This is a genomic window from Pauljensenia sp. UMB3104, assembly GCF_030217285.1.
Taxonomy (GTDB): Bacteria; Actinomycetota; Actinomycetes; order Actinomycetales; family Actinomycetaceae; genus Pauljensenia.
The window spans coordinates 57,672-159,364 of record NZ_JASONN010000005.1; the positions used below are offsets into that span (position 1 = coordinate 57,672).

85 protein-coding genes and 2 tRNA genes (1 of these 87 only partly in view) are annotated in these 101,693 nt (G+C 64.3%); 37 read left to right on the forward strand and 50 right to left on the reverse strand.

Annotated features, from left to right (window positions below):
* Positions 1–260, forward strand: the final stretch of a protein-coding gene (locus QP415_RS04105; RefSeq protein WP_285098903.1) for an SDR family oxidoreductase. It extends 649 nt beyond the left edge of the window; the window shows 260 of its 909 coding nt (coding positions 650–909); its start codon lies beyond the left edge, outside the window; it ends in the stop codon at positions 258–260.
* Between the two features lie 139 nt (positions 261–399).
* On the forward strand, positions 400–549 hold the full coding sequence (locus QP415_RS04110) for a hypothetical protein (RefSeq protein ID WP_285098905.1): 150 nt from the start codon (positions 400–402) through the stop codon (positions 547–549).
* 107 nt (positions 550–656) lie between these two features.
* Here QP415_RS04110 and QP415_RS04115 read toward each other — a convergent pair whose 3' ends face one another.
* Positions 657–800 (reverse strand): hypothetical protein, encoded by a 144-nt coding sequence (locus tag QP415_RS04115; RefSeq protein ID WP_285098907.1) that lies wholly within the window; start codon positions 798–800, stop codon positions 657–659.
* 116 nt (positions 801–916) lie between these two features.
* On the opposite strand from QP415_RS04115, the gene QP415_RS04120 reads away from it, so the two are divergent.
* Positions 917–2,017: a class II aldolase/adducin family protein gene (locus QP415_RS04120; protein ID WP_285098909.1), complete on the forward strand. Its 1,101-nt coding sequence runs from the start codon at positions 917–919 to the stop codon at positions 2,015–2,017.
* Positions 2,018–2,190: 173 nt separating this feature from the next.
* Here QP415_RS04120 and QP415_RS04125 read toward each other — a convergent pair whose 3' ends face one another.
* From QP415_RS04125 to QP415_RS04155, 7 genes are all read right to left on the reverse strand, one after another.
* Positions 2,191–3,873, reverse strand: coding sequence for a rhamnulokinase (locus tag QP415_RS04125; protein WP_285098911.1), 1,683 nt, complete (start codon positions 3,871–3,873; stop codon positions 2,191–2,193).
* Positions 3,870–5,051 carry an L-rhamnose isomerase gene (gene rhaI / locus QP415_RS04130; protein WP_285098913.1) on the reverse strand — a complete coding sequence of 394 codons (1,182 nt, stop codon included), beginning with the start codon at positions 5,049–5,051 and terminating at the stop codon, positions 3,870–3,872. Before rhaI ends, QP415_RS04125 begins: the two co-directional genes overlap by 4 nt.
* Before the next feature lie 95 nt (positions 5,052–5,146).
* A complete protein-coding gene (locus QP415_RS04135; RefSeq protein ID WP_285098914.1) occupies positions 5,147–5,512 on the reverse strand; it encodes an L-rhamnose mutarotase in 366 nt (121 codons plus the stop codon).
* Between the two features lie 160 nt (positions 5,513–5,672).
* Positions 5,673–6,731 (reverse strand): rhamnose ABC transporter substrate-binding protein, encoded by a 1,059-nt coding sequence (gene rhaS, locus QP415_RS04140; protein ID WP_285098916.1) that lies wholly within the window; start codon positions 6,729–6,731, stop codon positions 5,673–5,675.
* A 76-nt stretch (positions 6,732–6,807) separates the two neighbouring features.
* Positions 6,808–7,860: an ABC transporter permease gene (locus QP415_RS04145; protein WP_285098917.1), complete on the reverse strand. Its 1,053-nt coding sequence runs from the start codon at positions 7,858–7,860 to the stop codon at positions 6,808–6,810.
* Positions 7,860–8,942, reverse strand: coding sequence for an ABC transporter permease (locus tag QP415_RS04150; RefSeq protein ID WP_285098918.1), 1,083 nt, complete (start codon positions 8,940–8,942; stop codon positions 7,860–7,862). The genes QP415_RS04145 and QP415_RS04150 overlap by 1 nt, the downstream gene beginning before the upstream one ends.
* The gene (locus tag QP415_RS04155) at positions 8,939–10,453 is read right to left on the reverse strand and encodes a sugar ABC transporter ATP-binding protein (RefSeq protein ID WP_285098920.1); all 1,515 of its coding nucleotides are present in this window, start codon (positions 10,451–10,453) and stop codon (positions 8,939–8,941) included. Before QP415_RS04155 ends, QP415_RS04150 begins: the two co-directional genes overlap by 4 nt.
* Before the next feature lie 179 nt (positions 10,454–10,632).
* Between QP415_RS04155 and QP415_RS04160 the strand changes: the two genes are divergently transcribed.
* A complete protein-coding gene (locus tag QP415_RS04160) occupies positions 10,633–11,742 on the forward strand; it encodes a LacI family DNA-binding transcriptional regulator (RefSeq protein ID WP_285098922.1) in 1,110 nt (369 codons plus the stop codon).
* Positions 11,743–12,192: 450 nt separating this feature from the next.
* Positions 12,193–13,191 (forward strand): hypothetical protein, encoded by a 999-nt coding sequence (locus tag QP415_RS04165; protein WP_285098924.1) that lies wholly within the window; start codon positions 12,193–12,195, stop codon positions 13,189–13,191.
* A gap of 123 nt (positions 13,192–13,314) precedes the next feature.
* Here QP415_RS04165 and QP415_RS04170 read toward each other — a convergent pair whose 3' ends face one another.
* The 6 genes from QP415_RS04170 to QP415_RS04195 form a co-directional block, all read right to left on the reverse strand.
* Positions 13,315–13,878, reverse strand: coding sequence for an RpiB/LacA/LacB family sugar-phosphate isomerase (locus QP415_RS04170; RefSeq protein WP_285098926.1), 564 nt, complete (start codon positions 13,876–13,878; stop codon positions 13,315–13,317).
* Positions 13,865–14,911, reverse strand: coding sequence for an ABC transporter permease (locus QP415_RS04175; RefSeq protein ID WP_285098928.1), 1,047 nt, complete (start codon positions 14,909–14,911; stop codon positions 13,865–13,867). Before QP415_RS04175 ends, QP415_RS04170 begins: the two co-directional genes overlap by 14 nt.
* 9 nt (positions 14,912–14,920) lie before the next feature.
* Entirely contained in the window at positions 14,921–15,922 is a 1,002-nt protein-coding gene (locus QP415_RS04180) for an ABC transporter permease (protein ID WP_007588302.1), read from the reverse strand.
* On the reverse strand, positions 15,922–17,448 hold the full coding sequence (locus QP415_RS04185; RefSeq protein ID WP_016460642.1) for a sugar ABC transporter ATP-binding protein: 1,527 nt from the start codon (positions 17,446–17,448) through the stop codon (positions 15,922–15,924). The genes QP415_RS04180 and QP415_RS04185 overlap by 1 nt, the downstream gene beginning before the upstream one ends.
* Positions 17,449–17,624: 176 nt before the next feature.
* On the reverse strand, positions 17,625–18,674 hold the full coding sequence (locus QP415_RS04190) for an autoinducer 2 ABC transporter substrate-binding protein (protein WP_285098930.1): 1,050 nt from the start codon (positions 18,672–18,674) through the stop codon (positions 17,625–17,627).
* Between the two features lie 483 nt (positions 18,675–19,157).
* Positions 19,158–19,649 carry a hypothetical protein gene (locus QP415_RS04195; RefSeq protein WP_016460644.1) on the reverse strand — a complete coding sequence of 164 codons (492 nt, stop codon included), beginning with the start codon at positions 19,647–19,649 and terminating at the stop codon, positions 19,158–19,160.
* A gap of 376 nt (positions 19,650–20,025) precedes the next feature.
* On the opposite strand from QP415_RS04195, the gene QP415_RS04200 reads away from it, so the two are divergent.
* Positions 20,026–20,349, forward strand: a complete 324-nt coding sequence (locus QP415_RS04200; protein WP_285098933.1) for a hypothetical protein — start codon at positions 20,026–20,028, stop codon at positions 20,347–20,349.
* Between the two features lie 66 nt (positions 20,350–20,415).
* Positions 20,416–21,084 carry a TIGR02391 family protein gene (locus tag QP415_RS04205; protein WP_285098935.1) on the forward strand — a complete coding sequence of 223 codons (669 nt, stop codon included), beginning with the start codon at positions 20,416–20,418 and terminating at the stop codon, positions 21,082–21,084.
* Here QP415_RS04205 and QP415_RS13760 read toward each other — a convergent pair.
* From QP415_RS13760 to QP415_RS04235, 6 genes are all read right to left on the reverse strand, one after another.
* A complete protein-coding gene (locus QP415_RS13760) occupies positions 21,051–21,377 on the reverse strand; it encodes a hypothetical protein (RefSeq protein ID WP_285098937.1) in 327 nt (108 codons plus the stop codon). The genes QP415_RS04205 and QP415_RS13760 overlap by 34 nt on opposite strands.
* Entirely contained in the window at positions 21,374–21,823 is a 450-nt protein-coding gene (locus QP415_RS04215; RefSeq protein WP_285098938.1) for a DUF7768 domain-containing protein, read from the reverse strand. Before QP415_RS04215 ends, QP415_RS13760 begins: the two co-directional genes overlap by 4 nt.
* A complete protein-coding gene (locus QP415_RS04220) occupies positions 21,813–22,451 on the reverse strand; it encodes a phage antirepressor KilAC domain-containing protein (protein ID WP_285098939.1) in 639 nt (212 codons plus the stop codon). The genes QP415_RS04215 and QP415_RS04220 overlap by 11 nt, the downstream gene beginning before the upstream one ends.
* The gene (locus QP415_RS04225) at positions 22,448–22,705 is read right to left on the reverse strand and encodes a hypothetical protein (protein ID WP_285098940.1); all 258 of its coding nucleotides are present in this window, start codon (positions 22,703–22,705) and stop codon (positions 22,448–22,450) included. The genes QP415_RS04220 and QP415_RS04225 overlap by 4 nt, the downstream gene beginning before the upstream one ends.
* A 101-nt stretch (positions 22,706–22,806) precedes the next feature.
* The gene (locus tag QP415_RS04230) at positions 22,807–23,313 is read right to left on the reverse strand and encodes an RNA polymerase sigma factor (RefSeq protein ID WP_285098941.1); all 507 of its coding nucleotides are present in this window, start codon (positions 23,311–23,313) and stop codon (positions 22,807–22,809) included.
* Positions 23,314–23,593: 280 nt separating this feature from the next.
* Positions 23,594–23,737 (reverse strand): hypothetical protein, encoded by a 144-nt coding sequence (locus QP415_RS04235; RefSeq protein WP_285098943.1) that lies wholly within the window; start codon positions 23,735–23,737, stop codon positions 23,594–23,596.
* Positions 23,738–23,940: 203 nt separating this feature from the next.
* On the opposite strand from QP415_RS04235, the gene QP415_RS04240 reads away from it, so the two are divergent.
* The 8 genes from QP415_RS04240 (at position 23,941) to QP415_RS04275 (ending at position 33,829) form a co-directional block, all read left to right on the forward strand.
* Entirely contained in the window at positions 23,941–24,906 is a 966-nt protein-coding gene (locus tag QP415_RS04240) for an ABC-three component system protein (protein ID WP_285098944.1), read from the forward strand.
* Complete coding sequence (locus tag QP415_RS04245; RefSeq protein WP_285098945.1) at positions 24,906–25,352, forward strand: ABC-three component system middle component 2; 447 nt, start codon at positions 24,906–24,908, stop codon at positions 25,350–25,352. The genes QP415_RS04240 and QP415_RS04245 overlap by 1 nt, the downstream gene beginning before the upstream one ends.
* Entirely contained in the window at positions 25,349–27,223 is a 1,875-nt protein-coding gene (locus QP415_RS04250; RefSeq protein WP_285098947.1) for a hypothetical protein, read from the forward strand. The genes QP415_RS04245 and QP415_RS04250 overlap by 4 nt, the downstream gene beginning before the upstream one ends.
* On the forward strand, positions 27,213–27,449 hold the full coding sequence (locus QP415_RS04255; RefSeq protein WP_285098948.1) for a helix-turn-helix domain-containing protein: 237 nt from the start codon (positions 27,213–27,215) through the stop codon (positions 27,447–27,449). Before QP415_RS04250 ends, QP415_RS04255 begins: the two co-directional genes overlap by 11 nt.
* Positions 27,450–29,450: a site-specific DNA-methyltransferase gene (locus QP415_RS04260; protein WP_285098950.1), complete on the forward strand. Its 2,001-nt coding sequence runs from the start codon at positions 27,450–27,452 to the stop codon at positions 29,448–29,450.
* Positions 29,447–32,026: a DEAD/DEAH box helicase gene (locus QP415_RS04265; protein WP_285098952.1), complete on the forward strand. Its 2,580-nt coding sequence runs from the start codon at positions 29,447–29,449 to the stop codon at positions 32,024–32,026. Before QP415_RS04260 ends, QP415_RS04265 begins: the two co-directional genes overlap by 4 nt.
* 183 nt (positions 32,027–32,209) lie before the next feature.
* Positions 32,210–32,686, forward strand: a complete 477-nt coding sequence (locus QP415_RS04270) for a type ISP restriction/modification enzyme (protein WP_285099014.1) — start codon at positions 32,210–32,212, stop codon at positions 32,684–32,686.
* A 189-nt stretch (positions 32,687–32,875) separates the two neighbouring features.
* Positions 32,876–33,829, forward strand: coding sequence for an Abi family protein (locus tag QP415_RS04275; protein ID WP_016460646.1), 954 nt, complete (start codon positions 32,876–32,878; stop codon positions 33,827–33,829).
* Between the two features lie 176 nt (positions 33,830–34,005).
* On the opposite strand, the gene QP415_RS04280 is transcribed toward QP415_RS04275, so the two are convergent.
* The 3 genes from QP415_RS04280 to QP415_RS04290 form a co-directional block, all read right to left on the reverse strand.
* Positions 34,006–34,260: a hypothetical protein gene (locus QP415_RS04280; RefSeq protein WP_034475075.1), complete on the reverse strand. Its 255-nt coding sequence runs from the start codon at positions 34,258–34,260 to the stop codon at positions 34,006–34,008.
* Positions 34,261–34,885: 625 nt separating this feature from the next.
* Positions 34,886–35,530 (reverse strand): hypothetical protein, encoded by a 645-nt coding sequence (locus QP415_RS04285; protein WP_034474870.1) that lies wholly within the window; start codon positions 35,528–35,530, stop codon positions 34,886–34,888.
* Positions 35,433–35,912, reverse strand: a complete 480-nt coding sequence (locus QP415_RS04290; protein ID WP_016460649.1) for a hypothetical protein — start codon at positions 35,910–35,912, stop codon at positions 35,433–35,435. The genes QP415_RS04285 and QP415_RS04290 overlap by 98 nt, the downstream gene beginning before the upstream one ends.
* Here QP415_RS04290 and QP415_RS13770 point away from each other — a divergent pair.
* Complete coding sequence (locus QP415_RS13770) at positions 35,904–36,221, forward strand: hypothetical protein (protein ID WP_285098956.1); 318 nt, start codon at positions 35,904–35,906, stop codon at positions 36,219–36,221. The two genes, QP415_RS04290 and QP415_RS13770, sit on opposite strands and share 9 nt — an antisense overlap.
* A gap of 34 nt (positions 36,222–36,255) precedes the next feature.
* Here the strand turns inward: QP415_RS13770 and QP415_RS04300 are convergent, their stop codons facing one another.
* The gene (locus QP415_RS04300; protein WP_016460651.1) at positions 36,256–36,957 is read right to left on the reverse strand and encodes a hypothetical protein; all 702 of its coding nucleotides are present in this window, start codon (positions 36,955–36,957) and stop codon (positions 36,256–36,258) included.
* Between the two features lie 457 nt (positions 36,958–37,414).
* Here QP415_RS04300 and QP415_RS04305 point away from each other — a divergent pair, with 457 nt between their 5' ends.
* Both QP415_RS04305 and QP415_RS04310 read left to right on the forward strand, forming a co-directional pair.
* Entirely contained in the window at positions 37,415–38,284 is an 870-nt protein-coding gene (locus QP415_RS04305) for a DUF6318 family protein (protein ID WP_285098957.1), read from the forward strand.
* Between the two features lie 433 nt (positions 38,285–38,717).
* Complete coding sequence (locus QP415_RS04310; RefSeq protein WP_285099015.1) at positions 38,718–39,254, forward strand: hypothetical protein; 537 nt, start codon at positions 38,718–38,720, stop codon at positions 39,252–39,254.
* A 112-nt stretch (positions 39,255–39,366) separates the two neighbouring features.
* On the opposite strand, the gene QP415_RS04315 is transcribed toward QP415_RS04310, so the two are convergent.
* From QP415_RS04315 to QP415_RS04335, 5 genes are all read right to left on the reverse strand, one after another.
* Positions 39,367–40,281, reverse strand: a complete 915-nt coding sequence (locus QP415_RS04315) for an anchored repeat-type ABC transporter permease subunit (protein WP_285098958.1) — start codon at positions 40,279–40,281, stop codon at positions 39,367–39,369.
* Positions 40,278–40,997 (reverse strand): anchored repeat-type ABC transporter ATP-binding subunit, encoded by a 720-nt coding sequence (locus tag QP415_RS04320; protein ID WP_003791338.1) that lies wholly within the window; start codon positions 40,995–40,997, stop codon positions 40,278–40,280. The genes QP415_RS04315 and QP415_RS04320 overlap by 4 nt, the downstream gene beginning before the upstream one ends.
* Positions 40,994–42,109, reverse strand: coding sequence for a choice-of-anchor M domain-containing protein (locus tag QP415_RS04325; RefSeq protein ID WP_285098959.1), 1,116 nt, complete (start codon positions 42,107–42,109; stop codon positions 40,994–40,996). The genes QP415_RS04320 and QP415_RS04325 overlap by 4 nt, the downstream gene beginning before the upstream one ends.
* A 365-nt stretch (positions 42,110–42,474) precedes the next feature.
* Positions 42,475–44,088 carry an anchored repeat ABC transporter, substrate-binding protein gene (locus tag QP415_RS04330; protein WP_285098960.1) on the reverse strand — a complete coding sequence of 538 codons (1,614 nt, stop codon included), beginning with the start codon at positions 44,086–44,088 and terminating at the stop codon, positions 42,475–42,477.
* A gap of 71 nt (positions 44,089–44,159) precedes the next feature.
* On the reverse strand, positions 44,160–46,148 hold the full coding sequence (locus QP415_RS04335; protein WP_285098962.1) for a TIGR03773 family transporter-associated surface protein: 1,989 nt from the start codon (positions 46,146–46,148) through the stop codon (positions 44,160–44,162).
* Positions 46,149–47,653: 1,505 nt separating this feature from the next.
* Here QP415_RS04335 and QP415_RS04340 point away from each other — a divergent pair.
* Entirely contained in the window at positions 47,654–48,982 is a 1,329-nt protein-coding gene (locus QP415_RS04340) for an aminotransferase-like domain-containing protein (RefSeq protein ID WP_285098963.1), read from the forward strand.
* 23 nt (positions 48,983–49,005) lie between these two features.
* Positions 49,006–50,043 (forward strand): D-alanine--D-alanine ligase family protein, encoded by a 1,038-nt coding sequence (locus QP415_RS04345; RefSeq protein WP_285098964.1) that lies wholly within the window; start codon positions 49,006–49,008, stop codon positions 50,041–50,043.
* Positions 50,044–50,575: 532 nt separating this feature from the next.
* Here QP415_RS04345 and QP415_RS04350 read toward each other — a convergent pair.
* The 9 genes from QP415_RS04350 to rpmH all read right to left on the reverse strand — a co-directional run bounded on the left by QP415_RS04350 (position 50,576) and on the right by rpmH (position 57,497).
* The gene (locus QP415_RS04350) at positions 50,576–51,205 is read right to left on the reverse strand and encodes an HAD family hydrolase (protein WP_285098966.1); all 630 of its coding nucleotides are present in this window, start codon (positions 51,203–51,205) and stop codon (positions 50,576–50,578) included.
* A 145-nt stretch (positions 51,206–51,350) separates the two neighbouring features.
* Positions 51,351–52,637, reverse strand: coding sequence for a ParB/RepB/Spo0J family partition protein (locus QP415_RS04355; protein ID WP_285098968.1), 1,287 nt, complete (start codon positions 52,635–52,637; stop codon positions 51,351–51,353).
* A gap of 173 nt (positions 52,638–52,810) precedes the next feature.
* A complete protein-coding gene (locus tag QP415_RS04360; protein WP_285098970.1) occupies positions 52,811–53,689 on the reverse strand; it encodes a ParA family protein in 879 nt (292 codons plus the stop codon).
* Positions 53,690–53,976: 287 nt separating this feature from the next.
* On the reverse strand, positions 53,977–54,660 hold the full coding sequence (gene rsmG / locus QP415_RS04365) for a 16S rRNA (guanine(527)-N(7))-methyltransferase RsmG (protein WP_285098972.1): 684 nt from the start codon (positions 54,658–54,660) through the stop codon (positions 53,977–53,979).
* Complete coding sequence (locus tag QP415_RS04370) at positions 54,653–55,156, reverse strand: Jag family protein (protein WP_016460669.1); 504 nt, start codon at positions 55,154–55,156, stop codon at positions 54,653–54,655. Before QP415_RS04370 ends, rsmG begins: the two co-directional genes overlap by 8 nt.
* Positions 55,157–55,239: 83 nt before the next feature.
* Positions 55,240–56,580: a membrane protein insertase YidC gene (yidC, locus tag QP415_RS04375; RefSeq protein ID WP_016460670.1), complete on the reverse strand. Its 1,341-nt coding sequence runs from the start codon at positions 56,578–56,580 to the stop codon at positions 55,240–55,242.
* 72 nt (positions 56,581–56,652) lie between these two features.
* Positions 56,653–56,997 carry a membrane protein insertion efficiency factor YidD gene (yidD, locus tag QP415_RS04380; RefSeq protein WP_016460671.1) on the reverse strand — a complete coding sequence of 115 codons (345 nt, stop codon included), beginning with the start codon at positions 56,995–56,997 and terminating at the stop codon, positions 56,653–56,655.
* Positions 56,994–57,347 carry a ribonuclease P protein component gene (gene rnpA, locus QP415_RS04385; protein WP_016460672.1) on the reverse strand — a complete coding sequence of 118 codons (354 nt, stop codon included), beginning with the start codon at positions 57,345–57,347 and terminating at the stop codon, positions 56,994–56,996. The genes yidD and rnpA overlap by 4 nt, the downstream gene beginning before the upstream one ends.
* A gap of 9 nt (positions 57,348–57,356) precedes the next feature.
* Complete coding sequence (gene rpmH / locus QP415_RS04390) at positions 57,357–57,497, reverse strand: 50S ribosomal protein L34 (RefSeq protein ID WP_009212821.1); 141 nt, start codon at positions 57,495–57,497, stop codon at positions 57,357–57,359.
* A 447-nt stretch (positions 57,498–57,944) separates the two neighbouring features.
* Between rpmH and dnaA the strand changes: the two genes are divergently transcribed.
* The 8 genes from dnaA to QP415_RS04430 all read left to right on the forward strand — a co-directional run bounded on the left by dnaA (position 57,945) and on the right by QP415_RS04430 (position 69,665).
* Entirely contained in the window at positions 57,945–59,417 is a 1,473-nt protein-coding gene (gene dnaA, locus QP415_RS04395; protein WP_285098976.1) for a chromosomal replication initiator protein DnaA, read from the forward strand.
* Between the two features lie 409 nt (positions 59,418–59,826).
* On the forward strand, positions 59,827–60,963 hold the full coding sequence (gene dnaN, locus QP415_RS04400) for a DNA polymerase III subunit beta (protein ID WP_016460674.1): 1,137 nt from the start codon (positions 59,827–59,829) through the stop codon (positions 60,961–60,963).
* A gap of 1 nt (position 60,964) precedes the next feature.
* On the forward strand, positions 60,965–62,161 hold the full coding sequence (recF, locus tag QP415_RS04405; RefSeq protein ID WP_285098978.1) for a DNA replication/repair protein RecF: 1,197 nt from the start codon (positions 60,965–60,967) through the stop codon (positions 62,159–62,161).
* Complete coding sequence (locus QP415_RS04410) at positions 62,154–62,984, forward strand: DUF721 domain-containing protein (protein ID WP_285098980.1); 831 nt, start codon at positions 62,154–62,156, stop codon at positions 62,982–62,984. Before recF ends, QP415_RS04410 begins: the two co-directional genes overlap by 8 nt.
* Positions 62,985–63,087: 103 nt before the next feature.
* Complete coding sequence (locus QP415_RS04415) at positions 63,088–64,119, forward strand: DUF5067 domain-containing protein (RefSeq protein WP_285098982.1); 1,032 nt, start codon at positions 63,088–63,090, stop codon at positions 64,117–64,119.
* Between the two features lie 302 nt (positions 64,120–64,421).
* The gene (gene gyrB / locus QP415_RS04420; protein WP_285098984.1) at positions 64,422–66,446 is read left to right on the forward strand and encodes a DNA topoisomerase (ATP-hydrolyzing) subunit B; all 2,025 of its coding nucleotides are present in this window, start codon (positions 64,422–64,424) and stop codon (positions 66,444–66,446) included.
* 74 nt (positions 66,447–66,520) lie between these two features.
* On the forward strand, positions 66,521–69,145 hold the full coding sequence (gyrA, locus tag QP415_RS04425; RefSeq protein ID WP_285098985.1) for a DNA gyrase subunit A: 2,625 nt from the start codon (positions 66,521–66,523) through the stop codon (positions 69,143–69,145).
* Between the two features lie 127 nt (positions 69,146–69,272).
* Entirely contained in the window at positions 69,273–69,665 is a 393-nt protein-coding gene (locus QP415_RS04430) for a DUF3566 domain-containing protein (protein ID WP_016460680.1), read from the forward strand.
* Positions 69,666–71,645: 1,980 nt separating this feature from the next.
* On the opposite strand, the gene QP415_RS04435 is transcribed toward QP415_RS04430, so the two are convergent.
* Positions 71,646–72,524, reverse strand: a complete 879-nt coding sequence (locus QP415_RS04435; protein ID WP_285098986.1) for an Mbeg1-like protein — start codon at positions 72,522–72,524, stop codon at positions 71,646–71,648.
* 123 nt (positions 72,525–72,647) lie between these two features.
* Between QP415_RS04435 and QP415_RS04440 the strand changes: the two genes are divergently transcribed.
* The 4 genes from QP415_RS04440 (at position 72,648) to QP415_RS04455 (ending at position 80,225) form a co-directional block, all read left to right on the forward strand.
* Positions 72,648–72,724: transfer RNA gene (locus tag QP415_RS04440), tRNA-Ile, on the forward strand.
* 30 nt (positions 72,725–72,754) lie between these two features.
* Positions 72,755–72,889 carry a DLW-39 family protein gene (locus tag QP415_RS04445; protein ID WP_285098988.1) on the forward strand — a complete coding sequence of 45 codons (135 nt, stop codon included), beginning with the start codon at positions 72,755–72,757 and terminating at the stop codon, positions 72,887–72,889.
* A gap of 11 nt (positions 72,890–72,900) precedes the next feature.
* Positions 72,901–72,973, forward strand: a tRNA-Ala gene (locus QP415_RS04450).
* 394 nt (positions 72,974–73,367) lie between these two features.
* Entirely contained in the window at positions 73,368–80,225 is a 6,858-nt protein-coding gene (locus QP415_RS04455) for an SdrD B-like domain-containing protein (protein ID WP_285098990.1), read from the forward strand.
* Positions 80,226–81,526: 1,301 nt separating this feature from the next.
* Here the strand turns inward: QP415_RS04455 and QP415_RS04460 are convergent.
* Genes QP415_RS04460 through QP415_RS04485 form a run of 6 tightly spaced genes read right to left on the reverse strand, consistent with a single transcriptional unit; the run spans position 81,527 to position 89,684 of the window.
* On the reverse strand, positions 81,527–82,168 hold the full coding sequence (locus QP415_RS04460; RefSeq protein ID WP_285098991.1) for a phosphatase PAP2 family protein: 642 nt from the start codon (positions 82,166–82,168) through the stop codon (positions 81,527–81,529).
* A 20-nt stretch (positions 82,169–82,188) separates the two neighbouring features.
* The gene (locus QP415_RS04465) at positions 82,189–82,620 is read right to left on the reverse strand and encodes a YchJ family protein (protein ID WP_285098992.1); all 432 of its coding nucleotides are present in this window, start codon (positions 82,618–82,620) and stop codon (positions 82,189–82,191) included.
* Complete coding sequence (gene trxB, locus QP415_RS04470) at positions 82,617–83,654, reverse strand: thioredoxin-disulfide reductase (RefSeq protein ID WP_285098993.1); 1,038 nt, start codon at positions 83,652–83,654, stop codon at positions 82,617–82,619. The genes QP415_RS04465 and trxB overlap by 4 nt, the downstream gene beginning before the upstream one ends.
* A gap of 18 nt (positions 83,655–83,672) precedes the next feature.
* Complete coding sequence (locus QP415_RS04475; protein WP_285098995.1) at positions 83,673–86,783, reverse strand: lipid II flippase MurJ; 3,111 nt, start codon at positions 86,781–86,783, stop codon at positions 83,673–83,675.
* Positions 86,780–89,227 (reverse strand): DUF6049 family protein, encoded by a 2,448-nt coding sequence (locus tag QP415_RS04480; RefSeq protein ID WP_306559499.1) that lies wholly within the window; start codon positions 89,225–89,227, stop codon positions 86,780–86,782. Before QP415_RS04480 ends, QP415_RS04475 begins: the two co-directional genes overlap by 4 nt.
* Positions 89,214–89,684: an NUDIX domain-containing protein gene (locus tag QP415_RS04485; protein WP_048677501.1), complete on the reverse strand. Its 471-nt coding sequence runs from the start codon at positions 89,682–89,684 to the stop codon at positions 89,214–89,216. Before QP415_RS04485 ends, QP415_RS04480 begins: the two co-directional genes overlap by 14 nt.
* A gap of 210 nt (positions 89,685–89,894) precedes the next feature.
* Between QP415_RS04485 and QP415_RS04490 the strand changes: the two genes are divergently transcribed.
* The 3 genes from QP415_RS04490 (at position 89,895) to QP415_RS04500 (ending at position 95,492) form a co-directional block, all read left to right on the forward strand.
* Entirely contained in the window at positions 89,895–91,424 is a 1,530-nt protein-coding gene (locus QP415_RS04490; protein ID WP_285099018.1) for a CCA tRNA nucleotidyltransferase, read from the forward strand.
* 115 nt (positions 91,425–91,539) lie between these two features.
* Complete coding sequence (gene gndA / locus QP415_RS04495) at positions 91,540–93,006, forward strand: NADP-dependent phosphogluconate dehydrogenase (protein WP_285098998.1); 1,467 nt, start codon at positions 91,540–91,542, stop codon at positions 93,004–93,006.
* 143 nt (positions 93,007–93,149) lie between these two features.
* Positions 93,150–95,492: a transglycosylase domain-containing protein gene (locus tag QP415_RS04500; protein ID WP_285099000.1), complete on the forward strand. Its 2,343-nt coding sequence runs from the start codon at positions 93,150–93,152 to the stop codon at positions 95,490–95,492.
* Between the two features lie 372 nt (positions 95,493–95,864).
* Here QP415_RS04500 and rplI read toward each other — a convergent pair whose 3' ends face one another.
* The 5 genes from rplI to QP415_RS04525 all read right to left on the reverse strand — a co-directional run bounded on the left by rplI (position 95,865) and on the right by QP415_RS04525 (position 99,210).
* Complete coding sequence (gene rplI, locus QP415_RS04505) at positions 95,865–96,323, reverse strand: 50S ribosomal protein L9 (RefSeq protein WP_004565448.1); 459 nt, start codon at positions 96,321–96,323, stop codon at positions 95,865–95,867.
* 21 nt (positions 96,324–96,344) lie between these two features.
* Complete coding sequence (gene rpsR, locus QP415_RS04510; protein WP_003791435.1) at positions 96,345–96,587, reverse strand: 30S ribosomal protein S18; 243 nt, start codon at positions 96,585–96,587, stop codon at positions 96,345–96,347.
* Positions 96,588–96,678: 91 nt separating this feature from the next.
* Positions 96,679–97,245 carry a single-stranded DNA-binding protein gene (locus QP415_RS04515; protein WP_003791437.1) on the reverse strand — a complete coding sequence of 189 codons (567 nt, stop codon included), beginning with the start codon at positions 97,243–97,245 and terminating at the stop codon, positions 96,679–96,681.
* A 35-nt stretch (positions 97,246–97,280) separates the two neighbouring features.
* Positions 97,281–97,571: a 30S ribosomal protein S6 gene (gene rpsF, locus QP415_RS04520; protein WP_007589137.1), complete on the reverse strand. Its 291-nt coding sequence runs from the start codon at positions 97,569–97,571 to the stop codon at positions 97,281–97,283.
* Between the two features lie 265 nt (positions 97,572–97,836).
* Positions 97,837–99,210, reverse strand: a complete 1,374-nt coding sequence (locus QP415_RS04525; RefSeq protein WP_285099007.1) for an MATE family efflux transporter — start codon at positions 99,208–99,210, stop codon at positions 97,837–97,839.
* Between the two features lie 343 nt (positions 99,211–99,553).
* Between QP415_RS04525 and dnaB the strand changes: the two genes are divergently transcribed.
* Both dnaB and QP415_RS04535 read left to right on the forward strand, forming a co-directional pair.
* Positions 99,554–100,909, forward strand: a complete 1,356-nt coding sequence (dnaB, locus tag QP415_RS04530; protein ID WP_285099008.1) for a replicative DNA helicase — start codon at positions 99,554–99,556, stop codon at positions 100,907–100,909.
* 155 nt (positions 100,910–101,064) lie between these two features.
* Positions 101,065–101,337 carry a hypothetical protein gene (locus tag QP415_RS04535; RefSeq protein WP_285099009.1) on the forward strand — a complete coding sequence of 91 codons (273 nt, stop codon included), beginning with the start codon at positions 101,065–101,067 and terminating at the stop codon, positions 101,335–101,337.
* Positions 101,338–101,693: the final 356 nt, after the last annotated feature.

Below are 101,693 nucleotides of genomic sequence, written 5' to 3' on the forward strand. Positions count from 1 at the left end.
CCCTCGACGAGATCGCCGCAATCCTCACCCGCGTGCAGGGTCGGCCCGTCACCTACGTGCGCGAAACCGTTGAGGAGGCGTACGAGTCGCGCAAGAAGTGGCCGGCCGCCCAGTGGGAGTACGACTCGTGGGTGTCGACCTACACGTCGATCGCACGCGGCGAGATGGACGTCGTCTCCACGACCGTGCGCGACGTGACGGGCCGCGCCCCGCTCACCTTCGAGGAGGTCGCCCGGGCAGCGCTCGCGTCGGGCCGCTGACTGTCGCGGTTGAGCCTTCGTGGGCCCCGGTTTCGCTTCTCTTCTCAGGGACGAGGCCGGGGTTGCCTCATGCGCTCATGCTTGCCGCCTGCGTCACACTCCTGGTAGCGTCGGGGCAGTCAGACAGTAAGGAGATGCCATGAAATCCAAGAAACGCATCCTCGTGACGCTGATCGTCGCGATCCTGGTCGGCATCGCTATCTTCCCGATGCTGCCGCTTGAATACCGCGACCGCGTCGTCGCGGTGCTCACCCACCCGTTCTACTACCTGGGCCTGAGTAACTGGTAGGACGAGGCCTGGGCTTGGGTAACTGGTAGGACGAGGCCACCATATCCACAGGAAGGGGGTGGGGTTCCAACCGGGAACCCCACCCCCTCAGTCACGAAGCCGCAGCCTCAGAGATTCTCGACGACCGCAGCGCGGGGGCCGCGCTCGCCGGTGGAGGCGTCGCGCCAGGCCTCAAGGGCCCGCAGGAACGCGGTAGCACCGGGGTCCTGGAGACCGATCGACCGGTCCTGCGGCACAGATGCACGAAGCACGCCTCCAGCACCGCCGTCTCCCACCACCGCTATTCCCAAGGCCACCGCAACCTTGACAGAATCCCTCCCCTTCCCTATCCTAAGATGAAACGTTTCATCCTCATCGTGGAGGACCAATGACCACTTCATCTGAAGACCTCATCCCCCAACTCATCGAGCTGTCCAACCAGATTGGTTCGGACACGGAATACACGCGCTCCGGCGGCGGAAACTCTTCCGCGAAAACAGGCGACACACTCCTCATCAAGCCCAGCGGCGTCCCGCTCGCAACCCTGCGCGAGGAAGACTTGGTCCCCCTCGATATTCCGACCCTTCTGCACGCCTTCGAGCATCCAGAAGAGCTCCCCAGGGGCGAAGACCCCGTTCGCGCGGCGGCCCAGCTCGCGCAGCGTGGCGCGTTCGAGCGCCGCCCAAGCGTCGAAATCCTCTTCCACGCCCTCATTCCCGACCCGCTCGTCATTCACCTGCATCCGCTGACCGCCAACGCGATCACGTGCAACACGCGCGGCGAAGAGCTGTGCGAGCAGATCCTCGGCGACCAGGCCCTGTGGGTCGACTACACGGACCCGGGCATTCCTCTCGCGCGCCTCATCGACGACCGTCGCCGCGCGTTCACGGCCGCGCACGGCACTCCCCCACCGGCGATCACGCTCCTCGGCAATCACGGCATCATCGTGTCGGGCCCAACGAAGGATGCGATCCTCGAGCGCATCGACTTCCTGACGTCCTCGATCCGTGCGGCGATTGACGAGGCCGGGACCGCCTTCTCGGGTTCGTCTTCCCGGGTGGCCGAGGCGTTCCGTCGCGCGGTGGACGCACCGAGCGTCGCGTTGTCGACGGACGGCCTGTCGGTGCTCGTGTCGGCACCTGGAGGGCCGCTGATCCCCGATCAGATCGTGTACGCGGGCTCATTCCCGGTCATGCTGGAGGCGACCGACACGGAGGACATCGTGTCGGCGAAGGTGTCGTTGTATCGCGCGCAGCACGGGCGTTCCCCCATCGTCGCTGTCATTCCCGGACTCGCTGTAGCGGCGGTGGGACGCACGAACGAGGCCTCGGATAACGCGTTGCATACCTTCCTGGATGCGTTGCGCGTGGCAAGGGACGCGAACCTGCTCGGTCGTGTGCGCGTCATGGACGAGCGCGAGCGTGGCTTCATCGAGAACTGGGAGGCGGAGTCATACCGGCAGAAGGTGGCTGCATCTCAAGGCTCCTGATCCATCCAGGGAAACCGAACGCACTGTTCGTTATCGAAGTGTTTGGGGCGTGTTGTATGGCAACATGCCCCAAACACTTGTCATCATGTGCGCACGGGAGCGCCTCTATATGCACGTGGGCCGCGGCTCGAACTAGTCGAGTCGCGGCCCACGCTCACGCGCCAACCCGGCAGCTATAACCGGGCACTCAGGAGGGCATCGGCCTCATCCCAGAGGCGCGCGTGGGAGGCGCGGGGCTCGTAGGTGACGAGCGCCGACGACGCCTGCGAAATGGCGCGGAGGTCCATCAACGTCCCGGTGGCCGCGCCAATGGCCCGCAAAGAGATGAGCATGTTTCCGAGGGCGGTGGCCTCGACGGGTCCCGCGATGACCGGGATGCCTGTCGCGTCGGCCGTCTCCTGGGCGAGGAGGCGATTCTTCGACCCGCCGCCGACGAGGTGAATCGCTTCAGGGTGGGTGCCGCTGAGCTCGAACGTCCGTCGGATTGCCCGGCGGTATGCCAGCGCCAGCGAGTCCGTGATCGCGCGCAGCACGGTAGCCCGCTCATGGGGATCGACGCCCGAGGTCTGCGGATCGCCAACCCCCGCACCGCCCTCGTCCAGAGAGGAGGAGTCGTCCACCGGAGAGGAATCGTCCCACGAAGAAGCCGACGACGAGGCGCCCGGGCCCGGGATCCACAGCGAACGCACGCGTTCCACCATGGCGCCCGGGGCCATCAGCTCGGGCGAGGACATGTCGAGCAGGTAGCGCGCGGGTTGGGCCGCTTCGGTCTGCGCGTCAAGGAGCGGCCAGTCGACCCGGCCTGAAGCGCCCGATGCCTCATCTCCGAGGGATGCCCACTGACGCAGGCACTCCTGCTGCACCCACATGCCCATGATGTTCGCGAGGAAACGGACGGTGCCATCCACGCCTAGCTCGTTCGTAAAATTGGCCGCCCGAGCCTCCTCGGAGAGCACGGGGGCGCTCAGCTCGGTACCGACGAGCGACCAGGTTCCGCTCGAGATGTACGCGAACGACCCGGCCTGGGCGGGAACCCCCGCGACCGCCGACGCGGTGTCGTGCGACCCGACGGCGACAACCGGGGTGCGCTTCCCCATCGAGGTGCGCAGGTCGAGACCCTCCACGCGGGCCTCACCGATGACCTCCCCCGGTGAGATGATCGGCGGAAAGAGCTGCTCCACCCCGAAGTCGTCGCGCAGCCTCTTGAGGATGTCGGGATCCCAGTCGCGCCGGGCCGCATTGACGAGGCCGGTCGTCGACGCGTTCGTCAGCTCGCTTCGGGCCTGACCCGTCAGCCAGTACGCCAGCAGGTCGGGGATCAGGAGCGCCGTGCGCGCGCAGTCCGCGCGACGCTCCCCCCGGTCGGCCACGCGCTGAAACAGCGTGTTGAAGGGCTGGAATTGCAACCCGTTGCGCTCATAGAGCCAGGAGGAGTCCCATTGGTCGAGCACCTCGGACGCGCCGCGACCGCAGCGTGCGGACCGGTAGGACGCGGGGTTGCCAATCAGCCGGCCGTCCTCGTCCAGCAGCCCGTAGTCCACGGCCCACGTGTCGATTCCGATCGCGTCCACGGCACCGCGCAGGCTGGCCTCGCGCAGACCCTCCAGGATGCCGCGCCACAGCGCGAGGATGTCCCACTCGTAGGCCACCCCAGCCTCGTCCCCGGATCGGGTGCACGAGGCCGGGCCGACCCCACCCGAACCGGAGTCGCCCACGCGACGAGGCCCGGGGAGGGCGACCGGCCCGTTCGGGAAGCGGGAGCACTCCTCGATGGCGAGGCGCTCGCCGTCGAACACGCCCCGCAGGACGCGCCCCGAGGAGGCTCCCAGGTCAATAGCGACGACGGTCGTCATCATGCGCCCCAGGAGGCCTGCTGACCACCCACTCGCTCCGCGCTGATGCGCTCGAAGTAGCCCGAGGCCGCGTAAGCCGCGAGCGGGTCGGGGTCGAGGCCCTGCTCTTCACGGAGCTCGCCGAGGAGCGGGCGCACGTCGGAGGAGAAGGCGTCCATGAGCACCTGGTTGGCAGTCAGCACGTCGTGCTTGGCCTGCGCCGTCGCCAGCGCATCGCGGTCGACGAGGAGCGCCTTCGCGGTCGCCTCCTGAACGTTCATGGCGGACAGGATTTCTCCCGGGATCTTCTCTTCGAGGTTGTGGCACTGGTCGAGCATGAAGTTCACGCCGGAGGTGGGCGCGAGGGCGCCGAAGGAAACGATCTCGTGCATGATGCGAAAGAGCTGGAAGGGATCGGCGGCCCCCACGATCAGGTCGTCGTCGGCGTAGAAGCGCGAGTTGAAGTCGAAGGCGCCGAGGCGGCCGGCGCGCAGCAGCTGGACGACGATGAATTCGATGTTGGTGCCTGGCGCGTGGTGGCCGGTGTCGAGGCAGACGACAGCCCGCTCACCCAGCGCGGTCACATGCGCGAGGGCCGTACCCCAGTCCGGGACATCGGTGTGGTAGAAGGCGGGTTCGAAGAACTTGTACTCCAGAAGCAATCGCTGATGTGGAGCCAGATTCTCATAGATAACGGACAGTGAGTCAGCGAGACGTTCCTGGCGCGCAGCGATTGAGTCCTGGCCCGGGTAGTTCGTTCCATCGCCCAGCCAGATCTTGAGAGTGTCGGATCCGGTGGCATTCATGACGTCGATGCAGCGCAGGTGCGCGTCGATGGCCTTGCGGCGCACGGCCTCGTCGGAGTTCGTCAGGGAGCCGAACTTGTAGTCGTCATCCTGGAAGACGTTGGAGTTGATGGTGCCCAGCGTGATGCCCTGCGAGCGCGCGTGGGCGGCCAGGTCGGAGAAGTCGTCGACCACGTCCCACGGAATGTGCAGCGACACCCGCGGTGTGATGCCGGTGAACCGATGGACCTGCGCCGCGTCGTCGATCTTTTCGTAGGCGTTGCGCGGGGTGCCGGGGCTTGGGAACACCTTGAAGCGGGTCCCGGAGTTGCCGAAAGCCCAGCTCGGCAGCTCGATGGTCTGCTCGCGCAGCAGGGTGCGGGAGCTTTCGGGCAGGTCGGACAGATGGATGGTCATGACGTCTCCTTCGACGTGTGGGAGGTGGGTTGACGAGGCCGGGGCAGCCTCTCGGGGGCCGGTAAGACCCCTCGCAGGCCGGCCTCGGTAGGCGATTAGGCGAGGTAGAAGTATTGGCTGAGGAAGTGGGCGTTTCCGCCCCCGTCCGGCTGGAAATACTGGGCCATGGCGGCTTGCCAGCGCGTGTTGACCTCGAGGTCTTCCATGGCTGCTGCGGCGGCGCGAGCGTCGTCTGCCTCGTAGTAGCCGACGACGAGGCCGGTGTCCGGTTCGAGGAACAGGGAGTAGTGTCGCCATCCGGCGTCGCGCAGGGCCTGGCGCATGTCGTCCCAGACGCGCTGGTGCACGTCGGCGTATTCGGCGAGCTTCTCCGGGCGGACGCGCAGGAGGAAGCAGGCTCGGTGGGGGCTGGCTTGGCTCGTCGTGGCGAGCGTGTGGGCCAGCGATGGGGTCTCACTCATGGAACATCCCTTCATCGTTGAACGGGAATTGGTTGTGTCTATTCTAACGTGAATCGTTTCATTTATCAAGCAGGGCTAACCCGAAGCCGCGCGATTCGCGGCATGGAAACGGGGTTGGCGGGCACGACGGACGCGCCCACCAACCCCGTCAGAGTCGACGTTAGAAGTCGTAGTTGTCGATGTTGTCCGCGTTGAAGCGCACGGGGTCACCGACGACGACGGTCTTGTTCTCGCCGATCGTGCGCTCACCGAGGGTTCCGGCCGTGAACTTCTCCCCGACCTCGCCCTTGATCGCACCACTATCGAGCGCGGCACCCGCGTACGCGGCCACGTATCCGAGCTGGGCGGGATCCCACAGGGCGAACTCCTTGACGGTCCCGTCCTTCACGAAGGAACGCATTTCGTTGGGCAGACCCAGGCCGGTCAGAACGACCTTGCCCTTGTAGTCGGAGGTCGACAGGTAGCGCGCGGTGGCGGCGATGCCGACGGTGGTCGGAGAGACGATCGCGTTGAGGTCGGGGTGAGCCTGGAGCAGGCCCTGCGCCTCCTGGAACGACTTCGTGTCATCGTCGTCGCCGTACACCTTCGCGACGATCTCGATGCCCTTGTACTTGTCGTTTGAGGCGATCTCATCCTCCATGAACTTGATCCACGCGTTCTGGTTGGCGGCGTTCGCCGTCGCGGAGAGGATGGCGACCTTACCAGAACCGCCAATCTGCTCGGAGACCATCTCAAGCATGGTGATCGCCACCTGCTTGGACTCGACCTGGTTGATGAACAGGTCGCGGCAATCCGCCGAAGCGTCGGAGTCGAAGGTGACGACCTTCGTGCCGGCCTTGCGCGCGTCCTGCAAAGCGGGGCACACGGCGTCGGGGTCGTTCGCGGCGATCACGAGGACGTTGGTGCCCGCCTGCACCTCGGAGTTGATGAAGGAGACCTGCGAGGAGGACGAGGCCTCGAGCGGGCCGACGACGTTGACCTCGGCGAACCCGATCTCGCCCGCAGCGTTCTTGCCACCGCCGAGCATGACGTCGGAGAAGGGGTTGTTCAGCTGCTTGGGGATGAACGTAATCGACTGGGAGGAGACGTCGTAGGAGCCGGAGGTTTCGCCGCCGGAGCTGGATTCGCTGCCCTGCGTGGACGTTCCACCACCGCAGGCGGACATCAGGAGGGCCGAGGCCAGCGAGAGTGCGCCAAGTGCGGCCACACCTTTCTTCATGTGAGACATCGTTGTCTTTTCCTTTCGGGCGCACGCGCCCTGTTGCGGGGGCGTGGTGCCCCTCGTTGTGGGATTGTTAGGCGCTCGCCGCGCCCGGTGCGAGGCTGACGCGAGGGGTGCGCGCGTCAGCTCGGTGAGCCAGACGTTGGCGGATGGCATCCACCAGCGATGGCGCGACGACGGAACCGATCAGGAGCAGGCCCGTGACCAGAACCAGGATGACTTCGGGAATTCGGTTGAGACGCAGCGCGTAGTTGAGGACGCCGATCGTGAGGACGCCGCACACGCTGCCCCAGATCGAGCCTCGGCCGCCGAAGACGCTGACCCCACCGAAGACGACGGCGGCGATCACGACCAGCTCGAGGCCCTCAACGTTGTCGGCCTTCGCCGCGGAGTAGCGCAGCGTCCAGTAGATGCCGGCCAGCGCCGCCATGAGGCCCGACAGCGTCAGGGCGATGACGCGGGAACGCTTCGTGTCGATGCCGACGAACTCTGCTGCTTGCTTGGAATATCCCAGCGCGAAGAGGCCTCGACCGTACGGAGTCTTGTGCAGCAGGAGCCAGAAGAGAATGACGAACGCGATGACGGGGATCGCCATGTAGGGAATGCCCGTGGAACCGAACGATCCGGTGACGGCGGAGGTTGCCCACTTCGGGAAGTCGGAGATCGACTGGTCGCCGATGACGACGAGGGCGAGGCCTCGGTACAGCGCGAGCGTACCGATCGTGACCGCGAGCGCCGGCAGCCCCACGTAGGCGGTCATGATGGCGTTGACGAGGCCGCATGCCAGTCCGATGAGGAGGCAGATCGCGATGCTGGCCCAGAATCCGGCGCCGGCTTGGACGAGGACTCCGAAGGACGCGCTGACGAGGCCGGCGGTGGAGGCGACGGACAGGTCGATGTCGGCGTTGATCATGACGAGGGTCATGGGCAAGGCCATGAGGAGTGTCGCCGTCACGTCCAGGGTGAGGAAGGTGAGCGTGCGAGGCTGGCTAAACCTCGGGATGAGAACGGTTGCGACGACGATGGCGAGGATGAGGATGAGGGTCATGTGCGAGTCTCGCGAGGAGAACACGCGGCGAACCGAGGCCATGAGGTCACGTGACGAGGTCTGAGTCGGGGCGCTCATCAGCGGTCCCCTCCCTTCTTGCGCATCGCCTCGTGGCGGCGCATCGAGCTGACGCGGTCGACGACGATCGCGATGAGGATGAGCGCGCCGACGACGGCCTTTTGCCAGAATTTGTCGACGCCGACGGCTGTGAGCGCGGACGTCATGGTGGTCAGGAGGAGCGCGCCGATGGCGGCTCCGTAGGCGGTTCCGACGCCGCCGGTCATTGCAACGCCGCCGACGACGCACGCGGCGACGATGTCGAGTTCCATGCCCGCGCCCGTCGTGGCGCCCACGGAATTGAAACGGGAGGCGTAGAGGACGCCGCCGAGTCCGACGAGCGCGCCGTTCACGACGAAGGCTGTGAAGACGCGCTTGGCGACGGGGATGCCGTAGACGGCTGCGGCCGCGCGGTCGGAGCCGATGGCGTAGAGGTCGCGTCCGGAGCGTGCGTAGCGCTGGTAGAGCGAGACGATCACGATGACGACGATGGCCAGGAGGGTGAGCAGCGGGAAGCCACCGATCGTGGCGACTCCGAGGTCACCGAAGGCCTGGGGGCGGTCGCCGGCGAAGTACTGGGTGGAGCCGGCCCACCAGTTCAGTCCTCCTCGGAAGACGTAGAGGGTGCCCAGGGTGATGACCATCGCGGGGACTTTCGCCTGTGTGACGAGCGCCCCGTTGAGCGCTCCGAGGAGCGCCCCCAGGACAACGCCGGCGACAAAGACAACGACGATGGGCAGTCCCGGGTTGGTCGCGAAGAGGAAGCCCGTGGCGAAGGCCGAGCATCCGAGGATGGAGCCGACGGAGAGGTCGACGCCTTCGGACTGGATGATGAGGGACTGCCCGGCGGCCATGAGCATGGCGATCGTCGCGTTGAGGAAGAGGTCGCGCACGCCCTGGGCGGACAGGAAGCGCGGGTTGATCGCCCATGTGAGGAGCACGAGGGCGATGAGGGCCGCGATCACCGGGAGCTCTCGCATGGACAGGAGGGAGCGCAGCTTCGATTGGGTGTGCATCGTGGTCGCGGACGAGGGCGTGGCTGGCTGATGGCTCACGGGCGCCGACCCGTGGATGCGGGAGGGAGGTGTCAATGTTGCGGTCATGATGCGGCCTTTTCGTGGTCGGTAGCCGCCGTCATAATGGCGTCAGCTGTGGCTTCTTCTCGGGTGAATTCACCGGTAATGCGGCCTTCGCACATGACGAGGACGCGGTCTGCCATGCCGAGGACCTCGGGCAGTTCCGAGGAGATCATGATGACGGCGACTCCCCGGGTGGCCAGGGTGGAGATGAGGCGGTGCACTTCGGACTTGGTTCCGACGTCGATGCCGCGGGTCGGCTCGTCGACGATGAGGATCTTGGGATCGGTGGCGAGCCATTTCGCCAGGACGACCTTCTGTTGGTTTCCGCCCGAGAGCGCGGATACGGGGGTGTCCTGGCTGGCCGTTTTCACTTCGAGGTTGGTGGACCATTCCTGCGCGACCGCTCGCTCGGTGCGGGAGTTGATGAGTCCGCAGCGGGCGAGTTTGCTGCGCAACGTGAGGGCCGTGTTGCGGGCGACGGACAGGTCCATGACGAGGCCTTGCTTGCGCCTGTCTTCGGGCACGAAGGCGAGGCCGGCGCGGATTGCACCCACGGTGTCGCCCAGCTTCAAGGGCTTGCCGAAGGCGGTCACCGTACCACCGTCTGCCTTGTCGATGCCCATGATCGTGCGCACGACCTCGGATCGGCCTGCACCGACGAGGCCCGCAAGGCCGAGGATTTCACCGCTGCGGACCTCGAAGCTCACGTCCTCGAAGGCGCCATATCGGGTGAGACCTTCGACCGTCAGCACGGGATCGCCGATCTGTGCGTCCAGCTTGGGGAAGAGCTGATCGACGTCGCGGCCAACCATGTCGCGCACGAGTTGCACTTTCGTGGTCCCCTCCAGATCGCGCGTCGACACGTAGGCGCCGTCGCGCATGATCGTCACGTCGTCGCACAGATCAAAGATTTCCTCCATCCTGTGCGAGATGAACATGAGGGAAGCACCCTTGTCGCGCAGCGAACGCGCAACGGAGAAGAGGCGCTCGACCTCGTGCCCCGACAAGGCGGCCGTCGGCTCATCCATGATGAGGACCTTCGCGTCCAGCGAGATCGCTTTCGCGATTTCGATGATCTGCTGGTCCGCGATCGACAGACCATCAGCCAGCTGCGAGGGGTCGATGGGCACTTCGAGACGGTCGAAGAGCTCCTGCGCGTCGCGCCTCATGGCCGCGTGATCGATGAGGCCGAGGCGTCCCCTGGGCTGTCGACCTACGTAGATGTTCTCAGCAACCGTCAGGTCGGGAAACAGCGTGGGCTCCTGGTAGATCACCGAGATTCCGGCGGCCTTCGATTCCGCGGGGGTCTTGAAGCGCACCGGTTGCCCGTCGACCAGGAATTCTCCGGAGTTTGGCTGGTGGATGCCGGCGAGAACCTTGACGAGCGTCGACTTGCCCGCACCGTTTTCACCGGCCAGGGCGTGAATGCGATGCGGATACAGCTCGATGCAGCCGTCGGACATGGCCGTGAAGGAGCCGAACTTCTTCACCGCGTGTTGGAGCGAGACAACTGGCCTTTCAGCTTCTCGTGTCATGTGGTCACCTCTTCATCGAGGAATGAAACGATTCAGATAACAAGAAAGTGTGCCACACGACAATATGCATGTCAACTCTATGCCTAAGCCCCGAACTTGCCAGGAAAATTGAAGCGGAAACATACTCGGAGATGCCACAATATGAACGTTTCATCAGTCGAGTCTCCGAAAGAGCTACCATGACGCCGCCCCGCCGCACCCCAGAGGGCACGAGTCCCCAGGACGTAACCCCTGCCTCGTCCCCCGCGACGCCCCGCAAAGCCCCCGGCGTCAAAGACGTCGCCGCTCTTGCCGGCGTGAGCGTGGGCTCCGTGTCTAACGTCATCAACCGGCGCGAGCGCGTGCGACCCGACGTGCGCGAGCGCGTCGAGGCGGCAATCGAGCAGCTCGGCTACAAGCCCAACCCGACCGCGCAGGCCCTACGACGGGGAACCTCGCCGCTCGTGGGCGTAGCGGTCTTCGACCTCACGAACCCGTTCTTCATGGAGGCGGCCGCGGCCATGGAGCGCGTGCTATCGCGCGAGGGCTACATCATGACGCTGTCGTCCACGCACGCGTCCGTGCAGGAGGAGCGCGACCTCCTCGAGGCGCTGGGGCGCCAGGCGGTGCGCGGCGTCCTGCTGACCCCCGCGGACTCCACGCACGAAGCCGCCACGCGCTTGGTTAACGAGGGGACGCCGGTCGTCCTGTTCGACGCGTCCGACGCGGCCGAGGGGCTACCGTCCGTGTCCATCGACGACCGTGCGGGCGCAGCGCTGGCGATCGAGCATCTTCTGGCGCTGGGGCACCAGCGCATCTGTTTCCTCAACGGTCCGGCCGACATGCGCCAATCTGTGCAGCGCCTCGCGGGCGTGCGGGACGCGGTCGAGCACTGGCAGCGCCTGACGGGGTCGGACAGCGTCCAGTTGACCGTGTGCAATGCGGAGGCGTACACCGCCCAGGCCGGGTATGCGGCCACCGAAGAGACCATCGCCGAGGCCCGGGCCACCTCCGACGGGTCGGATCCGACCGCGGTCTTCTGCGCGAACGATTTGCTGGCCGTGGGCGTCATGTCGGCGCTGCGCGTCGCGGGAATTTCCATTCCCGACGACGTGTCCGTCATCGGTTTCGACGACATTCCCCTGGCCGCGCAGATGCCCGTGCCGCTGACGACGATCCGCCAGCCCATGGATGAACTCGGCGCGGCAGCCGCCGAACTGCTGTTGTCCGGCGCCGACGCGCCCACCCAGCACCAGACCTTCAGCCCGGTCCTCACGATCCGCGAATCCACGGCGAAGCCGCGGGAGTAGGGATTCCTGGCGGGGGTGTCGGGGCCCCAGTGTGGGTGTGGCGCGCCCGGCAATCCTTGGGGGCACCAGGCGAGGGCCTGGCACTCCCCATGGCTCCCCACAAATGTCGCATGCAATTCCCCTCCACGTTATTCAAACTTTGAAATCCAACTGTTGCAATTCCAACGTTTTTGAGCCGCATACAAAACTGGCCCATGGGAATTGCATGCGAATTTTCGGGAAGGACCGGTTTCTCCCAATCGACGAGGCCGGGGTTTCCGCCTTGTGGGCACACTTGCCACTGAGGGACCCTCATCGGTCTCAACACAGCAGACCAATCTGTCAAGCCACTTATTTCCTGAAGAGACTGTAGAGTGAAAGACTGTCAAGCCACAAAGGGGTGAGAGCTACGGCCGGATAGCCGCCATCAGGGATCTCGCTCCCCACCCGCCACGAGAGAGTCCTCAACATATGGAAGCGACACCAAAACAGAAGTTCAGCGCACTCTACACATCGGAACCCCAACTCACGCGAGCGCTGGCCGCAGAATTCCGCCACGATCCGAAAGCGACTGAGCGCTACTTCTCGTCCCTGCTGGGCGTGAAGCTTGGCGAACTCACCGACGTCGGGTGCGAAAAAGATCAGCGCGTAGACATTCTTCTGGAGTTCGAACACTCGACCATTGCCATTGAAGCCAAGATCGACCACGCCATCAGCGAGGATCAACTAGAGCGAGAATCGAAAGTCGCCGATTACTTGATGCTCCTTCTCCTTGACGCCGATGATGCTGCGGAACACCAGGATCAGGTCGCGCGCGTTCTCACCTGGGCAGAAATACTCCCCGAGTTCCCCGACGCTCGCGTTCTACTATCAGACGTCGAGTCCCTCCCCGCATCGAAAGTCCAGGTGGAGCGGGTGCTGCGCAAGACGCTGAAGAAGATGACGATCCCAGACGGGTGGAACCTCTATGTCAGGCGCGGCGCTAGAGGGATGCCGGGCATCACTGTCGAATCCACAAAGCTTCCTAACGGCGATTGGCTCTGCGGACAGATTCAAGTGATTGGCCAGAAGATGCCATCGTCCTTCAACGATGTCTGCCTCGAGTACCACGCTGGAACCCACGTTGAGGAAACTGACGAGTGCTATCCACCCTTGGATTCAAACGACCGACCATCGTGGGTAACGAACGCCCAGGTTCTCTATAAGACGGTGTTGGAGGGGAATCCCAGCACGTTCGATCTCAAAACCAATAAGCCTGGCACCTCACGACGACCGCTCGGTCCACTCCGTAAAGATCTCACGATGAAGTATCTGACAGATGCTCCTTGGCTTGCCCAGGGATACATCAACTGGGCTCTCGGCGTGCGAGCATACCCAAAACCAATCTCTGAGATCGACGACCTTGCAGATACGGCGATGCGTCTCTTCACAGCCTGGTTCAACGCTCTCGAAAAACAATCACGCGAGTAAGGACATGGCCGCGCCTCCGGCCTCGGCGTTACCTAAACTCTCAGCCCGGCCATGAGTCACAGGCCATTTACACAGGTGGGGGCTCCCAAACGGGAGCCCCCACCTCTCTACAGCAGCATCACCTCAGTACGCCAACCCCTTCGGCTGCTCCGCCAGGACGGCGCTGCCCGGGTTGACGACCTCGAATCCGTTGGCCTTGTAGGCCTCGTAGTCGAAGTTTTCGCATTCGTCGTACCCGATGCGGTGGTACTCGTAGAAGCCCTCCCAGTCCTCGTACCCGGACCCGAGCGACGACTCGAGGAACGCGTCGGCCATGGCCATCGCGGTGCGCGGGGCGACGTAGAAGGCGCCCATGGCGAGCAGGTTCGCGTTGTTGGCGGCGGCGCAGCGGCGCGCGGCGGGCACGGATTCGCACACGGCGGCGTGTACGTGGGGGCACTTGGAGGCGGCGATGTGGATGCCCATGCCGGTGCCGCAGAAGGCGAGGGTGCGTTCGAACTTGCCTTCGGCGATTTGGGCGCCGAGCGCGAATCCGACGCGGTGGTACATGGGCGCGGTATCGGGGTCGGGCGTCAGGTCGGTGACGGTCCAGCCGCGCTCCTCGAGGTGGGCTTTGACGGCTTCCTTGAGAGGGTAACCGGCGAAGTCGGCACCGACGACGACCTGCTTGTCTTTAACTGTCAGCATGCGCGTGTCCTTTCCTGAGTCTGCGCAGTTTGGAGAAGGAGAAGATGCCCTCGTTCATGCAGATGACGAGCAGCAGCACGCCACCCCAGATGAGGGGCCTGTAGAAGTTGGAGATGTCGGGGAACATGTTCAGGCCGGAGGAGAGGACCTGGAGCATGAGGATGGACAGGAGCACGCCGCTCAGGCGCCCGGATCCGCCGTTGGGGTTGACGCCGCCGAGGACGACGATGAGGACCGTGAGGAGCGTGTATGAGGCGCCGTAGTCAGCTTTCGCGGAGTTGTAGTTCGCGAGCATGACGATGCCGGCCATGGCCGCCATGACGCCGGAGAGCACGTAGGTGCGGATCAGCAGGCTCTTGACTTTCAGGCCCGAGAAGCGCGCGGCCGTGTCGTTCGTGCCGAGCATGAGGATCGTGGTCCCAAAACCCGTGAAGGCGACGATGGCGCCCGCGACGGCCGCGCACACGAGGAACACGACGAGGGGGATGGGGACGAGGCCGGCCACCTTCCCCGTGAACACGGCTCCGAACGCTGCGGGGACGCCGGAGACGGGTTTGCCTTGGGTGAGGATGAGGGCGACGCCGCCGAAGAGCTCGAGTGTGCCGAGGGTGGCGAGGATGGGTGGGATCTTCAGGACCGCGACGAGCGTGCCGTTGATAAGTCCGCACACGATCCCGACCACCAGGGCTACGCCCAGGGCGATGAGGGTGGCCATGCCCATCGACGAGGGAGTGACGGCCGGGCCGAGCATCGAGCGCAGCGTGAGGGCCGCGCAGATCGAGGTGACGTTAGCGATGGCGACGACGGACAGGTCGATGCCGGCGGTGAACATGGTGAACATGACGCCCAGGCTCATGAGGCCGAATTCGGGGAATTGGACGGCCATTGACTGCCAGGTGCGCACGGCGAAGAAGGGGCCGGGGCGCACGGCGGCGAAGAAGATGAGCAGGAGGAGGAAGACGATGATCAGTCGCGTCATGTAGCTGTCCTTTTTGAGGAAAGCGAGGCGCGGGGAGGCGAGAAGCGTTGACATGTGGTCCTCCTAGTGTGCGTTGCGGCGTGCGCGCATGACCTGAAGCGCGGAGACGCCGGTTCCCACGATGATGAGCAGGCCCAGGGCGAAGCCCTGCCAGAATGTCGGGATTCCCATGAGGATCATGGAGTTTTGGACGATGACGATGAGCAGCGTGCCGAGCATGACGCCCGTCAGCGAGCCCTTGCCGCCGGTGATCGCGGTACCGCCCAGGACGACGGCCGCGATGACCATCATTTCCATGCCGAGCAGGTTGGTCGGGTGCATCTGTCCCATGGAGCAGGTGCGGACCATGCCGGCCAGGGCGGCGATGACGCCGACGAGGACGTAGAGCCAGAACTTGGTGGCTCGCACCTTGAAGCCGACGCGGGCGGCCGCGGACTCGTCGCCGCCGAGGGCGAAGAGGGAGCGTCCGAACATCGTGTAGCGGGTGACGAAGAAGGCCACCGCGACGACCGCGACGAGGATCAGGAAGGACACAGGCATCGAGGACTGCAGGCCGGAGCTTTCGTTGCGGGCGACGAAGAGGGACGCGGATCCGAAGGAGCGCATGGACTCGGGGATCGTGTTGATCTGCACGGATTTGAGCGCACCCTGCATGACGCCGTTGAAGACGTTGGCGGTGCCCAGGGTGATGATCAGCGTCGGCACGGTCAGCCTGGAGGTGAAGATACCGTTGAATGCGCCGAGGACCGCACCGAGGGCGGCGGCGATCAGGAAGGGCACAATGACGGGCCCGTTCCAGCCGTTGTCGACGAGGACTTTTGTGGTCACGTAGACCGCGAGGGAGGCCAGCGCCGGGAAGGACACGTCGATGCCGCCGGAGACGAGGACGAGGTGCGCGGCGACGGCGAAGAGGCCGGGGACCACCATCGCGCCGGCCAGGTCGACGAGGTTGTTGGCCGTGTAGAACTGTCCGGAGCGCGCCTGGATGACGAGGGTGAGCGCGGCGATGACCAGGAACACCCAGAATTCGTTGGCGCGCAGGACTTTCGTGATGAGTCGGGGCATTAGTTCTCTCCCCCTTCGGTCGACGAGGCCGGGGCCTGGTCTTCGGACAGGAGCCGGGTCAGTTCGGCCTCGGTGAGGGTGTCGGGGTTGATCGGGTCGCTCAGGTGCCCGGCTCGCATGATCGCGATGGTCGAGCAGTTGGTGAGCACTTCAGCGATGTCATCGGAGATGATGATGACGGCCATGCCTTGCGCGGCGAGTTCGCGCAGGATCGAGTGGATCGTGAATTTGGAGCCGATGTCGACGCCGACGGTGGGCCCGTTGAGGATGAGGACGGAGGGCTTGGTGGCGAGCCACTTGGCCAGGACGACCTTTTGCTGGTTGCCGCCCGACAGGGTGTTGACGGCGTTGGCGGGGTCGGGGGTGACGACGTCGAGGCGCTTCACCCACTTCTTCTCCTCGTCGCGGATGGCTTTCTTGTCGATGAATCCGAGGGCCTTGGTGAAGGATTCCATCTCGGAGATCGTGATGTTTTCGCCGATCGAGCGCGAGAGGAAGAGGCCTTCGGTGAGTCGGTCTTCGGGAACATACGCGATGCCGGCGGCGATCGCGTCGCGCACGCCTCGCAGGGTGACGTCTTGGCCTTTGACGCGGATGCGCCCAGAGTCGAGGGGGAGCATCCCGAACAGGGACATGGCGAGTTCGGTGCGTCCGGAGCCCAGCAGGCCGGTGATGCCGAGGATTTCGCCGGGCCGCACGCTCAGGGATGCGTCGGCGAAGGCGCCGCTCACGGTTGCGCCCTCGACCTCGAGGATCGGGGACTCGGTGATGTCGCCGGGCTGGTAGCGCTCCTCGTCGAAGTCGCGCCCGGTCATGTGGCGGGCGAAGCTGGCGCGGTCGAGCTCTTCCTTCGGGCAGGTGATGACCTTGTGTCCGCTGCGCAGGATGGTGAAGCGCTGCGCGATTTCGAAGACTTCTTCGAGCTTGTGGGACACGAAGAGGATCGCGATACCGCGCGATTGGAGGTCGGCGACGATGTCGAAGAGGGCGCGCACTTCCTTCTTGGTGAGGGCGGTCGTGGGCTCGTCCATGATGATGAGCTTCGCGTCGCCCATGAGTGCGCGGCTGATGGCGACGAGCTGTTTGTCAGCGACGGAGAGGTTGCCGACGAGTTCGTCGAGGTCGACCCGGAAGCCGATCTTCGCGACGGCTTCGCGGGCGACTTCGCGCATGCGCGAGCGGTTGACGAGGCGGCGTCCGGCGGCGACTTCGCTGCCGAGCGCGATGTTCTCCATGACGGAGAGGTTGGGGAAGATGGAGAAGTCCTGGTAGATGACGCGTACGCCCGCGTCGATGGCGTCGGCGGGTGTCAGTCGCGTGAAGTCGCGTCCCCCGATGGAGACCGTGCCCTGTTCGGGGGTGTGGACTCCGGAGATGACTTTGATGAGGGTGGATTTGCCCGACCCGTTTTCTCCGGCGAGGCAGTGGATTTCTCCGGGTGCGATGTCAAGGTCAATGTCGACCAGGGCTCGCACGCCTGCGAAGGATTTACTGACGTGTCGTACCGCCAGCACTGGGGTGTCCATGTGGTGTCCTTTCCGACGCGTGGTGCCGACCCGGGGCCACCCCTCGCGCGCGGGTTCGGTTCGCGTGGGCGCGTGGGGGTGCGCGAGCGTCAGTGCACGCGCTGGGGTAGCCCGGCCACGGCCTCGTTCATTGGGACGAGGCCGTGGCACGCGGGTAGTCGTGTGCGGTGAAGCGGTTAGAAGCCGAGGGAGTCGACGTTGTCCTTGGTGATCTGGATCCAGCCGTTGCCTTCGAGGACCTTGGTAGAGCCTTCGGAGAAGTGCATGGATTCGTATCCCTTGACGCCGAGGTTGACGCCGTCTTCGATCTTTTCACCGTTGAGGACCTTGGTGGCCAGGGATGCCATGGCGTAGCCGGCGTCCGCGGGGTCCCAGAGGGTCAGGGTCGACACGGAGCCGTCCTTGAGGATCTGGGCGTTGGCGGCGGGCATGCCCGTGCCGGCGGTGAAGACTTTGCCCTTGAGGCCGAGCTCTTCGATGGCGCGGGCGGTGCCGGGCGCGTCAAAGGAGGAGGTGCCGAGGATGCCCTTAACTTCGGGGTACTTCTTGAGGACTTCCTTGGCGGTCTGGTAGGCGGTTTCACCGTTGTCCTGGGATTCGACGCGGGGCTCGGCTTCGAGCAGCGTCATCTTGGGGTACTTCTCCTTCTGATGGGCGACGGCGCCGTCTGCCCATTCGTTGTGGGAGGCGTTGGTGACGTGGCCGACCATGGTGGTGTAGACGCCTTCTTCACCCATGGCTTCGGCGAGGTTGTCCATGATGAACGCGCCGTATTCCGTGTTGTTGAAGGCTTCGATGTCGTACATCGTGTTTTCCTGGGAGGCGCCCTCGTGGGTGACGACGACGATGCCCGCGTCCATGGCCTGCTTGAGGACGGGTTCGATGGCGCCGGGGTCGACCGGGACGACGCAGATGGCGTCGACGCCTTGGGCGATGAGGTCTTGGATGACCTGGGCCTGCATAGTGGCGTCGGTTTCAGCGGGGCCCTTCTGGAACGCGTTCATGCCCGTGTCCGAAGCGTACTTCTTGACGCCGGTTTCCATGCGGACGAACCAGGGGTTGGTGGCGTCCTTGGGGACGACGGCGATCGTGTAGTTGCCGTCTCCGCCACCCTTCGCGGCGGGGCTGGACGAGGATTGTGCGGTCTCTCCGGGGGTGCAGGCGCCGAGGGCGAGGGCGCATGCGGATGCCGCAACGAGGGCTGTAACTGCGAGGCGGGGCTTCATAGGAATCTCCTCAGTGTGGGTCAACATCGGTGTTGTGAGGTTGTGGTTGTACGGCGGCTCTGCAGGCGTGCGGTGGTGCCTGGCGTGTCCGTCTTCGTTGCTGGACCTGCCCTGCGCTGCCGCGTGTGCGGTGCTGCTGCGTGCCGGGTGCTCCCGTCCTTGGGGGCGCGTCGGCGTGCCCCAATCCTAGGACACGCGGGTGGTGGCGTTCACTTTCCGGGTCCGTTTGGAACGAGGCCGGGGCGGGTTTTTGGGGTGTGGTTGCGGCGGTTTTGGGCTGATTTGTCAGACGTATGGGCGGGGGCGTTAGTCCAGACAAATGCCGTACGATATGGAGTGGCACGAACCGGCTCGTTGCTTGTTGGAGCGCCGCACACTCGTGCGGTGATGCGCATCATAACTGCACATTTGTGCGATTGTGATCGCGGGTGCGGGAGGATGTGCAGGGCGTGGGCACGCACATCCTCCTGCGCCTACCGACGCCTAGCGCTGCTTGGCGGCTTCAACGACCTTGTACCACTCTCGCTCACTGAGGCCCCTTTGGCGTGCCACCATGTAGGCATTCCTTCGATGCTGCTGCTGATCCACCTCGAGCTCACTCGGATTCATCATGCTGGAGTATGCACTCACCCCTGAGAAGGCAGCGCCGATCGGGAGAACCGCCAGCGTGACGTTCATACCTAGCTCGAGTTTCGATCCGTTGTTCAGGCTAAATATGATTTCACTCAGCGACGGGCTCCCCAGAAGCCTGTACATGACGACAGTGATGCCGCAACACAGGAGGCACACCAACGCCGCGATTGCTGATGTCTTGAGTCTTGACTTCCGTTCCCTTGAGACGATCGAACTGGCCAACAGATACTCCTCACCGAGCTCAGGCAGCGTCAGGGATGCCAATGTCCGTGTTCCGTTCAGGTCCCCACCGAACTGAGCGATCTGGTTGCCATCTCCCTTGTTGGCAATTATCTGAGACATCCTGCCCCCTCCTCTGGGTCACACTATCGACCACCATGGTCGACAAGCGACACCGTAAGGAGGGGCATGCTCATCTGCGTCCCGCAGCCGTGGAACCAGCACCGGCCAGGGCAGCGACGTCTCATCCGCGCCTTTGCTCGCAGAAATCCCCTTGTATCCCCACCCACCACACCAGCTAGCTTGTATGTCGTAGATTACCCGCTATTCTTGGTCGCATGACTGCTGCGCGCGACGATGATTTCATGGCATTTCCCGGTATGGAAGCAGATTCCACCACTACGCCGTTTGAGCCGATATTCCCAGATCATTCGTTCTCACAGCAGCACCCTGTGAGCCGTGCAATAAAAGCGATTGTGAGATGCTGGCGTCACACTCGATGTTCGAGAACGAACGCCGCGAGCTGGATTCCTTCAACCGGGCGATGGTCGAGCGCATCGAGGCCGTGCACACCCTGGCGGGCAAGCAGGAGATCGTGCGCACGCTCTACGATCGCTTCTTCTCGCAGGCCTTCCCGCGCATGAGCGAGCACCTGGGCATCGTCTTCACGCCAGTCGAGGTCGTGAACTTCATCATCCACAGCGCGGACGACGCGATGCGCACGGCGTTTGGCCAGAGCCTGGGGGATCCGGGCGTGGCTATCATCGAAGCTTTCAGCCCGACTTGGATACAAAATGGCGGCACAGTCGTGCTCGCGGCGTGAGTGGTTCAAATAGGAGGTCGTTGGTTCATGCCCTTGCCAGACATCATCCGCCGCTCAGGGACTCGGATGGTCACCCTCATTCGTGAACCGGGTCCAGCCGAGCAGCGCTCCGAAGTAGAAGCCTCGATCCTGAACGACCAAGGGACCGACAAGGCCTACGTGGCGACGGAAACTCCTGTCTACGAAGGAGACATCATCGAGTTGCCCGATCCTCGCGGCGGCACGATGCGGTTCTTCGCTAAGAAGGTCGTTATCAACGATCTACCCAACGGACCCTTTGCCGACATGGCCTTCACCGAAGTTCACCTCAGCAAAGATTTGCCGCCACGCACGGCTCCAGTAAGGCGACTTAGTTTTGAGGGGCTGCATCCTGCGGTGGCAGAGGCAAGCGCGGACTTGTTCGCTGACGGCCACTTCAGTCGGGCTGTGAGCGAAGCTTTCAAGTCAATCGAGGTTCGGGTTCGTGACCTCCTAGGTTCAGAAACTTCAGGCACCAAGTTGATGGATGAAGCCTTCGGTGGCAAAGCACCGCGATTGAACGTTTCGCTTCATGAGGGTCGGTCAGGTCAGGATGAGCAGGCCGGTTTTCATGCCATCTTCAGGGGCGCGATGCTTGGCATTCGTAATCCCGGAGCACATGAACTGGCTGTCGACCAAGATGCGCAGGAGGCGCTGGAATACTTGGCGCTCGCCAGCCTGCTTTATCGCAGATTGGACAGCTCAACGGCTGAGTAGTGACTCCGCAATTTGCCGATCAGCCGCTGACGGGAGCTACCGTCCCGAAAGGTGAATGTGATGGTGCCGTCAGTGGGGTTGTCGGCGTGGTCATTGTCGATGTCCATCACGACACAGTCCGAGGAGACAAAGCTCGCCGAGGAGCGCTGGTCGCCGGTGTAGGTGGCGGCGACGTGATCCAACCTGGCCACCAGCTGCAGGTCAGCCTGGTCGGTGATGTGGTGGTGGTTCGGGTAGTGGTTGTTGTGCGGATTGCCGCTGCTGGTGGCGGCACACAAGGTGAACGACATCATGCAGGGTGCACCTCCTGGAAGTCGGCGTCGAAGAACCGGACCGGGATGTCCATCTGGTGAGCCCAATCGATCTCGGCGCGCATCCCCGCACTGACCCGGCCGATGTAGGCCCACAGCTGCTCGCACTTCGACAACAAGATGCGGTTGAAGAACATCGCTAACTCCCGTGCATCCCGATCGGCATCGTCCATGAACTGCGGATAGTGCAGATGCGGAGCCAACGGAATCTCTCGCGCAGCGACAGCGAACGCACTGAACCGTCGGGCAAGTTCCACGTTCGCCTCGATGTCCCCGGAGTACGGGGAGCAGATGTACACCAAGGGCCGATACCCGTACTCAGCACACTGAACTTCCTTGAGCGCCCGGTAGCAGGTCGGATCGGGAACTCCGTCGGCATTGCGGCGCGGAATACCGATGTCGAGAGCACGGTGGCAGTCATCGGGCATCCTCGCCTTCACGCTCGATCACCGGCAGCAGGCCACGCTCGTTCTTCAACAGGTCATAGATGAATAGGCGACCCTTCTGCGTCCAGTACATGTGGGTACGGGTCTTGCCCTCGTCGTACTCGTACGTCTTCGACTGGGTATAGCCCTGCTCAGCGAACCGGGCGTAGAGGAACCAGCGGCCCGATTGACGGAACTGGATACCTTCTTCACGCAGAATCTGGTTGAGCTTCTTCGCCGACAGTCCGTAGTCTTTGGCGATCTCAGTGGCGGTGATCAGCGATGGCGACGCCAACACCACGTCGTAGTGCGACACCTTCGGTGCGGCCTCCAGCAAGGCTTGTTCGGCGGCGAGACGCTTGGCACGCTCAGCCCGGATCGTTGCGATCGCTCGCTCCAAGAACTCGTCGTTAGACAGCATCTCGTCGATGACGTACATGCCGTCGCGGCGGATGGACGGGAGCACTTCGTCGAACACCCACGCCTCGAACTGCTGGGCGCCGGGCATCCAAGCGTGATCCTCGAACCCCTCCCACGCGGTCTCCTCAATTGCGGCGGCGAGCATGGTGACGCCCTCGGCGATCCGGTTCAGAGCGCCAATGAACCTGTTCGCATCACTTACCGGGATCATCGGTTATCACCGCCCTCACGGGTAGTGGCTCCAACCGCGTCGGCCAACGCCATCATGTCGTCGTCGGTGTCGGCTACATGCACCTCGACGGTGGAGGCTTCGGAGCCAAGCAGGAGCACGGCCATGCGGTGCTGGGGTCGGCTGGTGCCGGAGATGGCGCGCAGCATCCGCCTGCTGGGGCGGATTTCTTTTGCAGCAAGTGTGGCGGCCGGGCTAGGATGCGTGGCGATCTTGATCTTGAGCTTGGTAGGCATCCGGGTTTCCTTCCATATGGGTGGTGGTGCGCCCCATCACCGGGCCGGTGAAGGGAGTGCCTTGCATCTGTCAGGCATGGGGCGCACCGAAACCGGACGGCCTACGACTCGGTGAGTGTTTTGCGCAGTTGGGCCAGGCCACGCGAGACGGCTTTCCGCACGGCATCGGCACTGGTCGGCTGGCCTGCGCCGGTCTTGTCGACGGCGATCTCGGTGAACCGGTCACCATGGAGCACATGCAGCTCGATGTACTCGCGCTGCGGCGCGGTCAGCGGACTCAGCAGTTCGACCACTGCGAGGTTGGCCTCGACCTGCTCGGTGAAGTCCGGATCGTCCGAGGCGAAGTAATCCGCGCCCAGCCCGCCACGCTCGTCGTTATCACTGTGGCCGGGTTGGTCGACGGAGATGTCGGAGCGGCGGCGATTGTCTAGCTCGCGGTACTCGGCGTACACATCGTCGAGGTAGGCGCGAGCCCACTTCGGACGCGAAGCCGGGTCGCGCAGTTGGGCACACAGTTCTTCGCTGTCGGGCAGGTCAGGGACTGGTAGGTCGATGGTGTTGCCCCTGGGGGTCAGGTACGGGACGGTGAATTGGTTGTTGAATGCCACGTGAGGGCTTCCCTTCTTACGAAGGGAGACCCCGTTGAGGGCAACCGACGAGAGACCGTGGTGTTGAGCGGAAACAGTGACGGGCACCAACCCGACCCGGGGTGAACCCGGATACAGGTGGTGCCCGTCAAGCGCTCAACGGAGGTCTCCCGAATACGGTTGAAAAACGCATGCGGGTGTAGGAGGAAGGCGGCCGGCCGGTGACCGGTACGGCTTTGACCACCACAGCGGTTGGGCTGTCCTGCCGGATGACGTCTGGCCAGCAGGACAGCCGTGAGGGCTACTTACCCTTACTCGGCTTGGCCTGAGCCAGCGCCGAGGCTGCGACCGACTTCGTCTTGGCCGAGGTGCGACCGTCGCGCAGCAGTGCGGACGCCTTCTTGGCGACCGGTCGAGACGTCTGCTTCGTATTTCGCGTACCCATGTCCCTGTTCACCTCCTGCCTCAGTTCGCTCCGACACGGTTACGCGTTCGTGAAGATGAACGCGACAAGAGCGAAGCGGCCCTGTAAGATCGAAGGAACATAGGTTCGCTGATCGCTCTTGTGGTTCTAGGTTCCCCGATGACGGTTTTCTGATCGGCTGGGAAGCGATGGGCGGCGATGGGTCGCGATGGAGAGGCGGTGCGGTGGATTACAAGTCGAGCTTCCACGCCGTCTTGGCGACGGTGCGCCCGCTGATGAAAGGCACCCGTAACCTTGGCGAGTTCACCGCAGGTCTCATCGACATGGGACTCGTGCCTCGCGGAACTGTCGACGGCGAGAAGACCGCGCTTGAGATGCGCAAGTCGGCGACGTGGAAGGGGTACGCCAACGGGTCTGACCAGCTGCCTACTGTGTTAGCGAGCGAGCTGGCTGGGCGATGGGATCAGTTTCGGTTCGCCGACAACGTCTCCCAGGCATATGAGGAGTCGGCACTCAATGACCTAGCCGACCGGCTCCACGACCTTGACGAGTCGATCAACAAGGGTAATGTCACCGAAGGTCTAGGCCAGCTGTTCTACAGGGTGTTCACCGAAGCTGCCGGTGAGACCGCTGCCGTACCGGAGCCCTTGACTTTGGCAGACAAGGCCGACCGATCTGGCATCCCGTACGTTGACGAGAAGACGAATCGCCTCAGGCTTGGCCACCGCTCGGTCGCGTTACCGCCGAAGCATCCCACACCGGACACAGTTCAGCCTGCTGAGCTGGTGTATGTTTCGGCGCTCCTGGCCGCGTATTGCGAAGACAAAGCCCGTACCAACGTTGAGGTGGAGCTGGACGACATCCCACCGCGTCTGGTTCAACACTTCCAAGAACAGCGCAAAGCGTTCTACCGTGCCGAATGGGTACGAGAAACATCGTGGAACTGCATCCACGATGGGCGGCCATTGTTTGACGAGTTCCTAGAAACGATGCATGCGGGAGTCTCCGACACCAACTTGCGTCAGTACCCCAACGGACTCGAACGCCTCCTCGCGACACTGGCTCAAGCAGCCGCAGTCCAACTCGACGGTGTCCGGCTCGACCAGATCATTGACCTGATCGACGTGTGGAGCCGGAAAGGTTCCTGCCACGAACTTGTCGCCCGGAACCGGCTGGGATGGGTAGATTGATGCGCGCCACGTCCCTAGACACAAGTTTCGAAGCCGAACTGCGCGGGCTCATCTTGCTGTTCCTACTCGGAGATGCAGCGGATGCCGACTACCTGGGTGCCCTAGACACCATCACCGTCAACGCCCACACTTTCGGGGTCGGGGCAGCAAATCTCAACGGCACTCACCGACTGGCCAGCGGGGAACTCCACACGCGCACAGTCCTGATGACCCAAGCTCTCCAGCATTTGGCGATCCAAGGATTCGTGAAAGTACAGCCAGATCGTTCTCCGGCGGCCTTCACGATTACCGCCGAGGGTGAATCAGTCGTCAACCATTTCCGCTCCCGATACGCCGGTCAGTTGTTCGACACCGCGTTGGAGACGATCGAGCGGGTTGGCGACCTGAGCACGAGCGAGCTGGCTCAGATCATCAGGTCAGCGACCCCGGAAGGAGACACGCGATGACACCAGGCTTCTGGATCAGCAGCATCACTGTGGCCGGGCACCCCACTCGGCGGGACTCCAGCGTCGGTTTCGAATCTGGACTCAACGTCATCTACGGACCGTCTAACTCCGGCAAGTCCTGGGTGCTTCAGTGCATCGACTACGTGTTCGGGCTGAAAGCTGACGAGTTCGTCCTCGACGAAAACTCCGGCTACACCGAGGTGCGTATGGGGGTGCGCACCGCGCAGGGCTCACTCACGTTATCGCGCCCCATCGGTGAGGGAGCCAATAACATCAAGGTCTCCAGCACAGACCCACGAATTGAGTCTGGAACCTACAAACGTCAATCGTCTGGCCATTCCCCGCTACTCAGCTCGGTATGGCTCAAACTCATCGGCTACGACGCCCCTGAAAACCTGAAAATCATCAAGAATCAAAACCTTGAAACCCAGGCGTTGACGTGGCGCACCTTCTGGCATGCGCTGTACGCAGATGAAGACCGGATCGGCACCAAGAAACCAATCCTTCTCCCTCTTCAGACTACCGCACAGCCCGCGTTCAAATGCGCTCTCGCGTCACTGATCACCGGCAACGACTATGCCGCCTACGCTCGTGATGAGTCTGTCGAAACGAGGAAATTGCGTAACAACGCGATCATCGACTACCTCGAGCCGCTACCCAAACAGCTTGAAGAACGAATCGAGTTGATCGACAAAGCACTCGGTAGCAGCGACCCAGCAGAGATCCAGCAGCGTATCGATGAGCTGACCGCAGAACTGGAACGTGTCCAGCAACGCATCACACACGCCACCGTGCAGGGGCAAGACATCGTCACACGCCTCCAACAGGTGCGTGACTCGCTGGCAGAATCCCGCAGTCTGCGGAACCGATACGAGGAACTTGCCGCCTCCTACCGTGCCCGCATCGAGCGGTTCGATTTCGTCGAGGAAGGCCATTCCCTCACCGCACACAGGGAACCGGCAACAACCTGCCCCGTATGCACGCAGGCACTACCACCAGAAGCACGATCCGCAGTTCCAGAGCCCGATCCGCGTGAACGCCACGACCTAGCTGCCCGACTCAACGATCTTCGTCAAACAATCAATCGGATGGATCTTGAACAGGCACCACTGCAAGAACAAGAGCAGGATATCGCCGCAGAAGCCGAGCGCATCGCCCGGCGCATCAGCGGCGAGTTAGAGCCGCAACTGCAAGCCCTCTCGACTTCGCTTGCCAGCCACAACGCGATCATCGCCATGCAGGCAGAAAGAGAACAGCACCTCGAACACAAACAAGCCATCGAAAACGAACTCAAAGAACGCAAGAATCGCACATTCCCCAAGGGCAACTTCAATCCGCTCGACGAATACCCGAAAACGTTCTGGCCACAGATGGGCACCAACCTGCTCGACATCCTTGGAGCCTGCGCGTTCCCCAGACTCAATGATGCCCGATTCTCGCGTGAACTGTTCGATGCTGTCATCAACGGCAAAACCAAAGCGAAGGAAGGGCAGGGCTACCGGTCGTTCGTCAACACCGCTGTCATGCTAGCCCTCCGGGAATACCTCGCCTCCGAGGACGGCACACACAACCCCGGCCTGCTCATCATCGACACCCCGCTACTGGGGCTCGACGATCCACAGCTCGACCCCGAGCTTCAAGAAGCCCGTGAAACCATCCCCGCTGCCCTGTACGACTACCTCGCCCTCGAACAAAACGGCGGTCAGATGATCATCGCTGACAACACCAAGTTCATGCCCGACATAGAACCACTAAAGGACCGATGCAAACTCATCGTATTCACGAAACGCGAAGGAGAAGGACGCTACGGCTTCCTGCTCGATGCCCAGGACGAAGACCTAATCGATCTGGAGGAAACAGATGACAATTAACCGCGCCTTCAGCTACAAGCCCCTCTGGAAACTCCTCATCGACCGCGACATGAACAAAACCCAACTTCAAGAACGTGCAGGCATCAGTCCAGCCACCCTGTCCAAACTCGGACGCGGCGGCAACGTCACCACCGACGTCCTTGCGCGTATATGCGAAGCTCTCGACTGCAACATTGCCGACATCTGCGAGGTCGTCCCTACTGACACGAAGGGAGAAACCGACTAGATGACCGCTCAACGCCTGCAGCTCACCTGGTACAACAAAGACAAGGCCCTCATCCCCACCGAGACCGGCAAGTACGGCTACACGTGGGTTGACCCCTCAGACCCGCGTTACTGCGAGACCCATACCCTCGTGCTGGACGACTACGTGCAAGGCAGCCAAACACCAAAGTCTGACGAGTTCGCCTACTCCGAACGCGCCGACCTTGAGCCCCAGGACGACAACCTGCTCATCCTCGGTGAATCCGGCGATGTCCTCGAAGCCCTCACCCGCGTACCCGAACTCGCCGAGAAATATGTCGGCCAGGTCAAGCTCATCTACATCGATCCACCGTTTAACACCGCACAGACATTCGCCTCCTACGAGGACAACCTAGAACACTCCATCTGGCTGACCATGATGCGCGACCGGCTGCTGCACATGAAGAAGCTACTAACTAACGACGGCTCCATCTGGGTGCACCTTGACTACGCCGAGAACCACCGTATGCGGCTGTTGTTGGATGAAATCTTCGGCAGCTCAAACTTCATTGCCGAGTTCGTATGGCAGAAGGCAGACTCACCACGAGGTGATGCTCAACGAGTCTCGGTCGATCAAGACGTAATCCTGTGCTATGCAGCCAGTGATGCAACACAATTACACAGGATGCCGAGGACAGCGGCTGACAACGCACGCTTCAGTAACCCTGATAATGATCCTCGCGGCATTTGGTGGTCAGGCGATCTAACCGCTCCAGCGAATATCGGGTCCGGAATGCAACATCCTAGTACGTTTGCAATCCAGCATCCAATCACTGGAGAAATCCGATATCCGGCTCGCGGAAGGTGTTGGACTTTTGGTGCCGAACGCCTGTTCGCAGCACTCTCAGAATTCGGCCATTATGTATTCACAGAACCTGACCTTGATGAACGTCTTCGGCACAGTAACCTCAAGGCAAATCAGCTACGCCAGGACATCCCAGACTTGCTTATTGATCCCAATCTCTCAGAAGAGTCTCGAATTATGGCAATGCAGCGGATTCAGAATGGCGCATGGCCCGAGTTCTTTGTAAAAGAACGCGGATTCGGGCGGAAAGCTTACCCGCCCTCCTTTGGTCAGCCTGCACGATCTTGGTGGCCCAATGATCAAGTTGGCCATAACCGTGAAGCAAAGTCCGAATTAAAGGCTCTCTTCCCGGGCCAGGCTACCTTTTCCACTCCTAAGCCGGAGCGTCTCCTTGAGCGCATCATTCATGTCGGCTCCAATCCGGGCGATATTGTCCTTGACGTATTTGCCGGATCGGGTACCACGGCTGCCGTAGCTCATAAGATGGGTCGGCGATGGGTGACGTGTGAGCTGCTCGAATCGACGTTCACCACGTTCACGCGCCCGCGCTTGGAAAAGGTGATTCACGATCAAGATCCGGGTGGTATCACGATGACGGTAGATCGCACCCTGAAATCGACGGCGGTTCTGCCAGAGAAATTTGAAGTTAAAGATCTTCAGGCTGCAACGAAGCTACTAAATGCCATCACTAAGGAAGACGACCTTGCCGGAGAGGATATTGCCGCAATCAATGTAGTGAAGCGATTGATTGCAACGGCTCCATCGAAGAAACGAAACTGGCGCGGTGGTGGTGGTTTCCAGGTAGCACACCTGTCACCTTCATGTTTCGACTATGATCCGACTCTGGATCGGGTGATGCTGACTCCAGAAGCTACCGGTGAGGTGCTTGTGTCGTCGGTAGCCGCAAACCTCGGGTTCTCACTGCTGCACCCCGACGACGACGTCGTGTTTGACGGGCAGCGTGGCAACTCCCTGTTGAAGGTCATCGAAGGCGTCGCAACCATCGACGAGGTCGATCGCCTGGTTGAGCAGATCCAACCGGGCGAGACGATCGTATTAGCAGCGACCGTGGTACTCGATGGAGTGCGAGAGCATTTGCGTCGCGCCTGTAAGGGATCGCGGGTGGTAGCGATCCCAGATGACATTTTCCCCTACGCGCAAGGTGGTGGACACCGATGACCAAACGTTTGAACATCAGCTTTGATTCGGACTTGCTGGAAGCAATCAGCTCAGATTTCGATCTTCGTGCTCCCAATAAGGAAGCACTGCGCAAGCTCGTCTTCACTCTCGATGGTGACTACGATCCGCAGGTGCAGCAGGTCCTCAACCTCGCTACCGGCGTAGGCAAAACATATCTTATGGCAGCTTTCGTGGAGTATCTGCGTCGCCAGGGCGTGGGCAACGTCATCATCGTGACACCCGGGAAGACGGTACAGGCAAAGACCGTACAGAACTTCTCGCCAGGTTCACTTCGGTTCATCAAAGGCTCACCGGTGCCACCCGAGGTTGTGACCCCACAAGATTACTCGGCGTGGATCGCTCGCACGAACGGTACCACATTGTTTTCCTTCGGTCGCGAAGTGCCCATGCTCGCATTCATTTTCAACATCCAGCAGCTCATTGCACCGAAGGAGACCGAGGGCAACACCCATGGCAACACCCAAGATTCGATCCGGCGCAAACCGCGTCGTTTCGATGAGAACGCTGGGGTCTTGTTCGACTACCTCAAGGGTTTGGACGACCTGGTGGTGATTGCCGATGAGTCCCACCTATATGGCACCAGTGCGGTGGCATTCAACGCAGCACTCAGAGAGCTGGATCCAGCGGCGACCATCGGTCTTACGGCATCTGTAAATAAGAAGACTGATCATGTGATCTACGAGTACCCGCTGTATCGCGCCATCCAAGATAAGTTTGTCAAGGCTCCGGTGCTAGCTTTCCGTAAAGGAGGCTACGGTATCGATACAGCTTCTGAGGAGCAGCAGCTGCGCGACGCATTGCGATTACGGGAGACCAAGCAGGCGTACTACAACTCTTACGCTGAGAATCATAGCCATGCCCGTGTAAACGCAGTACTTTTCGTTGTTTGCTCTGACGTCGACCACGCAACACAAGTAACCGATCTCCTACGAACTCCAGAGTTTTTCGGTCGGGATTCCGCCGTACTACAGGTGGATTCCAAGCACGAAGACGATGCCACACAAAAACTACTCGAACGTCTTGACCAACCGGACTCCCCTGTACTTGCGGTGGTTAGTGTAAACAAACTCAAGGAAGGATGGGACGTCAAAAATATTGCAGTGGTCGTGACACTACGAGCCATGGCTTCCGAGGTTCTCACCCAGCAAACGATGGGTCGTGGCCTTCGGTTGCCATTCGGAAAGCACACCGGAATCGGGCAAATTGATCAACTCGACATCATCGCCCACCAGTCCTTCACCGAGCTGCTTACGGCCGAGAATGTACTCCAGCAGTTCGGCCTTGAAGAAGCCGTCAAGTATGCTGACAAAAAACGTGTTGAAGACGCGATCCGCGCAGCAGCAGAACAGGTCTCCGCTCCCATAGGAGCTACCCCTATCACACTGACGGCAGGAGAGCACAGCTCCTCCAGTCGGCCCGACCTTGGAAACAATGAGTCCACGTCGGTAGCGTCTACAGACGCAGATATCCCAGTAGGCGACAAGACCTTACCTGGGGTCGGAGTCCGTGCATTTGACGACGAGCTGCCTACGGAAAGCCACACACCGACGCTTGAGAGAGCGATTGCAAAGCGCAACCCCACCTTCTCTGATGTGGAGTACACCTTCCCGACCAGCGTGATCGAGATCCAGCAGCCGCCGATCGAGCTGTCTGAAATCGACGGTGTAAAGTTGGAAACTGCGGCCCGCAAAGTCACCTCGACCGGTGACGTGCTGCTCCGCAAGGAGATTATCGCGGCCCTGGGTAAGAAGCTCCGCACCGAGGACCGTGAAAGTGCTGAGGTTGACTCTGTCCACGTAGATGATGTTGACGCCAAGGACACCTTAGTGCGGCTCGTAATGAACATGAACTTGGTGCCTAAGACCAACAGCGCGGCTCGCTACATCGAGGCTTTCCTCGTACCGATGTTCATGTCGAAGGTCACCTTCACTGGCTGGACCGTAAAGTCCTTGGACTCAGCCAGAGACCAGCTACAGCAGCTCATTCAGGACTACATTCACGAGGTGTTACGGTCTACTCGCGAAATACCCAAAGTACAACCGAAGGTCATACGAATCGAAGACAAGCCCCTTCGGCTCGGAGAAATTATCCATGATCAGGTGGACAACCGTCCTGATTTCGTGGCACGCCGCACCTACGGCGGCTGGTTCAAATCCCTCATGGAGTCTGAGTCATTCGACTCCTACAGCGGGGAATATGTGTTAGCAAAGCTGCTGAACACTTCTCCCAGTATCGTGTGGTGGCATCGCTTGCATCACGAGGCAGGCGCATACATCTACTACAACGCGAAAGATCGTTACTACCCAGATTTCGTCGCCCTCGATACTGATGGCATCCACTGGATCATCGAAGGCAAAGACGAACGTGGCCGCGACGATGCGAAGGTCCAAGCAAAACGTAAAGCTGCCGAATCACTAGTTCGACATCTCGCCGCTGAGGAAGCATTTGCAGGACAGCATTGGGGCTACTTGATCGCGTACGAGCAAGATACTGCACGTGCTGATACGTGGGACGACCTCAAGTCGTTCGCACAGCCAGTCAGCAATGCTGTATGACATTCTGGCGTCCAGAGTCCAACCGTTGTCCAACGCTTCAGTGGATCGAAGACGACAGCTTCAGTTGTACGAAGAGCAAAACCTTCCTGCCATCAGCAGCACGTCTTCACTCTCACTGACAGCAAGGACAACCAGTAGATCAAAGCTCAATCATTTGGAGACGTAAGAGGAAACCTGGCGACCATACCGGAGAGCCAGGCGGATGGGGCGGCCACGACCTCGTACCGGGAGCGCTACGAGGATGCGGCGATCACGAAGAAGGACATTTTCTTCTACGTGTACGCGCTGCTGCACCACCCTGAGTATCGCGAGCGCTTCCGGATCGGTGAGCGCAAGATGCGTTTCCCGAAGCTGGGGCGCCGCGATAAGGACTTCACGCGCTTGGAGTACAACGACTACGTGACACTGACGGGCATTCCGGCCCAGGCGCAGGGCTATTCAATTTCGGGCCGTAGCCCACTGGAGTGGATCATCGACCGCTACCACGTGAAGACGGACAAGGCGTCGGGCATCGTCAACGACCCGAACGATTTCCTGCGCGAGCAGGGCCGCCCCAACGCGGTCGTGGACCTGATCAAGCGCCTGGTCACCGTCTCGATGCGAACCCAGGAGCTCCTGGAGACGCTGCCGAAGCTGGAGATCCCGGAGGTACAGAACTGAGTTCCGTAGATCTACTCTGATCCTCAGGTAGTCAGCGGCGTATGACTTGCACCACGAGTGGCCCAAATGGCGAGATTTCAGCTCCTTGACGCCGCGAGAACGCTAGATTGGAGTTAACCGTTCAGCCCGCCCCAGCACATGCTGGGAGTGGGCTGGATCTTTTTGAGGAACTCAACGGAGATGTTGACCATGTCGAAGTCGCTGAAGCCTGGCACCACTATAAGTGATCAGATTTCGATCCTTCAAAGCCGCGGGATGTCCGTCGATACAGACCTGGCCACCCAATGGTTGACCAACGTCAGCTACTACCGCCTATCCGCATATTGGTTTCCTGCACGCAGGATAGACTCCCTCGGCAATGAGTGCTATTGCGAACATCCAACGTTTACAGATGCCGTACGACTCTACGAAGCAGACAGAAAACTACGCACACTCATACACGACGGTATTGAACGTATCGAAGTAACAATGAGGACACGCCTTAGCGAACGCCTTTGTGTCTCCGGATCGAATCCGACACCGATCTCATACCATGATCCAACTCTTTTCCGCACAGATTTCGATCACACTGATTGGGTTGAGACAGCCAAGCGGAGAGTCGGTCGTGCGAAAAAGCATAATGAGGCGATACGACACTACTACGATGAATATAATCAGTCGTACCCATTTTGGGTGCTTGCAGAAGTACTCGACTTTTCAGATATTTCCCGCATGTTTGACGGCATGAAGTCAAAAGACCAGAATTACATCGCCGAAGGCTTAGGAATTGTCATCGACAAAGCGCAACTTTCGAAGAATCAGATACGTAAGATTAAGAAGCGTTCGCCGCTTGCAAGCTGGCTCGAACAACTTACCATCATTCGTAATTCGTGCGCACACCACAGCCGCGTATGGAACAAAAGCTTTGTACCCGTCCCCACAACACCTCTTAAAACTATGCCCGTATTCAAGGATTTGCCTGACGGACAAAGCGAGCGCATATTCGGCGCGATTGTTGTCATGTCATTCCTTTTGAGAAGAACATCCCCGGGTACCACATGGCCAGATAAAGTTGCGCATCTATTTCAATCTGATTTTCTAACCAATCCACTTGTCGATCCGAGAAGCCTCGGAATTCCTGCGGACTGGTCCGGGCAGTTTTAAGGGAATTAAATCGATTCTATGAAGTCCTAGGACCCTTGATGAGATCTATCGATACTTGGCTCGTTGCAAGCAACGCATCTCATGCTGGGATGGCTCATTCTGGCCCATTATAACGGGGGTGACAGTACCACCTATACCTCGGGCATCGACATGCTCTGACACTGATCTCTAGAGGGTTATCTTGCGCTCCCAGCATCTTTCTCGAACCCAATCTGCCAAAACCCCATATCGAGGAGCTTTATCTGCGGATAGGTCAGGTCCTCGGTCTGCATTCCGCGCCGCGCTTCCTCGAGGCGGTCGTTGTGGGCCTCGTAAAACACCACGAGCTTGAGGACGGACTTCGGGCTGTATTCCTGCGTCGTCACCTTGTGTTTCGCAACACCATCTTGAAAGAACCTTTCGTACGCGGGCACGCAGCCGAGCGTTCCCATGAGGATTTTCGTGATGAGGAACGGTGACACCTGGGTCGCGACCTCACGCCCTGCGGCCTGGTCCCGGATCGGCTGGAAATAGGGCTCTTCCGAGTTGAGCGTGGGTGACCGGGTGTTGGTCGGGGATTTCGGGCAGAGGTCAAGGTCCTTGATGATGAACGGTCTTCTACCCCTGCTATCGTCAAGGACCTCTACAATGCCTCATCTACCTGTTGCTCGGCGTGAGCGTGGTCCGGTGCTCGACAGAGAGTCCTATGATCGCTGTGCTGGGTGCCCGGGTTGTGGGGTGACTTGCTCAAGGGCACGGGCGCGTGGTGGTGGAGGTGATCGACGCGCCCTTGGGCCGGGGTCCCTGTGCGGATCCGGTGGCACAAGCGACGCTGGATATGCCGAGAACGCACCTGCCAGACGGTGACATTCCTAGAGCACAGCGAGAAGGTGTGCGCTCCCCGGCCTCGTCTGGGTGTGCGGGTGATCCGCTGGGCGATCCGATAGTTGCGCGTCGAGGGAGCCACCATTGCAGGATTGGCTCGACAACTGGCAACCACGTGGAACACCGTGTGGACCCCTATCAAGCCGTGCCTGCGCGCATCTGGTTCATCGACGACATCATCCCAGCCGGCATCTAAACGATACGCGACTTCTTAAATGATTCAGTTCCGTAGAAAGTCATTTGCTTCTCGCCCCACCAGGTGAGGAATTTTTGAGCAGATTCGCCATTGTGTTCAATGTCGAATGCGCTGTCGAATGAGGCGATGACTCCGTTGGTTGCTTCGGCAAGAGCTGCTGCAACCAGCCCGTACCCTGTCGATGCAACAGCAGGGCCGGCCAAGTTTCGGTATTCATACCAGTAATGATCTTGACGAAGTACCTTTGTTAGCTGCTCGGGTGGCAGCAGGTCCTCAAACTCCTCAACGATGCTCCACAGTCCAAGATGTTCTGGTTTTGAGGTGAACGGATAAACGAGATCTTCTTTAGTGATCCGATCATCATCCTCGACAGCGAAACAACCAGGCCAAGAGGTGGAGTCCCACTCGCCGTTAATCCAGTAGCCAAAGCCAAGTTCCATACCTGGTTCCCAGGCCAAACTCTCGTCAACGAAGCGGAGCTGCGAGCCACCCGCAGGGGGGTAGAACGCCTTGACTTCGATCCGAGAGCCGACTCCGTGCCTGTCAAGGAGCTGCTGGAATAGCTCCTGTGTGCGGGCGCGCGTCTGCTCCACGAGCGGCATGAAGCTCGTTGTCGGATAGACGTCGATGGTCGTTGACATACCCCAATTCTAGAGCCCGAATGAGTGTGAACACAGGAGGAAATTCCCATGGCTGACTCATCTTTTGGGGCTCTTCATAATCGGGGGTGTAGTTGGGGCCTGAATCCTCCTGTTTCGCGGAGTGCTCGGCTCTGTGTTTGAGTGTCCTGCCCAGCGTCATGAGCTCGGTCAGGTTCCTCGGTACGCGCGTGGAGGTCAGTGTGTTGATTTCGACTTCCATCAGGACCTTACCCGCACTCGTGTCGGGCGCGCGGTAGGCGTCGATGATGTTCTGGTAGGCGCTCCAGGTGACCTCGAGTGCGACGTGGCAATCGCTGGCGAACAGGTCGAGTATGCGGTGTTGCTGACGCAGCGTGAGCAGGCATGAGCGGGTGTGGAGCATACCGCGGACCTTGTACAGGGCATCCCCGGCAACTACGTGTTCGAGGTCCTCCAGTCCTCCGGCTCCTACCTGGCCGGTTGGTTCCGCGAAACCCTCGGAGATCCAAAGCTCCTCGGCGCACCCGACCCCGCTCTCGACGAGGCCGTGAGGGAGATGTCGATCCTCGGCACTTCGCAGGGTGCCAACGAAATGACCGCATTCGGCCTCCCGGGTGTCGGCGACCTCGAGGTGACGGGACTGTCCGGGCGCAACAAGTTCTACGGCGTGCGCATCGAGGGGGTAAGCGACTCTTGGTGGGGTCGGCGATGACCGAAACACTCGGCGTCGCCGACCCCACAGACGGTCAGTGACGGGTCTTGGCGTCCTCAGCGTCCCTTTCGAAGCCGATCTGCCAAAACCCCATGTCGAGCAGTTTCATCTGCGGATAGATGAGATCGTCAGTCCGCATTCCTCGCCGCGCTTCCTCCAAGCGGTCGTTGTGCTTCTCGTAGTAGTCCACGAGCTTGAGGACGGACTTCGGGCTGTATTCCTGCGTCGTCACCTTGTATGTCGCAACGCCATCCTGAAAGAACCTGTCGTACGCGGGCACGCACCCGAGCGTTCCCATGAGGATCTTCGTAATGAGGACCGGCGACACAGGAGTCGGAACCTCACGCCCTGCGACCTCGTTACGTATCGGCCAGAAATGCTCGGCGATGTCGTCGTACACGTTCGTGTACCTCTCCTGAACCTCAGAGTCCCGCAGACCCACGCAAGCGACCCCAAGCAGGCAGTCGTATTCGGGCTTGAGGATCTTTTCGACGATGGGCACAAGTACCTTGTAGTCCTTCTGAAGGAGGAAGGACGAGCCCCTGTACATCCCCCAGCTCGCCAGGTAGAAGGCGAGGTGCAGACTCAAATAGTCGCAGTCCGGGGAGGGGTCGGTCCGCGCATCTCGAAACACGCGATAGCAATGCTCCCACGAACGCGAGCGCCCATTCTTATCCCTACGCGCCTCCTCGTAGAAGGTCTGCGCAGCGTCAATCAACTCATCGATGGCTTCCATACTTTTCTCCTTGTGCCTCCACGGAAGGCCGCTCCCCCTCAAGACCTGCATTGTTTGAGCGGTGCCTCTCTGGGCGCGAATTCCGATGCGGCAGATCAACCACCACATCGAGCAGCCACGCGACCCGGCCTCCCAAGCCTCGTTGAGCAACACTGCTTTATTTTCCGATAACCATACCGCACGGAGCCGACACGACGCTGCCATTTGGAAGGCGCAACTCAGCATCGTCGGTCCCTAACGTTCCGGGAGAGCTCTCGTTCCCACCTCTCACGACGAGGCCTGGGCTGGGCATGCACATCCGTGCGGTTTCGGGAATGCGGGTGGGAGGATGTGCGTGATAGTTGCGCAGCATTCTTAGTGTTTCGTATCGGTTCTGCGCGTACTCTGAAACAGTAGGGCGCGCCTCCAAGGACGGGGGTACGCCGCAGGGCACCTCACCGTGGAGGAGTACAACGCCATGACGGTTCCACCATTGTTCGACCACCTCGACATCGATGACGAGGATCAGCTGCGGCGCGACACCGCGCTTCAGGAGGCAGAGCTCGAGGCCACGGCCGGGCCAGGGGTTGATGACGACATGCGCTCCGCGCGAGCCCATCCCCGGCTTCGGGCCTGGCTGCACGTCGAGCCGTTCTATTGGACGATGCGCGTCGTCTACGTGTGCCTCGCCGCCGGAGCCGTCTTTGCCGTCTACATCAACGGGGTCGCTGAAGGCTGGTGGCACGCCTGGGGCGAAAAACCCAGCGTCGCAGCCACGACCCCCGCCACCCAGCCCACACCCGCACCAACAGTGTCGAGCGAGGCGGCCATGTCGGGCGGCTACCAGATCGGCCCAGACGGAGTCCTCGTACGCCCCGCCCAATACGCCGCAGACACCTACACCAAACCCGAACTCCCCGACGAAGCCAAGGAAAACACCGAACGCGGAGCAGAACTCGCCGCAGAGTACGTCGTCGAGACACTCACATACGCGTGGAATACCGGTGATACTCAGCCCTTCGCTGACATCACCGAAGCTGGAGAGAGCTTTCGGGAGACCTACATCGGAAATATTCACAATCTCTATGCACACGGATGGATGTATGACAACAGCACAACCATTACAGGGATCGTATCTGTAGAACCAGTTACAGACGATAAATGGGGAGCTCAGGAAGGAACTATTGGCATCATATTTAAAGCTACAACCAACAATGGGACTGCTTGTGTTGGGCAGCGGATTATTAAAAGCGATACTTCATTCGATGTGACTCTATTGTTCTTTATGACATGGAAAGATGACCATTGGACAGTTACTGGAGGAAGTGTTTCCCGAGATGGACAATAATAAGCTTGCGGTCGTCAGTATCATTGTCCTTGCAGCTGCAATATCGCATATCAACACTGGCATAGCGATTGCTGACAGCAACACTGGCCTTCCAACCGATTCTTGCGCAGATGCCTTCGGTTCACAACTCGGATTCTGCGCAGAAGGCAAAAATGATACTGCAAACGTATATCTTCAGGAACAGCAGCAAAATCAGAATTCCACCGCACAACCACCACTCGATTACCCATGGCTCTTAGGTGACCAAAGGATCTACTTTACTGCTGAAGGAAACACTACTGCGACTGCCACCTCTTACAGGGATGCTGCGCGTTGTAAGAACGTGTACGTGAACAAGGCTCCTAACAGCCCCACGGTTTCCGACGACGACACTGTCGATAACTGCCCGCTTCCAGCAGACCCCGAGGGAGGCTCCGATCAGGACCCCGGCCGCATCCCCACCACACGCGACATCCTCTACCTGGCCGCCGCCACCATCCACCCAAACGGTGCCGGCTTGCATAAGCGCCCCTCGAGGACGTCATACACGAACAAGTACGTCCCCACGCTCGTGGCGGCCACCCATCCGACCCAAACCCACACGATCAATCTGCTGGGACACGACATCACCGTCACCCTGACCGCCACGTCCTACACGTGGAGTTGGGGAGACGGCACCCCGGACCTGACCACGACCTCGCCGGGAATGCCCTGGCACAAGGGCATGGACCCCAACAAGGACCCCAGGCTCATCCGCCACTACTACACCCCGCCCAACGGGTGGCGCTCACGCTTCGACGGACCCTACCCCGACGCCACCCGCACCATCACGCTGACCACCACGTGGAGTGGCACGGCCACCAACCCCTTCACTGGAGAGACCCAAACCATCAACGGCCTGGTCACCACCAAAGAAACAACCGGCCCCTTCCCCCTCAACCACCTCATCGTCTCCAACACCGACACCTGGGAAGAAAAACAAGGCCACTAAACACACTGAGGCCCCAGCCCACCACCGTGGACTGGGGCCTCAGCGTCAATGTTTCACGTGAAACAATCACGGGCACCCCGCGCTCAAGCAGTCACCCCGCCCTCGCGCAGACTCACCCCCGCCTCTCGCGCAATGTCCGCGCGAGGAGGCCGTGCCTCGGCGCGAAGACCCAGGCGAGGCAGAAGCATGCAGTGAGCACCAGGACGATCGTGGCGCCCGTGGGCACATCCAGCGCCCACGACAGGTACAGGCCGACCAGGCCCCCGGAAGCCCCAATAAGAGGAGCAAGGATCATCATCGTCCCCAGGCGGTCGCATAAGAGCCGCGCGGTGGCCGCGGGGGTCACCAACAAAGCCAGCACCAGGACATTGCCGATCGTCTGCACGGAGATAACGACGGCCAGTGCCACGGCGACATACAGGGACAGATCGGCAGCGAGCACGTGCACGCCCGCCGCCCGCGCGCTCTCGCGGTCCAGGGTCACCGCGACGATGGGCCGGTGCGCCAGGAACAGCATGAGGAGCACAAACAACGCGCCAGCCAGCACCACGGGCACATCCGACGCCGGGATGCCCGTGATCGACCCGAAGAGGAAGTCCTGCAGGCTCCCCGCGTACCCGGGCGCCCGCGCGATGATCGCGACGCCGAGCGCAAACGCGCCCACGAAGAGCACGCCGATGACAGAGTCCTCCTTGAGCCGCCGATTCTGCGCCAACAGGGCGACCAGCACGGCGGTGACGACGCCCGCGAGCGCGCCGCCGAACACCAGGGACCCGCCGCACACGAAGGCGATCGCCAGGCCGGGGAACACGGAGTGCGCGACCGCGTCACCGATGAACGCCATGCCGCGCAGGACGACGTGCACGCCGACGCTACCGCACACGAGCGCGGCGACGACCGCGATCAGCAGCGCGCGCGGCAGGAACGCCAGCGCGGGATTCGTCAGGTCGCGGAAGAAGTCGTAGGGGCTCAGGAAGTCCGCCGCCGCGGCGAGGCCACCCCCGGCCGCGTGGATCACGGTGCTCATGCGCGCACTCCTAGGGCGTCGAGGATCGGGTTGTCGGGTCGCACGTCGAAGGCGCGGATCCACGGGTCGGCGTCGGCGAGCTCGTCGGGCCGCCCGGACGCGACGATCGTGCGCCGCAGCAGGTACAGGCGGTCGCAGCCGGCGCGCGCGCCGATGAGGTCGTGCGTGGTCATGAGGAGGGCCCGGCCCCCGTCCGCGAGCGCGCGGAACAGGTCCATGAGCATCTCCTGCGTGGGCATGTCGAGGCCGGTGAAGGGCTCGTCGAGGAGCAGCACGGCGGGCCGGATCGCGAGGGCTCGGGCGACGAGGACGCGCTGGCGCTGCCCTCCGGACAGCTCGCCGATGGGACGCTTGGCGAGGTCGCGCATGCCGACGAGGGAAAGGGCCTCCTCGACCGCGCGGAAGTGCGGGGTCCGAGCGCGCCCGAGCAGGCCTCGTCGCACGGTGACGGCCTGCAGGACGGCGTCGCGCACGCTGATCGGGAAGTCCCACGCGAACTCGTGCCGCTGCGGCACGTACCCGATCGCGCCGTCGGTCTCGACGCTGCCGCTGGAGGGGATGAGCCCCAGGATCGAGCGGATCAGCGTGGTCTTCCCGGCGCCGTTGGGTCCGATGAGGCCGACGAGCTCCCCGGCCTCGACCTCCAGGTCGACGCCTTCGAGGACGCTGCGCCCGCCCAGGGACGCGCCCAGTCCGGTGACGCGCAGCTGGCTCACTGCTCCCCTCCCCGATCGGCGAGGCCGGGGCCGTTAGCGCTCTCGCCCGCGTCGGGTGTACCGGCACTGGGGGACGAGGCCGGGGCCGCTTTCCTGCTTCCCTCACCCTTCGCGGTGGGCAGGGGCGCTAGGAGGGAGTCGGCCTCGGCGATGGCGGCGGCCTGTTCGGCGCGGCTGCGGCGCGAGCGCGCCACGACGAGCGCGCCGATCACGAGGAGGGACGCCGCGGCGACGGCGATGATCGCGAGGAAGGCCCAGTCGGGCAGCCCGCCCGACGCGGCTCCCGAAGCAGAAGAAGAGGACGCGGGGTCAGCGGCCCCGGAAGCCGCGGGCGCGGCGCCAGAGGAAGAAGCGGACGCCCCCGCCGAAGCAGCATCAGCAGCGGCGGGCGCGGCCATGGCCAGGGCCTCGGACGCGGAGGCGGCGTCACCGACGGCAAAGCGCAGGGTCGTGGAAGCGCTGACGGCCTCGCCGGCGGTGGTCGTGCCCAGGAAGGTTACGGTCGCCGTGTAGGTGCCGGGCGCGGAGAACGCCCAGTTGGCGTGCACGTGCGTGCCCGAGTCGATCCACACGTCGCCGGGCGCCGCGCCCGAGTCGGCGAGCAGGAGGGGCTTGCCGAAGGTGCCGGACTGCAGGAACAGCCACGCGCGGCCGGGGCCGCTCACGGGGCCGACGCGCATGGTGAGGCCACGGTCGATGGTGGCCGTGACGGCGGGGTCCTGCGTGTTCCAGCCGAGCCACACGACGTTCGGGTTCTGCGTCTGGGGAACGACGTACACGGGCTTGCCCGCGACGTCGGCCAGGAAGGGGTAGTCGGCGGAGTCGGGCGCGGTCATGACGGCCGCATCGCTCACCCGCAGGACGGTCTGGTTGGGGTCGCGCCACACGGCGCCGCTCTCGGCGTCGTGGCGCAGGCCGGCCCGCCACTGCCCGTCAATCAGCCGGGGGCCGAGGTCGACGTGCCCAACGCTGATCTCGCTGGCCTCATTCGACCATTCCTCGTGCGCGGCGACGCTCTGCGCGAGGTCGGGGTCGGGACTCGGGTCAGCAAAAGAAGAGGGCGCGCCCGCGATGACGAGGAAGGCCGACACAAGCAGAGCGCTCAGCGACATCCCGAGGCGCGCGAAGCGCGACGAGGTGCTGGAAGGCCTCCGGCTAGCCCCGGGGGAGGCGGCGGGGCCTAGCCGGGCTTCGAGCTGTGATGCCCGCCCGCTCGATCCCGTGGCCATCGGCAAGGCCTGGCCGGGCTTGCGGAAAGGCCTCCGGCTAGCCCCGGGGGCGGCGGCAGGGCCTGGCCGGGCTTCGAGATCGACCACTCCGAGCGAAGCTCGTGTGTGGCGATCTCGCGGGCGGGCCGCCGCCACCGGGGCGTAGAGCCGGCGGCCGTCCTCGCGGGCGGGCCGCCGCCCACGGGACGGCAAGAAAGCGGGCGGGCAGGCCACACCTCGGCCGGCAGCAGACAGGGCAGAGAAGGGTATCATGGCATCTCCTTGCCGCCCAGGCAGCGTGCCAGTGAGCGGGCGTTGTGTTCCATCATGTCGATATAGGTGGGTGCTTGGTCGTCGAGGGTGTCGCCGTACAGGGGGCAGATGTCCACGCCCGCGTCGGTGGCGGCGGTGCGCAGGGTGGAGCGGGTGCGCGCCAGGTTGGGTTCGAGGAACACCGCGGGGATCGAAGAGTCGGACAGGGTGGCCTGGAGTTTGATCCGGTCGGCGATGGAGGGCTCGACGCTGGGGTTGGGTGCGACGAATCCGGCGACGGTGAGCCCGTAGGCGTTCGCCAGGTACGCGTACGCGTCGTTGGTGGTGACGAGTTTGCGGCGCTCGTCGGGGATGGACGCGATGGTCGAGGCGACGGTGGCGTCGAGCTCGTCGAGGCGCGTCAGGTAGGCGGCTGCGTTGGCCCGGTAGGTGGCTTCGCCGTCGGGGTCGACGGAGATCAGCGAGTCGCGGATGACGCGCACGTACGCTTGGGCGTTGTGGACGTCGTGCCACAGGTGGGGGTCGATGTCGCCGTGTACGTGCTTGCCGAGGACGGCCTGGGGCAGCATGTAGACGTTCGCGCCGGGCTCGCCGATGAAGCGGAACGAGGCCTCCCCGGGGATCGTGGTGAGCGCGCGGGTGGGCACTTCGATGACGACGTGGTCGAGGTCGGTGCATTCCATGGTGGAGGCGACGGCCGCCGCGGCGCTGGATGCGCCGACGCAGGGGGTCGAGGCCTCGTCCCCGCTGAGAGCGCCGGCGTCGGAGGCGAGTTCGACGCGCTTGGTGGTGAGGTTGACGGTGATGTCGGCGTGGCCGGCGGACAGGACGCGGCGACCTTCGGCGGCGGCGATGTCCTCGGGCGGGGTGCCGACAGCGAAGACGGCGGTCCCTTCCCCGACGCTGACCGGCGTGGCGCCGGGGGTGGTACGCAGGTTGGCGCGGAAGTGGACGCGGTACACGCCAGGCTGAGTAAACGCCCAGCTCATGTGCTGGTGGGCGTCGGCGGGCAGCTGCGCGGTGTCGGTGTCGTATCCGCCTGCGGCGTTGAAGCCGTCGGAGGTCGCGAAGGCGATCTCGGGCTGCCCGAACGACGTGGTGAGGTATGCGGCGGCCTGGCCGGGCCCGTCGACGCCGGTGGTCGTCAGGTCAATCTGCGAGGCGCGGGTGGCCCCCATGTCGGCGCCGTCGCCCCACACGCGCATGCCGAGCCACGGGGTATCAAGCGCGCGGTCTTCGACGAGGGGGAGGATGGTGGCGCCGTTCTTGGCGGCCTCCTCGGCGACGGAGACGGAGCGCGAGCCGGCGGGCAGGTTGGAGTCGAGGGCACGGATGAGGGCGTGTTCCTCGAGCATGAGGTAGTTGGAGAAGGCGACGTCCGCGTAGGCAACATCGCGGATGGTGCGCAGGGAGGGTTCCCACGAGTGCGGGTCTGCACCGTTGGGCACCATCTGGGTGACATGGGCGCGGTCTCCGGCGACGTTGCGCACGAGGTCGGCGAGGATGCCGGTCGTGGCCACGACGCGCAGTTCACCGTCGGATGCTGGGTCGGGCGAGGGCGCGCACCCTGCCAGGGTCGCCGTGAGCGCTAACGTCGAGGCGGCGAGCACACACCCACTCCCCCGCCACCCACGAGAGGGGAGGCGGGGGATGAAGGAGAGTCGGCCTCGTGAATGAGGAGTCACGACTGTGCGCGCAGGTTGCGGCGGCGTCCGATCGCGCCCACCCACACGCAGGCCGCGCCCGTGAGCGCCCACGTCAGGGAGACGACGGTCAGCGGGATAGTGTCGGCGCCGGTGGTGGCCAGGGACAGGTCGCAGTCCTTGCCGGAAGCGGTGCGGCCGACGACCTGGGAGACCATGGGTCGCCCGTTCGGGCCGGTCGTGCCCGTGGCGGTGAGCTCGCCGCCGGAGCCGAAGCCGCTGCCCGCGAGCGCCGCGCCGTTGGGGGTAACGCGCATGGAGATGGTCAGCGTGTAGGTGCCGGGCGCGGTGAACACCCAGTTCTGGTGGGCGTGCGTGTTGGCGCCGAGCGTGTAGCCGGTGCCCGGGCCGTCGAAGACGTGCTCGCCGACGCCGGAGCCGAGCGCGCCCGCGTTGAAGACGGCGACGCGCCCCGGGCCCTCGACGGCGTCGAGGGTGAACTGGACGGGGCCGGTCGTGCCGGTGACGATTTCCTCGCGCTGGGAGTTCAGGCCCAGCCAGGGCACGCCCGCGATCTGGGTGGAGGGGATCAGCCAGACGCTGGAGCCGGGGGTGGCAACGAAGCCGAGGTCGGCGGGCGCGGTGATGCGCGCAGCGTCACCGAGGGCGAAGGTCAGGGACGAGGGGTCGACCCACTGGGCGGGCTGGCTGCGGTCGTCCTTGACGCGGGCGACGAGGGTGCCATTTTCGATGGCGGGGCCCAGGTCGAAGTGGCCGTCAGTGGCGTTGCCGGAGGCGCCGTCGCCGACGCTCACGGTCACGGTCGTGCGCGCGGTGTTCGCGGGCGCGCTGTTCGAGGCCAGGGTGGCGGCCTCGGCTTCGGTGGCCTCGCGGGTGACGCGGGTGGCGACGCAGCGCTCACCGCCGGTCGCGCCCGAGGTGGTGTGCGCGCCCGAGGAGGGGGCAGGGTTCGCGCCGCCGGTCGTGCCGGTGGTTCCCGTCGTTCCCGTTGTGTCAGCGGAGGGGGCACTGGGCGTTCCCGTGGCACCGCCCTCACCCTGGTCCTGGGCTGCCTGGTTGTTCGTGTTGTTCACGGAGCCGGGGCCCACGCCGGGGGCGGGGGCGGGCTGCGCCTGGTCGGTCGAGGGGGCCGCTCCGGACTCGGCGAGGCACGAGGCCTCGTCGGCGACGTCGATCGTGTAGGTATGGACCGCGGACTGGGCGTTGGCGGCGCCGGTGTTGCCGGGGGTCCACGCGCTGGCCTGGACGGTCAACGTGTAGCGGCCGGCACGCGTGAAGAGCCAGTTGACGTGCTTGTGGGCGGCGTAGGGCTGGTCGATGTCGTCGCCGCCCGGCGCTAGGTCGAAGCTGCCGTCATTGGTGACCGCCTTGGTGCCCTCGGTGAGGCTGGAGGTGAAGGCGTAGATACGGCCGTCGGCGGGACCCGTGTAGGAGATGTGGAAGCGCGCGGCGCCGTATCCGCCGGCCGCAACGCCCAGGGTGTCCCATCCGGGCCACAGCACGGTGGCCTGGTTGTCACCGGACTGGCCAAGCAGGTACGCGGCGGTGGGAGCTCCGGTCGCCTGGCTGACGTCGGTGGGGATCTGGGTGAGGGTGGACTTGTTGACGGTGAGCAGGGTCTGCTCGGGCTCGCGCATGACGCCGGAGCCGGTGGCGTCCTCCTTGATGCGCAGGGTGAGCGCGCCGGAGGCGTCGGAGGTCAGGTCGAAGATGTCGGCGTGGCCACGGTCCAGGGTGGCCGTGGTGCCTGCGGGGGCGGTGCGCATGACGGCGCACGTGCTCGCGCCCATTTCGGACGAGGCCGGGGCTGCGTCGGTCGTTGCGGCGTCGGCCTCGGTGGAGTTCGTGGCTGCGTCGGTCGCTACCGCGTCCGCTGTGTCGAGGCCGACGGTGGCCTCGTCGGCGGCGTGTGCCGCTCCGGGCACGAGGAAGGAGGCGGCCGCGAGGGCCATGACGGCGAAAGCCCGGGCCGCGCGGCCCGGGTTCCGGTGCTTCGTGGGGTTCATGGAGGGAGTCCTCTAGGTGCTTCGCACGTGAATATGAATGAGAATCGTTATCATTCTAATATCATGGCCCATGTCGCGCAAAGTTCCGCGATCCGAAATCCCAGATCGATACCTATAACCGTGACCACTCCCCATCACCATGATCACGGCCGACAGCCGTGATGACGGCCTGGAGAGGTCTGGCTTTTTCGGACCGTTTGTTTTGAGAGGGTTGTTCTGAGTAGTCCCGGCTGCTTGTGGCCGGCCAGCTTCGATGACGGCCAGCTTCGATGACGCCGTGAAACCTCGGGAAACACCTCTCCCCCACCTCAATTTCGCATGCAATTCCCCCACCACTCTTTCAAACTTTGAAATCGGATCGTTGAAATTCCGCGGTTTTCTGGACGTTGTGAATTTGTCTGATGACCGAATTGCATGCGAAATTGGGGAGAGCTCCGGATCGATGTCAGTGCTTCGCCAGGTAATGTCAGTGCTTCGCCAGGTACTGCGCAGATCCCACAACTCGTTCTCACAGTCCCCCACTTCGCCGTCGCCATGCCCCTCGCAGACCCAGGTCGCACAAACACCTCACCCGCACGATCTTCGCCGAACATCCATACCCCCGGTCAGGACCTCACCCGTCGACTGACGAACTCACACGGACCGGCATCGAAACTTCTAAAACTTCGCCATCAATGCACGAGCGAAGCCGATGATGCGCACCAATTGTGACGGCCTGCGCACGCTCGTTCGGATCGTGTGCACGCAGCCACTTTGCTTTGCAATTACTTGGTTTTCGCTGCGATCTAAATTACTGGCCGATCGGTTGAATGCATGTTTTGGCAGGGATAAACTATAACCATCAAGCGCCTGACAAAGCTGCCAAGCTCGCCAGGCGCTTTTCTTGTTTGAAACGCAGGGTCGCGCCGACGCCACCCGCGTTGGCACACTCCACGTACGAGACCGCCGGGCGATCCCCGGCCTCGTCAAACAGGGAATCAACACAACATACGATCCCACGAGGAGTTCACTCATGTTCTCGACCATCGACGTCATGGTTGCCCAGGCTCACATCGATCAGCTCAACGAGCTCGCCGACGCCAAGCACCTGGTCAAGGCCGACCGCCACTGAGCGAATTCCGGCTCCGCCGGACTTCCACGCAAGTCCGCAGACCCGCGAGGGCTGCGGACTTTTTGTATACCGAGACGGGCACGAGGCACCACTCCCCCACGTCGCTTTCGGACAACGAGTCGACGCGCCGAGCGAAGCTCGCGGCGCGGACGGCTCGCGGGCGGGCCGCCGGCCACGGGCACACCCAGCAGCCCGGCCCACAGCAAGCAGCCCGGCACCCACAGCGGCCGGGGCCTCCAGCGCCCGGAACACCGACCGTCCACAACCAATGTTTCACGTGAAACATCTGCCCATCCACCGGCCCCGTTACCCCGTATCGCCCGGAAAGTGGCACACTTGACCTATACGGTTATACGTAAGTTCACGCAAGACTTCATGCAAAGGATGGCATGCCTTGACTCAGCCTTCTACCAATGGCGGCACCCCGGCCTCGTCCGGCCGGACCCCCGCGCAGGGAAACCGCCTCGACCCCTGGTACGACGTCTACGCGGACCGCGCCCACAACCTGCGCGCATCCGAGATTCGAGCTCTCTTCTCCGTCGTGTCGCGTCCCGAGGTCGTCTCCCTCGCAGGCGGCATGCCGAACCTGAAGGACCTGCCCCTCGATAAGCTGGCGGCATCCGCGGAGAAGCTGGTGCGCAACCACGGCGCGCAGGCCATGCAGTACGGCAGCGGCCAGGGCTGGGAGGTGCTGCGCGAGCGCATCACCGAGGTCATGGGCTACGACGGCATCGTCGGCGCCGACCCGGACGACGTGGTGGTCACGACGGGTAGCCAGCAGGCGCTCGACCTCGTCACCGAGCTTTTCGTGAACCCGGGCGACGTCATCCTCGCCGAGGCCCCCTCCTACGTGGGTGCTCTGGGCGTGTTCCGCGCGCGCCAGGCCGACATCGTGCACGTGCCCATGGACGAGCACGGCATCATTCCCGAGGCCCTGGAAGAGACGATCCGCAGCGTGCGCGCCTCGGGCCGGACTATCAAGTTCATCTACATCATTCCGAACTACCACAACCCCGCCGGCGTCACGCTGTCCGCCGAGCGCCGCCCGATCATCGCCGCGATCTGCCTGCGCGAGCATGTTCTGATCGTCGAAGACAACCCCTACGGCCTGCTCGGCTTCCACAGCGACCCGCTGCCGGCCATTGCCTCGTACAGCCCCGACGGCGTCGTCTACCTGGGTTCGTTCTCGAAGATGTTCGCCCCCGGCTTCCGCATCGGCTGGGCGTACGCGCCGCACGCGATCCGCGCGAAGCTGGTCCTGGCGCTCGAGTCCGCGATCCTGTGCCCGTCGATGGTGGGCCAGATGGCGATCGCCGACTACCTGAGCAACTACGACTGGTACGGCCAGGTGAAGTCCTTCCGCTCGATGTACGCGGAGCGTTGCCGCGCGATGCTCACCGCGCTCGAGGAGTTCATGCCGTCGTGCACGTGGACGGTCCCCGACGGCGGCTTCTACACGTGGGTGACGCTGCCCGAGGGCCTCGACGCGAAGGCCATGCTGCCTCGCGCCGTGCGCGCGCAGGTCGCGTACGTGTCCGGCACGGCGTTCTACTACGACGGCTCGGGTTCGAACCACATGCGCTTGTCGTTCTGCTACCCCACTCCCGAGGAGATCCGCGAGGGCGTGCGTCGCCTGTCGACGGTCGTCAACGCGGAGAAGGAAATCGTCGACATGTTCGGTACCGCCTCGGGCAACGAGGCCGGGGCCGGGTCCGACCGCTAACAGTTACCTGAGGAGATACCCCCATGGCTACCAAAGTTCTGATTATCGCCGGCGGTCTGACGCATGAGCGTGACGTGTCGGTTCGTTCGGGTCGTCGCGTCGCGAACATCTTGACGCAGTTCGGCTACGAGGTCCTCATTTCCGACGTTGATGCATCCCTCGCCGAGGCGATCGAGTCATTCTCCCCCGACGTCGTGTGGCCGCTGGTCCACGGTTCGATCGGCGAGGACGGCTCCCTGCAGTCCTTCCTGGAGTCCGTGGGAATCCCCTTCGTGGGCTCCTCTTCGGTGCAGGCGATGCTCGCCTCGAACAAGCCCACGGCGAAGGCTCTGCTGGGCTCTGCGGGGCTCGCGACGCCCGGTTGGGTCACGCTGCCGCAGGCGATTTTCCGCCAGCTGGGCGCCTCGCACGTGCTCTCCGCTCTCGAGGGCTCGGTGTCCTTCCCCGTCGTTATCAAGCCGACGGATGGTGGTTCTGCGCTCGGTATTTCGACCGCGAAGGACGCGAAGAGCCTGCGCCGCGCGATGGTGGACGCCTTCGCTTACGGCCAGCGCCTGATGGTCGAGCAGCGTATCGACGGGCGCGATGTGGCCGTGTCCGTCGTCGACCTGTGGGATGGTCCTCAGGCGCTGCCCCCAGTGGAAATCTCGACGGATCGCGGCCGCTACGACTACGACGCGCGCTACACGACGGACGAGACCGAGTACTTCGTGCCGGCGCGTCTTTCCGACGAGATCCTGGCGGACCTCCAGGCCGCGGCCGTCGAGGCCCACACGACGCTGGGTCTGCGCGACCTGTCCCGCATGGACTTCGTGGTTGACGACGAGGGCACCTGCTGGTTCATCGATGCGAACGTCGCCCCCGGCATGACGGACACGTCGCTCCTCCCCCAGGCTGCCGATGCCCTCGACGATTCGTCGTTTGCGCAGCTGTGTGCCGACATCGTCGACTTCGTGGCCGGCGGCCGCGACGTACACAGCGTTGACTACGTCATCGACGAGGAAGGCACCGGCGTCATCATCTCCGAGGAGGACGAGGAAGCCGCGGCCACCGAGGAGTAACCCGCTCATTCATCGCACTGTGGGCCCGGGAGTATGAACCTCCCGGGCCCACATGTTTCACGTGAAACAATCGCCAGTCCATCGCACAATGCAACGACGGACACGCTCTATCACCGACCGATTGTGGCGCCCACAATCGGTGAATTCGAGCCAAATAAAGTGAGGACATCTCAGCTGCCCGAAGGGGCTGCCTAATGTCCTCACTGTAGGGCGCTGCGGCTGTCCGACGCTGACGCGTATAGGGTGGACTGCCTTCTGACCCCTACCAGCGCTAGCGTAGCACATGTAGGGTACGCTCCGGGTCCACGGTGGTATGACGTTCGCGCACACTTTTGAGCACGCGGCCAACGTTGTTTCACGTGAAACATTGTCTGCCTCCGCCAAGCGGGCTAATCCCGCCGGCGATCATTCGTGAAAGGTAGTGCTACACACCGATGAGAGCACACAATTGAGTGAAATTTTCGTTCTCTGTACGGCTCTGTGTCGTTCTGAGCGATCCGACTAATAGCTCGCCTCGCCGATACAGAGGCTCTCAGAAAAGAAAACCAAGCTCCTTCAGACGCTTCTCCGCGTCCTCCGCACCCTTCCAGACGATGCCTCGGGCACCGAGTAGCTCGGCCGCACGCACATTCTCGCGACGGTCGTCGATGAACGCGACGTTCTCGTGGGGAACATCGAGGCGCCCAAGCACGTCTCGGTAGATGCCGCGCGACGGCTTGCAAATGCCGTGATCACAGGAGAAGGCAAAGAAGTCGAAGAGACTCCCCCACTCCGAGCGACGGATCGCCTTAGCGATCGGATACGGAGCGTTCGACAAAATACCGACGCGCACTGCCTGCCTACGCAGTTGGCGCACCAAACCAAGCGTGGCCTCGTTCGCTTTCGCCATCCGTGACGCATCCAGAGCAACGAGCTGCTTCAAGAGAGCATGAGATGGCTCCGGCTGCCCGCAATCACCAGCAATACGATCCCAGAACTCACGATCAGACATGCCCGCGTCGTACTCTCCGCGGTGTGCCCACATCGCCTGATCGACGAGCGACGTGAGGCCTCGTGAGTCGTCGCCGAACAACTCGGCGATTGCGTGCGGGTCCGGATGGGCGTCGACGAGGACTCCACCGACATCGAAAAGCACGGTGCGCGAACTGCCTTGGGCGTTCATGCCTTTCGCTCCTTCTGGTACTGCGAGGGCCCGACGACGGACCCTTAAAGGTAGTTTAAGCGTAAATTCAGCCAAAGATTAGGCCAGGAAATGTCATATAAAGAACATACCGCGCCTGATCTGCGGAAAGAATTATGAAGTTTGATCAGTGAAGAATAAGGTCTGCAATTCGCTGAAGATCATCAGATCCCGCGAATTCGATGACGATTCGCCCCTTCTTACGCCCCTCCGTGATAGTCACGCGCGTATCGTACGCGTCGGCCAGGGCCGACACGACGCTCTCACCCAGCGGCGACAGTGGACGCTGCTGGCGGGCGCGCGGACGGGGCGTTGCCTTCGCCTTTCCGAGGCGGACAATCTCTTCGGTGGTACGCACGGAGAGACCCTCGGCGACGATGCGCTCAGCCAGCCGTTCCATCTCCTCTGCCGTCGACAGGGACAGCAGAGCGCGGGCATGGCCCGCTGTGATGACCTGAGCGGCCACCTTCTTTTGGACGGACGGGGGGAGCTTGAGCAGGCGCAGGGTGTTGGCAATCTGCGGGCGCGAGCGGGCGATTCGCTTGGCGAGCTCTTCCTGAGTCGCTCCGAAATCCGCCATGAGCTGCTGATATGCACTCGCTTCTTCCAACGGGTTGAGCTGGGCCCGGTGGAGGTTTTCCAAGAGCGCGTCACGGAGCAGGTCCCCGTCGTCCGTCTCTCGGATGATTGCCGGAATCGTGGTTTCGCCGGCGAGCTCGGAGGCACGCAGGCGGCGCTCACCCATGATCAGCTCGTAGCGTGCATCGGGTTTCTCGGCGAGGAACTCCTGAAGCTTCTCGGATCGACCCGTTGCGGGGATGCTACGAACGACGACGGGCTGAAGAACGCCCACCTCCTTGATGGAGGCGGAGAGTTCCTTCAGATCGTCCTCATCGAAGACCTCGCGAGGCTGCTTCGTATTGGGAACGATCTGATCGATCGCAATTTCAGCGAAGGAAGCACCGGGAACCGGAAGCAGTTCATGATCGGTGGATGTTTCACGTGAAACATCCTGGTCCGCATGAGTATCGGCGGCACCACCGGGAGCCGTCGAAACAGGTTGACGCGCCGCACTCGCCCGGGAATCTGAGCCATTGATTCCACCACCGAGGCCACTGCGAGAGCCGCCTGCGCGTCGTCCACCTGCCGCCTCGACGGACGGCATGGTCGGGCGCTTCTTCTTCGACGAGGCGGTGGCACGCTTGGGCTGGAGAAGATCCTTCGCGGATCCTCCCCTCTTGCCGGCGGAGCTACCTTCGGGGAAGAACACGTCCAGGGGACGGGACGGGGTGGAGGGTGCGGCTTGCGGCGTCTGCTCACTAGCCTGAGGAATCAGGGCCCCAAGACCCCGGCCGAGACCGGAATGCTTGCGAGCGCCCTTACGGCCCTCAGACTTCGATGATGCATCCGCCATTGCAATACTCCTTCAATTGCGTCGGTTCATTGTTTCACGTGAAACAATGCCATGGGATCACCTAGTGAGCGTCGTTCGTCACTTTGCTGCACCAATGGTCACACACTCTGACTAATACGTGCCGATCTGCGGAAACATGCGGAAAACTCCGTATGTTTCACGTGAAACAACCACTATCCAGCTGCGGAAAGGCGCTGACACAGCTCCAGCGCGGCCTTACGATACGCGATCGCACCAACGTTGCGCGGGTCGTAGGTGATGACCGTCTGGCCGTAGCTCGGAGCCTCGGAAATGCGCACGGAACGCGGAATGACAGTCTCAAATGTCTGCTCGGGGAAGTGGGAGCGCACCTCGCTCTCGACCTCCTCGGACAGCCGCGTGCGCTTGTCCGCCATCGTCAGGAGCATGCCCGACACACGCAGGCCAGGGTTGAGATCCACGCCAATGCGCTCGACCGTGTTCCAGAGCTGGCTCAGGCCCTCGAGTGCGTAGTACTCGGCCTGAATCGGGATCATGACCTCGTCCGCGGCCACCATGACGTTCAAGGTCACGAGGCCGAGGGACGGCGGGCAGTCGATCAAGACGATGTCAATGTCCTGATGCTCGGCGACGTACTCACGCAGAGCATCTCGCAAGCGGTATTCGCGCCGGTCGACGTCAACGAGTTCGATCTCGGCACCAGACAGGTCGATCGTGGCCGGGCAGACGAGGATCCCATCGATATCGGGGCACGGCTGCACGACGTCCGCGACGCTGGCACCGCCGATGATGACGTCGTACGTGGAGGGCGTACCGGCCGGGTGCGGGACACCGAGAGCGCTGGACGCGTTACCCTGGGCGTCGGCGTCAACAACGACCACCGACAAGCCACCAATCGCGAGGCCCGCCGCGATGTTCACGGCCGACGTCGTCTTACCGACGCCCCCCTTCTGGTTCGCAACGGCAATAATGCGCGTGTGATCGGGGCGCGGGAATGTCGCGCGCTCGAGCATGGCCAGATCGTGCAGGTTGCGCTCGATCTGAGTCGACAGAGGGGTGTTGTTGGTACTCACGTGACACCTTCCTAGATACTGCCCCTAGTTTACGGGGAGACGCACACACTTCCAGCACGAAAGGCCCGTGATGCATCGAGGTGCACACAATCCCACTGACACGCGCGATAGCAGTGCAAAAACTCTTCTGTAGGATCGATTCTCCCGGCCGTCAATAAAAGCCAGACGAACCGTCAATCGAGGGAATCGATCTGACGGAACAACACGCCATTGTGTCCTGCGTCACTATATAAGGAGAGCACCGCAGCAACCGCCGCGACGCTCCCCTCCACCCACTCGGGGACGCGCTACTTGATACGCGTGCACACCACCACGTACGTGGATTCGTCCTCCATGATGGAGGGCACCTCGTGGATCTCGGCGCGCAGGTGGTGACGACGCAGCTCGGCCGAGGCCTCGTCCACCTCGATCGGAGCGCGGCGACCCTTGAGGGCCACGAGCGATCCGCCGGGGGCGATGAGCTTAGACGTCATGCGCACGAGCTTGCTCATGTTGGCGACGGCGCGGGCGGTGACCACGTCGGCCTTGCCCTTGCCGCGCAGCTCCTCGGCGCGCGCCTGGTGGATCGTCACGTTGTCGAGGCCGAGGTCCTCCACGACGTCCATGAGCCACTCGACGCGGCGCGCCATAGGCTCGGCCAGGTGCACGTCGAGCTCGGGGCGGCACGCAGCGATCACGATGCCGGGCAGGCCGGAGCCGGAGCCGACGTCGAGGACCTGGCGGCCGTCCTTGCGCGGCATGAAGTCCAGCACGGCGGCGGAGTTGACGATGTGGCGCGACCAGATGCGCTCCATGTCGCGAGGGCCGAGGAGGCCGCGGATCTCGCCCTCCTCCTCGAGCATGCGCGCGTACTCGGCGACCTCGGCGAAGGCCGGTCCGAAGAACTCGCGGACGGCCGACGTGGGCTCTTCTGGGACGAAGGGGTCGCCGACCTGGCGACCCCTTCCCGTCCCGTTCGGGTTCTCACTCACCGTCGGATTCCTCGGGGAGGATGACGACGCGGCGGTGGGGCTCGGCACCCTCGGACTCGGAGGTGAGGCCCTCGTCGGCGACCACGTCGTGGCACACCTTGCGCTCGAACGGGTTCATGGCGTCGAGCTTGACGGCCTCGCCGGTGGCGCGCACGCGGGCGATGGCCTCGCGGGTGATGTCCTGGAGTTCTTCCTTGCGCTCGGCGCGGAAGCCGGCGATGTCGAGCATGAGGCGCGAGCGCTCGCCGGTCTCGGTCTGGACGGCCAGGCGGGTGAGCTCCTGGAGGGCGTCCAGGACCTCGCCGTCCTCGCCCACGAGGCGGTCGAGGGCGTCGGGGTCGTCGGCGACGATTTCGACCGAGGCGCGGCCGTTTTCGACGTCGATTTCGATGTCGCCGTCGAGGTCGGCGATGTCGAGGAGTTCTTCCAGGTAGTCGGCGGCGAGCTCGCCTTCTTCTTCGAGGCGGGTCAGCTTGTCTGCGTTGTCGTCACTCATGACGTGTCCTCCGTAGTGGGGAATGGGGTCTTGCTGGTGTCCAGGTTACCGGCTGGCGGCCTGGAACCGTGAATCTGTGGTGGTCAGCGCTTGTTGCCGCGGCGGCGGGCCTTGCGGCGCTCGATGCGGCGACGCTCGATTTCCTCGGCGCTGAGCGATCCGTGGCCGGCCTGGGCCTCGGCGCTCTCGGAGGCGTCCTTCGACGAGGCCTTGGCGGCCTCGCGCTCGAGGGCGCGGCGGTCGCGGACCTGCTTCTGCAGTTCGGCGCGCTGAGCGGAGGCTTCCTGCTTGGCGATGCGCTTCTCGACGGCGAGGGCGAGGCCGCGCATCCACTGCTCGTCGGGGAGGGTCGTCCACTTCTGGGTGGCCAGGTTGCGGTAGACGGTGACGATCTCGCCGGTGGTCATGGAGGCGGGGAAGTCGGAGGCGACGTGCTGCTTCTTGGCCTTGGAGCGAACCTCGGCGAGGGTGCGCTCGTTGAGTTCGTCGACGCGCGGGTCGGTGGCGCTGTTGCCGAGGGCGGCGCGCTCACGGTCGTAGTTCTGGAAGTAGGGCTTGGCCCATTCCTGGTAGCCGGCCTCGCGCGAGGCGAGGAGGTCGACGTAGGCGGGGGAGCCGGGGGTGGGCATGACCTTGATGGTCCAGAAGGACTGGGCGAGGGCCCAGAAGGAGGCGGTCACGGTGTAGATGACGACGCCCATCTGGAAGAACGCGCCGGAGAAGATGAACATCAGCGGCATCACGTACATCATGGAGCGCTGCGACTGGGCCATCGGGTTGTCGCCCATGTCGGGCATGTTGCGCGAGAAGGACAGGCGCATGGAGGCAAACTGCAGGACGACCATGAGGACGATCGCGGCGATGAAGACCGCGACGATGGCGGGCTGGCCCCACGAGTCGCGCAGCGTGTGAGAGAGCGGGACGCCGAAGACGGTCGAGTTGACGATCTCGGTGGACACGGACGCGGTGAGCGGGCCGAGGTGGTCGGTCGAGTCGCCACGGTAGGTGTAGGTGCCGGCGGAGATGGAGGAGACCGCGATGATGGCGCGGTACATGCCGAAGAGGACAGGCATCTGCACGAGCATGGGCAGGCAGGAGGCGAAGGGCGAGACCTTGTGCTTGCGCTGGAGGGCCTGGGTCTCTTCCATCATTTTCTGACGGCTGACCTGGTCCTTCTTGCCCTTGTACTTCTCCTGGATCTTGCGCATTTCGGGCTGGATGGCCTGCATGGCGCGCGAGGAGCGGATCTGCTTGAGGAACAGCGGGATGATGGCGATGCGCACCAGGATGGTGAGCAGCACGATGGACAGGACCCACGCCATGCCGGAGCCGGAGGACATTCCGAGCAGCACGAGGAGGTCGTGGATCCAGACCCACACGTAGGAGATCGCCCACGCGAAGGGGTGGAGGATTGCGTCGAACATAGTTTTCGCTTTCGCCGTGGCGCGGGTGCGCCGCTGTGTCGTTGTTCCTTATATTCCCGAGGCCGTGGCAGGTTACTCGGTCAAGTCGTGTTCCGGGTCCAGTCCCATGGGGGCGGGGCGTTCCCAGTTGTCGTGCCCAGCCCAATCCTCGGGCGGAATCCAGGGGTCGGGCTTCCAGCGTCCACGCTCTGGTACGTGGTCTACTCCGCCGTGGCTCCAGGGGTTGCATCGCAGGAGCCGCCAGGAGGCGAGGATGATTCCTTTGATGGGCCCGTGGACACGGACCGCTTGGAGCGCGTAGGTGGAGCAGCTGGGGGCGTATCGACACCGGGGGCCGAGGGCCGGGGAGATGTAGCGCTGGTAGGCGACGATGGGGGCGGACACGAGCGCACCGAGGGCACGGCCCGCGACGCTCATCGTGCGTCCCACTTGCGCCACGCTCGCGCCATGACGCGGTCGAGGTGCTCGCCGAGTTCCTTGGAGGGGACGCCGAGGGCCTTGCGTGAGGCCCTCACGACGACCCGTGCTCCGTCGGGAAGATCGGCGACTCGGTCCCGCATGAGGTGGCGCAGCTGTCGCTTGACGCGGTTGCGTCCGTTGGCGCGCTTGATTTCCCGCTTGGGTACGACGAAACCGACGAGGCGACTGTTGCGTTCCTCGTCGGCTCGGACGTGGACGACGACCAGCGGATCTCCTGCTCGCGTTCCTTGTCGGATCGCGGCGGTGAAATCCGCTGGGTCAACCATGCGGTGCGCGCGCGGCAGCACCGGTGTGTCTCAGGCGGACAGCTTGGCGCGGCCCTTGCGGCGGCGGGCAGCCAGAATGGCGCGGCCGGCGCGGGTCGACATGCGCAGACGGAAGCCGTGCGTCTTCGAACGACGACGGTTGTTGGGCTGGTAGGTCCGCTTGGTGGTCACGGCAATTCTCCTCGGCGGGGAGTGGTTTCCCACTCGTATCGGTTGGGCTATCGACACGCGGTGCGCGCGATAGCGGGGACGCACGCCCGAAATGGGCGCAAACAAAGACCAAGACTAAGCGGATTGGGGGCGCACGTCAATGCGGCGACGTTACCCACCACGTCACACACAGTATCCACAGCTGTGCAAATCGCTGTGGATTGGACTCGTCCACAGAACGTGGATGACGAAAGTTATCCACAGGCTGTGTGTATTTTTGCTTTCCGCACGCTGATGCGGACCCAAAGTTGTAACTACAGGCCTGTGATTCTGTGATAGTTCTCCACAGCTTCATCCCCAGTCTGTGCATAACATGTGCGCGGACTACACTGCATGCATGTACAAGCGTCACGCACATCACCGAAAAGTCGTGACCGAACTCACCTGTTTTTGTGACCGGAGGTTGCCGTGGAGTCGGATTCCCTCACACGCGCGTGGGCTGCGGCCCTCGACGCGGTCCCCACGAATGAGCTGGGGCCCGTCGCCACGTCGATGCTGCGCTCCGCACGCCCCCTCGGCGACATCGAAGGCACGATCCTGCTCGCCGTCCCCAACGACTTCACCAAGCAGTGGATTGAAGATAAGGCGCAGTCAAAGCTGACGACCGCTCTGTCCGTGCACTTGGGCCGCACCGTACGCATCGCGATCACCGTCGATCCCTCGATCGAGGTCGTCACGCAAGAGGAAGAAAAGGAAGAAGAGGCCGCCCCGGTTACCCCCGAACCCGCGCCCGCTGCGCCCGCGCTTGCCCCGGCCTCGTCGAAGGAGGAGCACGAGGGCAGCGAGGAGCACCACTCCCCCGCCCTGGCCTCCTCGAACGCCGACTCGGGCCCGACGCACCTGAACCCAAAGTTCACCTTCGATACCTTCGTGATCGGTCCTTCGAACCGTTTCGCGCACGCCGCGGCCCTGGCGGCCTCCGAGAGCCCGGGAACGGCGTTCAATCCCCTCTTTATCTACGGCGACTCCGGGCTGGGCAAGACGCACCTGCTGCAGGCCATCGGCCACAACGCGCTGTCGATGATGCCCCACCTGAAGGTCCGCTACGTCAACTCCGAAGAGTTCACGAACGAGTTCATTAACGCGATTCGCCTCAATAAGACGGACAACTCCCAGGTCGAGGCGTTCCACCGCCGCTACCGCGAGCTCGACATCCTCCTCATCGACGACATTCAGTTCATCGGCGACAAGGAGCAGACGGTGGAAGGCTTCTTCCATACCTTTAATGCTCTGCACAGCGCCAACAAGCAGATCGTGCTGACCTCCGACCTGCCCCCGGCTCAGCTCAAGGGCTTCGAGGACCGCATGCGTTCGCGCTTCTCCTCCGGCCTGCTCGTGGACGTTCAGCCGCCAGATCTGGAGACCCGGATCGCGATCCTGCACAAGAAGGCGGACGCCGAGGGACTCGAGGTCACGCCTGAGGTCTTCGAGTACGTGGCCTCGCGCATCTCCTCGAACATCCGTGAGCTGGAGGGCGCGCTCGTGCGCATCGGCGCGTGGGCGTCGCTGTACCAGGAGCGCATCGACCTGAACCTCGCGCAGATGATGCTCAAGGACTTCGTGTCCAACCCGGACGACAACGAGATCACCGTCAGCCTCATTATGAGCCAGTGCGCCGTCTACTTCGGCGTGACGATCGAGCAGATGGGCTCCTCGGAGCGCAGCCACAACGTCGTCGAGGCCCGCCAGATCGCCATGTACCTGTGCCGCGAGCTCACCGACCTGTCGCTGCCCAAGATCGGACAGGCCTTCGGACGCGACCACACGACGGTCATGCACGCGAACAAGAAGATCTCCAAGCTCATGAAGGAAAAGCGCGAGACCTTCAACCACGTGTCGGAGCTTACAAACCGCATTAAGCAGAAGGCCAGAGAGTCGTGAAAGCCGCGCGGGCGCTGAGATAAGTCGGCGCCCGCGCTCAATTCACAGGAGTTGTGCACAGGCGGTGCACGAACGGGCTCGAGCTGTGGAGAAAAAGAGCCCTCCTGTGGATCTCAAAAAGTTGTCATTTGCTTCGTGCACAGGACCACGTGACGAATCCACAGCCTCGTCCCAGAATGACAACACAGAGATTTGACTGAAATTACGCCGCATAAGGGAGTTTTCCACAGAACTCACAACCCTTATGATGGAGGGACAGTCACATAACAAAAATTTTTTCACAGGCCTCCGTACAACAACGGCGACGCCGACGCGACACGATGGCGCACGCGAGGCGAATTTCCTGCCCCACGTGCGCACACTTGTGGGTAAAGTAGTATCCGATCCGTTTTGTGTTTTGGAGGCAGCTATGAAGTTCACCGTCGCCCGCGATGTTCTGGCCGAAGCCGTGTCGTGGACCGCCCGCGCGCTCCCGGTGCGTCCGGCCTCGCCGATCCTGGCTGGCGTGCGCATCAAGGCTGAGGGCGACGAGCTGACCCTGTCCTCCTTCGACTACGAGGTCTCCGCGAACTCGCACATTCCCGCCACCGTCGACGAGGCCGGCGAGGTTCTGGTCTCCGGACGCCTCCTGGCAGACATCTCTAAGTCACTGCCCTCCAAGCCTGTCTCCGTCGAGCTCGATGGCCAGAAGGTGAACCTGGTCTGCGGATCCTCGCACTTCACGCTCGCGGTGATGCCCCTGGACGAGTACCCGCTGCTGCCCGCACAGCCCACCACTGTTGGCGCGATCGACTCCTCGACGCTGTCGCAGGCCGTCTCCCAGGTGTCGATTGCCGCGTCGCGCGACGACACCCTGCCGCTGCTGACGGGCGTGCGCATCGAGATCAACGGCCCGGCGATCACGCTGCTGGCCACCGACCGCTACCGCCTCGCCATGCGCGAGCTGGATTGGGAGCCCGCCGACACCTCGATCGAAGAGGTCGCCCTGGTCAAGGCCCGCATCCTCCAGGACGTCGCCAAGTCGATGACCTCGGGTGCCAAGGTCGAGGTCGGCCTGTCCGGCGAATCCCAGCCCGGCGCCTCGTCCCTCATCGGCTTCACCGCCCAGGGTCGCCGCACAACCTCGACCCTCATGGACGGCGACTACCCCGCCGTGCGTCGCCTCTTCCCCGAGACCACGCCGATCCAGGCCGTCGTCGATCGTCACGCGCTGCTCGAGGCCGTCAAGCGTATGTCGCTGGTCGCCGAGCGCAAGACCTCCGTGCGCCTGGCTTTCACCGAGGGCCAGCTGGTCCTCGAGGCCGGTCAGGGCGACAACGCCCAGGCCTCCGAGGCCATCGAGGCGACCCTGCACGGCGACGACATTTCGACCGCGTTCAACCCGCAGTTCCTCATCGACGGCCTGCAGGTCCTGGACACCGACTACGTGCGCTTCGGCTTCACCCACCCCACGAAGCCGGCCGTCATCACGGGCCAGAAGAAGGCCGACGAGGGCGAGGTCACGCAGTTCCGCTACCTGCTGATGCCCATCCGCTTCGGCATCTGACGTGCGCGTCTCCCACCTGGCCCTCGACGACTTCCGCTCCTGGAAGCACGGGGTCGTCGAGCTGCCTGAGGGCCCCACGGTCCTGGTGGGCGCGAACGGCCAGGGAAAGACGAACCTCGTCGAGGCGCTCGCCTACCTGTCCACGTTCTCGTCGCACAGGGTCGGCGCGGAGGGCGCGCTCGTGCGCATCCCCATCGACGAGGCCGAGGCCGCCCCGGGTGGCGCCGTCATCCGCGCGCGGGTCGTAGCCTTCGGCCGCGAGCAGGTCATCGAGCTGGAGATCGTGCGCGGCAAGGCCAATCGTGCGCGCATCAACCGTGCGCAGGTCAAGCCCCGCGAGATTCTGGGCATCGTGCGCACGGTCGTGTTCGCCCCCGAGGATCTGTCCCTCGTACGCGGCGACCCGTCGGTGCGCCGCTCGTTCCTGGACGACCTGGCCACGCAGCTCTCCCCCATCCACGCCTCCGTGCGCTCCGACTTCGATCGTGTTGCGCGCCAGCGCGCCGCGCTCATGAAGGCCGCCCAGGCCTCGATCCGCCGCGGTCAGTCCCCCGACCTGTCGACCCTCGAGATCTGGGATCAGCAGTTTGCAGCGCTGTCCGCGCGCATCACGGCCACGCGCGCGTCCATCGCCTCGCGCCTGGAAGAGCCGGTCGCGCGCGCCTACGACGACGTGGCCGACTCCCCGCGCCACCTGCGCCTCGCCTTCGACGCCTCGGTTGACCGCGTCATCGGCACCGACCCCGATAACCCGGCCAGCGCGGACCTCACCGACGCGGAGGCCCAGACGCAGCGCATGCTCGCCGCCCTGACGTCCGTGCGCGAGAAGGAAACCGAGCGCGGCGTCAACCTCGTCGGCGCACACCGCGACGACCTGACCCTGGGCCTCGGCGCGATGCCCGTCAAGGGTTACGCGTCCCACGGCGAATCCTGGTCGGTCGCCCTCGCCCTGCGCCTCGGCGCCTTCGAACTCCTCAGCGACGATGGCGACACCCCGATCCTCATCCTCGACGACGTCTTCGCCGAGCTCGACTCCTCGCGCCGTGAGGGCCTGGCCGCCCTGGCCTCGAAAGCCGAGCAGATCATCGTCACCTGCGCGGTCGCTGGCGACCTGCCCGCCTCCCTCGACCACCACGCCCTGCACGTGCGCCTCGACCCCGAGCGCGGCACCGTCATCGACGGACCCGACGATGAGTGAGTGTGGCGGCCGCGCCGACGCGGACTTCTCCGACGCGGACTTCTCCGACGCTGGCCTGGAGCCCGGGGTCGTGGGCTTCGGCGATGCCCCCGACGAAGAAGCCGACGAGTTCGTCGTCCGCGCCCTCGAACGCGCCCAAAGCGTCGCCCGCACGCACGGATACACCCGCTCGACCCTGCCCTCGTGGGGCCTCGACGAAACGCGGCCCCGCCGCAGCCTCGACGGAACCAGCGAATACGCCGCCATCGAAACCGACGGCTTCGGACGCCTCGCCGGCAGTGAGGACGATGCCCAGGCGCGAGCCGCAGCCCGAGCCGCCGCCTACCGTCACGCCAATGGGATCGAGGCCCCGGCCTCGTCGAATGAGGAGGACCCCGAGGGCGACCTCGCGGCCCTGCGCCAAGCCCTCGAAGGAACCGGCGCCTCGTGGAGCCGCGCCCCCGGCATGGCCGCCATGCGCCCGCGCTACCGCCGGGCCAACTCGCTGGGCGCGATCCTGGCGCGCACAATCAAAGCCCGCGAATGGGACACCCCCACGAAAATGGGCTCGATCATGGCGAAATGGCGTGCCATCGTCGGCCCGCAGGTCGCAGAACACGCCCATATCGAGACCTTCGAAGGCCACCGCCTCGTCGTGCGCACCGACTCCACCGCCTGGGCCAAACAGCTCCAGCTCCTCCTGCCCACCATCGAGCGCCGCATCGCCGAAGAGGTCGGCTCGGGCGTCGTCGAACAAGTCATCATCCGAGGCCCCGTCGCCCCCTCGTGGAGGAAAGGCCCCTACGTCGTGCGTGGCCGAGGCCCGCGCGCCGACTACGGGTAGGTCACTAGGCGAGAAAATGAGCGGGGGACTCCCCCACATGGCCGGATTTTGTTAGTCTTCAACTGAATCCCGCACACTAGTGCGAATTTGACGAGGAGTAACAATGAGCAATCCGTACGCACAACAGGGCGGTAACGGGTGGGGAAACAACCCCCAGGGGCAGCAGGGCTACGGCCAGGGCGCCTACGGCGGGCAACCCCAACAGCAGGGCTACGGGAACGGCCAGTATGGCGCCGGGCCCCAGCAGGGCTACGGGCAGAACGCATCCAACCCGTACGGCGCTGCAAACACGCAGAACCCCTATGGCGGCCAGAGCGCGTCCGATCCCTACGGCGGCCAGAGCAACGCAAATCCCTACGGCAGCCAAGGCGGCAACGCCTACGGTATGCAGAACCAGGGCGGCTACCCGCAGGGCTACGGGCAGCCTGGGATGTCACCGATGGGCGCTCCCCAGCAGAAGTCGAAGACTCCCCTCATCGTTGGCGTCGTCGCGGGCGTCGTCGTCCTCCTCATGATCGGCGGCCTCGTGGTCTGGGGCCTGCTCGGCTCCGGTTCGAGGAGCGCCTCGGAGCCGTCCTCGGATCCCTCTTCGTCCTCGTCGGGCGGTTCCTCGAGCGGTTCCGGTTCGGGGTCGTCAAGTGGTTCCGGCTCGTCGAGTGGTAGCAAGGGCTCGGGGTCGTCGAGCGGTTCCGGCTCGTCGAGCGGTAGCAAGGGCCCCGGTTCGTCGAAGGGAAACAACGGTTCGAAAGACCACTACGAAGCTGATCTTGCCGGCGGCACCGTCCACGTCGAGAGCACGAAGATCGAGTTGGGCCCGACTGACGACGACGGTGACCCGACTGTAGTCGCAACCTACACGGTCACCAACAACAACAAGAGCGAGGACGTGAGTGCCTTTCTTGCGCTACCCATGATGTATCAGAACGATCAGTTCCTGGAATCCGCGACATTCATGAAGAAAGATCTCCCGGGCTATGACCCCATCGATCTGTTGAAGAAAATGAATGTGGGCGAGACCAAGACAGTCGTCATCGGCTACAAGCTCAAGAGCACCACGGACACCGTCACCATCTTCGGACTCGACATGTTCGACACTGACCATGATCTTGAGCCCTTCTTCTGGGATCCGAAGTGATCTGACACCACCCTTGCTGGCCTGCATCGACAGGCACACGCCGCGCTGCGGCGGTGACCGCAATGCAGGCGGTCGCTCCGCCTGAACGCACGCATCGGGGCCGCCCTCCCAGCCGGGAGGGCGGCCCCGTGTGTCCCAGCCACAACCACAATCGGCATGTGACTCATCACAGTCGAGTTTTCGTTGCAATCACACAGTTTGTAAAGTAACCCTCCGAGCCTGTCAATCCCGGGTACGAGCGCCACTTTTGGTAGAATCTACAAGGTTAAACATCTATTTTCGCGCACTGCGAGGGGAGCCACGTGGCTGACAACGAGAAGACCGCCGAAGGCGAGCAGTCCTACGGCGCATCGGACATCACCGTCCTCGAGGGCCTGGAAGCCGTCCGCAAGCGCCCGGGCATGTACATCGGATCCACCGGCGAACGCGGCCTGCACCACCTGGTGTACGAGGTCGTCGACAACTCCGTCGACGAGGCCCTGGCCGGCTACGCCGACCACATCGAGGTCACGATCCAGGCAGACGGCGGCATCAAGGTCGTCGACAACGGCCGAGGCATCCCCGTCGACGAGCACCCCACCGAGCACAAGCCCACCGTCGAGGTCGTCATGACGATCCTCCACGCCGGCGGCAAGTTCGGCGGCGGCGGATACGCCGTCTCCGGCGGCCTGCACGGCGTCGGCATCTCCGTCGTCAACGCCCTCTCCACCCGCGTGAACACCGAAATCCGCCGCCAGGGCTACGTGTGGCGCATGTCGTTCGCAAACGGCGGCACCCCCATCACCCCCCTCGAACGCGGCGAAGCAACCGACGAAACCGGCACCACGCAGGTCTTCTACCCGGACCCCGAAATCTTCGAAACCGTCGAATTCGACTTCGAAACCCTGCGCCAGCGCTTCCAGCAGATGGCCTTCCTCAACAAGGGCCTGCGCATCACCCTGACCGACGAGCGCGAGTCCGCCACCGACGAAGGCGACGAGATCGCCGGCGGCGAGGAGGCCTCGGAGAAGAAGACCAAGGGCCACCGCACCGTCACCTACTGCTACGAGCACGGCCTGCGCGACTACGTCGAATACCTCGACTCCGCCAAGAAATCCGACACGATCAACAACGAGATCATCGACTTCGAAGCCGAAAACGACGAAGGCACCATGAGCGTGGAAATCGCCATGCAGTGGACCACCGCCTACTCCTCCTCCGTCCACACCTTTGCCAACACCATCAACACCACCGAAGGCGGCATGCACGAGGAGGGCTTCCGCACCGCGCTCACCTCCCTCGTCAACCGCTACGGCCGCGACAAGGGCATCATCCGTGACAAGGACGACAACCTCACCGGTGACGATGTCCGCGAAGGCCTGACCGCCGTCATCTCGATCAAGCTCACCGAGCCCCAGTTCGAGGGCCAGACGAAGACCAAGCTCGGCAACACCGAGGCCCGCACCTTCGTCGCCCAGCAGGTCTACTCCAAGCTCACCGACTGGTTCGACGCCCACCCCGCCGACGCCAAGGCCATCATCAACAAGGGCCAGGCCGCCCAGGCCGCCCGCGTCGCCGCCCGCAAGGCCCGCGAGGCCACCCGCCGCAAGGGCGTCCTCGAGTCGGCTTCGATGCCCGGCAAGCTGCGCGACTGCTCCTCGCGCACGCCCTCCGAGTGCGAAATCTTCATCGTTGAGGGTGACTCCGCAGGCGGCTCCGCCGTCGGCGGCCGCGACCCCGAGCGCCAGGCCATTCTGCCGATCCGCGGCAAGATCCTTAACGTCGAAAAGGCGCGCCTGGACCGAGCCCTGTCCTCGGACACGATCCGCTCGCTCATCACCGCCTTCGGCACCGGTATCGGCGAAGACTTCGACATCTCGAAGCTGCGCTACGGCAAGATCGTCATCATGGCGGACGCCGACGTCGACGGCCAGCACATCGCCACGCTGCTGCTGACCCTCCTCTTCCGCTACATGCGCCCCCTCATCGAAGGCGGCCACACCTTCATCGCGATGCCCCCGCTGTACCGCATCAAGTGGACCAACGCCGAGCACGAATTCGCATACTCCGACAAGGAACGCGACGAACTGCTCGCCGCCGGCGCCGCCGCGAACCGCCGCCTGCCCAAGGAAGGCGGCATCCAGCGCTACAAGGGCCTCGGCGAAATGAACGACCATGAACTGTGGGAGACCACCATGGATCCGGAACACCGAATCCTCAAGCAGGTCACCCTCGACGAGGCCGCAGACGCCGATGAAACCTTCACGATCCTCATGGGCGACGACGTCGACCGACGCCGCACCTTCATCCAGCGCAACGCCACCGACGTGCGCTTCCTCGACATCTGACAAAACAACGACCAGCCCAGCCCCGGCCTCGTACCGAGCGGGCCTGATCGAGCAGAAACAACGTAAGGAAAAACGTGAGCGACGAGCAGACTACTGACGCGCGGCACATCTCGGACACCGAGCGCATCCGCCAGGTCGACCTGCAAAAAGAGATGCAGCGCTCCTACCTCGACTACGCGATGAGCGTCATCGTCGGACGCGCCCTGCCCGACGTGCGCGACGGCCTCAAGCCCGTCCACCGCCGCGTCCTGTACGCCATGTACGACGGCGGATACCGCCCCACCTCCTCGTTCTCCAAGTCCTCCCGCGTCGTCGGCGAGGTCATGGGTAACTACCACCCCCACGGTGACGCCGCGATCTACGACGCCCTCGCGCGCCTCGTGCAGCCCTGGTCGCTGCGCTACCCCCTCGTCGCCGGCCAGGGTAACTTCGGCACCCCCGGCAACCTGGGCCCCGCAGCCCCCCGTTACACCGAGTGCAAGATGGCGCCCCTGGCCATGGAAATGGTCCGCGACATCGACGAAGAATGCGTCGATTTCCAGGACAACTACGACGGCCGCAACCAGGAACCCACCATCCTGCCCGCCCGCTTCCCGAACCTCCTGGCCAACGGCTCCGAAGGCATCGCCGTCGGCATGGCCACGCGCATCCCGCCGCACAACCTGCGCGAACTCGCGCGCGGCGTCCAGTGGGCACTCGACAACCCCGAGGCCTCGCGCGAAGAACTCCTCGAAGCACTCCTCAAGCTCATCCCCGGACCCGACTTCCCCACCGGCGCCACCATCCTGGGCCACAAGGGCATCGAAGATGCCTACCGCACCGGCCGCGGCTCCATCACGCAGCGCGCCGTCGTCAACGTCGAAGAAATCCAGGGCCGCCAGTGCCTCGTCGTCACCGAACTGCCCTACCAGGTCAACCCCGATAACCTGGCCGACAAGATCGCCCAGCTCGTGCGCGACGGACAAATCGGCGGCATCGCCGACATCCGCGACGAAACCTCCGGCCGTACCGGCCAGCGCCTCGTCATCGTCCTCAAGCGCGACGCCGTCGCCAAGGTCGTCCTCAACAACCTCTACAAGCGCACCAGCCTGCAGGAGAACTTCTCCGCCAACATGCTCGCGCTCGTCGACGGCGTCCCCCGCACCCTGTCCATCGACGGCTTCATCCGCCACTGGATCACCCACCAGATGGACGTCATCGTGCGCCGCACGCAGTTCCGCCTGCGCAAGGCCCTCGAACGCCTGCACATCCTCGAAGGCTACCTGAAGGCCCTCGACGCCCTCGACGAGGTCATCGCCCTCATCCGCCGCTCCCCCACCGTCGACGAGGCCCGCGCTGGCCTGATCGAACTGCTCGACGTGGACGCCATCCAGGCCGACGCAATCCTGGCCCTCCAGCTGCGTCGCCTCGCCGCCCTCGAGCGCCAGAAGATCATGGACGAGCACGCCGAACTCAAGGCCCGCGTCGACGACCTCAACGACATCCTCGCCAAGCCCGAGCGCCAGCGCGCCATCATCTCCACCGAACTCGGCGAAATCGTCGACAAGTTCGGTGACGAGCGCCGCACCCGCATCCTCCCCTTCGACGGGGAAATGTCGATGGAAGACCTCATCCCCGAAGAGGACGTCGTCGTCACCATCACCCGGGACGGCTTCGCCAAGCGCACCCGCACGGACAACTACCGCTCGCAGAAGCGCGGCGGCAAGGGCGTGCGCGGCACCCAGCTGCGCGGCGACGACGTGGTCGAACACTTCTTCGTCACGACCACGCACAACTGGCTGCTCTTCTTCACCAACCTCGGACGCGTCTACCGCGCCAAGGCCTACGAAATCCCCGAAGGCGGTCGCGACGCCAAGGGCCAGCACGTCGCCAACCTGCTGGCCTTCCAGCCCGACGAGCACATCGCACAGGTCCTCGCGATCCGCACCTACGAGGACGCCGACTACCTGGTCCTGGCCACCAAGCGCGGCCTGGTCAAGAAGACCCCGCTGAGCCTGTACAACTCGCCCCGCTCCGGCGGCATCATCGCCATCAACCTGCGCGAAGACGAGGACGGCAAGCCCGACGAGCTGGTCTCCGCACAGACCATCATGGCCGACGAAGACCTCATCCTCGTCTCCCGCGACGGCCAAGCCGTGCGCTTCACCGCCACCGACGAGCAGCTGCGCTCCATGGGCCGCTCCACCTCCGGCGTGCGCGGCATGAAGTTCCGCGGCGACGACGAGCTCCTCAGCATGGAGGTCCCGCGCGAGAACACCGACCTGCTGATCGTCACCGAATCCGGCTACGCCAAGCGCACTCCCGTCGACGAATACCCGACCAAGTCGCGCGGCACCCTCGGCGTGCGCGTCGGCAAGCTCGTCGATGAACGCGGCGGCCTCGTCGGCGCACTCGTCGTGCGCCCCGATGAAGACGTCATGGTCATCACCGAATCCGGCAAGCTCGTCCAGGTCAACGCCTCCGACGTGCGACCCACCGCCCGCAACACCATGGGCGTCATCTTCGCCCGCCCCGACGAGGGTGACCGCATCATCGCAATCACCCGCAACCCCGACTCCGGCGACGAAGAAACCGACGAGACCGAAGCCGTCGACGCCCTCGATGCGGTCGAGGTTGCGGAGGGCGCCGAGGGAGCCGACACCCCCGCGGACGAGGCCACGGCCTCTGAGGGCGGCGAGACCGCAGCCGACGAGAACTGACGCGCGATCACGGGACGAGGCCCCCGCCTCGTCCCGTGATCAAGCTTCCAAAGCGGCGCGGAACCAGCGCCAGAGCCGGGCGATGCGGTAGCCTGGCAGGTAGGAAGTGCGACCTGGAAGGAAACCCATGAGCGACCACGTCTCGAGCGCCCGCAGCGACGCTCCCCGCCGAGTTGACCTGGCGATCGCGCGCATCGACGCGTGGACCGTCATGAAGGTCTCCTTCCTCCTGTCCGTCGCCCTGGGCATCGCGATGGTCGTCGCCACGATCGTCCTGTGGCTCATGGTCGACGCCATGCACGTCTTCAGCCAGATCGAAGACTTCCTGCAGACCGTCGGCGCCGGCCGCTTCGCGGACCTACTCGACTACGCCCGACTGCCGCGCGTCATCTCCTACGCGACCATCGTCGCCGTCATCAACGTCATCCTGCTCACCGCCCTGTCGACGCTGGGAGCCATGCTCTACAACGTCGTCGCCTCGCTGGTGGGCGGCGTCAAGGTGTCCCTCATGGATGAGTGAGGGCACTCGCGCAAGGGGTCGGCTCACGCCGGCCCCTTTTGCTATACCTCGGGACGGTGGTCCGATTCCCCCCATCTCCACAACGTGGCCCCTCCAGGTTGCTGTTCAGGGGCGCGCAGTGGTGACGGTGGTTTCACGTTGGCCTGCATCAGTGGTCGCAGTGGTGTTGTTGGTTTTAATATCGCCACGTCGCCGCGTCCGGTGCGCGAAAAAGTTCGCCCTGCGCGCTCGAAACACTCCAAATTTGACGTTTTTGAGGTTGCTGGGCGAATTTTGTCGCGGGTTGAGTGGGGGAGGGGCCGTGCCGGGCGAATTTTGTCGCGTCTGTCGGCCCGCCACCGTCCCCGGAACAGTCCCTGGCCCGACACTACCCCGGCCCTGCCACCGTCCCCGGAACAGTTCCTGGCCCGACACTACCCCGGCCCTGCCGCTGCCCACCGGCACCGCGGCCTGGCCCGTCGGCACAGCAATTTCGCATGCAATTCCCCAGCAGCTTGTTCAAACATTGAATTTGCATCGTTGGAATTGCAACGTTTTCTGGGTTTGTTGAAATTTGGTCCAATCGAATTGCATGCGAAATTTGTTTGGCTGGGGTCTTGCTGCCGTCTGAGCAATTTCGCACGTAATTCCCCAGCAGCTTGTTCAAACATTGAATTTGCATCGTTGGGATTGCAACGTTTTCGGGTGGTCTCGAAAAGTGACCGTGCGAAATTATGTGCGAAATTTTTCTGGCGCTGGCCCTGCGAACCCGTGTTGGCCCTGCCAACCGGCCGCCTGCACCGCGCCCTGGCCTTCCGGCCCCCCGATCCCCCCGATCCCTCTGGCCCCTCCGGTTCCTTCGGTGCCCTACACGCCGGTGGTGCCTGGTGTGTTGTGTTGGCTCGCTCGATCTCTGCCGCGCGTTCGGTACAAAATTCTCCCTGCTCGGCTTCTTGGTGGTGACAACGGTATAAAACTCTCCCTGCATGTAGAAAAAGCGCCAAATTAAGCCATTTCGGGCGAGCGGGGAGAGTTTTGTACCGGAAGTGGGGCCGTGTGGCTCGTGCTGGGAGAGTTTTGTACCGGAAGTTGGGCCGTGTGGCTCGTGCGGGGAGAGTTTTGTACCGGAAGTGGCCCCGCGTGGTTGTTGTTGGGCGAATAATGTCGTGCTCTGGCGTAGTCCTCGTGCCGGTTGGTGGGCTATGGCAGCGCCCTGGCGCCGCCCACGGGCACCGCGGCCAGGCCGTTTGGACTCTCCGGCGCTCCATGCATCGGCGGTGGTGGGGTTGTGCGCGAAAAAGTTCGCCCTGCGCGCTCGAAACACCCCAAATTTGACGTTTTTGAGGTTGCTGGGCGAATTTTGTCGCGGGTTGAGTGGGGGAGGGGCCGTGCCGGGCGAATTTTGTCGCGTCTGTCGGCCCGCCACCGTCCCCGGAACAGTCCCTGGCCCGACACTACCCCGGCCCCGCCAGCGCCTTGCGGCCCCGCCACCATACTTTGCGGTGCCTCGGCACCCCCACATCGGCGTCGGTGGGGGGTTTTGCACTACATGACGATCTTCTACGGCGTGTCGCCGGCGTGTCGGACCCCCGTGTCGTGCAATTCCCCCCGATTGGTGGCGCGAGCCCGCGACTTGAGGGGACATGACCGCCAAAGTGCAGAGCTATTGGGTGACAATCGCTGAAAATGGCCTGTTTTTGCTGAATGGGTCTGCGTTTTGGCGGGTTTGGCGTCTGTCGTGGTGTGTTGGTCGCACGTAAACCGCTGAAGATGTGCGTTAACCCCTTGATACGCACGTAAACCCCTTGATGCGCACGTAAACCGCTAGGTATGCGTCTGGGCGGCGGTGCCCACGCGCATACCATCGGACCCACGTGCGGATGATCGGGCCCACGTGCGCATTGAAGGGCCCAGATGATCACCTCCTGGGTTCGGGACACCACTTATCGGGCCCACACGCGCATTAGAGGGCCCACGTAGCCACCTGCGGGAGCGGCGTCGCTAGATTGTGCAAATCCGCGTTGGGTGTGCCCACAGTGCCGCACGAACAATGCGGCGCAGAAGGGCGCCTGATCGCGAGAGATGACGCCCATCGAATTCCAATGAGGCATCCTGCAGGCGCCACGCATACGGATTGTGGCTTAGCGGACCGGGCCACCCAGATGCGACGACGGTGGCTGGTGCAGGCAAGGGCAGGAGCGGGCTCACCCACGAACCAGCCGTCACGTAGATGCGCATGAGCTCGTCAATGCCGTCGAAAAATCCATCGTCGATAACAGCAGCAGGGAAACCAACGGGATCGAAGGCATGCACGAAAGAAAGCGTCGGGGGAGTGGTAGCCGCCGCCGCATAGAGCGCACAATTGGCGCCCTTCGAGTGACCGAGCACCACGACCGGCCCCTTCGCGCGCGACGCCGCATACGCCAGGTAGTTGGCGGCCCACCGCTGCGAATCCGTGGGAAAATCAAGGCCAAATCGGGCATCCTCCGCCCACCCGACCGCGCTCGCATCCGTGCCGCGGAAGACCACATAGGTGGCCCCGGCCTCGTCGATGAAGGTGGCGGCGCCGAACTGAGCGAGCGGGCGCGTCCCCAACCGAGTGACCGCATCGCACACGCGCAGGCCGCCGAATCGCGCGCTGGAGTCGGCAGCCTCGAGGAGCGGACGATCCTCGTGTGTCGGCGATGAATAGCGATACAGGGAAGGGATGGACGAGGCCTGGGCGACCTCCCGGAGCAGGCAACCGCGCGGGGAACGAGGCCCGGGCAGCGCGTGGAAATCCACGTAGACCAGGCAGGAGAGGGCGAGGGCGTCGGCGGGGGAGAGGTCCGCCTGAAGTGGCGAGTGAGCCTGACGAACGTAGTCAAGGATCGTAGCCACGACGCGCTGATTCCCTCCTTTGAGAGCGGTGAAAACTCGTCGTGTTCGACGTCACGAACTCTCGATTTTGCCGGATGGCCCTGTGCTGTGTACTATATCCGAGTGCCCGCAAGGGTGCCGGTTGGGCCTATAGCTCAGTAGGTTAGAGCGCAGTCCTGATAAGACTGAGGTCGGTGGTTCGAGCCCACCTAGGCCCACCATCCGCAGGCGAGCGAAAGCGGAGGATCATCATGAAGAAATGGGTCACCTGTTGTGTGGCTGTCGGATCCGTCGTGGCCGTGGGCATCGTCGTTCGACAAATTCTGGTTGATCTTTCCGATAATGCTGACCTGTGGACGTCCGTGACGGACACCGTGGAGGACTGAGTCTCTCCAACGGGGCTATGGCGCAATTGGTAGCGCACCTGCTTTGCAAGCAGGGGGTTACGGGTTCGAGTCCCGTTAGCTCCACGCTTCACCCGCAACCTGATGGTTGCGGGTTTTTTGCATGTGAACTTCGTCAAGTCTTATGGGACGAATGGCCTGATAAGGCCTCATTGTGCAGTGGGAAACGATTTGTCCGACCATTTGGTTATTCGTGGGACAGTGACGATGCTCTTGGTGGAAAAGATGCAGAGTAGCCCATTACCTGCAGTGAAGACCCCTGTTTATCCACAGCGTTGTGCACAGTTGTGTATAAACCGTGTGGACGGTTGTTTGTTGCGCTGACCTGACTGCATAAAAACTGACCTGACAGAGTGAAGTTAGAGGGTCCCTGACCTCGGAAAATACCCCCTTCACACTTGCTGCGAAACCCGTAGAATTGGCTTGAAATATACTGTTTTCGCACACTCAGGAGAAGTCTGTGCACATCAATCACATATGGTCGAAGGCATCCAAGCCAGCCCAGCTGCTTGCCATGCTTGTCACGACCGCCCTCGTTATGATCGGCGTCACGACGCTGCCCGCCTATGCGGCAGCGCCGACGCTCAAGCTCGCTATCACTCCCGACGAGACCTCGTACCTCTCCGGTGTCGAGCAGCGCTACGTCGTCGAGTTCTCGTGTGCCTCCACCACGGAGGACTGCCTCGACTCGGTCGTCACCATCACGCTGCCCCACACCGTGACGCCCGCGGGTAACTCGAACCTCGACTCGGCCCCCGAAGGCGTCAACGCCACGGCCACCGCCGGCAAGAAGGTCGTCACCCCCACGATCAAGGCTCCGACCGCTAACGCCGATGGCCTCGTCACCTACAACCTCGGAACAGTCGCCGCCGGCTCCTCGTTCCAGACGGTCCTGACCTTCACCGCCCCGCGTGGCGTGACCCCCGGCGGCTCCACCGTCACCCCGGTCGCGACCTTCACCTCCGGCGAGAGCAAGCAAACCTCGCAGGCGACCGTCACGATCAAGTCCGAGCCGACGCCGACCCTGAAGAAGACCGGCCCCGTGGCCACCCCCAAGGGCGTCGACGTGACCTACCAGATCACGCCGTCCTACGATACGAACATCGACGGCCTCAACGGCAAGTCCAACATGACCAACGTCGTCATCACCGACCCGCTGCCGACGTGCGCCAAGTACGTGTCCTCCTCGGCCTCGGGTAACACCAAGACGAACACGGCCGCGACCGTCGAAAGCTCCTACGACGCCGCGACCCACACCGTCACCTGGAACGTCGGCGACGTGAACCCGGCGTTCATGAACATCGTCCTGTCCGTCACCGTCCACTACGATGAGACCTGCACGGACGAGACCGTCACCAACACCGCGAAGCTCACCGGCTCGGAAATGCACAACGAGACCAACGTTGTCACCGCCGATGCCTCCTTCACGCACCGCTTCGACAGCGAGGTTCGCTACGGCGGCGGCTTCAACAAGCGCGCCATGAGCCAGTTCGAGCGCGGCAAGCAGGGCAACTGGCTGTACAGCTACTCCAACAACTCCAACGTCCCGGTCGTCATGGAGTACACCGACTACATGACCTGTGGCCTCGTGTCCCCGACCGACGGCTCCAAGGACTGCTCCAAGCCCCTCATGCGCGTCAAGACGATGGACACCCAGACCACGACGCCCATCGAAATCACCTACTGGACCAACAAGGGCAACACCGGTACTCAGACCATCTACCGCGGCAAGGCATTCGACTTCTCCTCCTTCGCCGCCGACGAGTATCTGACCGTCTTCCACTACAAGCAGACGATCCCCGCCGGTGAGTCCTCGATCCTGAACGTCGCAGGCCCGGTCGGCGCCGGCACCCCCACGACCGAGGACGGCACCACCTACGTCCAGGCCGACACCAACTCCGCCGCATGGAAGGCCGGCAAGTCCGACCAGTACGTGCGCGTCCAGAACTGTGTCTCCGACTGGTCCATGAAGTCGCTCGACGGCTCCCGATCTATCCAGATCCCCGCCGACGACTACTGCGACATCCTCACGCTGGGCACCGCGCTGCCCAAGTACTACAACGCCAAGTCCACCATCAAGGGCAACCTGGCTTCCCCCGGCTCCGAGGTCACGTTCAGCGTCACCGCGAACAACACCTCGACCATCGTCGACTCCCAGCCCGTCATCTCCGACCTGCTGCCCTGTGGCATGACCTTCGTCGAGGGTTCCGTCACCGGCGGTCCCGCAGGCAAGGAAAAGACCGTCACGGTCCGTGACGTCACCGATGCCACCGGCTGCACCCGCCAGCTCGTCCAGGTCACCTGGCCCGGCTACCAGACCAAGGGTGGCACCACCATCCAGCTGCGCGGCAAGGTCGGCCCCTCGATGAGCGCCGGCACGCACAAGAACGAGGCCTACATCTCCGCGGCCGAACCCGAGTACGCGCTGACCTCCAAGACGACGACCATCTGCTTCTACGGCTCCACCGACGACACCTACGATGTCAACGGTGACGGCAAGACCAACGACCAGGTCTGCCCCGTCTCCTCGACCTTCACGGTCTCCGAGCAGGCCGGTGCCGACGTCGTCCTCGAGAGCCTCGGCTCCATCGAAGGCTCGACCTACAAGAAGTACACCGACGGCGTGTCCGTTATCCGCCAGGGTGAAGACGGTCAGTACCGCATCACCCCCACCAACTCCGGTAACGCGGACCTGTCCGACATGACCGTGTACGGCATCCTGCCCCACGTGAACGACACCGCCATCCAGGGTTCTGATCCCCGCGGCTCCGAGTGGGAACCGATCCTCACCGGCCCCCTCCAGGTCGGCGCAGGCTCGGGCATCGACCCCTCGCAGGTCACCATCGAGTACTCCACCTCCTTCAACCCCTGCCGCGGCGAAGTCATGAACCAGGGTGACGCGATGGCAGCCGGTCCCGCTGGATGCGACAACAACTGGACCGCCACCCCGGCCTCGTGGGCCGACGTGAAGTCCTACCGCATCTACATCAACGGCAAGGCCACCCCGATCAAGGCCGGCGCGTCGATCCCGATCATCGCGCCCATCAAGGCCCCTGATAACGCGACCGGCATCGCCTACGAGTCCGTCGCGATCGCGGCCACCCAGGCCTCGAACAACCGCGCCATCCTGCCCGCCGAGCCGATCAAGGTCGCCATCGCCCTCGCGCTCGACGTCGCCCTCAACAAGACCGTCGTCTCCGACGCGTCCAACCTGAAGCCCGGTGACCAGGTCACCTACCGCATCGACGCCGGCAACATCGGCCAGGGCAAGGCCCCCGACCTCAAGGTCAAGGAAGCCTTCCCCGCAGGCACGACCTTCGTGTCCGCCGAGACGCACAAGTGCACCTCCGGCTACACGAGCGGCCTGCCGCAGGAATGTCAGGGCACCGACGAGGCCGGCACCTTCGACGGCACCACGTGGGCCATGGGCGACATGCTCGCCGGCGAATACGCCTCGCTCTTCGTGACCGTCACGCTGAATGCGGGCACCGAAGGCAAGACCCTGAACAACACGGCGTCCTTCGCGAACCCGCCCGAGTACGACCTCGTGCCCGGTAACAACTCCTCGACGGCGTCCATCTCCGTCAAGCACCGCGTCTCCGGCAAGGTGTACTACGACGCGAACGAGTCCTCCTCGTACAACAACGGCGAGGAGCCCTTCAAGGACGTGACCGTCCAGCTGGTCGGCGCCGACGGCAGCGTCGTGGCCACCACGACGACCGACGCGGACGGCAACTACTCCTTCACCGGCCTCGACGCCGGGACCTACACGGTCAAGGTCACCAAGGCCGGCGAACTAGCAGGCCTCGACCAGACCGAGGACCCGGACGGCACGAAGGACAACGCCTCCGGCGCGATCACGCTGAACGCCGACCACCCCGTCCAGGAGAACGTCAACTTCGGCTACGTCAAGAAGCACGCGATCTCCGGCACCGTCTACCTCGACCAGAACCGGGACAAGACGAAGAACACGGGCGACATCGACCTGTCCGGCGTCACCGTGAAGCTGCTTGACCCCTCCGGTAACGTCGTGGCCACCACGACGACCGACGCGGACGGCAACTACTCCTTCACCGGCCTGAGCGACGGCACCTACACCGTCCAGGTCGATAAGACCGGTCCGCTCGCCGACACCGAGCAGACCGAGGACCCCTCCGGTCAGGCAGACTCGCGTTCGCAGGCCATCACCTTCACCCGCTCCGATCCGGACGTCATCAACGTCAACTTCGGCTACGCCGAGGACTACACGGTCTCCGGCACCGTGTACTACGACAAGGACCGCTCCGAGACCCTCAACAACTCCGAGCCCGGCTTCGACGGCATCACCGTGAAGCTGCTCGGCGAGGACGGCTCGGTCGTCGCGACGACCACGACGAAGGCCGACGGCACGTACTCCTTCGCCAAGCTGCCCGCCGGCAAGTACACGGTCAAGGTGGAGCCCTCCGACCTGCTCAAGAAGCTTGAGCAGACCGAGGACCCGGACGGCACCAAGGACAACACTTCCGGCGTCGTCCAGGTGAACCACGACAACCCCTCCGTGAAGAACGTGAACTTCGGTTACGCCACGAACTACACGATCAAGGGCACCGTCTACCGTGACGCCGACCGCTCCGAATCCCTCGAGGACGGCGAGAAGCTCTACCAGGGCGTGACCGTCGACCTCCTCGACAACGCCGGTAACGTCGTGGCCACCACGACCACCGACAACAAGGGCGCCTACGCGTTCACTAACCTTGAGGAAGGCACCTACAAGGTGCGCGTCCGCAAGGAAGGCCCCATCGCCGACCTCGTCCAGACCGAGGACCCCGATGGCACCAAGGACAACACCTCTGGTGACATCACCCTCGAGCTGAACGACCCGATCAAGGAGAACGTCAACTTCGGGTACATCTCGAACAACTCGATCTCCGGCACGGTCTACCGCGACGACAACCGCTCCAACTCCCACAACGGGGGCGAGGCCGGCTACCCCGAGCAGACGGTCCAGCTCCTCGACAAGGACGGCCAGGTCATCGCGACCACCAAGACCGATGCCAACGGCAACTACTCCTTCGACAACCTGCCCGACGGCACCTACTCCGTCAAGGTCGTCAAGGACGGTGCCCTCACCGACCTCGAGCAGACCGAGGACCCGGACGGCACCAAGGACAGCGCCTCCGAGCCCATCGTCCTGAACGAGGACAACCCCACGAAGAAGAACGTCAACTTCGGCTACGTGCCCGACTACTTCATCAAGGGAACGATCTACCGCGACGGCAACCGCTCCGGCGCGCTGGACACGGACGAGAAGCTCTACGAGGGCGTGACGGTCAACCTCGTTGACGCCGACGGCAACGTCGTCGCCACGACCACGACCGACGCGAACGGCAACTACTCCTTCGACAAGCTCCCCGCGGGCACCTACTCCATCAAGGTCGTTCAGGATGGCCCCATCGCCGGCCTCGAACAGACCGGTGACCCGGACGCCACGAAGGACAACGCCTCCGAGCCCATCACGCTGAACAACGACAACCCGTCCAAGACGGACGTCAACTTCGGCTACGTGAACAACAACTCCCTGTCGGGCACCGTCTACCGCGATGACTCGCGCAACGGCGACCAGGACGGCACCGAGCCCGGATACTCCGGCGTCACCGTCCAGCTCCTCGACAAGGATGGCCAGGTCATCGCCACCACGACGACTGACGCAAACGGCAACTACTCCTTCTCCAAGCTGCCCGACGGCACCTACTCCGTCAAGGTCGTCAAGGACGGCGAACTCGCCGACACCGAGCAGACCGAGGACCCGGATGCCACCAAGGACAACGCCTCCGAGCCGGTGACCCTGGGTGAGGACAACCCCTCCAAGGACCACATCGACTTCGGTTACGTGCCGGACTACTCGATCCACGGCCTCGTCTACCGCGACGGTGACCGCAACGAGACGCACGGCGCGGGCGAGAAGGGCTACGCCAACCAGACCGTCGAGCTGCGCGACAAGGACGGCAAGGTCGTCGCGACCACCACGACGGACGCGAACGGCGCCTACTCCTTCTCCAAGCTGCCCGCCGGCGACTACACCGTCAAGGTCGTCAAGGACGGTGCCCTCACCGACCTCGACCAGACCGAGGACCCGGACTCCACCAAGGACAGCGTCTCCGGCGTCATCTCGCTGAGCAATGACCACCGCACCCAGACGGACGTCAACTTCGGTTACATCGCCAACAACTCCATCAACGGCACCATCTACCGCGACGGTGACCGCAACGGAAAGAAGGGCGACACCGAAGGACGCTACTCCGGCGTGAGCGTCCAGCTCCTCGACAAGGACGGCAAGGTCATCGCCACCACGACGACCGACAAGGACGGCAAGTACTCCTTCGAGCACCTGCCCGACGGCACCTACTCCGTCAAGGTCGTCAAGGACGGCGTGCTGGCCGACACCGACCAGACCGGCGACCCCGACAACAAGCTGGACAACGCGTCCGAGCCGATCACCCTCGACGAGAAGAACCCCACCAAGGGCGACGTCGACTTTGGCTACGTCCCGAACAACACCATCAAGGGAACTGTCTACCGCGACGACAACCGCGACAAGATGATCGACGGTGACGAGCCCGGCCTCGAGCGCGTGAGCGTCCAGCTCCTCGACGAGGACGGCAAGGTCCTCCAGACCCTCGACACCGACGCGGACGGCAACTACGCCTTCCAGCACCTGCCCGACGGCAAGTACACCGTCAAGGTCGTGCGCTCCTCGTCCATCAAGGACTACGACCAGACCGAGGACCCCGACGCCACCATCGACGACACCTCCGCGGTGTACACGATGGGCCCGGAGAACTCCCTGCAGGAGAAGGTCAACTTCGGCTACGTGCCCGACTACTCGATCGCCGGTCGCGTCTACCGCGACTCCGACAAGTCCGGCTCCTACACCGACGGTGAAGAAACCTTCTCCGGCGTGACGGTCGACCTGCTCGACAAGGACGGCAACGTCGTGGCCACCACGACGACCGATAAGGACGGCAACTACTCCTTCGAGAAGCTGCCCGCCGGCACCTACCGCGTCAAGGTCCACCCGGACGGCGACCTCGCCGGCCTCGACCAGACCGAGGACCCCGACGGCATCGCCGACTCCATGTCCGGTGAGATCACGATCGGCTTCGAGAACCAGTTGGTCACCGGCGTGAACTTCGGTTACGTCGCACCCGACGTCCCGGCCACCAAGCCGAAGAAGGGCCTCGCCCGCACCGGCTTCGACGGCCTGATCGGCGGGGCTGGCCTGGGAGCGGCCGTCGTTGGCGGCATGTTCCTGTGGATGCGTCGCCGTCGCCAGGACTGACATCCATTCGGCCTGAGCCTCGACGAGGCAGTGGCTGAGTGAGTCGAGAAGGGGCGGGTACTTCGGTACCCGCCCCTTTGGCGTACCCGGGTGGTCGTGTGGCTGGTGCGTGTGGCACCGCTGGTGTTCTGAGCGCCGCCTGATCTCCGGCCGCCGCGTGGCCTGCCCGCCCGCTCGCCGTCCGCGCTGCGAGCTTTCAGCTCGGCGCGTCGGCTCGTTGTCCGGCCAGGCCCTGCCGCCGCCCACCGGCACCGCGGCTAGGCCGTTTGGACCGGCCGGTGCCCTCCACACCAGTGGCGCGCGGTGTGCTGATGGGCGCGGTGCATCGTCTCGTAGCCCGCCTTGGCCCTGCTGCCGCCCCCGGCACCGCGTCCAGGCCCTGGGTTGTTGTATGTGGCCCAGTTGTGGCTGTCAATCATCAATTTCGCATGCAATTCCCCTGAGAGTATTTCAGGTATTGAAATCTAATCGTTGATATTCTGCGGTGTTTGAGCTTGTGTTGGTTTGTGTCGTGGGGGAATTGCATGCGAAATTTGGCTGGCGGTGGTCTTGTCGTCGTCTCAGTAATTTCGCACGTAATTCCCCTGTGCGTGTTTCAAATATTGAATTTATGTTGTTGGGATTGCAATGTTTTCGGGCTATCTCCAAAAGTGACCGAGGGAAATTATGTGCGAAATTTGTGTGGGGTGGTCTCTGTGTCGCGTCTCGAAGCCTCGCCAGGCCTTGAGGCCGTCCACCGGCACCGGCGCGGGTACCTGAGGATCCCCGGGGGCCTTCCATTCCACGCCGGTGGCGCCTGGAGCGCTGTCGTGGCTAGCCCTAACTCTGCCTCGTGTTCGGTACAAAATTCTCCCTGCTCAGTGTTGTGCTGAGCAAAGCGGTACAAAACTCTCCCCGCATGCGTAGATTGCGCCAAATTGGGCCATTTTGGGCGAGCAGGGAGAGTTTTGTCCCGGACATGCGGTGAAAGCGGGTGTGCAGGGAGAGTTTTGTCCCGGATATGGCGTGGACGGGTGCCCGCTGGCCGAATCTGCTCGTGTGCCCTGGTGAGCGGCGGTGACATATCGCCGCCCACAGGCAGGCCAGCACGCCCCTTCTCATTGAGGCCTCATACAGCCGTCATACAGCCGCACACGGCCCCGCAAGGCCCGGCATAGCCCCGTACAGCCAGGTACATGACCCGTGCAAGCTGCGCACAGATCAGAACAGTCTCATCCAGCCGATGCGGCCACACGCAGCGCATGCAGGAGCGCCCGGGGCCGTGGCCCCGGGCGCTCCCAGCAACAAATGAGCTCCGATAACTAGCGGAACAACTTCAAGGCGTTCGGCCCGATCATGAACGGCGCCAAGATCATCGACGAGCCCAGTCCCACACCGAAGCCACCAATCACGTCCGTCACCCAGTGGACACCCAGGTACAGGCGCGTCACGCAGATGAACACAATGAACACGAGGGCGGCGGCCCACAGCAGGTAACGGAGACGACGGCCCAGGCGCGTCATCGTCAGCACCAGGACCAGCGACACGATCAGTGCGGTTACCGCCGTGGCGTGACCCGACGGGAACGAGTAGCCATCCTCGGTGATCAGACGGTAGGCCTCTTCCGGGCGCGGACGCGAATCAATGTGCTTAATGATGTAGCCATTGATCCCCGAGAAGGCCACGGAGCCCAGAATGTACAGGGCATGCATGACCTTCTTGACGAGCCACCACACGAAGGCCGCCACGGCCAGCGCCACAATGACAGCGCGCTTGGGATCGAAGAGCCACGACGCGCCCGTCATGAACGTGTTCATCGCCGGCGTGCGCGACGCAATGAAGTCAGACCACACCGTCGTGTCGATCGACAGGGGACTCGTGATGAACCCACCCGCGACGGCGACAATCGCGACGAGGAGCACCCCGACGATGACGGAGGGGGACAGGAATCGACGAACAATCATAGTGAAATCCTACCGTAGTGTCAGTCGTTTGCGCCGTACTCGTACACCCAGCGCCCGGCCCGCCGCGAGAAGCGCGAACGCTCACGCATCTGCCCGGTTTCACCCGTGGCCACATCACGCCACGAGGCCACGAAGGTGACGGTACCCTCCTCGTCGGAAGGACCCCCGGCCTCGGCCCCCAGGATCTGCAGGCCCGTCCACTGCGTCCCCTCCACCCAGTACGGGGGAGCGGGGCGCGTGCGCGGATGCCACGTGCGGAACAGGTAGTCCTCGTCGCGCAACGCGAACGCCGTGTAGCGCGACCGCATGAGCGCCTCGGCGGTCGGAGCCGCCTCCCCATCCAGGTAGGGCCCGCAGCACTGCGCCAGCAGCGCCCCCGACCCGCACGGACAGGTACGAGGCCGGGGCACGCCAGCACCGGACGCGCCGGGGGCAGCGGGGGAGGAGGTCACGCCTGGTCGCCCAGAGAAGCCAGCCAGCGCTCCGCATCCAGGGCGGCGCGGCAGCCGGAACCGGCGGCCGTGATGGCCTGACGGTACGTGTGGTCCACGGCGTCGCCGCACGCGAATACGCCCGCCACGGACGTGCGCGTCGACGGCTCGTCGACCGTGATGTAGCCGGCCTCGTCGAGGGCGACCTGGCCACGCAGGAAGCCCGTGCGCGGCAGGTGACCGATCGCGACGAACACGCCGTCCACGGCGATCTCGCGTTCGGAGCCATCCACCGTCGAGGTCAGGCGCAGGCCGGTCACGGACTCGTCACCGAGCACCTCGGCGACGGTCGCGTTCCACTCAAAGGAGATCTTCGGGTTGTTCAGGGCGCGCTCAGCCATGACGCGCGAGGCGCGCAGGGTGTCGCGGCGGTGCACGACGACGACCTCGGACGCGAAGTTCGTCAGGAAGGTCGCCTCCTCCATCGCGGAGTCGCCGCCGCCGATGACGGCCAGGCGACGATCCTTGAAGAAGAAGCCGTCGCAGGTCGCGCAGTAGGAGACACCGCGGCCGGAGAACTCCTCCTCGCCGGGCACGTTCATGTGACGGTACTCGGAGCCGGTGGCCAGGATGACGGCGCGCGCGTAGAAGACCTCGTCCTCGGTCGCCACGGCCTTCACGTCGCCCTCAAGGTTGACGGCCACGACGTCCTCGTAGCGCACGTCCGCGCCGAACTTTTCCGCCTGCTCGCGCATGTTGTCCATGAGCTCGGGGCCCTGAATGCCCTCGGGGAAGCCGGGGAAGTTCTCGACCTCGGTCGTGTTCATGAGCGCACCGCCCGCGGCCAGCTGTCCGGCCAGCACGATCGGGGCGAGGCCGGCGCGGGCCGTGTAGACCGCGGCCGTGTAGCCGGCGGGACCCGAGCCGACGATGACGACGTCGTGGACGGTGGCGCCCTCGGGCACCTGCGCCGACGGGATCTGCACCTCGGCGGCCTCAGTGGTGGCCTCGGTGGGTTCGGCCGTCACAAGGCCCGGAATCGCAACGAAAGACATGCGTACCCTCCTTAGGGGTTACTGAACGGTGAGTTCGGAGATCCACGCCCAGTTGCGGCCGTCCTGGCCCTTGGGCATCGAGCGGAACTGCAGCGCGATCGAGTCGGTTTCGACAGGGGTCGGGAGCTTAATCGTGGTCGTCGGAGACAACGCCGACGTAGCCAGTTCTGTTCCACCGCGCGGGTTCGACGGGTCCGTGACGTTACGCACGACGACCTCACCGCCGGAGGTGGCCGGATCCATGTTGAGCGTCACCGAGGACACGGTGGCCTTCTGCTGCAGCTTGACGACGATCGTCACGGAGGTCTCGTCGCGGAACTGGTTAGTGTCAAACCAGCGTGAGGACCACGACGTGGACGGGTTCGAGTCGATCATGTTGATCGCGCGGTCCGGGTGGTCGCCGTCGTCGTTGTTCCACGACAGGACCTGCACGGAGGAGATCACGGGCGTCACGGATTCGGTCGGGGGAGGCGTCGTCGTGAGGACGGGTGCGGGTTCCGCGCCGGATTCCTGGGCGCTCACGCCGTCACGCAGCGACTGGCCGAGGTCCAGGTTGGTGACCGGGCGCGTCGCCATCCACGGTCCCCAGATCGCACCGAAGAGGAACAGGACGACGCCGAAAATGAGGGCGGGTCGCGTCGGGTCGATCAGCTTCGCGGAGCGCTCGGGCGTGGCGTTGTCCTCGTTGGACGAGGCCGGGGCAGCCTGTGCGGGAGCCGCCGGGATGGGCGCAACGGAGTCCATGACCTCGGTCGGATCGTCGACCGGGGGAGCGGGGATCGCGGCCTCGGCCGCCGGCTGCACGCGGGGGATCTGGTGCGTGGCGGGCGCATCGGCCAGGGGCTCGGGGTGCGGGTAGTCCTCGGGGTTGATGTCGCCTTCGCGTTCGTATCCGCTGGCCGCGGGTGCGGGTGGCGGGGGAGCGAGCGGGAAGGCCGAGGAGGCAACGTTGGCGCTGTCCGTGGGGCCCGTGAGGGGCTCGACACCTAGCTCTGCCAGGGATTCGGCCATCGATCGGCTGTCCGGCTCGGGGGCCTTGTCCGCATCGGGGCTCGGAATGGGGTCGGTCTGCGGTGCGGGGACCGTGTCCGCGTCGGGCAGGGGGATGCCCTGCGCCTGGGCGATGGCCTCAACAGCGGGCGCTGCGATGGCCTCGGCAACGACGGGATTCTCGACGGGAGCCTGCGTCGCGGGGCCGAATGCCGGGACCTCGGCGGGGGCAGGAATGGGCGGAGCGTCAACCGATTCGTCGCTCGACGAGGCCGGGGGCGCCGGGGGAGCCGGAATCGGCGAGTCAGCGACGACCTCGTCGAACGACGGCAGTTTCTTCTCGTCGCCGGGGCGTTCGGGCGTGGGAGCCATCGGGTCCTCCGTCTGGTCGGGTGTGTGTCCCGTCATTATCGCAGCTGGGTCGGGGGTCGCAGTGGAAGACGCTGCCAGGATGTTCACCACAGCGGCGGGCACGTGCAGGCGCGTGAGCAGCGGGCGCATCATCGCAGCGGATTCGCGGGGGGCCGCGAAGCGTAGGACGATCAGGTAGACGAGGCCGGTCACCACAGAGACGACGGAGAGCTTGACGCCCGCCAGTAGCATACGTCCCAGCGTCGAGGAGATGCCCGTGTGGATGCCCATGATCCACAGGAGGCCAAAGCCCACGAGGCCCGCGACGATCGCTGCGCCCAGGTAGGCGACGTAGGAGCGCAGCAGTCCCGCGCGATCCACGAAGCTATTTTCGCGTGAGACCCACACGACGGCGATGACGCCCTGCGTCAGGCGGCAGGCGGTCTCGCCGAGGGCCGCAGCGACGACCCACCAGCGCGCGCCGGTGAGGGCGTACATGGACCAGCCGACGATGACCTGGATGATTGTGGGACCGATGCCCATGAGGAACACGGGCTTGACGTCCTCGTATGCGAAGAAGACGCGCTGGCTCATGAGGACCATGCCGGTCGACGCGACGCCGGGCATCAGCGAGGCGAGGACGAGGGCGTAGCCGGTCACGGCCTCGGGGTCGCCGCCCTTGGCGGCCATCGCGATCTCCATCATGGGGACGGAACCGGCCATGAGCATGGCTGCTGCGACGAGGGTCAGCGACGTGATTGTGCGCACGCCCAGGTGGTAGCTGTCGGCCACCGCCCGGTCGTCGCCGTCGGCCACGGCCCCGGCCATGCGGGTGAAGATCGCGGTCGTCAGGGACACGGTGATGAGCGACTGCGGGACCATGAAGATCATGAAGGCCGTCGAGTAGGCGAGGATGCCGACGACGCCGCCCTGCGCGCCGTTGCGGCCGATGAAGCCGTCGGCCATGGCCGCCAGGTTGTTCGTCGACAGGACGCCGACCTGGGAGACGCCGAGGGTCGCAAACGTCCATCCGGCCACTCGCGGCATCGACCCGAAGGAGGTTCCGCGGAAGTGGAAGTCCGGCTTGAAGGACACGCCCGCACGACGCATCGGCCACAGCAGGCACAGCGCCTGGCAGATGACGCCCAGGGTCGCTGAGCCCGCGAGCACCCAGAACTGTGCGCCTGTCAGGTCACCCGCGGGAATGCCGCCGTCGGGTGCGCCGCCCCAGATCACGAGGAAGAGGCCGAGGCCGGCGATGCCGACGACGTTGTTGACGACGGGCGCCCACATGTAGGGTCCGAAGATTTCGCGGGCGTTGAGAAGCTCGCCCAGCAGGTTGTAGAGCCCGTAGAAGAAGAGCTGGGGCAGGCACAGCAGCGCAAACAAAATCGCGAGGTTGCGGATGTCCTCGGTGTAGCCTGCGGCTGTGATCATGACGAGCACGGGGGCGAGCACCATCGTCACGAAGGTGACGAGGAAGAGAAGCGTTCCCGCGAGGGTGAGCAGCCGGTTGACGTAGGTATCGCCGTCGTGGCGGCGCTTGATCGCGCCCACGATCTGGGGTACCAGGACCGCGTCGAAGATGCCGGAGGCCAGCAGGTTGAACACGGTGTTGGGCAGCGTGTTCGCCGTCTGGAACGCGGCGCCGACGCCGCCGGCGGTTGCGCCAACCGCGGCGATGAGCATCGCGTTACGGATGAAGCCGAGGATGCGCGACACCATGGTGCCCGATGCCATGAGCGCCGATGCTCTCAGGATCGATCGGCGAGGCGTATTCGAGCTCATGGGGTCTCCTTCGTCGTTGCTGTCTCTGATTCGGTGTTGTCGTCTGTGGGCGCCTCGTCGGCGCTACCGGCATCGGTCGAGTCGGCCTCGGGCGAGTCGGCCTCGGGCGAGCCCTGCGCCTTGCGGGCGGCCCTCTTGCGGAGCGACCGCGTGATGCCGACGAGGAAGAGCGCTGCGAAGAGCGAGGCGATGACGGCCGTGATCGCGTCCTCCCACCCGGCGCGCATGCGCACGGTCACGGTCTGGGAGTCGTCGAGGACGACGCCGTCCGGCGTCGTGACCTTGTAGGTGACCGCGATGTCGCCGCTGCCGATCGCGCCCACGGGCACCTCGACGGTCGTGGCGCCCTGCGCGGCCAGCGTCTGGGAAAGCGCCGGGGTGGCGCGCAGACGCGGGTCGTCGGGCACGAGGGTGACGTCGACGTGGATCGGCCACGGGAGGTTATTGCGCACGAGGACGGGGAAGTTCGCGGACTTATTGATGAGGTTGACGGCCGAGGACGGTTCGACGCTCACCGCGGAGAGCATGCCCGTGATCTGCGACGTCATCGCGGTCGCAGAGTCGAGCTGTTCGGAGGGGGTGCGCTGCGCGGCCAGGGAGGGCAGGATCTTCGGCGTGACCGAGTCGTACACCGCGTCGGGATCGTCCGTGGCCTTCGCGAGAGGCCCGAGGCTGGTCAGGGACGAGGACATGGCTGAGATCGCAGTGGACGTGTCCGCGTCGAGCGTGCCTGCGTCGACGGTCTGCCGCTCGACGTCGGTTGGCTCACTGGAGGCGATGTCACTGAAAGTCTGGGCGGAGACCCAGCGCGGGGAAAAGAGGGCGTTGACGCGTTTGGTGAGGGACTCGTTGATGGTCGTGCCGCGCGCGGCCGCCGCGAAGAGAGTGCGCGACGAGGCGGGGCGTTCCCGCACGATGATCGCCGTGATCGCCGCGAGGGCCTGCTCGGCGTCGAGCTCGTCGCCGCCGGAGGCGTTCCACGACAGGATTGAGGCGAGGTCGGCCTGTTGGGCGAGCGTGCGCGCCCCGGTGCCGTCGGTCGCCGTCTCGCCCGTCGCAGGGTTGACGTTGACGCGCGCGTAGGAGGTGAAGGTGACCTCTTCGGCGGGGGTGAGTGCCGAGGCCGGCGCGATCGTGATCTGGTCGGGGGAGGCGTAGTTCGACAGGAATGCCGTGCCGAAGGTCGTGTCGGCTGGCCATGCGACGTTGCGCAGGATCGTGGGCCCCGCGTCTGGCGCGGTTGTCGTCGTGCCGCTCTGCCCGGAGGGAGAAGACGACGCTGCGGGGCTGGGGGTTTCCGTGGCGCTCGCGGCCGTGGCGCTCGCGGAGGGCGAGGGGGTCGGAGACGCGGGTGAGGCCGTGGGTGAGGTCGTGGGGGCCACCCAGCCGGCCTCGCGCAGGGATGAGGGGAAGGCCGCGATCGAGCGGGAGGCTCGGTCCCAGAAGCCCGTGTTGCCCGACAGGGCGAGGGCCCCGAGGTCGGCGTCGCCCTCGGGGAGTGCAATGAGTTCGTTTGCTGCCCCCATGAGGGCGGACACGAAGGCCTCGGATTGAAGGTCGCGCGAGCGCTGCGCGGGGTCGGTCGCCGTGGGCGCGGGCGTCGGGGTGGGGGAGGAGGATGGGCTCGGCGAGGCCGTGGCGGCGCCCGACTGCCCCGACTGGGTGCCGGACTGATCGGACTGCCCCGATTGTCCGTGAGAGGCGTCGGAATCGGGCGAGGGGCTCGGCGAGGCGGTGGGCTGCGGTCCGTGCGGGATGAGCAGCGGGTCAACGGCGAGGGTGACGCCGGGGGAGGCGGCCAAGTTCAGGACGGCGGAGCGTTCGGCCTGGTCCTGGGTGGCGCTCGTCGACGTCCAGGGGACCACGGCGTTCACGCGTGAAGCAGAGACCTGGGCGCCCGAGTCCCACACGAGGATCGAACGGTCCTTGCCGGAGTACTCGCCGGAGTTGGCGGCCACGGTGATGACGCGCGGCCCCCACTCGGTCGCGTCGGTCAGGGGAAGCGAGGAGGTGGGGATGTGGATCTCGAAGGGGACCGTGGCTCCGCGGGTGATGTCGGTGAGCGAGGAGGACGCGGCGTGCGTGGCGTCGGGTTCGTCCTCGGTGAGTGCCGTCGTGAGCGCGGCCACCGAAATCGGCGTCTCGTTGGCGACGAACACCTCGAGGGAGATGTTCGCGAGCGTCGTCGGCGAATCATTGCGGACCGTACCGGAGACAATCACTTCGTTTTCGCTCGTCACGATGCGTGGAGAGAGCGAGTTAATGGAGATGACGAGGCCCGACGCTTCGGCCGCCGCACCCATCACGGCGGGGCGCGACGCGTCCGACTGCGAGGCCTCCGCGGGCAGGGGAGCAGCCCCGGCCTCGTGCATTCCGAGGCCGAAGGGAAGAGCCAGCGCCGCGCACGCGGCGACCACCCGCACCACGCGCCTAGTCACGGCCATCCCGGTACAGCAGGTCGAGGGCGATGCGCACGATGCGACGCTCGTTCGGGTAGGCGAGCTGGCGCGACACGTCGCGCAGCGGCACCCACGCGGCCTCCTCGGCCTCGTGATCCGGATCCCCATCCACGGTGATCGTGCCGGACTCGTACCCCATGAGGTAGTGGTGGACGACCTTGTGGACGCGGCGGTCGTTGCCGGAGAACCAGTAGTCGATCGACGCGAGGTGGCGGATGATGCGCCCGTGGATGCCTGTTTCCTCGGCGACCTCGCGCAGCGCGGCCTGCTGGGGGGTCTCGGAACCCTCGAGGTGGCCCTTGGGTAGGCACCACTCGATGCGGCCCGCTCGATTGCGTCGCGCGATCAACGCCGCATAGGGAATTCCGTCACGCACGTCGACGACGATGCCGCCCGCGCTGGTTTCCGCGGAAATCGGCAGGTGAGAGCGGCCAGCGCGCACAGAAGCGGACCGACGCGGGGGTCTGGGCACCCCGCCTCGGCGGTCAACTGGACGTGCAGGCATGACTCCACTTTAGCCGGTACGCGGCCCCCGGTAGTCGGCCAGGGCCCTTTCCTGGCATGCTTAGGGGCGATGAGTACCCAGTCAGCTTCTCCGAATAACGGCCCCGTGACCGCGCAAAACGCCGGAACGACGGACATTCCTACCCTCATGGCGAACGCCACGAGGACCTTCGCTGCGCTCCCGCCCGCGATTATGGAACTCGGCACGATTTTTCACGAGGCCGGGGAGGAGCTCGCGCTCGTCGGCGGGCCCGTGCGCGACGCGTTCCTGGGTGTGACGCCGCACGACTTCGACATGACGACGTCCGCGCGCCCCGAGCGCACCGAGGAGCTCCTCGCCCAGTGGGGCAACGCGACCTGGGACATCGGCAAGGAGTTCGGCACGATCGGCGGCCGCCGCGGCGACCTGGTCGTCGAGGTGACGACCTACCGCACCGACGAGTACGAGATCGGTTCGCGCAAGCCCGAGGTGACCTTCGGCGACACCCTCGAGGGCGACCTGACGCGCCGCGACTTCACGGTCAACGCGATGGCGATGCGCCTGCCGCAGATGGCCCTCGTCGACCCGTGCGGCGGCCTTGCAGACCTCGCGGACGGCAACCTGCGTACCCCCGTGTCCGCCGAGCAGTCCTTTGACGACGATCCGCTGCGCATCATGCGCGCCGCACGCTTTAGCGCCCAGCTGGGCCTCGACGTCGACCTGGACGTCATGAACGCGATGGAAACCATGGCCTCGCGCCTCGAGATCGTCTCCGCCGAGCGCATCCGCGCCGAGCTCGAGCGCCTCATCATCTCGCCCTACCCGCGTCGCGGCATCGAGCTGATGGTCCACACGGGCGTCGCCGACATCGTCCTGCCCGAGGTCGCCGCCCTCGTCTCCACCGTGGACGAGCACAAGCGCCACAAGGACGTCTACGAGCACACCCTCACCGTCGTCGAGCAGGCGATGGACCTGGAGACCGGCCCGGACGGCCCGGTTCCCGCCCCCGACTTCATCCTGCGTTTCGCGGCCCTCATGCACGATGTCGGTAAGCCGGCGACCCGCCGCTTCGAGAAGAACGGCACCGTGTCCTTCCACCACCACGAGATCGTGGGCGCCAAGATGACGCGCAAGCGCATGAAGGCGCTGCACTTCGACAAGGCCACGACCGAGGCCGTGACCACCCTGGTCGCGCTGCACCTGCGCTTCCACGGTTACGGCGAGGCCGCCTGGTCCGATTCCGCGGTGCGCCGCTACGTGGCCGACGCGGGCGACCTCCTCGAACGTCTCCACCGCCTCACCCGCGCCGACTGCACGACCCGCAACCGCCGCAAGGCCAACTACCTGTCGGCCGCCTACGACGACCTCGAGGCGCGTATCGCCACCCTGCGCGAGCAGGAGGAACTCGACGCGATCCGCCCCGACCTCGACGGCGACCAGATCATGGAGATCCTCGGGCTGCGTCCCTCGCGCGCCGTCAAGATCGCGCGCGACTACCTGCTCGAGCTGCGCATGGAGCGCGGGCCGCTGGGCGAGGAGGCGGCCCGTCAGGCGCTTCTCGACTGGTGGGCGTCGGACGACGTGCGCGCGCTCGCCGAGGAATACCAGGCCCAGCAGGCCCACTGGGAGGCCAAGGTCGCGGAAAAGAAGGCCCGCAAGGCCGCCGCGAAGGCCGCCCGCGAAGCCCAGGAGAACTGAGACCGGGCGCTGAGACGGCTGCGGGGCGACAATCGTCACGCCCGCGCGCGGTGCGGTGCCGGGGCCACCGCCGTACTCTGGGAATAATTCGACTATTCGTGAGGAGAGTTATCGCATGAGCACGTTCACCCCCGAGAAGGCATCGGCCGATATCGGCGTGTACGGCCTGGGAGTCATGGGCGCAAACCTCGCCCGCAACCTGGCCCGCAACGGCTACGCGACCGCCGTCTTCAACAGGACCCAGGCTCGCACCGAGAAGCTCATGGCCCAGCACGGCGACGAGGCGACCTTCGTCCCCGCGTCCACGCTCGAGGACTTCATCGCCTCCCTGCGCACCCCGCGCGTCGCCATCATGATGGTCCAGGCCGGCCCCTCGACGGACGCCGTCATGGAGCAGCTCGCCGCGCTCATGGACGAGGGCGACATCATCGTCGACTGCGGTAACTCCCTGTTCACCGACACGATCCGCCGCGAGAAGTGGGCCGCCGAGCGCGGCCTGCACTTCGTGGGCGCGGGCGTCTCCGGCGGCGAGGAGGGCGCCCTGTGGGGTCCCTCCATCATGCCCGGCGGCACCCCGGCCTCGTACGACCGCCTCGGCCCCATGTTCGAGGCGATCGCCGCCACCTACGACGGCGTGCCCTGCTGCACCTACATTGGCGCGAACGGCGCCGGCCACTTCGTGAAGATGGTGCACAACGGCATCGAGTACGCGGACATGCAGGTCATCGCCGAGGCCTACACCCTCCTGCGCGAGGGCCTGGGCGCCACCCCCGCCGAAATCGCCGACATTTTTGCCGCGTGGAACGAGGGCGAGCTCAACTCCTACCTCATGGAGATCACCGTCGAGGTCCTGCGCCAGGTGGACGCCGAGACCGGCAAGCCCCTCGTCGACCTCATCGTGGACGCCGCCTCCCAGAAGGGCACCGGCAAGTGGACCGTGCAGACCGCCCTCGACCTGGCCGTCCCCGTCACCGCGATCGGCGAGGCGACCTTCGCGCGCGGCGCCTCCTCCGAGCCGGCTCAGCGCGCGGCCGGACAGACGCTCGCGGGCAACGCCTCCGCTCTCGTCATCGAGTCGGACGAGGCCCGGGCCGCGTTCATTGAGGACGTGCGCCAGGCGCTCTTCGCCTCCAAGATCGTCGCCTACTCGCAGGGCTTCGACGAGATCGAGGCCGGTGCCGCCGAGTACGAGTGGGACATCGACAAGGGTGCCCTGGCTCGCATCTGGCGCGCGGGCTGCATCATCCGCGCGGCCTTCCTCGACGACATCACCCGCGCCTACGAGGCCGACCCCGACCTGCCGCTGCTGCTGGCCGCCGAGCCGTTCGCGACCCGCTTCCAGGAGTGCACGCCCGCGCTGCGCCGCGTCGTGGCCCAGGCCGCTCTCGCCGGCGTTCCGATTCCCGTGTTCGCCTCGTCCCTGGCCTACTTCGACCAGATCCGGTCAACGCGCCTGCCGGCTGCCCTCATCCAGGGCCAGCGCGACTTCTTCGGCTCGCACACCTACCACCGGGTCGACAAGGAGGGTGTCTTCCACACCCTGTGGGCGGTGCCGGGTCGTCCCGAGGAACAGTGGTCCTGATCTGAGGACACGGAACACTTCGTAGCGGGGGTGGGCGCGCCGCGGGCGCACCCACCCCCGCTGTGTTGCAGCCCATACTTTGGGGTTCTTTCAGGAAACACGGTTACGCTAGAGGTACAACAATCCGCTGAAAGGGCGAATACGTGGCTACTAACAACGGACGGTCCGACTGGAACGACATCATCGAGCCTGGCGGCTCGGGCGCGTCGAGGCATGACGCTCTGCCCTCACGCCGTGCGGCGCGACGCGCTGCTTCGTCGCGCGCTTCCACGAAGGCTGCCACGGCCTCGTCGGCCGGTAAGAAGGGTCCCGCGAAGAAGAAATTCCGGTGGGCCAAGCGCATCGGGTTTGGAATTCTGACCATCTTCCTGGGTGTGTTTATCGCCGGCATGGCCGTGTTCCTGTACCTCTACAACACGCTGACCATTCCGGCGCCGGACGATCTGGCCCTCGCGCAGAAGACGACCGTCTACTACGCCGATGGCACGACCGAGATGGGCACCCTGGGTGAGATCAATCGTCAGATCATCGACACGACGAAGCTGCCCGACTACGTGCCCAAGACGATCGTCGCCTCCGAGGACCGCACGTTCTACACGAACAACGGCGTCGACCTGAAGGGCATTTTCCGCGCGCTCATCAACAACCTGCGTGGCGGTGCTCGCCAGGGCGGATCGACCCTCACCCAGCAGTACGTGGAGCGTTACTACATGGGCGAGACCACGTCCTATACGGGCAAGCTCAAGGAAGCCGTCCTGGCGATCAAGATTAACCGTGAGAAGTCCAAGGACGAGGTCATTGGCGCCTACATGAACACGATCTACTTCGGTCGTGGCGCCTACGGCATCGACGCCGCCGCCCAGGCCTACTTCGGCCACGGCGCGGACCAGCTGACCCTGTCCGAGTCGGCGCTCCTCGCGGCCGTCATCCCCGCGCCCTCCGCGTGGGACCCCGCCGTGAACCCCGACAAGGCGAAGGAGCGCTGGGAGCGCGACCTGAACCTCATGCTGGAGGACGGCTGGATTACTCAGGCGCAGCACGACTCCGCGGTCTTCCCCGAGACGATTGACCCCGACACCCTCAACAGCGCGTCGATGAGCGGCACGACCGGCTACCTGATGGCTCAGGTCAAGTCGGAGCTGATCGCCTCCGGCCAGTTCGATGAGGACAAGATCAGCCAGGGTGGCCTGCGCATCACTTCGACGATCGTGAAGGAACACCAGGATCAGGCCGTCGCGGCCGCCGAGGGCATGAACGAGGTGGATGGCTGGGATCCCACGTACCAGCACGTTGCCCTGTCCTCGATGGACCCGGCCACGGGCGAGATCCTCGCCGAGTACGCGGGCGCCGACTTCGAGAAGCGCCAGCAGAACGCGGTCACGCAGGATATCGCGATGGCCGGCTCGTCCTTCAAGCCCTTCGCACTGCTTGCAAACGCGCGCGTGGGTGGTACCGTCTACGACACCTATTCGGGCAAGTCTCCCCAGTACTTCCGAGGCATGGGCACCCCCGTCATGAACGACGGCGGATACTCGTTTGGCAATGTGACCCTCGTGAAGGCGACCGCCTACTCGATGAACACGGTGTTCGTGGGCCTCAATGACGACGTGGAGCCGGAGAACACGCTGAAGGCGGCCATCGATGCGGGTATTCCCGAGGACACGGTGGGCCTGAACGAGGAGCTGCTCAACGTGCTGGGCCCCTCCTCGCCGCACAACATCGACTTGACGACCGCCTACTCGACGATCGCGAACGGTGGCGAGCGCGTCACCGCCCACATCGTCAAGAAGGTTGAGGACTCGAACAACAAGCTGCTCTACAGCGGTGACGTGGCCCCCAAGCGCGTCTTCGAGGTCGAGGAAGTTTCCTCCATCATGCCGGCCCTCGAGGCCGTCACGAGCGGTGATGGTACGGCCAGCCGCGTCGACGCCTCGATTCCGCGACTGACCACCGCCGGTAAGACCGGTACCTCCTCCGACCAGCTGTCCGCGCAGTTTGTGGGCTTCGTGCCCGGCATGGTCACGGCCGTGTCGATGTACCAGTCCGACGAAGCGGGCAACTCGGTGCCGCTGGACGACGTGGGTGGCCTGGATCAGTTCCACGGCGGCGACTGGCCTGTGGACGTGTGGATCGACTACATGAAGCCCGCGACGGCGAACCTGTCGGGCGACGACTTCACGTGGAAGGTCGAGTCCAACCGCAAGGTGCACAACAACGCGCCCACGCCCGCGCCGAGCGCGACGAGCGAGGCCCCGCAGTCTGCTCCGGCGCCCACCGAGACGCCTACCCCGACGGAGACCCCGTCCGCCGAGCCCACAGAGGGTTCGGAGAACGGCAACAACGGGAATAACGGCAACGGTTCCAACAACGGGAATGGCTCGAACAATGGGAACGGTTCCAACAACGGGAACAATGGCAACGGTTCCAACAGCGGCAATACCGGGAACAATAACACCGGCAACAACAATGGTGGCCGAAGAAACTAGCCGAGTGTCCTAGTGTCACTGCTGCGGGCCCCGAGGAGCATCCTCGGGGCCCGCAGTGCGTTCGCAGGAGTGTGCCTATGCGGATAGGAAATGCCTATGCGGATAGGTTATGAACATCCGGATAGGTTAATAACCTATCCGCAAGTGAATAACCTATCCAGATGCGTGCAACCTATCCGCATGTGAGTGCAGGAGTTCCCGCCATACGCCCTCTGCGACTGGGTGCGTCGCGCTTGCCGCGCTCCGGCAGGGGCCCGCACCGACGTGTCGTAGACGAGCCTCAGGGATCACATGCACAGCAAAAGGGGTGGCCCCCGCTCGTATGAGCGGGGGCCACCCCTTCAATCAGCATTCAACCGATGCGTGAAGCCTTCACTTCGCGGCGGAAACGCGGACCTTCAGGTTCGCGGACACCTCGGTGTGGAGGCCGACGGTCACCGTGTAGTCGCCAACGGCCTTGATGGGCGAGGCGATGATGACGCGACGACGATCGATGGTCTGGCCCAGCTGCTCCTTGACCGCGTCAGCGATCGCAGCAGCGGAGACGGCGCCGAACAGGCGGCCGGAGTTGCCAACCTTGCCGGAGATCTCGACAACGGCACCCTGGAGGGCGTCGCGCACGGCGCGAGCGTCGTCGATCGTGGCGATCTCGTGGCGGCGACGAGCAGCGGCGATCTGGTCGATCTGCTTCTGCGCGCCGGCGGTCCACTTGGCGGCGAAGCCGCGGGGGACCAGGTAGTTGCGGGCGTAGCCAGCCTTGACCTCGACGACCTCGCCGGCGTGGCCGAGGTTGGGGACGTCGTGGGTGAGGATCAGTTTCGTGGTAGCCATATCAGCTGTGTCCTTCCCTTATCAGCGGCCGGTCGTGGAGTAGGGCAGCAGAGCCATCTCACGCGCGTTCTTGACGGCGCGAGCGATCTTGCGCTGCTCCTGGGTGGAAACACCGGTCACGCGGCGGGCGCGGATCTTGCCGCGGTCCGAGATGAACTTACGCAGCAGAGCGGTGTCCTTGTAGTCGATCTTTTCGATCTTGGCCGACTTCAGCGGGTTGGCCTTCTTCTTGATGGGCTTGTTGCGAAGTTGGGGCTTCGCCATGATGGTCTCCTAGTGAATCCGGGCGGACTGTGCCGCCCCAAGCGTTGTGTCTTCGACGTGGCGTCCGGCGTAGGTGCCGGGGCGCTCGACTTTAGAACGGGGGCTCGTCGCCGAAGGAGGTGGCGCCGCCAGCGGGGGCGGAGCGCCACGGGTCCTCGGGGGAGCCGCCGGTCGGTGCGCCGTAGTTGGCGCCACCCTGGCCATATCCACCCTGGCCGCCGCCGTAACCGCCGCCCTGCTGGGGCGCGCCCTGCTGGCCGCGGTTGTCGGACTGGTAGCCGCCGCCACCGGAGGGGGCGGTGCGGGTGACCTGCGCGCGTGCGCGGCGCAGGGAGGGGCCGACCTCGTCGACCTGCAGCTCAACGACCGTGCGACGTTCACCCTGCTGGGTGTCGTACGAGCGCTGGGTGAGGCGCCCCTGAACGATGACGCGCATGCCCTTACGCAGCGACTCGGCGACGTTCTCAGCGGTCTCGCGCCACACGGAGCAGCGCATGAAGAGGGTGTCGCCGTCGCGCCACTCACCGGCGTTACGGTCGTAGGTTCGGGGGGTGGAGGCCACCGTAAAATCGGCAACCGCGGCGCCGGACTGCGTCCAACGCAGTTCGGGGTCAGCGGTCAGGTTACCGATGACAGTGATGACGGTATCTCCGGCCATGTCGGCTCCTCGGGCTTAGAGGGTGTGGTGTCGGCTCAGTGAGCGTCGGGGCGCAGGAGCTTCGTACGGAGAATGGTCTCGTCGATGCCCATGCGGCGGTTGATCTCGAGAGCGACCTCGGGGGTCGTGGTCATGTCGATGACGACGTAGATGCCCTCAGAACGCTTGAGGATGTCGTAAGCAAGGCGGCGCTTGCCCCAGACGTCAACGTTCTCGACGGATCCGCCGTTGGCAGCCACGGGTGCCAGGTACTTCTCCATCATGGGGGCGACGGTGCGCTCGTCGATCGAAGGATCGAGGATCACCATCAGTTCGTAGTTACGCACGTTGGTTCCCACCTCCTATGGTCTTTACGGTCACGGACGGTCCGTGACAGGAGGGCGTTGCGTATGGCCCGTGAGGGCCTGCTGGACCGGCCGCGGGTGCGGACAGTCCAGCAACCCACTTTACACGGGTAGGAGCGTCTTCGCTAGGGCGTTTCCGGTCACGATTGGCGCCCTCGCGACGAGGCGCGGGCCCACCCCGCCGGGACGCCGAACCCCGCGCGAAACCGGGGGTGGGGACGAGGCCTGCCCCGGCCTCGTCGATCGGCTACAGCGAGCGCGCGCCGAGCCCGTTGGTGAGTGCTCGCATGCCGGTGTAGACGGCCGAGTATGCGAGCCACACGAGCGCGAGGGCCAGCGATGGGTGCGCGGTGAGCGAGGTGGAGTGGGCGATGACCCACAGGAGGGGCGCGTACACGACCAGGTTGACGATGGCGGCGATGGCCAGGTAGCGGCCTCGGCCCGCGCCGATGAGGACGCCGTCGAGGAGGAACACGTACCCGGCGACCGGCTGGAAGAACGCGCTGACGATGATGGCGACGGTCGCGTCGTCGATGACGCCCTGGTCGGTCGTGAAAATGCGCGTGATCCAGGGCGCGGTGATCGCCAGGGCGACGCCGACGGCGACGCCGAAGCCGATGCCCCAGCGCGAGAGCGTGCGCAGGAGCGGGCGCATGGCGCCGCGCTCGCCGGTGCCGGCCGTGAATCCGGCCAGCGCCTGGGCGGCGATCGCGAGCGCGTCGAGCACGTACGCGGCGAAGGTCCACAGCGTCCACACGATCTGGTGGGCGGCCAGGGCCTGGGTGGAGATCGCGGTGACCGCACTCAGGGTCGCCAGGAGGGCGACGCGCAGGGCAAGGGTGCGCACGAGCAGCGGTGCCCCCTCGACCGCCGCGCCGAACAGACCCGAGGTGGAGGGGCGCAGGCTCACCCCCTCGCGACGAGCGGCGCGCACGATCATCCACCCGAGGAAGACCGCCATGAGCGTCTGCGTGATCGCCGTTCCCAGGCCCGACCCCGCAACCCCCATGCCGAGCGGGTACATGAGCACCCAGTTCGCCACCGCGTTGAACGCCGCGCCCGCAGACGCTGCGATCAGGGGAGTGCGCGTGTCCTGCAATCCGCGCAGGGTGCCCGTGGCCGCCAGGACGACGAACATGCCGACCAGCCCGGGCGCGGAGGCGCGCAGGTACCCCAGGGCGTGCGGCAGCGTCGCCTCGTTCGCCCCCAGCCAGGTGAGCAGGGGAGAGGCGAAAACCGCCAGGAGGATCGCGGCGAGGAGGCCGAGGCCTCCCGCCAGCCACATGGCCTCGACCCCCGAGCGAACCGCAAGATCGCGCCGCCCAGCCCCCAGGTGACGCCCCGCCAAGGACGTCGTCGAGTAAGCGAGGAAGATGAAAAGCCCGACCGCCGTGTTCAACACGGTCGACGCGACACCCAGGCCCGCCAGCTGCGGGGTCCCCAGGTGACCGACCATCGTCGAATCGATGACGGTAAACAGCGGCTCGGCGATGAGAGCCCCCAAGGAGGGCAGCGCGAGCGACAGGATCATCCGCGTCGTGATCGTCGGCGTCGACGAGGCCGGGGCCTCCTCACGCTTCGATGGTGAGGTCGGGTCGCTGGGTCCCTGTGTGCTCGTCATGACACGCTCCGATTTCCTTATCCACAATGTGTGCACAGGCCTGTGGAAAGCCGTGTACGGGGAAATTCTAGACGGCCCAATGAATGACAACGATGTGACTGTGATGAGCATATCTGCCCTGACAGATCGGTCATTTCACGTTGTGCACAGGCGCTGTCGGCGTTGTGCACAGGTTATCCACAATATGTGCACATGCCCGTGCACAGCGCCGGTCGCGCAATCTCCTACAACGCGTTAGTCTTCGCCTGAAGGCCCTCTATCCACAGGGGTCCCGACCGCGCTCGCGGCACTCAGCCCGGCCCCGGCCTCGTCCCTACACGCCCGCGGACCCGAAAGGATCACGATGTCCGACGACCAATTCGACCGCGTCCCCCCGCAGGACATCGACGCGGAGATGAGCGTCCTCGGATCGATGATGCTGACGACCGAGGCCGCCAACGTCGTCTCCGAGATGCTGCGCGGGCAGGACTTCTACCAGCCCAGCCACGAGACCATCTTCGACACCATCGTCGAACTCAACGGCCGCGCCGAACCCGCCGACGCGATCACCGTCGCCGGCGAACTCAAACGCGCGGGCCTCCTGTCGAAGGTCGGCGGCGCCGCCTACCTGCACACACTCATCGCCTCCGTGCCCACCGCCGCGAACGCCGCCTACTACGCGCGCATCGTGCGCGAGCGGGCCATCATGCGCCGCCTCGTCACCGCGGGCACGCGCGTCGTCCAGCTCGGCTACGCGGACGCCGGCGGCGACGTCGACGAGATCGTCGACCAGGCCCAGGCCGAGGTCTACGCCGTCTCCGACGGGCGCGAAACCACCGACTACGTCTCCATGACGCAGATGAGTTCGGACATCCTCAACGCCCTCGAAGACATCGAGAAGAACCAGGGCAAGCTCAACGGCGTGCCCACCGGCTTCACCGACCTCGACGAGCTTACCCAGGGCCTGCACGGCGGTCAGATGATCATCGTCGCCGCCCGACCCGCCATGGGTAAGTCCACACTCGCCCTGGATTTTTGCCGATCGGCGTCCATGAAGCACGGCATCACGTCGCTGATCTTCTCGCTGGAAATGAGCTCGCAAGAAATCGCGATGCGCATGCTCTCCGCCGAATCCGGCGTACGCCTGTCCAAGATGCAGGCCGGCAAGATGAGCGACGTCGACTGGCGCAAGGTCGCCGAAACCACCTCGCGCATGAGCGAGGCACCCCTGTACGTCGACGACTCCGCGAACATCACGATCTCGGAGATCCGCTCGAAGTGCCGACGCCTCAAGCAGCAGGAAAACCTGGGCCTCGTCGTCATCGACTACCTCCAGCTGATGACGAGCGGCCGCCAGGTCGAGTCGCGTCAGCAGGAAGTCTCCGCGATGTCGCGAAACCTGAAGCTCCTGGCCAAGGACCTCGACATCCCGGTCATCGCGGTCGCACAGCTGAACCGTAACTCCGAGGGCCGCACCGACCGCAAGCCCATGATGAGCGACCTGCGTGAATCCGGGTCGCTCGAGCAGGACGCGGACATCATTATTCTGCTGCACCGCCCCGACTACTACGACAAGGAAGACCGCCCCGGCGAGGCCGACATCATCGTCGCCAAGCACCGCGCCGGCGCGACCGCGACCGTCACCGCCCTCTTCCAGGGCGACATGGCGCGCTTCGTCAACTACACGGGACGCCCCGAGCCTGGCGGCGGAGGAGAGTAGCGGGCGGTTCGCCCGGGCCGCTGGTGTTCCGGGCCCCGCCTGATCTCCGGCCGCCGCGTGGCTGGTGTGTTTTGGTCTGGCCGCTGTGTGTGCCGGTGGGCGGCGGCCCGCCCGCGAGCCGTCCGCGCTGCGTGTTGTTGCTTGGGGCGCCGCCGGTGTTCCGGGCACCGTCGGCCCCGGCCGCCCGCGAGATCGCCACACGCGAGCTTCGCTCGGAGTGGTCGATCTCGAGGCCCGCCCTGGCCCTCCGGACCCTCCGGCGCCCTTCACACCAGTGGCGCCTGTTTGCTGGTGGCTGGTTCGGCGCGTTTTCCGCCCTGGCCCTGCCGCCGCCCACCGGCACCGCAGCCAGGCCCTCCGGCCCCTCCGGCACCCTCCACACCGGCGGCGCTGTGTCGCTGTGCGTGGCTAGCGCGCTCACCCCCTAGCAATTTCGCATGCAATTCCCCCACGACTCTTTCAAACTATGAATTTGTAGTGTTGGAATTCCAACGTTTTCAGACTTTGTTGAAACTTCATCCAATCGAATTGCATGCGACTTTTGCTTGGTGCGCTGTCTCGGAGCCTGGCCAGGCTCTGCGGCCGCCCACCGGCACCGCAGCCAGGCTCAGCAGGCCCCGTAGCGGCCTCCAATCGGGCGGCGCTGCGTCGCTGTGCGTGGCTAGCACGCTCATCGCTCACCCCTAGCAATTTCGCATGCAATTCCCGGCTCTTCGCATTTGAGGGTGTAGGTGTTGTGGGCGGGGTTGGGCGTGTCGTGGCCGGGTAGGGGTCGAGGTCTTCC

Coding starts and splice junctions, on each gene's coding strand:
- QP415_RS04110 (WP_285098905.1), top strand. CDS start 400: ATGAAATCCAAGAAACGCATCCTCGTGACGCTGATCGTCGCGATCCTG.
- QP415_RS04120 (WP_285098909.1), top strand. CDS start 917: ATGACCACTTCATCTGAAGACCTCATCCCCCAACTCATCGAGCTGTCC.
- QP415_RS04125 (WP_285098911.1), bottom strand. CDS start 3,873: ATGATGACGACCGTCGTCGCTATTGACCTGGGAGCCTCCTCGGGGCGC.
- rhaI (WP_285098913.1), bottom strand. CDS start 5,051: ATGACCATCCATCTGTCCGACCTGCCCGAAAGCTCCCGCACCCTGCTG.
- QP415_RS04135 (WP_285098914.1), bottom strand. CDS start 5,512: ATGAGTGAGACCCCATCGCTGGCCCACACGCTCGCCACGACGAGCCAA.
- rhaS (WP_285098916.1), bottom strand. CDS start 6,731: ATGAAGAAAGGTGTGGCCGCACTTGGCGCACTCTCGCTGGCCTCGGCC.
- QP415_RS04145 (WP_285098917.1), bottom strand. CDS start 7,860: ATGAGCGCCCCGACTCAGACCTCGTCACGTGACCTCATGGCCTCGGTT.
- QP415_RS04150 (WP_285098918.1), bottom strand. CDS start 8,942: ATGACCGCAACATTGACACCTCCCTCCCGCATCCACGGGTCGGCGCCC.
- QP415_RS04155 (WP_285098920.1), bottom strand. CDS start 10,453: ATGACACGAGAAGCTGAAAGGCCAGTTGTCTCGCTCCAACACGCGGTG.
- QP415_RS04160 (WP_285098922.1), top strand. CDS start 10,633: ATGACGCCGCCCCGCCGCACCCCAGAGGGCACGAGTCCCCAGGACGTA.
- QP415_RS04165 (WP_285098924.1), top strand. CDS start 12,193: ATGGAAGCGACACCAAAACAGAAGTTCAGCGCACTCTACACATCGGAA.
- QP415_RS04170 (WP_285098926.1), bottom strand. CDS start 13,878: ATGCTGACAGTTAAAGACAAGCAGGTCGTCGTCGGTGCCGACTTCGCC.
- QP415_RS04175 (WP_285098928.1), bottom strand. CDS start 14,911: ATGTCAACGCTTCTCGCCTCCCCGCGCCTCGCTTTCCTCAAAAAGGAC.
- QP415_RS04180 (WP_007588302.1), bottom strand. CDS start 15,922: ATGCCCCGACTCATCACGAAAGTCCTGCGCGCCAACGAATTCTGGGTG.
- QP415_RS04185 (WP_016460642.1), bottom strand. CDS start 17,448: ATGGACACCCCAGTGCTGGCGGTACGACACGTCAGTAAATCCTTCGCA.
- QP415_RS04190 (WP_285098930.1), bottom strand. CDS start 18,674: ATGAAGCCCCGCCTCGCAGTTACAGCCCTCGTTGCGGCATCCGCATGC.
- QP415_RS04195 (WP_016460644.1), bottom strand. CDS start 19,649: ATGTCTCAGATAATTGCCAACAAGGGAGATGGCAACCAGATCGCTCAG.
- QP415_RS04200 (WP_285098933.1), top strand. CDS start 20,026: ATGTTCGAGAACGAACGCCGCGAGCTGGATTCCTTCAACCGGGCGATG.
- QP415_RS04205 (WP_285098935.1), top strand. CDS start 20,416: ATGGTCACCCTCATTCGTGAACCGGGTCCAGCCGAGCAGCGCTCCGAA.
- QP415_RS13760 (WP_285098937.1), bottom strand. CDS start 21,377: ATGATGTCGTTCACCTTGTGTGCCGCCACCAGCAGCGGCAATCCGCAC.
- QP415_RS04215 (WP_285098938.1), bottom strand. CDS start 21,823: ATGCCCGATGACTGCCACCGTGCTCTCGACATCGGTATTCCGCGCCGC.
- QP415_RS04220 (WP_285098939.1), bottom strand. CDS start 22,451: ATGATCCCGGTAAGTGATGCGAACAGGTTCATTGGCGCTCTGAACCGG.
- QP415_RS04225 (WP_285098940.1), bottom strand. CDS start 22,705: ATGCCTACCAAGCTCAAGATCAAGATCGCCACGCATCCTAGCCCGGCC.
- QP415_RS04235 (WP_285098943.1), bottom strand. CDS start 23,737: ATGGGTACGCGAAATACGAAGCAGACGTCTCGACCGGTCGCCAAGAAG.
- QP415_RS04245 (WP_285098945.1), top strand. CDS start 24,906: ATGCGCGCCACGTCCCTAGACACAAGTTTCGAAGCCGAACTGCGCGGG.
- QP415_RS04250 (WP_285098947.1), top strand. CDS start 25,349: ATGACACCAGGCTTCTGGATCAGCAGCATCACTGTGGCCGGGCACCCC.
- QP415_RS04255 (WP_285098948.1), top strand. CDS start 27,213: ATGACAATTAACCGCGCCTTCAGCTACAAGCCCCTCTGGAAACTCCTC.
- QP415_RS04260 (WP_285098950.1), top strand. CDS start 27,450: ATGACCGCTCAACGCCTGCAGCTCACCTGGTACAACAAAGACAAGGCC.
- QP415_RS04265 (WP_285098952.1), top strand. CDS start 29,447: ATGACCAAACGTTTGAACATCAGCTTTGATTCGGACTTGCTGGAAGCA.
- QP415_RS04275 (WP_016460646.1), top strand. CDS start 32,876: ATGTCGAAGTCGCTGAAGCCTGGCACCACTATAAGTGATCAGATTTCG.
- QP415_RS04280 (WP_034475075.1), bottom strand. CDS start 34,260: ATGGGAACGCTCGGCTGCGTGCCCGCGTACGAAAGGTTCTTTCAAGAT.
- QP415_RS04285 (WP_034474870.1), bottom strand. CDS start 35,530: ATGTCAACGACCATCGACGTCTATCCGACAACGAGCTTCATGCCGCTC.
- QP415_RS04290 (WP_016460649.1), bottom strand. CDS start 35,912: ATGCTCCACACCCGCTCATGCCTGCTCACGCTGCGTCAGCAACACCGC.
- QP415_RS04300 (WP_016460651.1), bottom strand. CDS start 36,957: ATGGAAGCCATCGATGAGTTGATTGACGCTGCGCAGACCTTCTACGAG.
- QP415_RS04305 (WP_285098957.1), top strand. CDS start 37,415: ATGACGGTTCCACCATTGTTCGACCACCTCGACATCGATGACGAGGAT.
- QP415_RS04315 (WP_285098958.1), bottom strand. CDS start 40,281: ATGAGCACCGTGATCCACGCGGCCGGGGGTGGCCTCGCCGCGGCGGCG.
- QP415_RS04325 (WP_285098959.1), bottom strand. CDS start 42,109: ATGTCGCTGAGCGCTCTGCTTGTGTCGGCCTTCCTCGTCATCGCGGGC.
- QP415_RS04335 (WP_285098962.1), bottom strand. CDS start 46,148: ATGAACCCCACGAAGCACCGGAACCCGGGCCGCGCGGCCCGGGCTTTC.
- QP415_RS04345 (WP_285098964.1), top strand. CDS start 49,006: ATGGCTACCAAAGTTCTGATTATCGCCGGCGGTCTGACGCATGAGCGT.
- QP415_RS04350 (WP_285098966.1), bottom strand. CDS start 51,205: ATGAACGCCCAAGGCAGTTCGCGCACCGTGCTTTTCGATGTCGGTGGA.
- QP415_RS04355 (WP_285098968.1), bottom strand. CDS start 52,637: ATGGCGGATGCATCATCGAAGTCTGAGGGCCGTAAGGGCGCTCGCAAG.
- QP415_RS04370 (WP_016460669.1), bottom strand. CDS start 55,156: ATGAGTGACGACAACGCAGACAAGCTGACCCGCCTCGAAGAAGAAGGC.
- yidC (WP_016460670.1), bottom strand. CDS start 56,580: ATGTTCGACGCAATCCTCCACCCCTTCGCGTGGGCGATCTCCTACGTG.
- yidD (WP_016460671.1), bottom strand. CDS start 56,997: ATGAGCGTCGCGGGCCGTGCCCTCGGTGCGCTCGTGTCCGCCCCCATC.
- dnaN (WP_016460674.1), top strand. CDS start 59,827: ATGAAGTTCACCGTCGCCCGCGATGTTCTGGCCGAAGCCGTGTCGTGG.
- QP415_RS04410 (WP_285098980.1), top strand. CDS start 62,154: ATGAGTGAGTGTGGCGGCCGCGCCGACGCGGACTTCTCCGACGCGGAC.
- QP415_RS04415 (WP_285098982.1), top strand. CDS start 63,088: ATGAGCAATCCGTACGCACAACAGGGCGGTAACGGGTGGGGAAACAAC.
- QP415_RS04430 (WP_016460680.1), top strand. CDS start 69,273: ATGAGCGACCACGTCTCGAGCGCCCGCAGCGACGCTCCCCGCCGAGTT.
- QP415_RS04445 (WP_285098988.1), top strand. CDS start 72,755: ATGAAGAAATGGGTCACCTGTTGTGTGGCTGTCGGATCCGTCGTGGCC.
- QP415_RS04460 (WP_285098991.1), bottom strand. CDS start 82,168: ATGATTGTTCGTCGATTCCTGTCCCCCTCCGTCATCGTCGGGGTGCTC.
- trxB (WP_285098993.1), bottom strand. CDS start 83,654: ATGTCTTTCGTTGCGATTCCGGGCCTTGTGACGGCCGAACCCACCGAG.
- QP415_RS04475 (WP_285098995.1), bottom strand. CDS start 86,783: ATGAGCTCGAATACGCCTCGCCGATCGATCCTGAGAGCATCGGCGCTC.
- QP415_RS04480 (WP_306559499.1), bottom strand. CDS start 89,227: ATGGCCGTGACTAGGCGCGTGGTGCGGGTGGTCGCCGCGTGCGCGGCG.
- QP415_RS04490 (WP_285099018.1), top strand. CDS start 89,895: ATGGCGAACGCCACGAGGACCTTCGCTGCGCTCCCGCCCGCGATTATG.
- gndA (WP_285098998.1), top strand. CDS start 91,540: ATGAGCACGTTCACCCCCGAGAAGGCATCGGCCGATATCGGCGTGTAC.
- rplI (WP_004565448.1), bottom strand. CDS start 96,323: ATGGCTACCACGAAACTGATCCTCACCCACGACGTCCCCAACCTCGGC.
- rpsR (WP_003791435.1), bottom strand. CDS start 96,587: ATGGCGAAGCCCCAACTTCGCAACAAGCCCATCAAGAAGAAGGCCAAC.
- QP415_RS04515 (WP_003791437.1), bottom strand. CDS start 97,245: ATGGCCGGAGATACCGTCATCACTGTCATCGGTAACCTGACCGCTGAC.
- QP415_RS04525 (WP_285099007.1), bottom strand. CDS start 99,210: ATGACGAGCACACAGGGACCCAGCGACCCGACCTCACCATCGAAGCGT.
- dnaB (WP_285099008.1), top strand. CDS start 99,554: ATGTCCGACGACCAATTCGACCGCGTCCCCCCGCAGGACATCGACGCG.